The sequence below is a fragment of the Amycolatopsis sp. MtRt-6 genome, assembly GCF_017308975.1.
Classification (GTDB): Bacteria; Actinomycetota; Actinomycetes; order Mycobacteriales; family Pseudonocardiaceae; genus Amycolatopsis.
In genome coordinates this window covers 26,188-115,843 of sequence record NZ_JADWPD010000036.1, presented here as the reverse complement: position 1 = coordinate 115,843, position 89,656 = coordinate 26,188, and the positions used below count along the sequence as shown (strand labels likewise).

The following is an 89,656-nucleotide window of genomic DNA, read 5'->3' as shown; positions in this document are numbered from 1 at the left end:
GGGGAAGCCGAGCCGCTTCCCCGCACGACGCCGGCGGTCAGTCCGTTTCCGCCATGGCTTCGGCGAACTGAGCCGCGTACAGCCGCGCGTACGCGCCCCCGCTGTGCAGCAGCGTTTCGTGGTCGCCCTGCTCGACGATGCGGCCGTGCTCCATCACCAGGATCACGTCCGCGTCGCGGATCGTCGAGAGGCGGTGCGCGATGACGAAGCTCGTGCGGCCACTGCGCAGCGAGTTCATCGCCCGCTGGATGAGCACCTCGGTGCGGGTGTCGACCGAGCTGGTCGCCTCGTCGAGGATGAGGATGACCGGCTTGGCCAGGAACGCCCGCGCCACGGTGATCAGCTGCTTCTCACCCGCGCTGACCGTGCCGCCCTCGTCGTCGAGCACGGTCTCGTACCCGTCCGGCAGGGTGCGCACGAAGCGGTCCACGTGCGTCGCCTTCGCCGCTTCGACGATCTCCTCGCGGCTCGGGTTGTCGGCGCCGTAGGCGATGTTCTCCGCGATCGTGCCGCCGAACAGCCACGCGTCCTGCAGCACCATGCCGGTCTGGTCGCGCAGTTCTTCGCGGTTCATCTTCGCGATGTCGACGCCGTCGAGCGTGATCCGCCCGCCGTCGAGCTCGTAGAACCGCATGAGCAGGTTGACCAGAGTCGTCTTCCCCGCGCCGGTCGGACCGACGATCGCCACCGTCTGACCGGGCTCGACGGTCAGCGAGAGGTCGTCGATCAGCGGCTTGTCCGGCTGGTAGCGGAACGAGACGTCCTGGAACTCCACGCGCCCCCGGACCACCGCCGGCCGTTCCGGCGAAGCGGGCTCCGGCGCCTGCTCCTCGGCGTCGAGCAGCGCGAACACCCGCTCGGCCGAGGCGACGCCGGACTGCAGCAGGTTCGCCATGCTGGCGATCTGCGTGACCGGCTGGCTGAACTGGCGCGAGTACTGGATGAACGCCTGCACCTCGCCGAGCGTCAGGCTGCCCGACGCGACGCGCAGCGCGCCGATCACCGCCACCAGCACGTAGCTCAGGTTGCCGATGAACATCATCGCCGGCTGGATCATCCCGGAGATGAACTGCGCCTTGAAGCTCGCCTGGTACAGCGTCTCGTTCTGCTTGTCGAAGATCGCCGCGGACTCCGCGCGGCGGCCGAACACCTTGACCAGCGAGTGCCCGGTGTACATCTCCTCGACGTGGGCGTTGAGCTTCCCGGTCGTCGACCACTGCTTGATGAAGTTCGGCTGCGCCCGCTTGCCGATCTTCGCGGCCAGGATCGCCGACGCCGGCACGGTCACCAACACGATCAGCGCCAGCAGCGGCGAGATCAGGAACATCATGATCAGCACGCCGATCACCGTCAGCAGCGACGAGACGATCTGCGAGAGCGTCTGCTGCAGCGACTGCGCCAGGTTGTCGATGTCGTTGGTGACGCGGGAAAGCACCTCGCCGCGCGGCTGGCGGTCGAAGTACTTCAGCGGCAGCCGCGCGAACTTGTTCTCGACATCCTGGCGCAGCCGGTACACCGCCTGCTGCACCAGGGTGGTCGTCAGCCGGGCCTGGATGAGCCCGAAGAACGCCGAGAAGACGAACAGCGCCAGCACGATCAGCAGGATCCGGCCGACCGCGTCGAAGTCGATGCCGGCGCCGGGCACCAGGTCGACCCGGCTGTAGATGTCGGCGAGCGTGCTGTCGCCGCGGGCCCGCAGGCCGGCGACGATCTGCTCCTTGGTCACCCCCGGCGGCACCTGCTTGCCGAGCACGCCGGCGAGGATGAGGTCGGTGGCGTGGCCGAGGATCTTCGGCCCGATGACGGTCAGCGCGACGCTGGCCGCGCCCAGCACCAGCACGCCGATCAGAGCGGCCCGCTGCGGTCTCAGCAGCCGCAGCAGCCGCTTGAGGGATCCCTTGAAGTCGAGGGCCTTCTCCGGCGGCGCGCCGCCCGACATCCACCGGGCGGCCCCGCCGGCGGCGTTCCCGGTGTTCTGCTGCCGCTCGGCGGCCGGCCGTTCCCCGGCGTCGGTGACGGCGGCTTTGGCGGATTCCGTGGTACTCACGCCGCCTCCTGTTCGGTCAGCTGGGACAGCACGATCTCGCGGTAGGTTTCGTTGCCGTCGAAGAGTTCGTGGTGGGTGCCGGTGCCGACGACGCGGCCTTCGTCGAGGACGATGATCCGGTCGGCGTTCCGGATGGTGCTCACCCGCTGCGCGACGATGACCACCGTGGCGTCCTTCGTCTCCGCCACCAGCGCGCGGCGCAGGGCCGCGTCGGTCGCGTAGTCGAGCGCCGAGAACGAGTCGTCGAACAGGTAGATCTCCGGTTTGTGCACCAGCATCCGGGCGATCGCGAGCCGTTGCCGCTGGCCGCCCGAGACGTTCGTGCCGCCCTGGGCGATCGGCGCTTCGAGCCCCTCGGGCATCGCCTCGACGAAGTCCTTGCCCTGCGCCACTTCCAGCGCGTGCCACAGCTCTTCGTCGGTCGCGTCCGGGTTGCCGTAGCGCAGGTTGCTCGCCACCGTGCCGGCGAACAGGTACGGCTTCTGCGGCACCAGCCCGACCGCGCGGGCGAGCACGTCCGGATCGAGGTCGCGCACGTCGACGCCGTCGACCTTCACCGTGCCGGCGGTGGCGTCCATCAGCCGGGGGATCAGGTTGAGCAGCGTGGTCTTGCCGGTCCCGGTCGACCCGATCACGGCGGTGGTCTCACCCGGCCGCCCGATCAGCGAAATGTCGCACAGCACCGGCTTCTCCGCGCCGGGGTACCGGAACTCCACACCGGAGAGCTCCAGGTGCCCGTGCACCGCGCCGGGCCGGATCGGCGACACCGGCGGGCGGACGCTCGAGGCGGTGTCCAGCACCTCGCTGACCCGCTCGGCGCTGACCTCCGCGCGCGGCACCATCATGAACATGAACGTGGCCATCATGACGGCCATCAGGATCTGCAGCAGGTAGGACAGGAACGCCGTCATGGCACCGATCTGCATGCTGCCGGAGTCGATCCGCTGCCCGCCGAACCACAGCACCGCGACGCTGGACACGTTCACCACCAGCGTCACGATCGGGAACATCAGCGCCATCAGCCGCCCGACCCGCAGCGACACGGTGAGCAGCTCGTCGTTGGCGACGTCGAAGCGCGCGCGTTCGTGCTTATCGCGCACGAACGCCCGGATGACCCGGATGCCCATGATCTGCTCGCGCAGGATCTGGTTGATCCGGTCGATGCGCTCCTGCATCGACCGGAACGCGGGGCGCATCTTCGCGATGATCGTGCCGAGGGCGACGGCCAGCACCGGCACGATGACCAGCAGCAGCGACGACAGCGGCACGTCGAGGTTGAGGGCGAGGATGATCCCGCCGACGCACATGATCGGCGCGGACACCATCAGCGTCAGCGTCATCAGCACCAGCATCTGGATCTGCTGGACGTCGTTGGTGGTGCGGGTGATCAGCGACGGCGTGCCGAACTGGCCGACCTCGCGGGCCGAGAAGTCCTGCACCCGGTGGAAGACGCCGGCGCGGATGTCGCGGCCGATCGCCATCGCCGTACGGGCGCCGAAGTACACCGCGCCGATCGAGCCGGCGATCTGGGCCAGCGTGACGGCGAGCATCATCGCGCCGACCCGCAGGATGTACGCCATGTCGCCCTTGATCAGGCCGTCGTCGATGATGTCGGCGTTCAGCGTCGGCAGGTAGAGCATGGCGACCGTCTGCACCAGCTGGAGCGCGACGATCACCCACAGGGTGCCCCGGTACGGGCGCAGGTGACTGCGCAGGAGCTTGACTAGCACAACGATTCCCCCAGAGGAGTGGTGGTGGTGTTCGGTTCGGGGTCCGCGGTCGCGCCGGCCAGGGTCGGCATCCCGGCGGACAGCTCGTCCAGCAGCCGCTCCAGGGTCGGCAGGAGCGGTTCGCCCTCGGTGAACCAGTTGACGAAGGCGACGCGGACGGCGCTTTCCACCGAGGAGGCCATCAACCGGCACAACAGGTGGTCCACACCGCCCACCCGCTTCGCGATCGTTTCGGCGAGGACCCGCTCGACCGCCGCGTGGGCGTTCAGGAATTCCCCGCGCAGCATGAGCTGGCCCATCAGCTCCCGGATACGCGCAACATACGCGCGATCCGGCTCGCCCTCACGTGAATATTGCTCCAGCACCGCCTGCTTGACGGACTCCCAGAGCGGCTCGCCCGCCGGCCGGGCGAGCAGGGCTTCGCGCATCCCCTCGTGCCGGTCGACGACGACCGAGCAGACCGCCTGCTCCTTGCTGGAGAAGTAGTTGTTGAACGTCCGCGGGGAGACTCCCACTTCGGTGGCGATGTCCTCCACCCGGACGTTCTCCAGTCCCCGCTCCAGCGTCAGCCGCAGCGCGGCCTGCGCGAGCGCGCGGCGGGCCTCGCGCTTCTTCCGCTCGCGCAGGGTCAGCTGCTTCGGTGGTTCTTCCGGCGGCATGTGCAGAGTGTAGCGAAAAAATTGCGTGCCCCGCAAAAATTTGCGTGGCACGCAAAGTTGGGACGAATCGGACGCGACCTGGGACTTCCCGGGAACAGCCTTCCTCAGCTGCGGGTTCGGCGGCCATGTGCGCTCTGTTGCGGGGTGCAAAGTGCAAAATTGAACCGAATGGCCTAATCCACTGCGCTCACCAGCAGCGACGCTCCGAATTCCCGATCACACACCGCGTTCGCACGGAGACCGCGTGTGGACATCCCACGAACCTTTCTGCTTGCATGTCCCGCATCGCCGCCGGGGGCCGGCGAAGCAGTCGTTCGACAGCACAGTCGTTTCGGTACCTGATCAAGGAAGAAGTGGGACCACATGGCGAGCCGGGCCCGGGAACTCCTGGATCGATCACGCGTCCTGCTGGACCGTTCGCGCGTCGCCGCCGCGCAGTTCCTCACCGCGCCGCCCAAGCACCCGGGCCACGCGCCCGCGGCCGGACCGGCGTTCGTGGAGCTGACCCGGCCGGAGCCGGTGGCGGCCCCGTCCGGCGAAGGCGTGCTGGCCGAGATCTGCGCCAGCGTCGCCCTGCGTGACCTCAACCTCCTCGACCAGCTCCTCGCCCGGCTGGAGGAGCTGGAGGCGGAGGAGGAGGACCACCACCGCCTCGCCGAGCTCTACCAGCTCGACCACCTCGCGACGCGGCTGCGGCGCAACGCCGAGAACCTGCGCGTGCTCGCCGGGCAGGACACCGCCGACGACGCCGCCCGCGCGACGTCGGTGCTCGACCTGATGCGCGCGGCGATGTCCTCGATCAACCACTACGCGCGGATCACCATCGGCCGCGTGGTCAACCTCGGCGTGGTCGGCTTCGCCGCCGAGGACCTGGGCCGGGTGCTCGCGGAGCTGTTCGACAACGCCGCCAACCAGTCGTCGCCGAGCTCGCCGGTGCACGTCAGCGCGCACCTGACCGAGCAGGGCAGCGTGCTCGTCCGGATCGAGGACGAGGGCATCGGCATCCCGGCCGACCGCATCGGCGACCTCAACGCGCGCCTGGCCGCGGGTGGCGACCTCGACGACGCCTCGGCGCGGCACATGGGGCTCGCGGTCGTCGCCCGCCTGGCCGCCCGGCACGGCGTCACCGTGCGGCTCGACCGGCGCAGCCCGCACGGCACGGTGGCCACCGTGCTGCTGCCCACCGGCATCGTCACCGAGCACGCCGAGCACGCGTGGTCGGGCACGCGCACAGTCTTCGGTGCGGGGGTCCGGGTGGCGGAGCCCCCGGCGCGGGGCGGAGCCCCGGATGACACGGTCTTCGGTGCGGGGGGCCGGGTGGCGGAGCCCCCGGCGCGGGGCGGAGCCCCGGACGGCGCTGTCACCGCCGAACCGGCCACGGCCGGGAACGGCCGCGAACCGGCCACCGTCGGCGGGCTGCCGCGCCGCCGCGCGGGCACCTTCTCCCCGGGGACGCCGGAGCCGCTGGCGCCGCGCAAGCCCAGCCCGCGGCCCCGCCCGGTCGCCGAGGGGACCGTCGGCGGGACCACGGCGAACGGCCTGCCGCGCCGCGTGCCCGGCAGCATCCGCGCCGCCGCGCCGGAACCACCTCCGCCACCGCCACCGGCGGCGGACACCGCCGGGCACGAGCAGCTGCTGGCCGACCTCGGCGCGTTCGCCGACGGCGAGCAGGCCGCGCTCGCCGAGCACCGCACCCGGCAGGACGAGACGCCCGGAGGAACCGCCTCGTGAGCGACCCCCACGTGGCCACGGCGAACTTCGCGTGGCTGCTCGACGACTTCGTGCGCAAGGTCCACGGCGTCAGCCACGCGCTGATCATGAGCGTGGACGGCTTCCCGCTGACCGCCTCGGATTCGGTCGGCGAGGCCGAGGCCGAACAGCTCGCCGCGATCGCCAGCGGCCTGCTGTCGCTGGCCGGCAACAGCGCGGCGCTGTTCGGGAAGGGCACCTGCGAGCAGATCATCATCCGGCTCACCCACGGTTACTTCCTGTTCATGGGCATCGGGTCCGGGGCCGGGCTCGCGGTGCTGACCTCGGGCGAAGCGGACATGAAGGTGGTCGCCTACGAGATGACCCAGTTCATCACCAACGCCGGCCACGCGCTCACCCCCGAGGTGCGCGCCGAACTGCGCCAGGTGCTCACCGCGCGCCGCCCCGGGGTGTGATGGCCGTGCCTGAGGATGTGATGCCGATGTCCGGAAAGGACACCGCCTTGCCGCGGCGCAGCCGCCGGATCCGGGCGTACGCGCTCACCGGCGGCCGCACCGGCACCCGCCACCAGCTGCTGGTGGAGACGTTGATCTCGGTGCCGCAGTACGACCCCGCGCTGAGCGACACGCTGATGCCCGAGTCGCGTTCGCTCTACGAACGCGCCCGGGTGCGGTGCTCGGTCGCCGAGCTCTCGGTCGGGCTGGACCTGCCGCTGGGCGTGGTGCGGGTGCTGCTCGGCGACCTCGCCACCCAGGGCGCGGTGTTCGTCCACCCCACCGCGCACGCCTACCACCACGACACCAACGTGCTCGAGAGGATCCTTGATGGGCTCAAGCGGCTCCCCGCCTGAGGGCGATCTGCTGACGATCTCCGCGAAGATCGTCGTCGCCGGGGGCTTCGGTGTCGGCAAGACCACGTTCGTCGGCGCGGTGTCGGAAGTACCGCCGATGAGTAACGAGGCGTGGATGACCGAGGCGGGCGAGGGGATCGACGAGATCCCGCCCGGCGGCAAGTCGACCACGACCGTCGCGATGGACTTCGGCCGGATCACCCTGCGCCCGGACCTGCTGCTGTACCTGTTCGGCACGCCGGGGCAGGCGCGGTTCTGGTTCCTCTGGGACGACCTGAGCCGCGGCGCGCTCGGCGCGGTCGTGCTGGTCGACACCAGCCGGATCGACGAGTCGTTCGCGGCGATCAACTACTTCGAGAACGACTCGGAGCTGCCGTTCGTCGTGGCGGTCAACCAGTTCGAGGGCAAGCCGGTGCACGACCTCGACGAGGTCCGCGACGCGCTGGCCCTCGACCCGGCCGTCCCGCTGGTGACCTGCGACGCCCGGGACCGCGCGTCGACGATCGCCACCCTGACCGAGCTGGTCGGCCACACGCTGTCGCTGGCGGTGCTCTCCGGCCCGGCGGGCCGCCAGCTCGCCGCCACCGCCCCGCACGCCTGAGAAGGAGAACGAGCTCCATGCGCAAGGTCCTGGTCGTGGGCGCCGGGCAGTCCGGCCTGCAGCTGGCCCTCGGGCTGCAGGCGAAGGGCTACGACGTCACCGTGATGTCCGCGCGGACGCCGGAGGAGATCCGGAGCGGGCGGGTGATGTCGACGCAGTGCATGTTCCACGACGCGCTGCAGCACGAGCGTGACCTCGGGATCAACCTGTGGGAGGCGGAGACGGTCGACGTCGAGGGCCTCGGCATCTCGGTGGCCGCGCCGGACGGCGGCCGCGCGCTCGACTGGTTCGCCGAGCTCGACCACCCCGCCCAGTCGGTCGACCAGCGGGTGAAGATGGCCGGCTGGCTGGAGCTGTTCGAGGACCGCGGCGGCAAGCTCGTCATCCACGGCGTGATGACGTCCGAACTGGACGCGCTGGCCAAGCTCTACGACCTGGTGGTCATCTCGGCGGGCAAGGGCGAGCTGGTCCAGCTGTTCGACCGCGTGCCCGAGCGGTCGCCGTTCACGCAGCCGATGCGCGCGCTGTCGCTGGTCTACGCGCACGGGGTGGGCCGGCGGCCGGAGCACCCGGAGAAGGTGGGGGTGCGGTTCAACATCGTCCCCGGCGTCGGCGAGCTGTTCATGATCCCGGCGTACACGCTGAGCGGGAACTGCGACATCCTCTTCTTCGAGGGCGTGCCCGGCGGCCCGCTGGACTGCTTCGACGACCGCCCCGGCCCCGACGAGCACTTCCGGCGCGTGCTGGACCTGATGCGGCAGTTCGTGCCGTGGGAGTACGAGCGTTGCCGCGAAGCCGAGCTGACCGACGGGAAGGCCACCCTGGCGGGCGGGTACACGCCGGTGGTCCGCCGCCCGGTCGGCACCGTGGGCGGCGGGGCGATCGTGCTCGGCATGGCCGATGTCGTGGTGGCCAACGACCCGATCACCGGGCAGGGGTCGAACAACGCGAGCCACTGCGCGGCCACCTACCTCGACGCGATCGTGGCCCGGGGTGACCGGCCGTTCGACGCCGCGTGGATGGAAGCGACGTTCGAGCGCTACTGGGAGTACGCCCGGCACGTCACCGAATGGACGAACGCGCTGCTCCTGCCGCCGCCCCCGCACGTGCTCCAGATCCTCGGGGTGGCCGGGCAGAACCCGGCGGTGGCCCGGCGGTTCGTGAACGGGTTCATGGACCCGTCCGACTTCCAGCACTGGTTCATGGACCCCGCACTCTGGGAGAAGTACCTGGCAGAGGTCTAGATCGCCCTGTCGCGGAGGGACGATTCGGGCTACGGTGGTCACGTAGCGTGAAGGCGGACCCCGGAGGTGCTTGGCATGCGGGCGATGTGGAAGGGCTCGGTGTCCTTCGGGCTGGTCAGCATCCCGATCCAGCTGTACGCGGCCACCGAGAACAAGAACGTCTCGCTCCGGCAGGTGCACGAGGCCGACGGCGGCCGCATCCAGTACAAGCGGTTCTGCACGATCGACGGCCAGGAAGTGCCGTACGCCGAGATCGCCAAGGGCTACGAGCTGCCCGACGGCGAGATGGTCGTGATCACCGACGCGGAGATGGCCGAGCTGCCGCTGTCCACCCAGCGGACGATCGACGTGCTGGAGTTCGTGCCGCTGGAGTCGATCGACCCGATCCAGTACGACCGGACCTACTACCTGGAGCCGCAGAAGAACGCGGTGAAGCCGTACGTCGTCCTGCGGGACGCGCTGCACAAGTCGAGCCAGGTCGCGATCGCCAAGGTCGCGGTGCGGCAGCGGGAGAGCATGGCGGTGCTGCGGGTGCACGCCGACGTGCTGGTGATGACGACGATGCTGTGGCCGGACGAGGTCCGCGAGCCCGACTTCCCGTTCCTGCGCGACGACCCGCCGCAGATCCGGCCGCAGGAGCTGACCATGGCCGGGTCGCTGATCGACTCGCTGGCCGAGCCGGTGTTCGAGCCGGAGAAGTACCACGACCACTACCGCGAAGCCCTCGAGCAGATGATCGAGGCCAAGGTGGCGGGCGACGAGACGACCAAGCCGGCGGCGGTCACCGCCAAGGCCGACGTCGTCGACCTGATGGCCGCGCTGCAGGCCAGTGTGGACGCCGCGAAGAAGTCGCGGCAGGCCGCCGCGGAGTCCGCAGAGTCCGAGGAGCCCGCTGTGTCCGATGAGGACGCCAAGCCGGCGAAGAAGAAGCCGGCCGCCCGCAAGCGGGCGCCGAAGTCCGCCTGAGGCCTGCGGCCGCCCGGACGGGTGGTTGCGACGACACGCCGTGCCCCTGCCGGGCCCGGCGGCACCCCGGTTCTACTTTGGGTGTACGTCGTCCACGAGCGCGGAAAGGCGGCCGGTCATGGAGTGTGCCTCTTGTGACGCGGGGATCGACCACTGCCACGGCACGCTGGTGGTGCACCCGGAAGGCGGATTCGCCGAGTGCACCGATCCGGCCTGCGGGGACGGTGACCGCGTGCGCCACGGGCTGATCGTCGACTGCCGGGGTGTCGGCGGCGGGTGCGGCTGTGCCGCTGCGCCGCGGGAACCCTTGCTGCGCCAGGCTTCCTGAGCCTCCCGCCAGGATGGTGCCGGCCTCCCCGGCGGGTTTCCGCGCCCGCCGGGGAGGTCTGCACGGCGGCCGGACGGCGTCAAGGGCGTAACACGATCGTGTATGCAGCTGTGTACAGGGGCTGGGCGATGTGCTAACACTAACGGGGTCCTTCGGCTCTCCCTCCCCCTCGGAGCCGGAGGACACCTTCGTTTCCGGATGTGGCGCGTTTCCGGGTGTGTCCAGTGTGGAGGCCCGCGCCTCGCGGATGCGCGGCCCGGACAGGCCGAACGGCCTGGCGCGGCCGGCACTGCTGCCGACGCGCCAGGCCGTGGCGGTGTCCCGGGATCAGTACCAGTGCGCCCGGCCACCGATCCGGCGGCCGGTGCCGCCCAGGATGGCCAGTGCCACGCCGGCCACCGCGAGGATGATACCGATGGTGTACAGCACCGGGATGCCCACGATGAACCCGATGACAAGCAGAATCACACCGAGAATGATCACTTGACACACTCCTTCGCATGAGACCCGGCCCGGCTCCGTGCCGTCCGGGCGGATGCGCTCTCGACCGGAGGATGGCCAGTTTCCCGATAAACCAAACTACGGCGAATGGAGCAACCTTGAATCAGTACCGGTAGTGATCGAGCTTGTACGGCCCCTCGACGTCGACGCCGATGTACTCGGCCTGCGCTTTCGTGAGCTTGGTGAGTTTCACACCGAGTGCGTCGAGGTGCAGGCGGGCCACCTTTTCGTCGAGGTGCTTCGGCAGGCGGTGGACGTCGGTGGCGTACTCGCCCGGCTTGGTGAACAGCTCGATCTGCGCGATCGCCTGGTTGGTGAAGGAATTCGACATCACGAACGACGGGTGCCCGGTCGCGTTACCGAGGTTCATCAGCCGCCCTTCGGACAGCACGATGATCGCGTGGCCGTCCGGGAACGTCCACTCGTGCACCTGCGGCTTGATTTCCTTCTTCGCGATACCGGGCAGTTTCGCCAGCCCGGCCATGTCGATTTCGTTGTCGAAGTGCCCGACGTTGGCGACGATCGCGTTGTGCTTCATGCGGCCCATCTGGTCCGCCGAGATGATGCCGAAGTTGCCGGTGGTGGTGATGAAGATGTCGGCGTCGGCGACCACGTCGTCGAGTTCGACGACGTCGAGGCCGTCCATCGCCGCCTGCAGCGCGCAGATCGGGTCGATCTCGGTGACCGCGACGCGGGCGCCCTGGCCGCGCAGTGCCTCCACCGCGCCCTTGCCGACGTCGCCGTAGCCGCAGACGACCACGCGCTTGCCGCCGATCATGACGTCGGTGGCCCGGTTCAGTCCGTCCACAAGGGAGTGCCGGATGCCGTACTTGTTGTCGAACTTGGACTTCGTCACCGAGTCGTTGACGTTCATCGCGGGGAAGAGCAGCTCGCCGTCCTTCGCGAGCTTGTAGAGCCGCTTGACGCCGTTGGTCGTCTCCTCGGTGACGCCGCGGATCTCCTTGGCCATCCGGGTGAAGCGGTCGCCGTCGGCGGCCAGGCTCGCCCGCAGCGTCTCGAGGACGATCCGGTACTCCTCCGGGTCCTCTTCGGACGGTTGCGGCACCGCGCCCGCCGCCTCGAACTCGACTCCCTTGTGGACGAGCAGGGTGGCGTCGCCGCCGTCGTCGAGGATCATGTTCGGGGCCTGCCCGCCGGGGAAGGCGAAGAGCTGGTCGGTGCACCACCAGTACTCTTCGAGCGTCTCGCCCTTCCACGCGAACACCGAGGTGCCCGCCGGGGCGTCGACGGTGCCGTCCGGGCCGACGACGACCGCGGCGGCGGCCTCGTCCTGGGTGGAGAAGATGTTGCAGGACACCCAGCGCACCTGCGCGCCGAGCGCCACCAGCGTCTCGATGAGCACGGCGGTCTGCACGGTCATGTGCAGCGACCCGGCGATGCGGGCGCCCTTCAGTGGCCGGGCAGCGGCGTACTCGCGGCGGATCGCCATCAGGCCGGGCATCTCGTGCTCGGCGAGCCGCAGCTGGGTGCGGCCGGCCTCGGCGAGGGAAAGGTCGGCCACGGCGAAGTCGAGGCCATGGCGGGTCTGCAGTTTGTCACTCATGCTTCGATGCGCTCCGGAGTTCGTCGGCGAAACGCTCGGGAGGCGGAAGTCCCCGTGGGACAACGAAAAAGGCACCTCCCTCGCGGGAGGCGCCCTTGGAGTCGTGGTCTCGGGCCGAGCGTGGCGGAAGAGAATTCCGTCGCTGCGCCTCTCGGCCCGGGACCAGGATGGCAAAGCCGCCGTGAGGCTGTCAAGCGAGCGACCGGGCCATGAGAACGTCGTCGACGTCGGTGCCGTCGAGGCGGAATTCGCCGCGCAGCACGCCTTCGGTGACGAACCCGCAGCGCTCGTAGATCCGGCGGGCGCCGGTGTTGTGACCCAGCACGCGCAGCGTCAGCTTGCGGGCGCCCTTCCGCCGCGCCACCGCCACGGCGGCGTCCACGAGCTGCCGTCCGATGCCGAGCCGCTGCCGGTCCGGGTCGACCGCGAGCCCGCCGATGACCAGCACGTGCCGGTGGGCGGGGATGTCGAACCCGGCGGAGAGCCGGACGTACCCGGCGACCTCGCCCTCGTGCTCCGCGACGAGGAAGGTCCCGGGCTGCGCGCCCTCGCCGAAGAAGGGCGTACCAGGCTCGGGCGGGGGAGCGGGCGACACGGCCGAGGTCCAGGTGCGCGCGTCGATCCGGGCGAGCACGGTTTCGTCTTCGGCGCGGGCGAGGCGGATGGTGATCACCGGCTGAGTATCGTCCAGGCCTCTTCGAGGATTCCAGCCATTTCCCGCGGGTCGCGGTTGCCTTCGGAGCTCAGGCTCCGCAGCGTCACGGTCAGGCCCGGGCCGGTGCGCTGGCAGGTCTGGACGGAGGTCTGGTCCGGGTCCGGCGTCGATCCCGCGCGCACCGGGTCGTGGTGCACCAGGCACTGCACGTCCCCGAAGCGCACGAGTTCGGTGCTCGGCGCGGCCAGGCCCAGCGCCGCGGCGTCCTGGTACGGCGCGACGAGCCCGGGCGAAGGCGCGCGAACCGCGAGCAACTGGACCGAACGCAGGAGCTGGTCGTCCTGGTACTGCTGCACGACCGCGCCGGCGCCGCCGTAGGCCGCCGACACGCGGGCCGCGGTCTCCCGGTCGGACTTCCCGATCCGGTCGATGAGGGCCTGCCCTTTGGCCTTGTCGAGCTTCGCGACCGCGTCCTGGGCGCGGCTGAGCCCGCCCAGGTCCGCCGGCGCGGTCAGCGGCCCGCCGCTCGGGCCGTCGAGCAGGCTCAGCACCAGCCAGGGCACGCCGACCAGGACCGCGCCCGCCACGAAGCCGATCAGGCCGGTCACGGCCGGCCGGGCGAGCAGCGAGCGGGGCGGCACCGGGGTCTGCTGCCCGGGTGCCAGCGGGGAGTCCTCGGTCACCCGGCCATCGTGGCGCGGCCCGGAACCCGGCGAAAGGGGAATTCCGCCGTTGCCCTCAAAGCAGGTGCGCGCGCCGCCAGATGCCCTCCGAGCGGCCGCCGATCAGGCCCGCGTCGCGCAGGAACGGCACGATCTTCCCGGCCATCCAGCGGCGCGTCTCGTGGAAGTGCGGGTTCGCCAGCGCCGCGGCGCGGCCTTCGCGCGGGTCGATCCCGACGCTGCGGTAGATCCGGGCGTCGACCATGCTGTCGATGACGCCGAACGCGACCAGCGCGGTCCGCAGCCGGTGCCGCCGCAGTGCCGCCTTCGACAGCTTCGGCGTCTCGCGCAGCACCTCCTCCTTGGCGAACCGGACGTGCCGGGCCTCCTCGACCACGTGGATGCGGTTGACCGAGCGGATCAGCGGCTGGATGCCGTCGTCGTCCATCATCGACCGCTGCAGCCGGTCGGTGGTCTCCTCCGCGACCAGCACGCTGGCGAACATGGACGGGCCGGCGGCGGTCGCGCCGAACACCTTCGCGGCGCGGTGCACCACCTTCGGGACGCCGTAGCGCGGGACACCGAGCCGCTCGGCGGTGCGGGCGAACATCACCGAGTGCCGCGTCTCGTCGCCGATCTCGGTCATCGCGTACTGCGCGTGCTCGGTGCGCGCGTCCAGGTCGAAGACGTACCGGGCGAGCAGCTGCATCAGGACGATTTCGAACCACAGCCCGACGCTCATGATGCTGGCGATCTCGTGCTTGGACAGCTCGATCCGCTGCTCCGGCGTCAGTTTCGCCCACAGCTCGGTGCCGTAGAGGGAGAGGCGCTCGAGCGGCATGTACGCCTTGCCTTCGGCGAGCGGGGCGTCCCAGTCGACATCGACGTACGGGTCGTAGGAGTTCTTCGCGGAGCTCTTGAGCAGGCGAGCCGCGGTGACGTCCCGGTCCTGGGCCTCGACGCCCATGGCGGCCTCCGTAAAGTAGGGGGTACGCGCTGTACTAGCTACTTCGGCGAGCGTACACCGCCCGGCGGGTGGTGAGTAGGCTTTCGCCGTGACCAAGGTCGACGGACGGGCGACGCGCTGGGCGGGCCAGCAGGAACGCCGGCGCGCGGAGTTCGTCGACGCGGCACTGGCGGCGATCGCCGAGCACGGCCCGGACGTCTCGACCGAGCAGATCGCCGAGCGCGCCGGCGTCGCCCGCACCCGCCTGTACCGGCACTTCTCCGACGCGGCGGACCTCCGCCGGGCGATCGCCCAGCGGGCGGCCGAGCTGGTGACGGCGGACCTGGCGCCGCTCTGGCACCCCGAGGGCTCGCCGAACGAGATGATCTCCACGGTGATCGCGACGCACCTGCGCTGGCTGACCGAGCACGCCCACCTGCACCGCTACCTGGCCCGCGGCGTCCCGGACGGCCCCGACGTCCGCGGGGCCATCGCCCGCCACCTCAGCGGCCTGTTCACCGGCTACCTGATGGCGTTCGGGCTCGATCCGGCCCCGGCGGACACGATCGCGTTCGGCCTGGTCGGCTACGTCGAATCGGCGACGACCCGCTGGCTCGATCACCCGGGCGAGCTCAGCCTGGCCCAGCTGACGGCCCAGCTGACGGGCACGATCTGGGCGATGCTGGACCACACGCTGCGCGCGGGCGGGGTCGAACTGGACCCGGACCGGCCGTTGCCGCTTCCGGAGGGGCTTTAGTCTTCGCGCGGGAACTCGGCCCGCACACCGAGCAGCCGCACCGCGCGGGTCAGCTCGAACATCCCCAGCACCTCCTGCGCCGCCCGGTCGAGCTCGCCGGCGTCCGACGTCGGTTCCGGCAGCGTGATGCTGTGCGTGTGGGTCAGGAACGGCACGAACCGCACCTTGACCGCCACCCGCGCCGCCGGGCGGCCTTCCTCCAGGACGTCCTGGGCGACGCGTTTGGCCAGTGCCGAGACCTCGGCCGCCATCTCCGCCGGGTCGGCCAGGTCGCGCTGGAACGTCGTCTCGCGGCTGCGGGACCGGGCCACCCACGGTGTCGCGCTGACCTCGGCGTCGCTGATGCCGCCGCCCAGCAGGCGCAGCCAGGGACCGGTCTTCGGGCCGAACCGCGCCGCCAGCTCAGCCGGGTCCGAGCCGGCCAGGTCGAGGACGGTGTGGATGCCCAGTCCGGCGAGCTTCTTCGCGGTCTTGCCGCCGATGCCCCACAACGCGTCGGTCGGGCGGTCCGCCATCACCGCCCACCAGTTCTCCCGCGTCAGCCGGAAGATCCCGCCCGGCTTGCCGAACCCGGTGGCGAGCTTGGCCCGCAGCTTGTTGTCGCCGATCCCGACCGCGCACGACAGCCCCGTCTCGCGCGCCACCGCCTCCTTGATCGCGACGGCCAGCGCTTCGGGGTCGTCCGCCTCCGCGCCGGCGAAGGCCTCGTCCCAGCCCAGCACCTCGACCACCACCGGCAGCTCGCGCACCGCGGCCATCACGCGCGCCGACACCTCGAGGTAGGCGTCCGGGTCGCTGGGCAGGAAGACGGCGTCCGGGCAGCGCTTGGCGGCGACGCGCAGCGGCATGCCGGACTGGACACCGAACTCGCGGGCCTCGTAGGACGCCGTCGCCACGACGGCGCGCTCGGTGGGGTCGCCGTTGCCGCCGACCACGACGGGCTTTCCGCGCAGCTCCGGGTGGCGGGCGATCTCGACCGCGGCGATGAACTGGTCGAGGTCGACGTGCAGGACCCACTTCACCAGCTCAGTCTGCCTCAGATCTTGTGCCGCGCCACGTGTGTCCAGACGGTGCCGGTGAGCGCGAGGATCCCGCAGAGCGTCACGCCGGGATCGGGCAGGACAAGCCCGAGGACCAGCAGTGTCACGGCGGTGATGTCGAAGAAGATCAGGAGGGTGCTGCGGAGCGCGCGCGACTTCGGGCGACGGCCGTCGCGCAGCGCGGCAGCCAGTTCCGGGTCGCTGAGCTCGAGACTGCGCTCGATCTTCTCCAGCTCCGTGCGGTCGTGGTGACTGAGCATCGGGCCTCCTTCGGCGCCGAACCCGCCGTATCGCCGTAGCGAATACCCAATCGTCCTCCGAACGAACCGCCGAACGCCTTCCGATTTCGTGCTTTTCTCTGGTCCGTCCGGGTGATCCGCGCTCCGTGACCGGGTTCGGCCACGTTAAGTTGCCCTCGAACGTGGCCGGTCACGGCCGGACGGTGGGTGGGGGCGGCCGGAGGGCCACGTCCTGTCGTCGCGCCGGTGCCCGGTCAGGCCCTTCAAGCAGCCGGAGGACTTGATGACCCTGCCCACCGAACCGATCGGCAGCATCCCGCGCCCCGCCTACCTCGTCGAGGGGCTCGGTGACTTCGCGGCCGGCCGGATCGACGCCGCCGCGCTCGCCGAGCTCGAGAGCCGGGCACTGGCCGACACGATCCGCCGGTTCGAGGAGACCGGCTCCCCGGTGCTGACCGACGGGGAACAGGGCAAGCCGAGCTTCGCGACGTACCCGCTGGCCGGGCTGGACGCGCTCGCGCCCGACGGCGTCGTCATCCCGTTCGCCGACGGCCACACCCGGCAGCTGCCGCGGCTCACCGCGGGACCGTTCCGCTACGCGACGCACGCCGGCTCCTACCTCACGCGGGCGAAGGCGCTGACCGACCGCCCGGTCAAGCAGGCGGTGATCGCCGCGTCCGCGCTCTCGCTGATCTACCCGGGCGACGGCATCGAGGGCTACTCGCAGGAGCAGTTCGTCGCCGACCTGGTGAACGAGGCCGAGGCCGACATCCGGGGCAGCCTCGACGCGGGCGCGGACAGCGTGCAGATCGACTTCACCGAGGGACGGCTGTCGCTGAAGCTCGACCCGTCCGGCGGCCTGCTGCGGCAGTTCGTCGAGCTCAACAACGCCGTGCTCGACCGGTTCACCGCCGAGGAACGCGCGAAGATCGGCGTCCACACCTGTCCGGGCGGCGACCAGGACTCGGTGCACAGCCTCGACGTCGACTACGCGGGGCTGCTGCCGGCGTTGTTCGACCTCAAGGCCGGCCGGTTCTTCGTCCAGCTGGCGAGTGAAGCCGAGCCGGAGCGCGCGCTGCGGGTGATCGCCGACAACCTGAAGGCGGACCAGCGGGTGTTCGTCGGCGTCACCGACCCGATCGACCCGCGCGTGGAGACCGCGGAGGAGGTCAGGGACCGGGTCCTGACCGCGGCGAAGTACGTACCGGCCGAGCGGCTGGGCACCTGCGACGACTGCGGGTTCTCGCCGTTCGCCGACGACACGTCGACCTCGCGCGACATCGCGTTCGCGAAGATCGCGGCCCGCGTCGAGGGCACGCGGCTGGCGTCGGAGCAGCTCGGCTGAGGGTCGCTCCCGGGCTCACGCCGTTTCGGCGGCGACCTTCAGCCCGAGGGCGACGAGCACGGTACCCAGGACGGCGTCGAGACCCCGGCGCACGCGGCCGGCGCTGAAGAACTTCTTCAGCGCCCCGACCACGACGGCGAGGGTGACGAACCACAGGACCGTGCCGGCGGTGGCGATCGCGGCCAGTTCGAGCGTCTGCAGGGTGGAGCCGTCGGCGGGCAGGAACTGGGGCAGCAGGGCCAGGAAGTACACGGCGACCTTGGGGTTGAGCAGGTTCGTCACCAGCCCCTGCCGGAAGGCGGCCCCGGCGGTGAGCTGCCGCGCCTCGGTGGCCGCCGCGAGATCCCGGTACTCGCCGCGCCGCACGGCCAGCCACGCCTTGACACCGAGGAAGACGAGGTAGGCGGCCCCGGCCAGCTTGACGACGGTGAAGGCGACCGCGGAAGCGGTGAGCACGGCGGCCACCCCGAGGGCGATCGCGACCACCCAGGCGAAGACACCGAGCGCGATCCCGGCCCCGGCGGCGATCCCGGCCCGCCGGCCACCGGTGAGAGAGGAGCGCGTCACGACGACGAAGTCGGGCCCGGGCGACATCGCCCCGAGCACGACGACCAGGAGGAAGGAAGCGGCGGTGGCACCGGGGATCATGGCCCGAGAATACGACCTGTCCGCCACCGGTTTTCGGAGAAACTGCCGTGAAAGTTCGAATTTGAACCTCGTGTAGGGTCGATCTTGTGGGTGACTCCAGGGGCGACGGCATGACGGCTGAGGTGCGGACACGGGTGCGGATCCCGCTGCGGCTCGACGGCGGCGTCGCGGTCGACGCCGAAGCCGTCACCTTCCGGGGCCTGGCCGACGGCGGGGAGCACCTGGCGTTCGTCCTGGGCACGCCCGGTGACGTGCCGCTGGTGCGGCCGCACTCGGAATGCCTCACCGGCGACGTCTTCGGGTCGGCGCGCTGCGACTGCGGCCCGCAGCTGGCCGAGGCTGTCTCGCGGATCTCCGAGACCGGCGGGTACCTGCTGTACCTGCGCCAGGAGGGCCGGGGGATCGGGCTGTACAACAAGCTCGACGCCTACGCCCTGCAGGACGGCGGCCTCGACACCTACGCCGCGAACGCCGCGCTCGGCCTGCCCGAGGACGCCCGCGACTACACGGTCGCCGCGCAGATGCTGGGTGCGCTCGGGGTGGCTCGGGTGGACCTGCTGTCGAACAACCCCGACAAGGCGACGCAGCTGCGCGCGGCCGGGATCGCGGTGCGCGACCGGGTGCCGACCGGCGTGTTCGCGACGGAGAGCAACGTCCGGTACCTGCGGGCCAAGGTCGAGCAGACCGGGCACACGCTGAGCCTGCCCGGGCTGGCCAGCTGAGCGGCGCCGGCCCGGGTCAGGTCGCGTGCCGGAGGGTCGGTAGGCGTACCTCGAGAGTCGGCCGGTGTACCTGGAAGGTCGGGTTGCCCTGGACGGTCAGGTGAGGCGCTGGGCCGCCGCGGCCGCCGGGCTCGTGGTCAGTTTCTCCAGGAGCCCGATCAGCGTCGTCTGCTCCGCCGGGGTCAGTGCCGCCACCCAGGCCCGCTCGCGCGTGTTGTGCTCCTGGTAGGCGTCGGTCACCGCGGTGTGGCCCGCTTCGGTCAGCGCCAGCCGCACCGCGCGGCGGTCGTGGGGGACTGCGGTGCGCGTCACCAGGCCGTCCCGCTCCAGGGTCTTGACCAGTGCCGACACCGCCGCCCGGCTCATCCCCGCCAGGCGGGCCACGTGGCGGGACTCGAGCGGGCCGGCCAGCCACAGCACGAACAGCACCCGGAAGCCGCCCCAGCTCCAGCCGCGGGGGCGGTGGACCGTCGACTCCCAGTCGTAGACCAGCGCGCCGGCCAGGCGGTGCAGCGTCAGGCCGAGGCGCATCGCCACCGGGTCGGTCGCGGGCAGCTCGGCCTGCGTCTTCCCGATCGCGTAGTCGACGAACGAGAGGTAGTCGAGGTCGGCCGGTCGGTCGGTCATGCGGCCCAGGTTAGGGGCAACGGGGTTCCCCGCGGCGGTCCGGCGGATTAGCCTGGCTCGATAGTCAATCCTTTGACGATCAAGGAGCGCTCGCCGTGACGAAGAAAGCCTTCGCCTCTTCGGCCGACCTGGCGGAGAAAGCGCAGACCCTGGAAGTGCTCGCGGACGGCGTCTACGCGCTGACCGCCGAGGGCGACCCGAACATCGGCGCGATCGAAGGCGAGGACTTCCTCGTCTGCTTCGAAGCGCTGGCCACGCCCGTCGCGGCCGGGGAGTGGCTCGCGAAACTGCGCGAGCACACCGACAAGCCCGTGCGGTACCTGGTGCTCAGCCACTACCACGCCGTGCGGGTGCTGGGCGCGTCCGCGTTCGACGCCGACGTCATCGTCGCGCACGAGAACACCCGCGCCCTGGTCGCCGAGCGCGGCAAGGAGGACTGGGAAAGCGAGTTCGGCCGGATGCCGCGGCTGGCGAAGGGCGCCGAATCGGTGCCCGGGCTGACCTGGCCGACGCTGACCTTCTCCGACCGGCTCACGATCGACCTCGGCGGCGACCGCGGCGACCTCGTCCTGCAGTACTGCGGGCGCGGCCACACCGAGGGCGACATCGTCGCCTGGCTGCCCCGCGAAAAGATCCTCTACGCCGGCGACCTCGTGGAAGCCGAAGCCGCGCTGTACACCGGCGACGCCTTCCACCGCGACTGGGCTTCGTCCACTTTGGACCGGGTCGCCGCGTTCGGGGCCGAGACCCTGGTCGGCGGCCGCGGCGGGGTGAGCCGCGGGGCGGCGGCGGTCGACGCCGCCATCGCGCAGACCCGGCACTTCCTCGACACGATGATCCGCGAGGTCGGCGCGGTCCGCGACGCCGGCGGCACGCTCAAGGAGGCCTTCGAGCGGACGCACGTCGCGCTGAACGACCGGTACGGGCACTGGCCGATCTTCGAGCACTGCCTGCCCTTCGACGTCTCGCGGCTGTGGGACGAGCTGGGCGGCATCGAACGGCCGGTGGTGTGGACGGCCGAACGGGACCGCGAAGTCTGGGACCGGCTCCAAGGATGACGGTCGTCGTTCTCGGCAGCGGCCCGGTCGGCCAGACGGCCGCGCTGCTGCTCGCGCGCCGCGGCGTGCCGGTGGTGCTCGTCGACGAGCACGAGCGGCGCGATCCCGTGGGCTCCAGGGCCATCTGCCAGCAGCGGGACACCCTGGACGTCTGGGCGTGGCTCGGCGCCGGCTGCCTCGCCGAAGAGGGCCTGACCTGGACGACCGCGCGGACGTTCCACCGCGACCGCGAGCTGTTCGCCCTCCGGCTGCCGGACGCGGGATCCGCGCTCCCGCCGTTCGTCAACCTCTCCCAGGCCCGCGTCGAGGAGGTCCTCGACGAGCTGATCGCGCGGCAGCCGCTGATCGACGTCCGCCGCGGCCACCGCGTCACCGGGCTGACCCAGCCGGGCCGAGTGGTGGTCGAGTGCGACACCGCGGCCGGGCCGCGCCGGATCGAAGCGGACTACGCGATCGCGTGCACCGGCGCCCACGGCGACGTGGTGCGGCGCGCGGTGGGGGAGCAGCTGGCCGGCGTCTCGTTCGCCGATCTCTTCCTGATCTGCGACATCCGCGCCGACCTCCCCGGCTGGGCCGCCGAGCGGCGGTTCTTCTTCGACCCGCCGTGGAACCCCGGCCGCCAGGTGCTGATCCACCCGTGCCCGGGCGCGCAGTTCCGGATCGACTGGCAGGTGCCCGACGACTACGACCTCGCCGCCGAGGAAACCGGCGGGGCCCTCGACCGCCGGATCCGGGCGATCATCGGCGACCGGCCGTACGAGGTGGTGTGGCGGTCGGTCTACCGCTTCCACACCCGGCTCGTCCGCCGGATGCGCGCCGGCCGCGTGCTGCTGGCCGGCGACTGCGCGCACCTGGTCGCGCCGTTCGGGGCCCGCGGGCTGAACTCGGGGATCGCGGACGCGGAGAACGCCGCCTGGAAGCTGGCGTCCGTGCTGCGCGGAGAAGCCGGCGAGGGGCTGCTGGACAGCTACCACGCCGAGCGGTACGCGGCCGCCGTCGAGAACGCCGAGGTGACGACAGCGACGATGGACTTCCTGGTCCCGCGGGACGACAAGCAGCGACGGCACCGGGCCGAGGTGCTGGCCAGGGCCGCGCGGGACCCCGCCGCGCACGCGGAAGTCGACTCGGGGCGGCTGGCCGAGCCGTTCTGGTACGCCGGATCGCCGCTGACCACCCCGGACCCCGCCCGCCCGTTCGCCGGCCGCCCGCCGCGCGGGGCGCTGCCGCCGCCCGGCCCCGGCATCCTGCTGCCGGACGTCACGGTCGCGGGCGGCCGGCTGCGTGACCTGGCGCGGGCGGGGTTCCTGCTGCTGACGACGCCGGGCGTGCCCGCGGCGGGCCTGCGGTCGGTGGAGATCCCGGTGGGCGGGGCGCTCGGCGCGCGTCCGGGCGAAGCGTGGCTGGTCCGCCCGGACGCGTACGTCGCGGCGGTACTCCGCGATACCGCGGCGATCGGCCCGGCGCTGCGGCGCGCCACCGGCGGCTGACCGGCCACAGTGGACGGAGCAGGCTACCGCACCCCGGTCGAGCCGCGGATCACCAGCGTCGTCGGGACGATCAGCGGTTCGTCCGGGGCCGGCGCGCCGGCCAGGCGGTCCAGCAGCAGCGTGGCCGCCGTCTCGCCCATCTGCCGCAGCGGCTGGTGGATCGTGGTGAGCGGGGGCTGGGTGTGCGCGGCGAGGGGGATGTCGTCGAAGCCGACCACGGCGACGTCGTCCGGCACCCTGCGGCCGGACCTGCGCAGGCCGGTCAGCACCCCCGCCGCGGTGAGGTCGTTGTGCGCGAAGACCGCGTCGAACTCCGGGCCCGTTTCGAGGAGCTGGAGGATCGCCGCCTCGCCGCTTTCGCTCGTGAAGTCGCCTTCGATGATGAGCCGCGGGTCGAGGGTCAGGCCCGCGTCGAGGACGACCTCGTTGAAGCCGTTGAGGCGGTCGGCGGTGCAGCCGAAGTCGTGCGGCCCGGTGACGGTGGCGAGCCGGGTGCGGCCGGTGTGCAGGAGGTGCCGGGCCGCGGCCGCGCCGCCGTGGCGGTTGTCCGTGCCCACCGACGGGAACGCCGGGCGGCGGCCGCGGTCGTCGATCACCACGACCGGCAGCCCCGAGTCGTGCAGCACGCGCAGGTGTCGCACGGCCTCCGGCGGTTCCACCAGCAGGAGGCCGTCGAACGCCTTGGCCGACACCTGCCGCGAGAACTCGCCGAGGGAGTCGGCGCCGCGGTTGGTGGTGGACAGCAGCAGGCCGTAGCCCTTCGACTCCACGACGTCGGCGACGCCCTGCAGCACCTCGCCCATCCACGGCCAGGTCAGGCCGGGCACGAGCATCCCGACCGTGCGCGTCACCCCGCGGGCCAGCCCGACCGCGCCGGCACTGGGGATGTAGCCGGTCGCGGCGATCACCTCGCGCACCCGGATCGCGGTCGCCGCGTCGACGTCGGCCTTGTTGTTGAGCACCCGCGACACGGTCGTCTTGCTCACCCGCGCGCGGCGGGCGACCTCGGCGATCGTGACGCGCATCCGTCCTCCCGAGCGGGGGTGCCAGGCCCTGTGGTGTCAAGGTACTCGCCCGCGGGGCCGCCGCGACCGGTCCGAGATCGATCAAGTGCGGACGACAACGGGGTCGCCGGGCCGCCGGTGCGCTCTTCGGTCCGATGTGGACAATGGCCGGGTATAACGCCCTATACCCGTCGGCGGGGCAGCGCGGGCGGCGTGGTGAGATGACAACGTGATCACCGACCCGTGGGTGCTGCTCCTGCTCGTGCTGGCCGGGGTCGGGGCGGGCCTGACCGGGGCGACCGCCGGGCTCGCGTCGCTGGTGTCGTACCCGGCCCTGCTCGCGGCCGGCCTGCCGCCGGTGACCGCCAACGTCACCAATACCGTCGCCATGCTGGGCACCACCGTGGGCGCCGCGGCCGGGGCGCGCCCCGAACTGGCCGGGCAGCGGCGCCGGCTCGTCCCGCTGTGCGCCATCACCACCGTCGGCGGCGCGTGCGGCGGCTTCGTGCTGCTGCTGACGCCGTCCGACGCGTTCACCGTCATCGTGCCGTGGCTGATCGGCGGGGCGTCGCTGGTCCTGATGGCCGGGCCCCGGCTGCGCCGGCTGGCCGAAGGCGCCGAGCACCACGGCCTGAGCCCGGCGACCGGTGTGGTCGCGTTCCTGATCGGCGTCTACGGCGGCTACTTCGGCGCCGCCGCGGGCGTGCTCATGCTCGCGCTGCTGGTCACGGTGTGGAGCCAGCCGCTGGCCCGCACGAACGCGGCGAAGAACCTGGTCACCGGCTCGGCGAACCTGCTCGCCGCGATCGTCTTCTCGGTCACCGGGAAGGTCGTGTGGCCGGCCGCGCTCGCCGTCTGCCTCGGCTCGCTCGGCGGGTCGTGGCTGGGGTCCGCGCTCGTGCGGCGGCTGCCGGCGACGCCGTTGCGCGTCGGGATCGGTTTGGGCGGACTGGGCCTGGCGGTCGTCCTCGGCCTGCGGGCATGATCGGCGGATATCGGCGAGCAGGAGACCAGATGAGCATTGTCGGGACCAGGGTGATCCGCCGGGAAGACCGGAGCCTGATCACCGCGGGCGGCACCTACGTGGACGATCTGCGGACGGAAGCGCTTTCCGGTGCCGCGCACGCGGTTTTCGTGCGCAGTCCGATCGCGCACGCGCGGATCGGCGGCATCGACGTGAGCGCGGCGAAGGAGGCGCCGGGCGTGCTCGGCGTGTTCACCGCCGCGGACCTCGGGTTCGGCCCGCACCCGGCGGGGCCGGTGCCCGAACCGTGGCTGGCCGGCGAGGTGGTGCGCTACGTCGGCGAACCCGTCGCGCTCGTCGTCACCGAAGAGCGCTACCAGCTGGCCGACGCCGCCGAGCTGGTCGACGTCGACTACGAGCCGCTGGAAGCCGTCGCGACGATCGACGCCGCACTGGCGGGTGAGACGCTGCTGTTCCCGGAGCACGGCAGCAACGTCGTGCAGGCCCACGGCGCGGAAGAGTTCGACGACGCGATCTTCGACGGCTGCGAGGTCGTCGTCACGCAGACCATCCTCAACCAGCGCGTCGCGCCCGCGCCGCTCGAGGTGCGCGGCGCCGCCTGCGTGTGGGGCGAGGACGGCAGGCTGACCGCCTGGCTGTCCACGCAGAACGCCCAGATGGCCCGGAGCCAGCTGGCCGCGGCCCTCGGCGTCGGCGAAGAGTCGGTGCGGGTGATCGCGCCGGACGTCGGCGGCGGCTTCGGCGCGAAGATCGGCGCGGACCCCGAGGCGACCGTGCTCGGCTGGGCCGCCAAGCAGCTCGGGCGGGGCGTGCGCTGGGTCGAGTCGCGCAGCGAGAACCTCACGGCGATGACGCACGGCCGGGCGCAGCGCAACACCGTGACCATCGGCGGGAAGCGCGACGGCACGGTGCTGGCGTACCGCCTCGACGTCGTCCAGGACGCCGGGGCGTACCCGCGGCTGCTGATGCTGCCGACGCTGACCGAGCTGATGGCCGTCGGCGTCTACCGGTTCCCGAAGGTCGAGACGCGCAGCCGCGCGGTCGTCACCACCACGACGCCGATCGGGGCCTACCGCGGTGCCGGCCGTCCCGAGGCGACGGCCGCCGTCGAGCGGGCGATGGACCGCTTCGCCGCCGAGATCGGGCTGGACCCGGCCGAGGTCCGCCGGGTCAACTTCGTCCGGCCGGAGGAGTTCCCGTACCAGACGCCGACCGGCGCGGTCTACGACACGGGCGAGTACGCGGCGGCACTGGACAAGGTGCTGGCAGCCGCCGGGTACGCGGAACTGCGCGCCGAGCAGCGGCGGCGGCGGGAGGCGGGCGACCCGGTCGAGCTGGGCCTGGGTATCGCCTCCTACGTCGAGATCACCGGCGGCGACGGCGCCGGCGAGAGCGGCCGCGTCGACATCCACCCCGACGGCTCGGTCGTCGCCTGGACCGGCAGCTCGCCGCACGGGCAGGGGCTCGGCACGTCGCTGGCGATGCTGCTGTCCGACCGGCTGGGCGTCCCGCTGGAGAAGATCACGGTCCGCCACGGCGACACCGACGAGGTGCCGAACGCGGTCGGCACCTTCGGCTCCCGGTCGCTGCAGCTGGGCGGCTCGGCGATCCGGCAGGCGGCCGACGAGGTCGTCGCGCAGGCTCGTGAGCTGGCCGCGGAACTGCTGGAAGCCGCGCCGGACGACCTCGAGCTCGACACCGAACGCGGCGTCTGGCAGGTCCGCGGCGCGCCGTCGAGCACGGTGCTGAGCTGGGCGCAGGTCGCCGGCCGGGCCGGCGAGGGCAAGCTGTCGGCCGACGTCTGGTTCGGCGACGGCAAGCCGACCTTCCCGTTCGGCGCGCACCTGGCGGTGGTCGAGGTCGACACCGAGACCGGCAAGGTCGAGCTGCGCCGGATCGTCGCCGTCGACGACGCCGGCCCGATCGTCAACCCGCTGACGTTCCGCGGGCAGCGCCACGGCGGGCTCGGCCAGGGCGCGGCGCAGGCTCTGATGGAGGTCGTGACCTACGACGACGACGGCAACCCGACGACCGCGACACTGGCGGACTACTCGTTCGTCACCGCCGCCGAGCTGCCGGACTTCGAGCTCGTCGACATGGCCACCCCGACCGACCGGAACCTCCTGGGGGTCAAGGGGATCGGCGAAGCGGCGACGATCGGTTCGACACCGGCGGTGCACAACGCCGTGGTCGACGCGTTGGCCGCTCGCGGCGTCAAGCACCTGGACATGCCCACGACCCCGATCCGGGTCTGGGCCGCACTCGAAGAAACTGGGAAGGGAAGCGCGCAGTGAAGGTCTCGATCGAGGTCAACGGGCGGCCGGTGACCGAGGAGGTGCCGGACCGGACGCTGCTGGTGCACTTCCTGCGCGACACGGCCGGCCTCACCGGCACGAACATCGGCTGCGACACGACGTCCTGCGGGGCCTGCACGGTGCTGCTCGACGGCGAGTCGGTCAAGTCGTGCACGGTGCTGGCCGCGCAGGCGGACGGCCACACCGTCACGACGGTCGAAGGACTGTCCTCTTCGGACGGAGCGTTGCACCCTGTGCAACGGGCGTTCGAGGAGCAGCACGGCCTGCAGTGCGGGTTCTGCACGCCGGGGATGATCATGGCGTCGGTGTCGCTGCTGGCCGACAACCCGAAGCCGACGCGCGACGAGGTCCGCGCCGGGCTCGAGGGGAACCTGTGTCGCTGCACGGGGTACCACAACATCGTCAGCGCCGTGATCGACGCGTCCGGGCAGGAGGTGGACCGGTGATCCCGGCTTCGTTCCAGTACCTGCGTGCGTCCACAGTAGACGAAGCGCTTTCGCTGCTGGCCACACACGGCGACGACGCGAAGGTGCTCGCGGGCGGGCATTCCCTGCTGCCGCTGATGAAGCTGCGCCTGGCCGCCCCGGAGTACCTGGTGGACATCGGCCCGCTCGACGAGCTGCGGTACGTCCGCCTGGAGGGCGACGAGGTCGTCATCGGCGCGTTGTCGCGCTACAGCGCGCTGGTGCAGGACCCGGTGCTGCTGGAGCACGCGCCCCTGCTGGCGCACGTGTCCGGCGAGGTGGGCGACCGCCAGGTCCGCCACCGCGGCACGATCGGCGGCTCCCTGGTCCACGCGGACGCGGCGGCGGACCTCCCGGCGGCGATCCTGGCGTCGGACGCGGTCCTGGTGGCCCGCGGGCCGGAGGGGGAGCGCCGCATCCCCGCGGCGGAGTTCTTCCTCGGCCCGTTCACGACGCCGCTGGAGCCTGCGGAGCTGCTGACGGAGATCCGCCTCCCGGCCCAGCGCGGCCAGGGCTGGGGGTTCCAGAAGTTCACTCGCCGCGCGATCGACTGGGCAATGGTCGGCGTGACGGTGGCCGGCGGCCGCGTCGGCCTGGTCAACATGGGCGGGGTGCCGCTGCGCGCAACGGCCACGGAGGAGGCCTTGGCGGCGGGGGCGTCGATCGAGGAAGCGGCAGCGCTGGCGGCATCGGGAACGAACCCACCGGACGAGCCCCACGCAACGGCGGAGTACCGCCGCCACCTGGCCAGGGTACTGACGAAGCGGGCGTTGACGCAGGCTCGCCGGTGATTTCCCGGGGGCGGCACTCACCGGTGCCGCCCCCGTTGATCGCGACGGCCGATTCCCGCCAGCCCGAGTCCCCTGTGGACGGCAGGATCGGAGGCGTGAAAAACGTCGCGCACACGGCCATCGAGCCGGGAATCCTCTATTTCGGCACCCCGGTGGTCCTGATTTCCAGCACCAACGAAGAAGGTACGACGAACCTGGCCCCGATGTCGTCGGCGTTCTGGCTCGGGTGGCGGGCCATGCTCGGCCTGGGTGTTCGTTCCCGGACGGCGCAGAACTTGATGCGAACCCGCGAAGGCGTGCTGAACCTGCCATCGGAGTCGTTGGCCCCCGCGGTCGACCGCCTGGCGCTGACGACGGGCGCGGACCCGGTACCGCCGGGCAAGCGGGAGCGCGGGTATTTCCATGTGGCGGACAAGTTCGCCAGGGCGGGGCTGACACCGGTGGAGTCGTCGACGGTGAAGCCACCGCGGGTGGCGGAGTGCCCGGTGGCGATGGAGGTGGTCGTCGAGCAGGTGCACCCGGTGGGGGACGACGGGGGAGTGGTGGCGTTCGAGGTCCGGGTCCAACGGGTGTACGTGCACCCATCGATCCGGATGGCGGGGAGCGAGGACCGGATAGACCCCGACGCCTGGCGGCCGTTGATCATGAGCTTCCAGAAGTTCTACGGGTTGTCTTCGCAGGTGCATCCGTCGGCGTTGGCGGGGATTCCCGAGCGGCTTTATCGGGGGCCGGATATCGAACGGGCGCGGCGGGTTGCCGGGGTTTAGGTTGCGGTGTCTCGTTTTTGCCCGATCGTGTGATGCCGCTGTGTTCGATCGTCGGTAGCTTGGAGGTATGACCAGCGACGCGGCTCTTTCGTCCGAGGCGGTGGCTTTTGCCGACCGGATTGGCGAGTTGGTCGCGTCTATGCGGTCTGCTGAGGCCGAACTCGGGGCCCTGCTGGTGGAAATCGAGCAGCGCGGGGTGATGGAGCTGTTCGGCTACCGGTCCGCTGCCCGGCTGTTGGAGCATCTGGCCGATATGCCGAAGCCGGCTACGGAACGGCTGATCAAACGCGCCCGCCTGGTGAATCCGGGCCGCAACCTCGACGGCTCCCCGATCCCTGCCTTGGCCCCCGCCACCGGGGTCGCGGCCCGCGCGGGGCGGTTGAGCAACCCGATGATCGACGTGATCACCTCTGTGCTGGCCCAGGTTCCGCCCGAGCACTGCGAGAGTGCCGAGACCAACCTGCTGGCTTTCGCCGAGGAGGCCGGGCACAAGCAGGTCGCCGCCCTCGGCGCCCGCATCCTCGCCCACCTCGTCCCCGACGGTCCCGAACCCGACGACACCGAACCCACCGCCCCCACCCGGGAGCTGTTCCTCCGCCGCAAAAGAACCGGGATCTGGGAGCTGAGTGGCCGGTTCGACGACGAAACCGGCACCCGCGCCCACGCCCTGTTGGATGCTCTGGCCGAGCGTCGCACCGGCGACGAGGGTCCCGACTTCCGCACCACCCCGCAGCGTTACGGGGATGCTTTCTCCGATGCCGTCGACCTGGCTCTGAATTCTCCGGAGTTGCCGATGCAGGCCGGGGAACGCGCCCACGTCATGGTCGCCGTGTCATTGGAGGACCTGAAATCCGGTGTTGGCAAGGCCACCCTCGGTGACACCGGGACGATGTCCGCGGCCGAAGCGCGGGTGCATGCCTGCGACGCCATGATCATCCCCGCCGTGCTCGGTGACAAGAGTGAACCGCTGAACCTGGGCCGCCTCCGCCGGTTGATCTCCGCCGGACTGCGCCGCGCTCTCTTCCTCCGGGACCGGGGTTGCGCCTTCCCGGGCTGTCATCGGCCTCCCCGGCACTGTCAAGGTCATCACATCCGGCACTGGGCAGATGGCGGCCCCACCGATCTCACCAACCTGGTGCTGATGTGCGCCCACCACCACCGGCTATTGCACCGATCGGGCTGGGAAGTCCGCATCGCCACCGACGGCCTACCCGAATTCCTCCCACCAGTGTTCATCGACCGGCGCCGCAAACCCAGGCGCAACAACCTCCACGAACCACTGCCATTCGCAGCATGAACACGGGACAGGCCCGCAGCCCCACGGCTACGGGCCTACACCCACGCCCACCTCAGGCGCCGGCGCCCCGACGCTGGGCCGGCGAAGCATTGCCAGAGGCTCTGGTACAGACCAAGTTGCCGACCGCCCGACACCGGTCTGAGCCTGCCGTCACCGCGCCTGCGTCCACCGCGCTTGCCGCCGCCGCGCTTGCCGTCACCGCACCTGCCACCCTCGCAGCCGCTGCCCAACCCTGCCTGCCGCCACCGTGCCTGCCAGCCTCGCGGGTGCCATCGCCGCGGTTGCCAGCGTCGCGGTGCCGCCTCGACCTGCCAGCACCGCAGGTGCCACCACCATCACCACAGCGGACCACCACCATCGCCAGCCGCCAAGGCCATCTCCGCCTGCCGCGGCCGCGGCGGTAGCCAGCGTCCCCGCCCCCACGTGGCCGCGACATTGCCGCCGCCAACCCCGCCGCCAACCCCGCCGCCAACCCCGCCGCTCCAAGCCGCACCACCCCGCAATTGCCCCGCTGCGCCCCTCTCCGCCGCCCCGTCCATCACCGAGATCGCCGCCTCCGTTGCGAAATCCGCCGCGACGTCCGCTATCTCCGCCTTTCCCGACCTGCGCCTCCATCCGCACCCCAGAACAGCCCCCTTTGCCCGCCTGAGCCAGGGGATCGTGGTCTTTCGGGCATCCGGGTGGCGGTGCCGACGCCCATCCATGCCGCACTGCTAATCTTCATCCGGGAACTTGCTTGAAGGTTTGATGAAACCGAGGGGAAATGGCGGAGCGGTTCGAGTTCGTCCTCGAGGTCTTCGAAGCGCTCGTCGTCGGGCGGGCCACCGGGGGCGATGTCCGGCGTTACCCGCTGCGGGCCGGGAACCTGCCCGCCGATCCCGTGCGGTTCGTCACCGTTGCGCGGCAGGTCTACGACGCTCTCGAAGAACGGCGGCTTTCCGTCTCCGGTGAGCTGCACCCCGGCGTGCGGACCGCCTTCGAACTGCTGGCCGAGCCGCGGATCTCCGTCGCCGTCAGTGGGATCGATGGGCTGGGGGCCGATGTTGCCGTCCTCGTCGTCAGCGATGGGGCGCAGGCGCTCGGCATCACCCAGGCTCCCGACACCGATGACCTGCTGTTCTCGCTCTTCGCCGACGAAGACCTCGTCGAGGTCGTCACCGGGGTGCTTCCGCCCGCTCCCGCCGCCACCACCGGGACGCACGTCGTGCACCGGGCTGCCGGGCGGGAGGTTTCGGCCATGACCGCGAAGCGGATCGCCGATGCCGAATTCGACGAAGAAGAGACCGATGCCTTCGGGATGATCGAGGTCAAGGCCGTCGTGCGGCCCGGGCGGCGGCCGCCCGCTCCGAAACCCTCCGATGTCGCCGTCCTCGAACGGGTGCTTGCCGAACCCCGGTTGGGGGGTGGGCACATTGCCGTCAGTGCTCAGGGACGGCGGGGGGAACGGCTGGCCGGTGAGCCGCTGAGCTGGCTCGACACCGCCGATGGCCGGTATCTCGTGCACACGCGGACGGGTGATGCCGGGGAACTCACCGCTGAATACGTACCGGCCGGGCGGGCGGATCTCGCGCGCGCCATCCGCGACGCGATCGCGGCTGTCTACTGATCGGGGGACTGATGACGACGGAAGAGACCGCCGCGGCGGCCCAGGCCATCCAGGCCACCATGCAGATGCAGACCGCCGCCACTCCCGAGGCCAAGGCGATGGCCGCGGTGCGCGTCGGCCTCGCCGGGGCGCAGCTGAAGCGGCTCGCCCAGACCGGTGGCTTCGCGGTCGACGACACCACCGGCAACCAGCTGATCGAGGCGCTCGAAGGCGTGCTCGAATCCCTCGAGGCGCGGTGGGCCACGCTGCAACGGCTGCACGACGCGCCCGCGATGAGCCGGACCGCCACCGGGCAGTGGGTCTCCGCGCACATGGTCAGCACCGCCGCCGACGACGCCGGGCTGCTCACGCAGCTGCAGGCCGCGCGGCAGGAGTTCCCGACCTACATCGAGGCCATCAAGCTGGCGAAGCAGAACTACAAGTCCCGGGAAGAGGAGACGCGCAAGACGCTGACCTCGCTCCCGACCGCCGACCAGAGCTGAGGGAGACCGTGGCACCCACCGCCGAGTCCGTGTCGGACCCGTCGTCCCCGGACTACGACCCGCGCAGCCCGCTCTACGACGTCACCGCCGATTCGTCGTCGAAGTACTACGTCGGGCCGCTGACCTCGGACAAGTCGCCGTCGGGCGACCAGATCCGCGAGATGGCCACCCGGCAGGTCGACGACGAGATCCGGCGCGGCTGGCTCGGCCCGGTCGTCGACCCGGTGCTGCGCGACCAGAAGATCCAGGACCGCTACGAACAGCACCTCGCCGACGCCAAGCACGGCCTCGACGAGGGCCTCGTCATGCGCCAAACCGGCGGGGCGCCGCGGACGCTGTGGAACAACGCCAGCCACGAGCAGATGAACGAAGCCATCACGCAGGACGCCAACTCGGCGACCGTCGCGGAGACTTCGGAAGAGTGGGTGCGCGTCGGCAACGACCTGGGCACGCACCAGAAGACCCTGGCGAGCGCGATCAACGCCAGCACCGCCAACTGGGAGGGCGACGCCGGTGACGCCGTCCGCGAGCACCTCGCCGGCGTCGGCAAGTGGCTCGGCGCGACCGCGCAGGGCGCCACGCTCGCCGGGCGGCAGCAGGAAATCCACTCCCAGGCGCTCAACGAGACCCAGCGGCAGATGGCCGCGAACCCGCCGGTGCAGTTCGACCTGCAGGCGACCAACCAGCGCCTGATGTCGATGACCGACCCGGTGCAGTACGCGGCGGCCGCGGGCGAGGCCATGCAGACCTACCGGGCGCAGCAGGCCGCGCGCGAGCACGCCGCGCAGATCATGACGCAGTACGACGAAACCATCGGCGGCGCCGTCGCCACCCCGCGGTTCCCGGCCCCGCCGAAGCTGCCGACGGCCACCGCGCGCACCGCGAACGCGCCGGCCGGAGGCGGCGCCGGCGCGGGCGGGGTGCAGCCGCTGCTCGCCCGGAACCCCGTCGAGCCCGCGGCCGCGGATATCCCGATCGACGCCAACGCGGCCGCCTTCGGTGGCGCGGGTGCGGCCGGCGGTGCCGCCGCGGGTGGCGCCGGGATCCCGGGCGCCGGCGGCGCCGGAATCCCCGGTGACGGTTCGGGCTTTTCGGGCAGTGGCATCCCGGGTGCCGGTGGCTCCGGCTTCTCCGGTGCCGGCATTCCCGGCAGCGGCGGCGCCGGTGGTGGCGTGGGCGGTGGTGCGGGTGGCGCGGGCTTCACGCCGCCGAACTTCGACGCGCCCGGCACGCCCGCCGGCGGCAACTTCAGCGGTGCCGGCATCCCCGGCTCGTCGCTGCCGCGCTTCGACGACTCGACGACGTCGTCCGGCTTCTCGCCTTCGGGAATCGGCGGCGGCGGGACCGGCGGCAGCGGGTTCACCCCGCCGTCGATCCCGAACATCCCGGACGTCTCCGGCGGGGGCGGGACCGTTCGCGGTGGCAACCCGATCCCCGGGTTCACCCCGCCCGGCATCGACCCGGTCACCGGGCTGCCCACCGGCACCGGCGGGCTCAACAACCCCGGCGGCGCCAAGCTGCCGACCATCGGCCGCGGCGGCGGGATCAACGGCGAAAGCATCGCCAGCCGGCTGGGCGGCCTGACCGGCGGCGGTGGCGGTGGCGGCGGTTCCCTCGGCGGGATCGGCGGCTCCGGTGCCGGTGGCGCCGGTGCCGGTGGGGCCGGCGCCGGCGGTGCGGGCCTGCGCGGTGCCGGCAACCTCAGCGGCGGTGCCGCCTCCGGCCTCGCCGCGGAAGCCGAAGCGGCGGCGGCGCGCAACGCGGCTTCGGGCCGCGGCGCGGCCGGCGCGGCGGGCACCCCGGGCATGGGCGGCATGGGAGCCGGAGCGCGCGGTGGCAAGGGCGAGGACGACAAGGAACACAAGGCCGCCGACTACCTCGAAAGCGACGACCCGAACTTCTTCGCGGGCGAGCAGGCGGTCGCGCCCCCGGTGATCGGCGACTGGAAGAACCAGGATTGGAAGTGACGCCCGTGACGGCACCCGGCTTCGAGGTCGAACCGGACGACCTGGTCGCGCACGCGAGTCACGTCGAGAGCCTGGTGGACCGGCTCAACACGGCGAGCTCCGCGGCCGACACGGCGATGTCGGACCACGCCTACGGGCTCCTGTGCTCGTTCCTCCCGCCGATCATCCGGCCGACGAACGAGCAGGCGAAGGACGCGCTGACGGCGTCCGCGGAAGGCGTGCGCGGGCTGGCGGACAACGTCACGGCGGCCGCGAAGTCCTACCGGGAAGGTGAAGAGGGCAACGCGCAGCCGTTCGAGCGTCAGCTCGCGGCGTCGTCGCCCTCGGCGGAAGCGAGGACGAAGGCATGACGGGCCCGAACGGACTGGGGGACCTCATGCGGGACCCCGACGAGACGATCCGCCGGATGGACGACTGGGCGGCCGGGTTCGCGGCCAAGGCGCAGCGCTACCAGGCGGCGCAGGAACAGACCGAACGGCTGCGGCTGACCGCGACCAGCTCGGACGGCGCGGTGAGTGTGACCGTCGGCGCGGACGGCACCGTCACCGACCTGACGTTCTCGAACAAGGTCAAGTCGTTCCCCCTCGACGAGCTCTCGCGGCAGATCCTGACGACCATGCGGCGGGCGCAGTCCGGCATCGCCGAGCGCGTCGCCGGGGTGATGGCCGAGCAGCTCGGCGACGAGGACCGCGAAACCCGCAGCGTGCTGCTCGACAACCTGCGCGGCCGGTTCCCCGACCCCGACGAGCCGGACGAGCAGCCGCCCGCCGCGCCCGGGCCGGTCCCGCCGGCCCCGGCCGGTGGCGCCGCGGCCCCGCCCGCACCCGGAGCCCCGCAGCCGCCGTCGCGACGGCCCGCCCCCACCGACGATGAGGACAACAATCCGTGGTGAATCCGCTGGTCGCGGAGACGAAGGATTCCACGAAGGCGTATTCCGGCATCTCGCTGCTGGAGTCGGCGAACGACCTGAAGTCCGCGATCGAGAGCGGCGACTGGGCGTCGGTCGCGCTGGGCTCAGTCGGGACCGCGCTGGACGCGCTGTCGATGGCGATGGACCCCTTCGGCGCGATCCTCGCCGCCGGCGTCGGCTGGCTGATGGAGCACGTCGGCCCGCTGAAGGAAGCCCTCAACGGCCTCACCGGCAACGCCGACGAGATCGCCGCCCAGTCCGAGACGTGGAAGAACATCGCGACCGAGCTGGGCAGCATCGGCGCGGACCTGACCGGCATGGTCAAGGCCGACACCGTATCCTGGACCGGGAACGCGGCGGACACCTACCGCCAGCGGGCCCAGGACACCGTGACGCTGCTGGAGACCGCGCAGAAGGGCTGTGAAGGCGCCTCCAGCGGGGTGAAGACCGCCGGAGAAGTCGTGGCCGCGGTCCGCGCCCTGGTCCGGGACATCATCGCGGAGCTGATCGGGCACCTGATCAGCTGGGCGCTGCAGGTGCTGTTCACGCTCGGCATCGGGATGACCTGGGTCGTGCCGCAGGTGATCAACGCGGTGGCGAAGACCGCGTCGAAGATCGCCGATCTGGTGAAGCGGCTGGTCACCGCGCTGAAGGCGCTGGTTCCGCTGCTCAAGCGGGCCGGTGACCTGTTCTCGGACGCCGCCAAGGCGTTGCGGAACATCAAGCCGGGCAAGGCCGCGCCGCCGCCGAAGCACGGCGACATCAAGGGCAACCCGAAGCCCGACGGCGACACGAGCCCCTCGGGCGCGAAGGGTGACGGCACTTCGACCTCCGGCGCGAAGGGTGACCCGCCGCCGGCGTCGAAGGGCCCCGACGACACCCCGAAGAGCCCGGACCCCACCCCCGGCGGGGGCTCGACCACGCCGTCGGGCGCGGGCAAGGGCGACGGCGGCAAGGGCGGCTCGTCGAACAAGCCGGACAACCCGCGCGACCGCGGTGTCGGCCCGGACGACCGCGTCTGCAAGTCCGACCCGGTGGACGTCGCGAACGGCGATGTCATCCTGGAGCAGCGCGACCTCGAACTGCCGGACCCGCTCCCGCTCGTGCTCGACCGGACGCACATCTCGTCCTACCGGGCCGGCCAGTGGTTCGGTCCCACGTGGACGTCCACTGTGGACCAGCGGCTGGAGCTCGACGACGAGCACGTCTGCTTCTTCTCCGCCGACGGCCTGGTCCTGGTCTACCCGCACGCCGAACCCGGCGTCCCGGTGCTGCCGCTGGAAGGACCGCGGCGGCCGCTGACCCGCACGGCCGGCGGCTACACACTGCACGACCCCCTCGCCCGGCGCACCCTCACCTTCGCGCCGCTGCCCGGCCGCGGTGCCGCGCTGCAGCCGCTGCGGCAGGTCGAAGACGCCACCGGCGCCGTGATCGAGTGTGCCTACACGCCTTCCGGTGAACCTTCGCGCCTGAAGCATTCGGTCGGCTACGAGGTCGCGCTCACCACCGACCGCGGCCGCGTGGTGGCGGTGGACGTCGTCGACGGCGACACCGGCTACCGCGTCCGCGCCGTCCGGTACGACTACGACCCGCGCGGGCGGCTGGTCGCGGTGACCGACTCGTCGGAGACCCCGGTCCGGTTCGAGTACGACGACGCCGGCCGGATCACCGGCTGGCACGACCGCAACGGCATCTGGTACCGCTACGTCTACGACGCCGACGGACGCTGCGTGGTCACCGTCGGGGACGGCGGTTTCCTCGACGGCCGGTTCGCCTACGACACCGCCCGGCGCGTCACGAGGTTCACCGATTCGCTCGGCCACACCAGCGAACACCACTTCAACGAGCTGGGCCAGCTCGTGCGCGACGTCGACCCGCTCGGCGCGGTCACGACGTACACCTGGGACCGCTATGACCGGCTGCGGAGCCGGACCGACCCGCTCGGCCACACGACGCTGTTCGAGCACGGCGAAGCCGGTGAACTGCGGGCGGTCGTGCGTCCCGACGGCAGCCGCGTCGCCGTCACCCGGCACCTCGGCGGCGCCCTCGACATCGCGGTCGAGGCCGCCGGCCGCGTCTGGCGGCGCCACTACCCGGCGGGCAGCGCGCCCGACCCGTACACCACGCTGCCCGGCATCGCCGACGGTGCCGCCGACGAAGCACCGGGCACAGCCGAGCCCGGTACTGCCGCGGAGGCGCGCGAGCGCCCCGACGGCACCGACCTGTTCGGCCGTCCGAAGGCCGTCGTCGACGCCGCGGGCGGGCGGTCCGCGTTGCGCTGGAGCGTCGAAGGAAAGCTCCTGGCCCGGACGACGCCGTCCGGCGCCCAGGAGGTCTGGCGCTACGACCGGCAGGGCAACGAGCTCGGCCACACCGGCCTGCTCGGCCAGGCCGAAGCCCGCGAGTACGGCCCGTTCGACCTGCTGACGGCGGTCACCGACCCGACCGGCGCGCGCACGGCGTACGCCTATGACACCGAGCTGCGCCTGGTCGCGGTGACCAACCCGGCCGGGCTGACCTGGCACTACACCTACGACCCGGCCGGGCGGCTCGCCGCCGAGTCCGACTTCGACGGCCGGGTGACCCGCTACACCCACGACGCGGCGGGCCGGCTCGTGCGTTCGGAGTCCGGCGGCCTGGTCGTCGAGTACGGCTACGACGCGCTCGGCAACGTCGTCTCCCGCCGCACGGCCGACGAACTCACCACCTTCGTCCACGACCCGGTCGGCCGGCTCGCCGGCGCGGCGAACGCCGAGTCCCGGGTGGACATCGAACGCGACGACTCCGGCCGCGTCCTCGCCCACACCGTCGACGGCCGGACGATTTCATTCGGCTACGACGACGAAAACCACCTCGTGCGCCGCCGCACACCGTCCGGAGTGGACAGTGTGTGGCGGTTCGACCCGGACGGCGCCCCGGTCGCGCTGGAGACCGCCGGCCAGTCGATCCGCTTCGGGCACGACGGCGGCGCGGAAACCCGGCGTGTCTTCGGTGACGTCGTGCTCGAACAGGCCTACGCGGGGGAGCGGCTCACCGGGCAGACCGTCACGGTCGCCGGACAGCGGGTGCACACCCGCGGGTACGAGTACCGGCCGGACGGCGAGCTGGCCGGCGTCGACGACGACGCGAGCGGCCCGGTGCGCTACCAGCTGGACGCCGCCGGCCGGGTCACCGCGGTCACCGGCCCGAATCGCGCCGAGCAGTACCGCTACGACGGTGCGGGCAACATCACCGGCACGGCCCGGGAACGCCGGTTCTACACCGGCACCCGGCTCACGCAATCGGACAGCGCGGCCTACGAGTACGACGCCCACGGGCGGCTCGTGTCCCGCCGGGACGCCGCGGGCGCCGTCTGGCTGTACGCGTGGAACGCCCTCGGCCGGCTCACCGGCGTCGTCACCCCGGACGGTACCCACTGGCGCTACCGCTACGACCCGCTCGGCCGGCGCACCGCCAAGCAGCGGATCGTCGCCGGCCCGGGTGGCGCCCCCGTGGTGGCCGAGCAGGTGCTGTTCACCTGGGACGGCACCACCCTCGTCGAGGAACAGGCCGGCACCCGGGTCACCACCTGGGAGTACCACCCGGACGACGGAAAGCCCCTGGCCCAGCTGGCCGCCGGGCGCTTGGCCACCGTCGTCACCGACCAGGTGGGCACGCCGATCGAACTGGTCGACGCGACCGGATCGCTGCTGTGGCGCGGGCAGGCGGATCTGTGGGGCAACGACGTCGCCGACCCGAGCGGCACGCCGCTGCGGTTCCCCGGCCAGTACCGCGACGCCGAGACCGGCCTGCACTACAACGTCTACCGCTACTACGACCCGGCGACCGGGCGGTACCTCAGCCCGGACCCGCTGGGCCTCGACCCGGCGCCGAACCCGGTCGCGTACGTGGCGAACCCGCTCGTCGCGGCCGACCCGCTCGGCCTGGCACCGACGGTGTCGCCGTGCGGAAAGGTCAAGGACGACCGGGTCCCCAAGCGCAAGCGCTCCGAGGACGACTCGACGCAGGCGTCCGGGTCCGGCTCGAACAAGAAACCCAACACCGGCAAGGACTACAAGCCGGGCGACATCGTCAACGACGACCTCAAGCACCCGGCGGTCGACAAGTACCACAACTTCCCGAAGGGTGAGGAACGCCGGTTCAAGGACGACGGCGGCGCCGGCAAGACGAAGACCAAGCGGTCGGAGGATGTCGGTGAAGCCGGGGCCCACGACTACCTGAAGAAGGTCACCGGCAAGGACGACCTCGACATGATCACGCCGACGAAGGCCAACCCGCTGCCGGCGGGTAAGTACGGCACCAAGCAGGGCGAGCCGTGGCCGAACGCGGTCGCCTTCAACGGCAACAACGTCGCCGACGTCGCCTACTGGGACGGCAAGACGTTGCACGTGGTCGAGGCGAAGGGCAACGGCTCGACGCTCACCGGCGGCCCGATGCACGGCCGGGTCCAGAAGTTCGACCCGAACACCGGTGACCCGGTGCCGCCCGCGAACCGGCCCAACGAACACCGGATGGACCAGGGCAGCACGGAGTACCTCAAGGACGTCGCCGCGAACATGAAGAACAGCAAGCCGGAGAACGCGACCTACGACGGCCGCGGCGAGGTCGGGACGTCGATCTGGAACGCGCTCCACAAGGGCGACCCGCCGGTCAAGTACGTTCCGGTCAACACGACGGTCGGCCCGGACGGCAAGGCGGTCGTCAAGGTGACGCCAGGGTACGGGGAGTAGGCATGAGCTACGCGTTGGTCTTCCGCGCGATGTCGGCGGACGAGTTCCGGGCGCGGGTGGCCGCCGACCCGGTGGTGGCAGCCTTCCGCGACGCGGGCGGGGGCGAACCGACACCGGAGGTGGCGGACGCCGTCGCCCGCACCGCGCTCGCGATGGGCGAAGAGGTGGGCCGGACCGGCCACTCCTCTTCCGGCGGCGACTGGTTCCGCGAGGAGCTGTTCGACGGCGTGCTCGCCGGGCTGCTGGGCGCGGACGTGGCCGACCACCTGCTCGCACGCACCCTCGAGGGGATCGTCTGGAACGACTACCCGATGGTCGGGTTCGTGCTCGCCGGCGAACTGGCCGAAGCCCTCGCGAAAGCGGGCGACGACCGGCCCGGCGACCTGGACGAGGACGACGCCGAAGTGATCGACGACGTGCTCGCCGCCCTGCGCAAGGTCGCCGAGTCCGGGCAGGACGTGGTCACCGTCTACTCCTGAGCAGTCCTTTCGGGGTCTCGACAGCGGGCGTCCGGGCGGGCGACACTGGGCCGATGACCGGCCTGATCACCGGAAGCCGTGTCCGGCTGCGGCCTGCCGCCGCCCCGGACGCCGCCCGGTTCGAGGAGATCCTGTCGCACCCCGAAGTCGCCCGCTGGTGGGCCGACGCCGAGGAGCCGGTGGCCGCCCAGGTGTCCTATCTGCTGGACCCCGACGAAGGCACCACGACCTACGCCATCGAGCACGACGACACCGTCGTCGGCATCGAACTCGCCTTCGAGGAGGCCGACCCGCAGTACCGCCACGCCGGGATCGACATCGCCGTGCACCCGGACTTCCAGGGGCGGGGCCTCGGCTCGGACGCCATTCGCACACTGGCCGAGCACCTGTTCACGGTGCGCGGGCACCACCGGCTGGTGATCGACCCCGCGGCCGGCAACGAGGCGGCGATCCGGCTCTACCGGTCGCTGGGCTTCCGCCCGGTCGGCACGATGCGGTCCTACGAGCGCGGTCCGGACGGCAGCTGGCACGACGGGCTGCTGATGGACCTGCTCGTGGACGACCTGGTCCCGGCAGCCGCACTAGCCGGCTCGTGAGCGGCCGCGCGGTCGCGGCCCGGCCCTTGCGGCGGGTTGCTGTGGCGAGCGCGGTGGGGACCACCATCGAGTGGTACGACTACTTCATCTACAGCACGGCGACGGCGCTGGTGTTCAACAAGGTGTTCTTCACGACGCTGTCGCCCGCCTCCGGGACCCTCGCCGCCTTCGCGACGCTCGGGGTCGGGTTCCTGGCGCGCCCGGTCGGCGGCATCCTCTGGGGCCACTTCGGCGACCGCGTCGGCCGCAAGGCGATGCTGGTGCTGTCGCTGCTGCTGATGGGCTTCGCGACCGTCGGCGTCGGGCTGCTGCCGACGTACTCCGCGATCGGGGTCTGGGCGCCCATCCTGCTGCTGGTCCTGCGGTTGCTGCAGGGGCTGAGCGCGGGCGGCGAGTGGGGCGGCGCGGCGCTGATGGCGGTCGAGCACGCGCCCGAGGACCGCCGCGGCCGGTACGGCGCGTTCTCGCAGATCGGCGTCCCGGCCGGATTGATCCTGGCGCAGCTGGTGTTCTTCGTCCTCGGCCGCGCGCTGACCGAGGCGCAGTTCGCCTCCTGGGGCTGGCGGGTGCCGTTCCTGGCGAGCATCGTGCTCGTCGGCGTCGGGCTGGTGATCCGGCTGCGGATCGAGGAGAGCCCGGTGTTCACGCGGTTGCGGGAAGCGGAGGAGCGCAGCAGCCGTCCGATGGTCGAAGTGCTGCGCGAGCGGCCGCGGGCGCTGCTGGTGGCGTCCGGCAGCTTCATCGCCAACACCGCGATCGGCTACATCTTCCTGGCGTACCTGCTGTCCTACGGCACGTCGGTGCTGAAGATCCCGCGCACCACGCTGCTGGTCGTCGTGATCGTGGGCAGCGTGACGTGGCTGGTGAGCATCCTCGGCGCGGCGGCCTGGTCCGACCACGTGGGGCGAAAACCCGTGTACCTGGCCGGATCGGTGCTCCTGGTCCTCTGGCCGATCCCGTTCTTCCTGCTCGTCGACACCAAGGCGACGGCGTGGCTGCTCGTGGCGGTGATCGTGCTCAACATCGGCCTCGGCGCCACCTACGGGCCGCAGTCGGCGTTGTTCGCGGAACTGTTCGAGCCGCGCTACCGCTACAGCGGCGCTTCGTTCTCCTACGCCGTGGGCGCGGTGCTGGGCGGGGGCTTCGCGCCGTTGATCGCGACGGCGTTGCAGACCGCCACCGGCACTTCGCTTTCGGTGTCGCTCTACCTGGTGGCGGTCGCGGTGCTGAGCCTGGTCGCGGTCCTGTTCATCCCCCGCGGTCACAGCCGGTCGAGCCGGACGGCGGCGGCCATCCGCTCGTAGCCGGCGTCGCCGGGGTGGAGGTGGTCGCCGGAGTCGTAGGCCGGGAGCATCCGGAGCGGGTCGGCCGGATCGCGGATCGCCGCGTCGAAGTCGACGACGCCGTCGAAGACCCCGCCGGTGCGGATGAAGCTGTTCACCGCCTGGCGGGTCGCTTCGAGGGTGTCGTCGTAGACCCGCCAGCCCTTGAACGGTGTCAGCGTGCCGCCGAGGACCCGGATGCCGCGCGCGTGCGCCTGCGCCACCAGCTGGCGGTACGCCGACGTGATCGCGGCCGGGTCGGTCTGGTGCGGCGTCTGCTGGATGTCGTTGATGCCTTCCAGCACGATGATCGTCCGCACGCCGCCGACGCTCAGCACGTCGCGGTCGAAGCGGGAAAGCGCGTTCTGGCCGGCGCCGGAACCGGGCACGTCGAGCAGCAGCCGGTTGGCGCTGATGCCGGCGTTGAGCACGCCGAAGCGGCCGTGCAGCCGGTCGGCGAGGTAGTCGGGCCAGCGGCGGTTGGCGCCGGAGGTCGAGCCGACGCCGTCGGTGATCGAGTCGCCGAGTGTCACGATCGAGGCTTCCGCGCCGCCTTGGACGTCGACGCCGGAGACGTAGTGCCACACCGACGTCTGCTCGGTGTAGGGGGCGCCGGACTCGCTGGCGGCGAAGTCGCCGGTGCGGGTGAAGTACGACGTCTGCGCCGCGGCCGGGTGGTGGGTCACCGGCCCGGACTTCGAAGGCACGTACGTCGTCACGAGCAGGTTCGTGCCGGCGGGGATCCGCAGGTTCACGGGATCGCTCAGGGCCTCGGCGCCGGCGGGCACGACGACGCTCGGGGCGCCGCCGAAGGTCAGGGACCGCAGGGTGCCCGGCACGGCGTCCGGTCCGGTGCCCTGGACCGCGATGGTGACGTGCCCGAAGTTCAGGGGAGAAGCCCCGAAGGCGTTCGACAGGTGGACGCGGGCGCGGCCGCCGCCGGCGCTGGTGTGGACGACGTTGCGGATCGAGTAGCCCGGGTAACCGTCCGGCGTGTTCGGGACGGCGGACGCGGGCGCGGCGGCCCACGTGCCGACCCAGCCGCCGACCGCGTGCTGCGCGGGTGCCGGGAGAGCGCTTTCCGGGTTCGCGCTCCCGGGCGTGGTGAGAAGACCGATGCCCGCCAGGACGGCCGCGCTCACGGCCACGAAACGTCGCATGATCCCACCGTCGCGCGTGGGTCCACGGGGTGGCGACCGCTGATCAGGTGAGGCACCGGACAAGATCCGCGACAGCTGGGGGCGGGCCCGTCCGGGATTCTGGGGATGCCGGACGGGCCCGCGCGAGGTGGCCGTTGCCGCGACGGCCGCTCGCCGGGGTACCCGGTCCCGATCGGGCGGAGGCTGGCCCGGATCGTTGCGTCGTGGTGAACCCCGGAGGGCGTGTGCGAGACGCCCTCACCCAAAGCACGGCCGCCGGTGCGGAGTGGTTCAGCGCAGTTTCGGGGGTTTCTCGCCCGACGCGGGCCGAACGCCGTGAAGGCCACCTCCCGGGGGGCGGGAAGTGGCCTTCACGGCTGTCGAGCGGGAGGCTCAGGCTGCGGCGATGGGAAATCCGGTCAGGGCGCGGTGGCCGGCGTCGGTCAGTTCGGCGGGCGCCCACTGGCCGGGCGCGACGAGCCGGGTGGCTCTGATCAGCCCGGCGTGGGCGAGGTCGTGGGCGGTGTTCTGGTCGCAGCACGACAACCCGTCGACGCGGAGATCGGGTTCGCAGCTGCAGCGGAGCTCGGCACGGCCTTCGGCGACCGCCTTGAGCATGGCGATCGCGCGGCGGCTCAGCGCGTTCGGGTGGGTGGACATCGGTCTGGCCTTTCGGTGCGGCTGGGTTCGGTGCGAGTTGCTGCAGCTCGTTACCCAGTGATACGCGGCGAACACGAGCGCGGTTCACTTCGATCGGTCCGGTTGGCCCCTTGACACGGCGAGGGCCACCGAGCAAGGTCATTCATCGGATGAATCAGCTTCACTGGCGACAGTTGTGCCCTCTTGGGGATGAACTCTGCCGCCAATCCGCCGCAGTCATCCGATCCCTGGAGGTTTCGTGCCCACCTTCCCCCGCCGTCAAGCCCTCGGTATCGCGCTCGGTGGCGCCGTCGCGCTGAGCGCGGCCGGCCGGACGCCCGCCGGCGCCGCCGTGCCGGTCGGCGCCGCGGCCGACAGCCCCGGTACCCCGATCGTGCCGCCCCCGCCACCCGTCCCGGTCGCCCTCGACCCCTGGTTCTCATGCGACGGCATCGACAGCGCGTCGGCCACCGGCGGCGACTTCGACGGGTCCGGCTACACCTTCCCGGCCGAGCACCTGCCCGCCGGGCAGACCGTCACCGCCGGCGGCGTCCCGTTCGAGCTCGGGTCCGCGGCCGCCGGGGCGAAGAACAACATCGCCGCCACCGGGCAGCGGATCGACCTGCCGAAGGGCCGCTACTTCGCCGCCTACTTCCTGGTCGCCGCCAGCTACGGCGCGGCGGGCGGCCCGGCGACCGTGCACTACGCCGACGGCAGCACGAGCACCGGGTCCCTGTCCGGCCCCGACTGGTACACCGGCAGCGGCGCGCTCGTCTCGCCGTTTCGCTACGCCCCCGGCGGCGTCGTCGACGACAACCCGGTTTCCGTGGCCACCGGCCAGGTCTGGGTCGACCCGGCCCGCGAGGCCGTCGCGCTGACCCTGCCCACGACCGCGAACCCGGCGCCGAACGTCGCCAGCCTGCACGTCTTCGCGCTCACTCTCCAGCCGGTGGCCGTGGGCCGCTCGGCGCTGGTCCTGGACGGCCGGTCGACGGCCAACCTGCTGGCCGACGGCGGGCCGCAGGCCGCCGAAGCGACCATCGTCAACGCCGGGACCGTGTGGCTCGGCGCGGGCGACCGGGTGAGCGTCACCGTCGACGTCCCCGGCGGCCGGACGACCGTGCCCGCGGCCGTCCGCGCGCTGGCGCCGGGGGAGCAGGCGACCGTCCGGCTCGGCCTGGCCCCGAACGCGTCCGTGCCGCCCGGCACCACCACGAACGGCCAGATCCGCGTCACCGCCGGCCGTGGCACCTTGGCGACCCGGCAGGTGCCGATCACCCTCGGCATCCCGGACTTCCGGCCGACCGGCGCCTCGTTGTCGACGCACCGGGCGCCGTACTGGTTCACCGACGCCAAGTTCGGCATCTTCATCCACTGGGGCGTGTACGCCGTGCCCGCCTGGGCGCCGGTGGGGCAGCAGTACGCCGAGTGGTACTGGCAGAACCAGCAGGACCCGAACGGCGCCACCTACGCCTACCACCGGCAGAAGTACGGCGAGAACTTCGCCTACGACGACTTCATCCCGCTCTTCACCGCGGCGAAGTTCGACCCGCGCGGCTGGCTGAACCTGATCGCGGACGCCGGCGCGGAGTACTACGTCCTGACGTCCAAGCACCACGACGGCTTCGCGTTGTGGGACACGAAGGTCAGCGACCGCAACTCGGTCAAGCTCGGGCCGCGCCGGAACATCGTCGCCGAGCTGTTCGCGGCGTCCCGGAAGTACACCCCGCGGCTGCGCAACGGCCTGTACTTCTCGCTGCCGGAGTGGTTCAACCCGGACAACCCGTGGATGGGCCACGCGCCGCGCAACCCCTACACCGGCGCGCCGCTGCCCTACACCGGCTACACCGCGGGGAAGGACTTCGTCCGCGACTACCAGGCGCCGCAGGTCCTGGAACTGATTTCGGAGTTCGACCCGGACGTCCTGTGGTTCGACATCGGCGGGGTCAACGACAGCCGGACCGTGCTCACCGAGTACTTCAACCGCGCGAAGAACCGCAAGCGCCCCAAGGACGTCACCTACAACGACCGCGGCGGCATCCCGGACCACGACTTCACGACGCCGGAGTACACGACCTACCCGAACACCGTGGTGGCGAAGTGGGAGGCGAGCCGCGGCCTCGACCCGTTCTCCTACGGCTACAACCGCGCGACCCCCGACGACCGCTACATGACGGCGGAGGAGGTCGTCCGCACGCTCGTCGACATCGTCTCGAAGAACGGCAACTTCCTGCTCGACATCGGCCCGGACCTCGACGGCACGATCCCGGACGTCATGCAGCGGCACCTGCGGGACGCGGGCGCGTGGCTGAAGGTCAACGGCGAGGCGATCTACGACACGACGTACTGGTCGCGGCTGGCCCAGCTCGGCGACCTGCGGTTCACGGTCAAGCAGAACGAGGCGTTCTACGTGCATTCGCTGACCGCGCCGGGCAGCCGCCTGGTGGTCGACGCGCCGGTGCCGATCCGCAGCGGTGACCGGGTGACGCTGCTCGGGTACCGCGGGACCCTGCACTGGACGGTGGAGAACGGCTCGCTGGTGATCGACGTCCCGGCGGCGGCCCGGCAGGCCGGCCGCTACACCTGGGTGTTCAAGATCGCCTGGAGCTGAAGATCGGCGGAGGTTCGCCACCATGGGCCGAGGGAATCGCCAACCGCTCAGTAGTACTGCCGGAGCTGCGGCCACGCCACGGACCACGGCCGCGTCAGCGTGCACAGCGACAGCGTGACGCCTTCCTCTTCGTTGTCGACGCCCGCGGCGTTGTGGTGCTTCGCGACCGCGCGGCACCCGGTGATCAGGTCTGCCGCGGGCGAGCCGTGCTCGATCCGCCCGATGAGCAGCACCGGGCCGACCAGCCGGTCCGGGGGCGGCCCCCAGTCCGCGTACGACATGTGCGGCGAGTACGGCTGCGGCAGCCCGTGCTCGGGCCCGTAGCGTTCGAGCGCCCCGGCCTCGCCGTAGTTGCCGGCGAGGATCACCGCGGTGTCGCGCTCGGCGTCCGGGATCCGCCGCCAGGCACCCGCGACGCTGCCGGCGAAGTCCGGCCAGCCGACCTGCTCGCCGGGCTCCTTGTTCATCGCCAGCAGCGGGCCGTTCAGCGCCGTCGCCGGCACCACCGGGAGTCCGATGAGGACGGACACCACCACGCACACCGCGGCGGCCGCGCCGGTGAGGGCCCGCCGGAGCGTCCGGCCCCGGCCGAGCCACCGCAGCACCGGTTCCGCGCCCAGTGCCACCAGTGGCAGCAGCAGGGGCACGGCGTAGTACGGCTTCCCGCCGACGATCAGGAGCTCGACGCAGACGACCGGGTAGGCGATCGTCAGCGGGCGGGCCCACCGCAGGCCGGGTTCGCGCCACGGCCGCACGAGCCCGGCAATCCACACCGGCACCAGCACCGGCGAGAGGAGGACCAGCTGCATCGGCACGAACAGCAGCCGGTTCCCGGCGCCGTCGTCCTCGCTGATCCCGCCGGCCACGGTGAGCATCGGCCAGCCGTGCGACGCCTGCCAGAGCAGCACGGGCGCGGCCAGGACGGCGGCGATCCCGACGCCGGCCGCGAGCCACCAGGTCCGCAGGACCCGGCGCGGTCCGGCGACGACGACCCCGATGCCGAGCCCGGACAGCAGGAGCAGGACGAGCCACTTGTTCGCGAGGCCGAGCCCGGCGACGGCGCCGACGGCCAGCCACCACCGGCCGTCGCCGGTGCGCAGCAGCCGCAGGCCGCACAGCGTGAGCGCCGACCACACCAGCACGTCCGCGGAGTTGGTCGCCAGCATGTGCGACACGACCAGGACGTAGGACGACAGCGCCGTCGCGAGCGCGGTGCACAGCTGGACACCGCGGCCGCCGCCGAACTCGCGGGCGATCAGCGTGACGACCACGACGGTCGCCATGCCCAGCAGGGTCGCGACCACCCGCAGGCCGCTCGGTGTTTCGCCGAACAACGCGGTGGCCGCGCGGGCGAGCCACGGCGTGATCGGCAGATTGTCGACGTATCCCCAATCCGGACGGCGGCCCGCGGCGACGAAGTACAACTCGTCGCGGTGGAAGCCGTAGCGGCCGGACAACGCCGTCAGCACGACGGCCTGCACCGCGACGACGATCCCCACCGGCAGCGCGGCGAACCGCGGCAGCTCCCGATCCGCCCCCATGGCAGTCTCCCCTCGGCGTGCCCGGATCGTACGCCGGTGGTCACGCCTCCGGGAGCGCTCCGAGGAATTCGCCGCCCGCGTCGGCGACCAGCTCGGCGAGGGTCTGCGCGCGGCGGAGCGGCGTGAACTCGACGTCACCGTTCGGCGACACGGTGAACCCGTGCACCGCCGGACGCGGCAGCGTGTTGTAGGCGTAGTGCGCGCCGAAGTAGTACGCGCCGGTGTCGTGGGCGACGACGAGGTCACCCGGTTCGAGCAGCGGCAGCGGCCGTTCCCGGGCGAGCAGATCGCCCGCGAAGCACAGCGGACCGGCGATGTCCTGCGGTACTTCGGGTCCGGTCTTCGGCGTGCCGGCCGCGTCGAACGCGCCGACCCGCAGCGGCCAGTGCGCCGGCTGGAGCACCGTGCGCGCCGCCACCTGGCCGCCCGCGTGCGTCACGGCGATGTGCCGCCCACCCGCGATCTTCGTGTATTCCACCGTGCTGACGAGGAAGCCGCTCTTCGCGAGCAAGGACCGGCCGAACTCGGTGACGAACGTGTACTGCCCGCCGGCCAGCGCCGGGACCCGGTTCAGCAGTGTCGTGACGTAGCCGGCGTAGGTCGGGCCCGGCTCGTCGGAGGTGAAGTCCACCGGCAGCCCGCCACCGAGGTCGAGGCTGGTCACCTGCCGGTACCCGGCTTCGGCGTTGATCTCCTCGGCGAGTTCGTGCACCGCGGCGACGCCGTCGGCCATCAGCTCCGGCGGGCAGCCCTGCGAGCCGACGTGGACGTGCAGCCGCGTCAGCCACGGCCGGCGTCGGAACGCCTCGCGCAACAGTGCGCGGTTTCCGTTGTCCGTCAAGGGAATGCCGAACTTGGACGCCGCGGTGGCCGTGCTCGTGTCGCCGATCCGCCCCGCGCCGACCTGCGGGTTGATCCGCAGGCCCAGCACCGACCGCGGCGGCGTCGCGCCGGTCAGCGCGTCGAGCCGGGCGAGTTCCTGGAAGTTGTCGGCGTTGATCGCCGTGCCCTCGGCCAGCGCGTGGGCGAGCTCGGCGGTCGTCTTGGCGGGGGAGTCGAGCACGAGCCGCGGGCCGCGCAGGCCGGCGGCTTCGGCGACCGCCGTCTCGCCCGGGCTCGCGACTTCGGCGTCGATCCCGAGTTCGCCGAGGAACCGCAGCAGCGGCGCGAGACCGCACGCCTTGGCGGCGACCGTGTGCTGGACGCGCCCGAGCGGCGCGAACGCCGTGGTCAGGTCTTCGACGGCTTCCCGGACGGCGGCCAGGTCGACGAACCCGGCCAGCGGGCCGGCGAGCCCCCGGTCCGCCGCGGCGGCGAGGGCGAGCAGCTTGCGGTCGGTGCGGGTCAGGGGTGCGCTGGTCGTGGTCACGGGACACAGGACAGCAGCGGGCAGGCCGGGGCGTCCAAGACTTCGTCCCGATGAAACCATAGGATAGCCCTATAATCGCTGGGTGGACCTGCGCCGATGGCACTACTTCGCCGTGCTCGCCGAGGAGATGCACTTCACGAAGGCGGCCGCTCGGCTGTTCGTGTCCCAGCCGTCGCTGAGCCAGCAGATCCGCGCCTTCGAAGCGGACCTCGGGGTGGCGCTGCTCGACCGCACGGGCCCGCGGTTCGCGCTGACCGACGCCGGCCGGGTGGCCGCGGTGGAGGCCCGCGACCTGCTCGACCGGCTGGAGCGAGCCCGCGGCGCGGTGGCGGCGGCGGGCCGGGGCGACGCGGGGCGGCTGCGGATCGCGTACACGCGGTCGGCGCCAGGCCCGTTGGCAGGCGACCTGGTCGCGGCGTACCGCGACCGGCACCCGGACGTCGAGCTGGCCTTGGAGACGGGCTGGACGAGCCTGAACCTGGCCCGCCTGACGGCGGGCGAAATCGACATCGGCTTCGTCCGGCCCCCGGTGACGGCCGCGGGCATCGAGGTCGCGGTGATCGGCTCGGAGGAGGTCCTGCTGGCCCTGCCGTCGAGCCACCCGCTGGCCCGCCACCGCGGCCGCCTGCGGAGGGCGGCGATCGCCGCGGAGCCGGTGGTGTTCTGGCCCCGCGAGAACGGCCCCGGCCAGTACGACGCGATCAGCGCCCAGGTCTGGCCAGGCGGGCTGCCGCCGATCGTCCGCGAGGAACCGGAGGACGAGCAGTTGATGCGCGCGGTGGCGGAGGGAGCGGGCGTGGCGGCGGTCCCGGAGCACCGGGCCCGAGCCCTGCGGCGACGGGGCGTGGTGTTGCGGAGGTTGGAGGATCCGGCGCCGAGGATCGATCTGGGGTTGGCCTGGCGGGCGGGTGCGGTGTCCGCGGTGGTGCGGGGGTTCGTGGAGCTGGCTGGGGGCCGGGGCGGTTAGTTTGCCGGGCGGTGGCCGGGTGGGCTGTGTGGGGCTGGCGGGGCGCAGGTGGGTAGGCGGGGTTGGGTGGGTTGAGCCGGGTCGAGCTGGGCGGGGCCCAGCAAGACCCGGCCAGGCCGGGCCGCTAATCCGCCCCGAGCGCCGCGCGCACCGCCGTCACCACCTCCGGGTGGCCCAGCGGCAGCGGCGGCGGCACCCGGTCCTCCAGGCTCTCGCTGCTCGACGCCACCACTCGTACCTCCGTGCCCGCCCCGCGCAGCTTGGCCACCACGTCGTCGTGTTCGGCCAGCCAGGCGTCGTTGGCCGCTGCCGCGTCGGCTGCCGACAGGAAGGCGTCCGAGGCCGGGTCGACGAGCAGCAGGTGCGTTGCCGCGCCCGGGTGGCGCTCGACGAGCTGCAGGGCCTCCGCCGCGAACGGGCCGCTCGCCACCACCGCTATCTCGGGGTCGCCCGGGCCCGCGTCGCCGAGGAGGTCGTCGGCTTCGGTCAGGGCTCCGCCCGCCGGGACCCGGCACCAGAACACCGCCCGCTTGCGGGCCAGCGGCCGCCAGGTCGCGGGCAGCTCGTCGTGCTTCCCGGCGCCGGCCGGGTCGAGCACGATCACCTTGGGGCCCGACGGGTCTCCGGCAGTCACCACCGAAGGGCCTTCGGAGCGGACGGGTTCGGGTTCGGCGGGCATGCGCGTTCCTTTCACCAAAAGACTTCAGCGACGGGGGAGTTCCGGGCTGTCCGTGTCGAGCGGCACGGCCCCGGACCGGACGAGTCCCAATTGGACGGTCTGGCGGCCGGTCAGCGCCTCCAGGGCCCAGTCGGCGGCCGTGCGCACGCGGTTGCCCGGCATCGCCATGAGGTGGTAGCCGCGCGTCACGGCCTTCGCCGGCCGCCCGGACAGCGGGATGTGCAACGGGTTCGCCGCCGCCGCACCGGCGCCGAGGTCGACGACGAAGCCGAGGTCGTGGTGCCGGTAGGTCCCCGGGCGGCCGTAGCCCAGCGACGCCGCCACGTTGCGCCCGGCGAGCCTGCCCTGCCGCTCGGCGTGCTGCGCGGTCATCGCGGTGTACTGGCCGGGGCGGGTGAGGTCGGGCACCGCGGCCGCGTCGCCGCAGGCGAACACGTCGTCGCGGCCCGGCACGTTCAGCTGCTCGGTCACCACGAGCCTGCCCTTCGCCGTCTCGAGCCCGAGGTCGGCCACCAGCGGGTCCGGCCGCACGCCCACGCACCACACCAGGGTGCGGGTGGGGACGCTGTCCCCGTTCGTCAGCGTGACGCCCTTGGCGTCGGCGTGGTCCACCGACGTCTTCATGAGCACTTCGACCCCGCGGGCGCGCAGCACCTCGTCGGCGGTGCGGCCCAGCCGCTTGTCCAGCTCGGGCAGCACCCGCTCGGCGACGTCCAGCAGCAGCCAGCGGATCCGCTGCCCTGCCAGCTCGGGGTGGCGCGCGGCGAGCGCCGCGGTGAACGCGGGGCCCTGGGCGGCGACCTCGGTGCCGGTGTAGCCCGCGCCGACCACCACGAACGTGCAGCGGGCGTCGCGCTCGGCGGGATCTTCGGCCGCGGCGGCCAGCTCGATCTGCCGCGTGATGTGGTCGCGCAGGTACAGCGCTTCCGGCACGCCGCGGAACCCGTGCGCGTACTCCGGCACGCCCGGGATCGGCAACAGCTTGTTGACGCTGCCCGCGGCCAGTACCAGCCGGTCGTACCCGATCCGGTGTTCGTTGTCCTCGGGGTCGGTGTAGGTGACGTGGCGGGCGTCGAAGTCCACGCCGGTGGCCACGCCGAGCACGAGCCGGACCCCGCGCAGCGTCTCGGGGATCGAAACCGCGACCCGCCGCGGGTCCAGGATCCCGGCCGCCACTTCGGGCAGCAACGGCAGGTAGAGGAAGTAATCGGTTGGGTTCAGCACCACGACTTCAACGTCTTCGCCGGCTTCCTTTCGGAGGCTTTTCGCCGCGTGGTAACCGGCGAAACCGCCGCCGACGATCACGACACGCATGGATCTCCTTCCGGGGCGCCGATTTCCGTCCCGAACGGATTACCCGAGGTCGGGGCCGGGAAACCCGCGGGGTTGACCTCGCGGCTCAGGGGCGTACGGTCAGGGGTGTTGGCTGTTGTTCAGACACGTGCTCCGGTCAGCGCCCCTGCAACGCTGGAACAAAGGGAGCGCCATGTACGACTGTTTCCGCACGATCTACGAACCGTCCGGCCTGACCGTCACCACGACCGAACGTCCGGGCGGGATCACCGTCCTCACCCTGGTGGGCGACATCGACGCCGCCACGATCGGCACGCTCGACGAAGCCCTCGCCACCGGGCCGCGGCTGGTCGCCGACCTCACCCGGGTGGCGTTCCTGAGCTGCGCCGGCGTCCGGTCGCTGCTGCAGGCGCACGACCGCGCCGAGCTCGCCGTCGTGCTCGGCGGCCACGCTGTCACCCGATCGCTGGAAGCCACCGGTGCCGACCTGGTGCTGAAGATCCACCCCGGCGTCGGCGCCGCGCTCGCCGGCCTCGCCCCCGAGCCCGGCCGGGGGGGGGGGCCCCCGGCCCCGGGCCCCCCCCCCGCCCGCCCCCGTGGTCACCCGGGAGGCGTGACCGCTTCCGCGGGCACGCCTCCCGGCCGTCCACTGTGGACACCAGGAAGCCGGGCACTCAGTCGTCGCCCGGCCAGTCGCCGGTGGCCTTGCGGTAGCCGACCGCGCCGGCCCGCTCGGTGGCGGCCTTGACGGCACCGAAGATCGCCCCCTGCACCGCCGCCGCGACGACCACCTGCCGCCAGGTGTAGTCGCGGTCGGTGGCGTCGGGAGCGTCGTCTTCACCGGCCACGCGCTTCCAGACCTGCTTGAAGACCTGGCCGGCGAGGATGCCGCCCAGGGCACCGACCACCCAGCTCAGCGGCTTGTAGAGCGTCTTGTTCACGAGTTCCTCCGGCGCAGGATCAGGCGGATCAGGATCAGCAGGCCCAGTACGCCGGCGAAGACCGGCACCGGGTTGGCGCGGACGGCGTCGGCGCCCTGGCGGAACCTGGCCGCGGTCGGTTCGTTCGTCACGTCGGCGACCTTCGCGGTCGCCTGGTCGAGCTTGTCGTCGACGTTCTCCTTGACCCTGGCCTTGACGTCGAGCTTCTGCCCGAGCGCTGCCAGGGTCTCGGTGAGTTCTTCCCGGGTGGTGTCCCGGTCGAGCCGCGCCTCCTCGGCGTTCTTCGGGAAGTCCCCGCTCATGTCCGCACTCCCTGCTTCACGGTGTCCACGTCTTCGCGGACGCCGCTGATGGCCTCTTCGGGTACCGGTGGCACCCCTTGCGACACTTCCTTCTTGCCGACCAGCGCCGCGATCCCGGCGACGGCGAACAGCGCGACCGCGACGATCACCGCCGCCAGCCAGCCGGGCACGACGAGCGCGAGCGCCAGCACGGCGGCCGCGACCAGCGTGCCGGCGCCGAGGAACGCGAACAGGCCCGCCGCGCCGAACAACCCGGCGCCGAGGCCCATCTTCTTGCCCTTGCGCTGCAGTTCGAAGACCGCGAGCCGCATCTCGTCCCGGACGAGCCGCTTGACCTCGTCGGTCAGGTCCGTCACCAGCTCGCCGACCGAACGGTCGGCCGCCGGTTTCCTGTTTGCTTCTTCGATCACCGCACACCTCCTTCGCCTGGGCGGCGGGTACCCGGGCCCGGCACGGGTCAACCGCGCCGGGTTTGACCGCCGGTGCGCCGGGTAGCCGCTTTGTGCCCTTCGATGCCGAAGACCGACCACCGACGAGGAGGAGTGCATGAGCACGATCACCGAAATCGTGGATGTGGAAGTCCCCGTCTCCACCGCGTACAACCAGTGGACGCAGTTCGAGGAGTTCCCGAAGTTCATGGAGGGCGTCGAAGAGATCCGCCAGCTGGACGCCACCCACACCCACTGGGTGACGCGGTTCGGCGGCGTGACGCGGGAATTCGACGCCACGATCACCGAGCAGCACCCCGACGAGCGGGTCGCCTGGACGTCGGACTCCGGCCCGGACCACGCCGGCGTCATCACCTTCCACCGGCTGGACGACTCACACACCCGGGTGACCGCGCAGATGGACATCGACCCGGAGGGCTTCGCCGAGAACGTCGCCGACAAGCTCGGCGTCCTCGACCGCCGGGTGAAGGGCGATCTCAAGCGGTTCAAGGAGTTCGTCGAGCAGCGCGGCCGGGAGACCGGCGGCTGGCGCGGCGACGTGGATCGCCCGGGACAGTAAGCTCGCGAGTCACCCGTTCGGGGTGAGTTGTCGCGGCGGGGCGGGTGATCTCGTCCCGCCGCGTTTCGCGTCCGGGAAACGTCGGGTAGGACGTACGCATGACGACCACCACTGCCGACGTCCCCACGCTGGAACTGAACAACGGCGTGCGCATCCCCCAGTTCGGGTTCGGCGTGTTCGACATCCCGCCCGGGGAAACCGCCCAGGCCGTGCGCACGGCCCTGGAAACGGGATACCGCCACATCGACACCGCGCAGATGTACCGCAACGAGGCCGGCGTCGCCGCCGGGATCGCGGAATCCGGCGTGGCCCGCGAAGACGTGTTCGTCACGACCAAGCTGGCGAACGACGCCCACGGGCACGACAACGCGATCACCGCGCTCGAAGGCAGCCTGCGCCGGTTCGGCTTCGACTACGTCGACCTCTACCTGATCCACTGGCCGTTGCCGGCCAAGGACAACTACGTCCGGACGTGGCAGGGGTTCGAGGAGATCCTCCGGGCCGGGAAGGCCCGCGCCATCGGCGTGTCGAACTTCCAGCCCGCCCACCTCGACCGGCTCGCCGAAGAGACTTCGACCGTGCCGGCGGTCAACCAGATCGAGCTGCACCCGGCGTTGCAGCAGGCGCGGCTGCGCGAGTACCACCGGGCGCACGGCATCGCCACCCAGGCGTGGAGCCCGCTGGCCCGCGCCGACGTCCTCGGCGACCCGGTGCTCACCGGCCTGGCGGAAAAGCACGGGCGGACGGCCGCGCAGGTGGTGCTGCGCTGGCACATCCAGCTCGGGAACATCGTCTTCCCGAAGTCCGCTTCGCCCGACCGGATCCGGCAGAACATCGACGTGTTCGGCTTCGCGCTCGACGACGAGGACATGGCGGCGATCGGCAGGCTCGACGAAGGCCGCCGCACCGGAGGGGATCCGGACACCTTCGCGGGGTGACGGTGTTCACCGCGTGACCGCGGCGTTTCCCTGCGCGACCTGCCGGGTATTCCTCCGGCAAGGTCCCCCAGGAAGGAGCGTCCGGCATGACCACGAACGCGTACCTGTCGTTCCTCGCGATCGGCGTTGCGCTGGTCCTGATAGACGGGCAGATCATCTACCGCAGCGGCCGCCGGTACCTGGAGAACTCCTACGGCGACCCGGCGGCGGGCGCGTCGATGACCCGCCTGGTCACGGTGCTGTTCCACCTCGCGACGCTGGGTGTGCTCGCCCTGATCTCGACCATCGAAATGGGCAGCAGCGACCTGCCCGGCGTCGTCGGCCGGATCGGCGTGCTGCTGCTGATCCTCGCCCTGGCCCACGCGATCACCCTCGGCGTCCTGGCCCGCATCCGCGGTGAGCAGGAAGTGGAGGCGGTCGTCCAGCGCGGCCCCCGCCCGCGAGCGGAGGCGGAGCAGGGTCCGACGGTCGCCCCGGTGCCGGGCCAGGACGGCCGGTACCCGACCGCCAGCCCGTCGCTGGAGAACCGGTCTCCCTATTCGGCCCAGTAAAAAGCGATCGAAGGCGCCACTTTCCCGGGAAGGTGGCGCCTTCGGCGTGTCAGCCTTCGGAAGCCGGCAGATCCACCTCGGTGTGCCGCGAGGCCAGCGTCCTGGCCAGGTCGGCGAGCTTGACGTTCAGGTCCTGCGACGCGCGGCGCAGCACGTCGAAGGCCTCGTCGGCGCTGATGCCGCGGCGCTGCATCAGGATGCCCTTCGCCTGACCGATGACGTCGCGGCTGTCGACCGCGCGGCGCAGGTGCGCCGACTCCAGCTCCGCGGAGGCCACGGCCTGGGTGTGGGCGAGGGCCAGCGACGCGTGCGTCGCCAGCAGCAGCGCGAGGTCGATCGCCCGCGCGTCGAACGCGCCGGGCGTGCGCGAATAGATGTTGAGCGCGCCGGAAAGCCGGGGCGGGCGGGCGTCCGGCAGCAGGGCCGTGGCCAGCACCGAGTGGTAGCCGTGGCGGGCGGCGGCCGGGCCGAACACCGGCCAGCGCGGGTCCCGGCCCAGGTCCTGCGACCAGGCGACGGCCGGGCCGTCCGGGCGGGCCGATTCGACGCACGGGCCTTCGCGGTGGTCGTACTGCACCTGGTCCAGCCGCTCGGCGACCGCGTCCGTTTCGACCGGGGTGTGGAACGCGCCGTCGGCGTCCCGCAGGGTGACGCTGACCAGGTCGGCGCCCGGCACGAGCGCGGTCGCGGCGCCGACGACGAGCTTGAGCACGCCGCCGACGGTCGGCGTCGCGTCGAGCAGGGTTCGCGTGAGATCGGCGAACTGCCCCGCCAGCAGCCCCGGCGCCGGTTCACCGTCCTGCCCGAACCCGGCCCGTTCCCGGGCCCACTCCTCTTCGCCGACGCTCATGGATCCTCGCTGTCCTTCGGTATGGGTGGCCAGCCTCCCATTCAACCCGATGCCGGGGTCCGCAGCGCGGCACGGGCCCGGTCGACGAATCCCGGTCCCGGCCACAGCTGATCGGCCTGCGGCATGCGGTCGGCGAGATCCGGGTGGGGAAGCGTCGGCGCGGCATCGCGGCTCTCGACGACGGCTCTGCCCAGTTCGGCCTGCCGCTCGGCGGAACAGGTACGCCGGATCTCGCGCACGACCGCGGGCCCTTCCTCGCGGACGTGCCGCCGGATGGCGCGGATCAGCCCGCCCAGCAGGCGCTCGAACCGCGGCTCCTGCGGTCCCGCGCCTTCGAGCTGCCGCATCAGGCCGTCGGCTTCGGCGAGATCGCCGTCGCCGTCGAGGAAGGGCTCTTCGGCGACGGCGTGCCGGACCAGCTCCGCGATCAGGTGGTCGGCGAGGTCCTTGCGGTTCTCCGGACTGCCTTGGCCGAGCTCGAGCTCGGTGCAGAGCCGGTCGAGCTCGCGGTGGTCGCCGGCGAGGATGGTCGTCAGATCGGTTGCGGGCTGGTTGCCGTTCATGCACTCTCCTGGTCCGGGCTCGGGTTGGCAGAACCGGATACCCGCTGCTCCGGCACCGAATCCCGTGTCGGCCGGACGCCGTGCGGGTATCCCTGCGGTGAACCCGGCCCCAGAGAGGACGAACCATGGCAGCGCCGTCCGCGGTGACCGAGCGCGAACGCAAGTACGAGATCGTCGCGGGCAGCGGCGTGCCCCGCCTGATCGGCGTCGGCGGCGTCGAAACCCAGGACGACCCGGTCGAGCACGTCCTCGACGCGTCCTACTACGACACGGAGACGTTCCGGCTGGCCCGCGGCGGCATCACGCTGCGGCGGCGCGTCGGTGGGCCCGACGCGGGCTGGCACCTGAAGCTGCCGGTGTCGGCCGACGAGCGCCAGGAGCTGCAGCTCCCGCTGGGCGGCGACCCGAACAAGGTGCCGGGCCGGCTGCGGCGGCTCGTGCAGGCGTACACGCTGGGGGAGAAGCTGGTGCCGATCGCGCGCTTGCGGACCGTTCGGTTCGCCCATCGGCTGGCCGGTGCCGATGGCGGGACCATCGCGATCTTGACCGACGATCACGTGACGGGCGAGGTCGGCGGTGAGACCGTGCGGCTCGACTCGTGGCGCGAGCTGGAACTCGAGCTGGATCCGTCGGCCGATCCCGGGTTGCTCGGGGAGTTCGACCGGGCGCTGGTCGCGGCCGGCGCTTCGGCGTCGCCTTGGCCGTCCAAGCTGCGGCGGCTTGTCGGTGACCGGGTGCCGGCGGCGGCGCGGCTGGGGAAGAAGCCGTCCGCGGGGGATGTCGTGGTGGCCGCTTTGCGGGAGCAGTACGGCCGGTTGCGCCGGGCGGACGTCGGGGTTCGGCTGGACGTCGACGATTCGGTGCACCAGATGCGTGTTGCCATCCGGAAGCTGCGGAGCACGCTGCGGACGTTCGGGGCTCTGGTCGAGGCGGGGCCGGTCGCGGGCGAGCTGCGGTGGCTGGGGCGTCAGCTGTCGCCGGCTCGGGATACCGAGGTCGTCGAGGCGCGGCTGCGGGCGCAGCTTGACGATGTGCCTTCGGAGCTGGTTTTCGGCCCGTTGCGGCAGTTTCTTACCCGGTACTTCGCGCGGGAGGCGGAGGAAGGGCGGGCTCGGGCTTTGACTGCGTTGACTTCCAAGCGGTATCTCGGGGTCCTGCGTGCGCTGGATGCTTTGGTGGAGGAGCCGGTGTTGACCGCTGCCGCGCGTAAGCCGGCGAAGACCGGGCTGCGTAAGCCGGTGCGGAAAGCCGCTTCGAAGCTGAGCCGTGCCGAAGCTGCGGCGCGGGGGTTGGTTGGTGAAGAGCTTGAGAGGGCGCTGCACGATGTGCGGAAGAAGGCGAAGCGGGCTCGGTATGCCGCCGATGTCGTGAAGCCTGTTTATGGGAAGAAGCTGCGGGCGTGGCGGAAGAACGTGAAGGCTGTTCAGGGGACGCTGGGGGAGCATCAGGACACTGTTGTGGGGCGGGGTGTGCTGCGGCAGCTTGCTGTTGCCGGGCATGGTGAGGGGCAGAACACCTTCACGTTCGGAATGCTCCATGCGCGGGATGCCGGGCGGGCTGGGGAGTTGCGGGAGCGGTTTCTGGGGGAGTGGCGGCGCGTGCGGAAGGGAGAACGGCCTGGTTGGCTGGGGTGAGCTGGGCTTCTGCCGGTCTGCTTCTGCCGGGGTTTTCCCGCCGGCCCGAACGCCGGATTGTTCAGCGGCCGGCAGACCGCGTCAAGGCGGGAAAGCGTGCCTTGACCCGGCCTGCCGGCCGCTGATGCGGCTGCGTATCGGGTCGGCAGGGGGGTGTGGCCGGAGGTGCGCCCCAATGTGGCCTTCGGTGCGTTGGACGCACCCAATGTGGCCTTCGGTGCGTTGGACGCACCAAATGCCGCCTTCGGGCGGTCGGGTCGTGCGTTCCTAGCCCTCGCCCGTCAGCTTTCCGCGTAGCTGCTCCAGCGTCTGGGACAGCAGGCGGGAGACGTGCATCTGGGAAATGCCGATCCGATCCGCGATCTGAGTCTGCGTCAAGCCCCCGAAGAACCGCATCACCAAAATCGCCCGCTCGCGCTTCGGGAGCTCCTGCAGCAATGGCTGGAGGGCCTCGTGGTTCTCCACCATCGCCATCTCGTGGTCCGGTTCCCCCATGGTGTCCGCCAGTGACAGCGCTTCCGCGTCGTCGTGCACCGGCTTGTCCACCGATAGTGCCTGGTACGCGTTGCCCGCCAAGAGACCTTCGCGGACTTCGTCCACGTCGAGGTTCAGGTGCTCGGCCAGCTCTGTCGGCGTGGGGGCGCGGCCCAGGCGCTGGGACAGCACCGCTGAGCCCTGGCTCAGCGACAAGTGCAGCTCCTTGAGCCGGCGGGGGACGCGCACCGACCAGCCGGTGTCGCGGAAGTGCCTGCGGACCTCGCCCATGATCGTCGGGACCGCGAAAGACAGGAAGTCGTGGCCGCGGGTGGGGTCGAAGCGGTCCACGGCGTTGATCAAGCCGATCCGGGCCACCTGGACCAGATCCTCGCGAGGCTCGCCGCGGCCGGAAAACCGGGTGGCGATGTGCTCGGCCAGCGGGAGGAGCTCGGTGACCAGCTTGCTCCGGACGACTTCGCGCCGCGGGTCGCCGTCGTCGAGTGTGCCCAGCTCCTCGAACAGCGGCTCGCAGTGGGCATATTCGTCCGGGCGGTGGAGGAGGGTTTTTCGCTCGCCGCTCACGCGCTCGTTCCCGGGTTGAGCACCAGCTCGATCGTGACGATGCCCGCACCTCCACCGGGCAGCACGTCGCAGTGGGCCGTCACGGACCGGCTCAGGGTCGTCAGGACATGCCAGCCGAACGTGCGGTCGCTCGGGGGCCTCGGGTCGGTCGAGCGGGTCGAAACGATCACGTGCAGGCCGTCGGGGGCCAGGCGGAAGCGGCACTGCAGCTGGGAGCCGAGCTCGGCCAGCTGGACGAGCTGGGCGCACGCCTCGTCGACCGCCATCTTGGCGTCGGCGATCGCGTCCAGCCCGAAGTCCGCGCGCGAGACCACGCCGTGCGTGAGCATCCGGACCAGCGGGATCTGCTCCGCCATGGCGGGGAGCCGCAGCTCGACGAGTTCGTCGAGCAGCTCGTCGACGGTCGGCTTGCCGCCGAACGAGCTGTCGCTTCGAGTTTCTTCCATGCGGGAGGTACTACCCATCCGGTGTAATGCTGACACTTCGTGATCAGGGGTTTCGGGTATGGTCACCGGCCCAGCGCCCGTTCGAGTTCCTTCTTGGTCATCTTCGAGCGGCCGTCGATGTTCTTCTTCTTCGCTTCGTTGTAGAGCTGGTCCTTCGTCGGGCCGCCCGGGCCCTTCCGGTTGCCGGACCGCTCGCCGCCGCGCCGCTGGGGGGACTTGTCCTTGAGCGACGTCTTGCTCGCCTGGCGGGACTCACCCGACTGGGCGCGGTTCTTGTTCACCGTCCGGGCCGCGATCTCCTTGGCCCGTTTGGTGCTCGCCCCGCGGTCCTCGGCCGAGTCCTTGATGTGCTCGTACTGGCGTTCGCGCTTGCCGCTCCACGACTGAGGCATGTCCGCTCCCTTCGTCTCGTCTCGCGGGATGAGTACCCGCGTGATCGCGCCGCAAACGTCCCGGCCGGGGTGGTTACCCGCTGCTTCCCAGGGGTAAGCGGAAAGCTGACCGAGAGGAGGCGCCGATGCGGATCGGCTACACCCTGATGACCGAGCAGGCAGGCCCGGACGACCTGGTCCGGTTCGCCGCCGGCGCGGAACGGGCCGGCTTCGACTTCGAGGTCATGAGCGACCACTACTCGCCCTGGCTGGACGAACAGGGCCACGCGCCCTACGCCTGGAGCGTGCTGGGCGCGGTCACGCAGGTGACCGAGCGAGCCGAGCTGATGACCTACGTGACCTGCCCGACCATGCGCTACCACCCGGCGGTCGTGGCGCAGAAGGCGGCGACCGTGCAGGCGCTTTCGGGCGGCCGGTTCACCCTCGGCCTCGGGGCGGGCGAGAACCTCAACGAGCACGTCATCGGCCAGGGCTGGCCGCCCGCCAACGTCCGGCACGAAATGCTCGCCGAGGCCGTGCAGATCATCGGCGGCCTGTTCGACGGCGGCTACTTCGACTACGACGGCAAGCACTTCCGCGTCGACTCGGCGAAGCTGTGGGACCTGCCGGACAAGCGGACGCCGATCGGCGTCGCGGTGTCCGGTTCGCAGTCGGTCCGGCGGTTCGCCCCGGTCGCCGACGTGATGATCGCCGTCGAGCCGAAGGTGGAGCTGTCCCAGGAGTGGGACGCGACGAAGCTCGGCGGCGCGCCGAGCCGCAAGGTCGGGCAGCTGCCCGTGTCGTGGGGCACCGACCGCGACGCCGCCGTCAAGCGCGCGCACGAGCAGTTCCGCTGGTTCGCCGGCGGCTGGAAGGTCAACGCCGAGCTGCCGGGCCCGGCCGGATTCGCCGGAGCGACGCAGTTCGTCCGCGAGGAGGACGTCGCCGGCTCGATCCCGTGCGGCCCCGACATCGAGCCGATCGCCGAGGCGGTGCAGGAGTTCGAGAAGGCGGGCTTCACCGACGTGGCGCTGGTCCAGATCGGCGGTGACCAGCAGGAGGGCTTCCTCGACTTCGCCGAGAAGGAACTGCTGCCGGCGTTGCGCGGTTAGGCGGGCGCGGGGGCGGGCCGGTGTTCGGCCAGTGTGAGCCGCCGGTCCGCCCCGGTCACCTGCAGGGCCCGCCGGACCATCGGGTTCGTCCCGGTGACCACGAGCAGGTCGGTGCCGCCCGACCCGGCCTGCAGTGCCGTGTGCAGGAGCACCCGGATCCCGGCCACCCCGAGGAAGTCCACTTCGGACAGATCGACGACCAGCCGTTCGGGCGTCGCCCACAGGCGGTCGGAGAGCAGCGAGGCCAGGTCGCCGGCCGTCGCGCTGTCGAGGTCGCCGCGCGCGGTCACCAGGACCGCGTGCGGGGCGGGCCACGTCGTGCGCAGCCGCAGGCCGGGGTGCCTGGCTCGGGGAGAGGTCATACCGGTTCGCCACCGTCCTGGTGCGGCGCGGCCGCAGCGCCGCGCTCGGGGGAGTTCGAGCGGCTGCTGGTTGAACCGTGCCACCGAGACTAACCCCGCGCCTCCGGCTCGCAACCGACGTTGCTCCGAACGGGCGTGCGGCGCGCCGCGGTGGTGACCGCTCGTGCCCGGGCTGATCGGGATGCAGTAATCTCGCGCTGGACCCGTTAAAGCGCTAGCGGCCCACTAGTGGCGCGCGCCCGGGTCCTCCCTGGTTGAGAGCGCCCTGTCGGAAGAAGAAGGGGCGTCACCAGGATGACGGGCGGCGATGAGCAGCTCACCGCGCGGCTGGACGAAGTCACGCTCGCGATGGAGTCGCTGACCGCGATGCTGGACAGCGAGCTCGACCTCGGCCAGATGCTGCAGGCGGTGTGCGACCACGTCGTGCAGGTGGTGCCGGGGGCCGACATGGCCAGCATCACCCTGGTGCGCGAAGGGGTGCCGGAGACGGTGGCCAGCACCGACCAGCGGGCGGTGAACTTCGACCGCGAGCAGTACCGGATCGGGGACGGGCCGTGCCTGCGCGCCGCCGAGACGGGCCAGCCGGTCCGCGTCGGCGTCGGCGCGGTCGGGGACCTGTGGCCGCAGTTCGTCTCCTCGGCGGAGCAGCTGGGCGTGGCCAGCTTCCTCGCCGCGCCGCTGACGGTGGACGAGGACATGTCCGGCGCGGTGAACCTGTTCGGGTTCGGCGAGCACGGCTTCAGCGAGCTGGGCACCAAGATCCTCGAGCTGTACACGGCGACGGTGGTGATCGGCCTGCGTAGCGCGCGACGCTACTTCGCGGCGCGCGAGCTGGTCGACCAGCTCAACCGCGCGCTGGAGACCCGCGCGGTGATCGACCAGGCCAAGGGGATCCTGATGGCCGCGCACCGGATCACGGCGGAGGAAGCCTTCCAGCGGCTGGTGAAGCGCTCCCAGGACGGCAACCGGAAGCTCCACGAGGTGGCGGCGGAGTTCGTGGCGGCGGTGGCGACGACGGCGTGACCTGCTCGGCGTACCCGGAGGGGCGCCGGTGTACCCGGAGGGTGGCTGTCCAGGTACGCGGGACGGGTGTCGGATGCCGAGCGGCCGGCGTCGTCAGCCGGCCGGGACCTCGTCCGGGGGTGCCTCCGACTCGACCGGTGCCGGGTCCGGGCGCGGCTTGCCGCGCTGGCACGTCGTGCACACCAGGGTGCGGCCGAGCACCGTGCCGTCGTCCGCGACCACCTGGGCCACGTGCATCGTCCGGAAGCCGCAGACCTCGCACGGCAGTGAGCCGTCTTCGCGGCTGATGCGGAGCTGGGTGCCCATCCGGCCTCCTGCTGTGACGTGGGTCTCACCACCTTGCCCGTCTTCGGCGCCGGACCTGGGGGAATTCACTCGTTCGGCCTAGTCGAGCCGGATCTTCGGAGTCCGCCGTGTTGCCCGCGGTGATCCGGGGTAACCCGCCGGCGAACGGACTGCCGGAGGGGAGCGAAAGATGCGGGACAAGCGCAACGATCTGCGGCCGGTGGCGGACCTGCTGGCCGACGGCGGGGACTCGCCGGAACTGGAGCGCACGCGCCACAAGGCGGCGCTGGCCGTGGCCGCCCGGGCGAAGGACCCCGAGGACTGCGCGCGGCTGCTCGAGATGCTGGGGCTGCACCGGAGCAGCCGCCGCAGCAGCGACGTCGCCTGAGCCGGGACGCGGGGCGAGGAGGACGACATGGCCCGACCGGTGTGGAGCGGCGCGCTGAGCCTGGGGCTGGTCACCGTGCCGGTGGAGCTGTACCCGGCGGTGGCGGACCACACGATCCACTTCCACCAGTTCGAACGCGGGACGTCGGACCGCATCCGCAACCGCCGGGTCAACGAGCGGACCGGCGAAGAGGTCACCCAGGACGAGATCGTCAAGGGCTACGACCTCGGCGGCGGGGACCACGTGCTCGTCGAACCGGACGAGCTGGACGAGATCGCGCCCGAGCGGTCGCGCCGGATCGACATCGAGCAGTTCGTCGAGCTCGACGAGATCGACCCGTGGTTCTTCGACAAGACGTACTGGCTCAAGCCGGCGAAGGAGGACTTCGCCAAGGCGTACGGCCTGCTGCTGCAGGCGATGGACCGCAGCGAAAAGGCCGGCATCGCGAAGTTCGTGTTGCGCGGCAAGGAGTACCTCGCGGCCGTCCGCGCCGGCGAGGACGTGATGGTGCTGAACACCCTGCACTTCGTCGCGGACCTGCGGAAGCCGAAGGACGTCATGGGCACGCTGCCGCAGCTGCCGAAACCGCGGCCCAAGGAACTCGACATGGCGCTCGCGCTCGTCGACGAGATGACCGCGCCCTGGAAACCCGAGGACTACCGCGACGAGTACTCGAAGCGCGTCGAAGAGCTGATCAAGGCGAAGGAAGCCGGCAAGGAGATCACCCACGAGGAGGAGCCGGAGCCCTCGGCCGACGTCGTCGACCTGTTCGAGGCGCTGTCGCGCAGCGTCAAGAACCGCAAGAGCGGCGGCAAGGAACCGAAGAAGAAGGCCGGGAAGAAGCTGGCCGAGCTGTCCAAGTCCGAGTTGGACAAGCTGGCCCGTGAGCAGGGCGTGAAGGGCCGGTCGAAGATGACGCGGGCCGAGCTCGAGAAGGCCCTGAAGGCGTCGTGACCGCCGACGTCGTACGGGTGCGCACGTGAAGACTTCCCACCCGGACAAGGTGTTCTACCCCGGCGACGGGCTGACCAAGGGCGATGTCGTCGAGTACTACCGCGCCGTCGCGAACGTCATGCTGCCGCACCTGCGCGGCCGCCCGCTGACGCTGCGGCGCTTCCCCGACGGCATCGGCGAGCAGGGCTGGTTCCAGAAGCACCCGGGGGAGCACTTCCCGGACTCGATCCGCGTCGAACGGGTGCCCCGGCGCGGCGGTGGCACCGACGAATACGTCGTGTGCGAGGACGCCGAGACACTGGCGTACCTGGCGAACCAGGGAACCGTGGAGTTCCACGTCTGGCTGTCCACTGTGGATGCTCCAGAGCGCCCGGACCGGTTGGTGCTGGACCTCGACCCGCCGGAAGGCACGCCGGTCGCGGAGCTGCGCGCCGTCGCCCGGCGCATCCGCGACCACTACGAGCGGGCCGGCCTGACCGCGTTCGTCCAGGCCACCGGCGGCCGCGGGTTCCATGTGCTCGCGCCGCTGGACGCGAAGTCGGACACGGAGGTGGTGCTGGAGCTGTCCCGCGCCCTCGCCGACCGGGTCGCGGCGGCTGATCCGGACCGGCTGACCACGGCTCAGCGCAAGGAAAAACGCGGCGACCGGATCTTCCTGGACGCCAACCGCAACGGGTACGCGCAGACGGTCGTCGCGCCGTACTCGCTGCGGGCCCGCCCGGGGGCCGCGGCCGCCACCCCGCTGGACTGGCGCGAGCTGGGCAAGGCGGCGCCGGACGGCTGGGCGCTGGGCAAGGAGAGGCAGCGGCTGGCCCGCAAGGAGGACCCCTGGCGGAACCTCGACGAGCACGCGGGCTCGGCCGAGCAGGCGCTGAAGGGCCTCACCTGAGCAGCTTCGCCGCGGCCTGCAGATCGGCGACGAAGCCCGCGTAGGCGTCGTCCCGGTCCGGGGCCCGCAGCACCGCCGACGGGTGGACCGTGGCCATCGCCGAGGGCACCAGATCGGCGACGTCCGCCGGTGCTTCCAGGGGCTCGCCGCGGTGGGCGGTGAGCCGGAACTTCGGGCCCAGCAACGACTGCGCGGCCGTCGCGCCCAGCAGCAGCACCAGCTCCGGGCGCACCGCGCGCAGCTCGGCCAGCAGCCACGGGCGGCACGCGACCACCTCGGTGCGGCCCGGCTTCTGGTGGATGCGGCGCTTCCCGCGTTCGTCGCGCTTGAACTTGAAGTGCTTGACCGCGTTGGTGACGTACAACGACCGCCGGTCGAAGCCGGCTTCGGCGAAGGCGCGGTCCAGCAGCTTGCCGGCCGGCCCCACGAACGGCTCGCCCGCGAGGTCCTCCTTGTCGCCCGGCTGCTCGCCGACGACGAGGACCGTCGCCCCGGCGTCGCCCTCGCCGAAGACGGTTTGCGTGGCGTCCTGGTAGAGCGGGCAGCCCTGGCACCCGGACGCCGCCGACCGCAACCGGTCGAGGTCGGTGGTGTCCGGTGGCTCGGCACCGCGGGAATCCGGCATGCCTCCGGAAATTCCCCGTCCGCGGCACGGGTAAACCCCGCCGGTCCGGGTAGCCGGAGGACAACGCCCCAGAGAAAGGAGTTCACGATGACCACCGCACGCGACATCATGACGTCCGACGCGACCTGCGCCCGGGAGTCCGACACCGTGCACGACGCCGCGGTCACCATGGCGCAGAAAGGCGTCGGCGCCCTGCCGATCTGCGGTGAGGACAACCGGCTCAAGGGCATGATCACCGACCGCGACATCGTCGTGAAGGTGCTGGCCGAGGGCAAGGACCCGCGCGCGGTCCACACCGGCGAGCTCGCCCAGGGCGAGGTCGTCACGATCGGCGCGGACGACGACGCCCAGGAGATCCTGCGCACGATGTCCGAGCACCGCGTCCGCCGGCTGCCGGTGATCGACGGGCACGACCTCGTCGGCATCGTCGCCCAGGCCGACGTGGCCAGGGCGCTGTCGAACCCGACCGCCGGCGAGCTGGTCGAGGCCCTGTCCTACGACTGAGTGACCCCTCCTACGCCACACGGCCGCCCCCGGCGCGAGTTCCGGGGGCGGCCGTGCCGCGCTTCAGCGGGAACCGGCCGCGGCGGTACCGTCCTCAGTGGACTCGCGGACCGACTCGGCGCGGGCGATGTGCCAGGCCACCAGGGCGCCCGCGCTCACCGTGCCCCAGAGCACGAGCGCGGCGTCGCGGGCGAACAGGCCGACGAGCAGCATCACCACCGCCGTGACGTCGCAGAGCACCAGCAACAGGTTCCAGCGCCTGGGCGAACGCGGCTTGCGACCGCTGAGGGCGGCGGCGAACGCGGGATCACTCGCGCGCAGTTCCGCCTCGATCTCGCGCAGGGCGTGCCGTTCTCGATCCGGGAGCATGGGGGCCTCCTCGCCTCGGCTATCGCTGGGGATACCCGTTTTCCGGGCGGGCGAAGCGCCGGGATCAGTGGTTGTCGCGGGGAATTCCCTTCGTCGTGGCGATGCGCTGGTAGGCGACGGCCGGACGCAGCACCATGCCGTCGCAGAGCTGGTCGACCATGGACCGCTGGATCTCCTGCCACGGCGTCTGCGCCGGGGGCACCGGGTAGCCGCCCGCCGCGGCCAGTTCCCGGTGGCGGCGCGCGAGTTCCTCGTCGGAGACGAGCACGTCCGCGGTGCCGGCGCCGAGGTCGATCCGGACCCGGTCCCCGGTCCGCAGCACGGCGAGGCCGCCGCCGGCCGCGGCTTCGGGGGAGGCGTTGAGGATCGACGGCGAGCCGGAGGTGCCCGACTGGCGGCCGTCGCCGAGGCAGGGCAGCTCGTGCACGCCCCGCTTGATCAGCTCCGCCGGCGGCCGCATGTTCACCACCTCCGCGGAGCCCGGATAGCCGAGCGGGCCGGTGCCGCGCATGACCAGCAGCGAGTGCTCGTCGACGCCGAGGCCGGGGTCGTCGATGCGGGCGTGGTAGTCCTCCGGGCCGTCGAACACGACCGCGGTGCCCTCGTAGACGCCCCCGGCCAGGTACCGCCGCCGGAACTCCGGCGAGATCACGCTGGACTTCATGATCGCCGCGTCGAAGAGGTTGCCCTTGAGGACCAGGAACCCGGCGTCGGGGGTGAGGGCGGTGTCGAAGGTCCGGATGACGTCCCGGTCGCCGGCCTCGGCGTCGCGGCAGTTGTCGCCGATGGGGTGGCCGTTGACGGTCGGCGCGTCCTCGTGGATCAGCCCGTGCCGCATCAGCTCGTGCACCACGGCCGGGACCCCGCCGGCGCGGTGGAACTCCTCGCCGAGGTACTTGCCCGCCGGCTGCAGGTCGACCAGCAGCGGGACGCCGTGCCCGAGCCGCTGCCAGTCGTCCAGTGGCAGGTCGACGCCGATGTGCCGGGCGATGGCGCCGATGTGGATGGGGGCGTTGGTCGAGCCGCCGATCGCGGAGCTCACCACGATGGCGTTCTCGAACGCCTCGCGCGTCAGGATGTCCGACGGCTTGACGTCTTCGCGGACCAGCTCGACGATCCGCAGCCCGGTCCGGTAGGCCATCCGCGCCCGGTCGCGGTGCGGGGCCGGGATGGCGGCGCAGCCGGGCAGGCTCATCCCGAGGGCCTCGGCGAGCGCGTTCATCGTGGACGCGGTGCCCATCGTGTTGCAGTGCCCGGGCGACGGCGCGGACGACGCGACGAGCTCCATGAACCCGGCGTCGTCGATCTCGCCGGCGGCGAGCAGCTCCCGCGCCTTCCAGATGATCGTGCCCGAGCCGGTGCGCTCGCCGCCGTACCAGCCGTTGAGCATCGGGCCGCCGGACAGCACGATGGCGGGGATGTCGACGGTCGCGGCGGCCATCAGGCACGCCGGGGTGGTCTTGTCGCAGCCGGTGGTGAGCACGACGCCGTCGATCGGGTAGCCGTAGAGGGTCTCCACGAGGCCGAGGTAGGCGAGGTTGCGGTCGAGCGCGGCGGTCGGGCGCTTGCCGGTCTCCTGGATCGGGTGGACGGGGAACTCGATCGCGATGCCACCGGCCTCGCGGATGCCCTCGCGGGTACGGTCGGCCAGCTGGAGGTGGTGCCGGTTGCAGGGCGTGAGGTCGGAGCCGGTCTGCGCGATCCCGATGATCGGCCTGCCGGACTGCAGCTCCTCCCGGGTGAGGCCCCAGTTCTGGTAACGCTCGAGGTAGAGCGCGGTCATCCCGGGGTCGGCGGGGTTGTTGAACCAAGCTTCGCTGCGCAGTCCCATACCGGCCAGTCTGGCAACGCGCCCCGCGGAATGCACGCCCCGGCTCAAGCGCCCCAATGTGGCCTTGGGTGCGTTGAACGCACCCAAGGCGGCCTTCGGTGCGTTCAACGCAACCAAGGCCGCCTTGGGGCGCTCGGGGATCAGCCGAGGCCGTTGAGGCCGATCACCCGGGAGTACCAGTGGGCACTCTGCTTCGGCGTCCGCCGCTGCGTGTCGTAGTCGACGTGGACCAGGCCGAACCGCTTCGCGTAGCCCTCCGCCCACTCGAAGTTGTCCAGCAGCGACCAGTAGAAGTACCCGCGCAGGTCGACGCCGGCCGCGATGGCGTCGTGGCAGGCCCGCAGGTGGGAGTCCAGGAACGCCACGCGGTCGGTGTCGACGATGTCACCGCCGTCGGAGATGACGTCGGGGTAGGCCGCGCCGTTCTCCGTGATGTACAGCGGGATCGGCCGGTAGCCGCGGTGCACCTGCAGCAGGGACTCGGTCAGCCCGCCCGGCTGGACCTCCCAGCCGGAGTCGGTGCGGGGCGCCGCCGGGTCCGGGACGAAGTGCACGTCGCCCGCGCCGACCCACTCGCCGCCCGCCGGCTCGCTGCCCGGCACCGGGCGGCCCGCGACGCGGTAGTCGCGGTAGTAGTTCACGCCCAGCCAGTCGACGTGCGCGGCGATGACCGCGGCGTCGTCGTCCCGCACGACCGAGCCCAGCCCGAACGGCTCGAGGTCGGCGACCAGGTCGTCCGGGTAGCCGCCGCGCAGCACCGGGTCGAGGAACAGCCGGTTCTGGAGGCCGTCGATGCGCCGGGCCGCGGAGACGTCGGCGACGTTCGCCGGGTCGTGCGGGGCGACCGGGTACAGGTTCAGCGTGATGCCGGCCGGGATGTCCGGGGCGTGCTGCCGGATGATGTCCATCGCCAGGCCGTGACCCAGCAGCAGGTGGTGGGTGGCGGCGACGGCCGCCGGGTGGTCGGTGCGGCCGGGGGCGTGGATACCGCCCGCGTAGCCGAGCATCGCCGCACACCACGGCTCGTTGAGCGTCGACCAGCTGGCGACGCGGTCGCCCAGCCGCGCCAGCACGGTCTCGGCGTACTCGGCGAACCGGTAGGCGGTGTCCCGGTTCGTCCAGCCGCCCTGCTCCTCCAGCGCCTGCGGGAGGTCCCAGTGGTACAGCGTCGCCCACGGCTGGATCCCGGACTCGAGCAGGCAGTCGACCAGCCGGTCGTAGAACGCGAGCCCGGCGGCGTTCGCCGCACCACCGTCCGGCCGCACCCGCGGCCAGGCCAGCGAGAAGCGGTAGGCACCGAGGTTGAGCCGGCGCATCAGCCCGACGTCTTCGGAGTACCGCCGGTAGTGGTCGGCCGCCGGTTCGCCGTTGTCGCCGCCCCGGACCGCTCCCGGGCGGCGTGCGAAGACGTCCCAGACCGAATCGGTGCGCCCGTCGGCCGTCGTGGCTCCTTCCACCTGGAACGCCGCGGTCGCGGCCCCCCAGACGAAGCCAGGCGGGAACATCAACGCGGTCTCCGCCCGAACGCTGTCGGGATGTACGGACATGTTCACCCTTTCACGGCACCTTGCATGATCCCGGCCACGATCTGGCGGCCGAGGAGGACGAAGACGATGAGGATGGGGATGGTGGCCAGGGTCGTGCCGGCCAGGACGAGCGAATAGTCGACGTAGTAGCCGCTCTGCAGCTTCTCCAGGGCCACCTGGACGGTGGGGTTGCCGGCGTCCAGCACGACGAGTGGCCACAGGAAGTCGTTCCACGACATCATGAACGTGAACATCGCGAGGATCGCCGCGGCCGGGCGCACCGCGGGCATGCAGACGTTCCAGAAGATCCGGATCATGCTGCAGCCGTCGACGCGCGCGGCCTCGATGAGCTCGTACGGCAGAGCGTCCACTGTGTACTGCCGCATCCAGAACACGCCGAACGCGGTGACCAGGTTGGGCACGATCACCGCGGCCAGGCTCCCCGCCCAGCCCAGTTCGGACATCGCGATGAACAGCGGGATGATGCCCAGCTGGGTGGGTACCGCGAGGGTGACGACGATGAACACGAACAGCTTGTTGCGCCCGCGGAACCGGAGTTTCGCGAAGGCGAACCCGGCCAGCGAGGAGAACAGCACCGTCGTCAGCGTCACCGTGCCGGACACGATGACGCTGTTGGCAAGCGCTTTCCAGAACGGCACGGTGTCGAACACCCGCGCCGCGTTGGCGAAGAAGTTGCCGCCGGGCACGAACGGCGGGATGCGCTCGGTGAGCATCCCGTTGTCGCGGCTGGCCACCAGGAACGACCAGTAGAACGGGAACAGCGAGCCGAGCACGAAGATCGCCAGCACGACGTAGGTCGCCTTGCGTGGCTTGCCGAGCGTGGCGACCTTCTGCCGGAGGCCCGGTTTCCGGGTACCGGCCGTGGGAATGTCACTCTGGAGTGTTGTCATTTCTTCTTCACCGCCGGGGTGCGGGCGATCCGGCCGGTGAGGAAGAAGTTCACCAGCGCGATGAGCACGATGATCACGAACAGCACCCAGGCGATCGCCGAGGCGTAGCCGAGATCGGCGTTCTGGAAAGCCGTCTGGTACAGGTACAGCGTCACGGTCTGGAACTGGCCGGTCGAGCCGCCGTTGCTGGACCCCGGCTGCGCGTCGAACAGCTTCGGCTCGGTGAAGATCTGCAGGCCGCCGATCGTCGAGGTGATGGTGACGAAGATCAGCGTGGGCTTGAGCAGCGGCAGCGTGACGTGGAAGAACCGCCGCCAGGTGCCGGCGCCGTCGATCAGCGCCGCCTCGTGCAGTTCCTTGGGGATGGCCTGCATGGCCGCCAGCACGATCAGGGCGTTGTACCCGGTCCAGCGCCAGTTGACCATGGTCGCGATGGCGAGGTGGCTGCCGATCCGGCTGGCCTGCCAGTCGACCGGGTCCAGCCCGATGGTCTGCAGCACGCCGTTGATCAGCCCGTACTGGGGGCCGAACAGGTTGGCGAAGATGATGCCGATGGCGACGAGGCTCGCCGCGTACGGCAGCAGGATGCCGACGCGCCACCCGGTCGCGCCCCGTAGCCGGGCCCCGAGCAACGCGGCCAGCAGCACCGCGATGATGATCTGCGGGACACTGGAGAGCAGGAAGATGCTGATCGTGTTGACCAGCGCGTTCCAGAACTGCGTGTCGGCGAAGAGCTCCGTGTAGTTGTCGACGCCGAGGAAGTCGGGATGGTCGGCCCCGGCCTCCCACTTGAACATCGAGACGTACGCGGTGTAGAGCAGCGGGAACAGCCCGACGATCCCGAACACGATGAAGAACGGCGCGATGTAGAGGTACGGCGAGACCTTGACGTCCCACCGGCTCAACCGATGACGGAAGGTGGGCCGGGGAGACACGCGCTCCCCGGCCTTACTCCCTTCTGGCGCGACCTTGTCGAGGACGGTCATCGGCTCAGCGAGTGATCTTCTTCGCGGCCTCGACGAGCTGGTTCCAGCCGTCCGCGGCCGACTTGCCCTGCTCGACCGCCTGCAGGGCGGGCCTGGTCGCGTTCTCCTGGATCTGGCCGTCGCCCGGGCCCTTGTACTGCGGCTTCTGGACCTTCTTGGCCTGCTCGGCGAACAGCTCGCCGACCTTCGTGCCGCCGAAGTAGTCGTCGGTCTTGCTCAGCAGCGCGGGGTCGGAGAGGGCCTTGACCTGGCTCGGGAAGGTGCCCTTGGCCTGGAACGCCTTGATCTGCTGCTCCGGGGCGGTCAGCCAGGCCGCGAGCTCGGCGGCCTCCTTCGGGTGCTTGGACTGCGTCGGGACGGTCAGGTACGAACCACCCCAGTTGCCGCCGCCGCCGGGGAACGCCGCGGTGACCGCCCACTTGCCCGCGAACTCCGGGCCGGCGTGTTCCTTGATGACGCCGAGCATCCACGCCGGGCACACCTTCGTCGCGAAGGCGCTCTGCTTGAAGCTGGAGTTCCACTCGTTGCTGAACGGGGTGAGCTTCGCGGACTGGCCCTTGGCGACCGCGTCGGTGACCTTGGCCCAGGCGTCCTTGATGCCCTGGTTGTTCTCGAGCGCGAGCTTGTCGTCGCTGCCGATGTAGCCCTCGGGCAGCTGGTTGACCATGGCGTTGAAGTTCTGCGACGCCGAGTCGAACCAGGCCTTGCCGCCGGACTTCTTCACGTAGTCGGTGCCGGCGGCGAAGTAGCTGTCCCAGGTGGCGAACAGCGGCTTCACGGCCTCGGGGTCCTCCGGCAGGCCGGCTTCCTTGAACATGTCCTTGCGGTAGCACATGGCGAGCGGGCCGATGTCGGTCCCGTAGCCGATGAGCTTGCCGTCCTTGGTCTTGGCGGCTTCGTACTTCCAGGGCAGCCAGCGGTCGGGAGAGGCGTCGGCCGGGCCGATCTTGCTCAGGTCGTTGAACTTCGAGCCCTTGTCCAGGAAGTCGGACAGGTGGCCCTCTTCGAGCGCCGCCACGTCGGCGAGACCCGAGCCCGCGGCCATCTTCGTGACGAGTTCCTCGTGGTAGGGGCCGCCCTGACCGATCTTGTTGTGGGTGATCTTGATGTTGGGGTGCAGTCGCTCGTACTCCGGGATGAGAGCCTCGTAACCGAACTCGGTGAACGTCGACAGCGTCAGCGTGATCTTTTCGTTCGGGTTCGCGGCCGCCGGCGTGTTGCTTTCACCGCCTCCGCTGCAGGCCGAGGCGCCGAGCGCCGTCATCGTGATGCCCAGTGCCAGGACCAGGCCGTTCCGGATCGTTCTCACGTGTCCAACCACCTTGTTGACGGGAATGAGCGCTCTCACTGCTGGGAGCCGATCTGGGAGCGCTCCCAGGTGTGGCAGAGTCTGGTGGGGGCGTTCACCGGTGTCAAGGGGTTGTAACCGGAGCGTTTCCTGCGAGGAGCGCTCCCGGACGTGGCGGAGCGTGAACGTTAAGCTGAGGCGGTCAGAGTTGCAGAGGGTGAGCGAGGGCGGTGCCGTGGGGCCTCGAGCAGGCGATGAAGAACGGCCGACACTGGAGGACGTCGCGGCGTTCGCCGGCGTGTCGCGGTCGACGGCGTCGCGGGCGTTGAACGACGACGCGTACGTCAGTGCGGCGGCGCGCGAGAAGGTGCTCTCCGCCGCCCGTGACCTGGGCTATTCGCCGAACCAGGCCGCGCGGTCGCTGGTCACGCGCCGTACCGGGGCGATCGCGGTGGTGCTGTCGGAGCCGGAGTCCCGGCTGCTCGACGACCCGTACCGCGCCGCCGTCATGCGGGCCGGCTACCGGGAGCTCGCCGACGTCGGCCGGCAGATGGTGCTGATCTTCAGCGACATCCGCGAGGACCTGAGCCGGACGGTCCGCTTCCTCGAGGGCGGCCACGTCGACGGCGCGCTGGTGTTCGCGCCGCACCGGGCCGACCCGCTGCCCAAGGCGCTGCGGCTGCTGCGCATCCCGGTGGTCTTCGGCGGCCAGGCGGCCGGCATCCGCCGCGGCGTGCACGTCGTCGACTTCGACAACGAAGGCGGCGCCCGGCTGGCGGTCCAGCACCTGGTCGCGGCCGGGCGGCGGCGGATCGCCACGATCGCCGGCCCCCAGGACCAGAGCGCCCCGATCGACCGTCTCGCCGGCTGGCGCAAGACCCTCCTCGACGCCGGCCTCGACCCCGCCGACCTGGCCGAGGAGGGCGATTTCACCCTTTCGGGCGGCGCGAACGCGATGTCGGCCCTCCTGGCGAGGCACCCGGACATCGACGCGGTGTTCGTCGCCAGCGACATGATGGCGGTGGGCGCGCTGCGCACCCTCGGCCGCGCCGGCCGCCGAGTCCCGGACGACGTCGCGATGGTCAGCTTCGACGACAACGTGACACTGGCCCCGGCCATGGACCCGCCCCTGACGTCGGTCCACCAGGACCCCCGCGAGCAGGTCCACGCCATGGTCGAGACCCTGATGCGCCTGCTCGACGACCACAACCTCAAGCCGCGCCAGCACATCCTCCCGGTCTCCCTGGCGGTCCGCGCCTCAAGCTGACCGACCCTCCAATCACGCGTGATGCCTCTCCAGTCACGCGTGATGCCCGGCCAGTCACGCGTGGAGCCTCCTCGATCACGTGCGCCGGATCCGGCTGCACGAGCCGGTGGGGCCGATCGGCCGCACCGGGGGTCGACACTCGTGATTCGGGGGTCGACACGCGTGATCGTGGAGCCGGCACGGCGTCCATGACTCGATGGGTGGGAACGTTCCGGTCCGAGATGCACGCCTTTGGCGCTAAACGGCGTTTTCCGGACACCCCGCGTGACTGATCGACTGGGCCGAACGGGTGGCGGGACGACGTTCGGGTGCGGCTGTTCAGGAGTGTTCAGTGGGCCGGCGTTCGCCGGGCGCGCAGATGTGACGTTCGGGGTCGTCGTGTCCTTCTGACTCGATTCTTTACATCCAGGTTTCCGGCTGGCTACCGTCTGCGCCTGGAAGCGCTCCCAGATCGCTGGCTCCCTACGGACAAAGGAGTTCCGCAGCCATGCGTTCCTCTCCCCGAAAGCGCGTCCGTGCGCTGGCACTGGCCTCGGCCGTGCTGGCGGCCACGGGCGCGGTGGTCGCCCCACCACCGGCGCTCGGCGCCGACATCGCCTGTTCCGTCACCTACACCACCAACGACTGGGACACCGGGTTCACCGCCAACGTCTCGCTGCGCAACGACGGAGCTCCGTTCGACGGCTGGAAGGTCGGCTGGACGTTCCTCGACGGCCAGAAGGTCCAGCAGGGCTGGAGCGCCACGTTCGCCCAGTCCGGCGCCGCGGTCACCGCGACGAACATGTCCTACAACGGCCGCCTCGAGACCGGGGCGAGCACGTCGTTCGGGTTCAACGGCACGAAGGGCTCGGCCAACCGGCCGCCCACCGACTTCTCCGTCAACGGCACCGCGTGCACCGGCGCGAACAAGGCGCCCACGGTCACCCTCACCGCGCCGTCCTCGACCGGCACCTTCTACGCCCCGGCGACGATCCCTCTAGCCGCGACGGCCGCCGACAGCGACGGCACAGTGAGCAAGGTCGAGTTCTACGCCGGTGACACGCTGCTGGCCACCGACACGGCCGCGCCGTTCGAGGGCAGCTGGGGCAACGTGCCGGCCGGGACCTACTCGGTGACGGCGAAGGCCTACGACAACAAGAACGCGTCGACCACGTCCAGCCCGGTCAGCGTGAAGGTCCTCTCCGGGCCGACGATCGTCGCCGCCCCGGCGACCGCGCAGGTCAAGCAGGGTGGCACGGCGACCTTCGCGGTGTCCCTCGCCGGCGCCCCGACGGGCCCGGTCACGGTCGCGGTGGCGCGGACGGCCGGCAGCACGGACCTCTCGGCCGCCCCGGCGAGCCTGACGTTCACCGCGGCGAACTGGAACGTGCCGCAGAACGTCACGGTCACCAGCGCCGACAACGGGGGCGCGCTCGGCAGCGCGACCTTCACCGCGAGCAGCAGCGGCTACACCGCGGCCACGGTGGCGGTCAACGAGATCTCGTCGTCCACTTCGGACTACCAGCTGGCATTCCTGACGCAGTACAACAAGATCAAGGATCCGAACAGCGGTTATTTCCGCAAGTTCGGGAACATCCTGGTGCCGTATCACTCGATCGAGACGCTGATCGTCGAGGCGCCGGATCACGGGCACGAGACGACGTCGGAGGCGTTCAGCTACTACCTGTGGCTGGAGGCGTCCTACGGCCGGATCACCGGTGACTGGGCCCCGTTCAACCAGGCGTGGACGTCGATCGAGACGTACGCGATCCCGTCGGCGGCGGATCAGCCGGGCAACTCCGGGTACAACGCGAGCAAGCCGGCGACGTATGCGGCGGAGTACCCGAGCCCGAAGCAGTACCCGTCGCAGCTGCAGTCGAACGTCCCGGTCGGGGCGGACCCGATCGCGGCGGAGCTGAAGGCGGCCTACGGCAACCCGGACGTCTACGGCATGCACTGGCTGCTGGACGTGGACAACATCTACGGCTTCGGCCGCTGCGAGGACGGCACCAACACCGCGCCGGCGTTCATCAACACCTTCCAGCGCGGCTCGCAGGAGTCGGTCTGGGAGACGGTCACGCAGCCCAGCTGCGACGTCCTGAAGTTCGGTGGCAAGAACGGCTACCTCGACCTGTTCACCGGTGACTCCTCCTACGCCAAGCAGTGGAAGTACACCAACGCACCGGACGCGGATGCCCGTGTGGTGCAGGTGGCTTTCCAGGCGCAGAAGTGGGCGCAGGCGCAGGGCAAGAGCGCGGACATCGCGGCTGTGGTCAAGAAGGCCTCGAAGATGGGCGACTACCTGCGGTACTCGCTGTTCGACAAGTACTTCAAGAAGATCGGCAACTGCGTCGGTGCGTCGGCCTGCCCGGCCGGGACCGGCAAGAACAGCGAGCACTACCTGATCTCGTGGTACTACGCCTGGGGCGGTTCGATGGACCCGGCCAGTGCCTGGGCGTGGCGCATCGGTGACGGCGCGGCCCACCAGGGTTACCAGAACCCGCTGGCGGCCTACGCGCTGTCGGCGGACCCGGGCCTGAAGGTCACCTCGGCGACCGGCGCGAGCGACTGGGCGACCAGCCTCAACCGGCAGCTCGAGTTCCTGCAGTGGCTGCAGTCGTCCGAAGGCGGTCTCGCCGGCGGTGCGACCAACAGCTGGGACGGCCAGTACGGCACGCCGCCCGCGGGCACGCCGACCTTCTACGGGATGTTCTACGACTGGCAGCCGGTCTGGCACGACCCGCCGAGCAACCAGTGGTTCGGCTTCCAGACCTGGGGCATGGAACGCATCGCCGAGTACTACCAGGCGACCGGCGACGCCCGGGCGAAGAAGATCCTCGACAAGTGGGTCCCGTGGGCCATCGCCAACACCACCGTCGGGGCGGGCGGCAGCTTCCAGATCCCGGCCGACCTCACCTGGACCGGCGCACCGGACACCTGGAACGCCACCAGCCCGGGCGCGAACAACGGCCTGCACGTCACGGTGAAGAACTTCAACAACGACGTCGGGGTCGCGGCTTCCCTGGCCAAGACGCTGCTGTACTACGCGGCGCGCTCGGCCAACGCCCCGGCGAAGACGGCCGGGGAGCAGCTGCTCACCGCGCTGACGGCGAACACCGACAGCAAGGGCATCGCGGTGCCGGAGACCCGGAAGGACTACGACCGGTTCGACGACACCTACAACGCCTCCACCGACCAGGGCCTGTACATCCCGCCGGGCTGGACGGGCACGATGCCGAACGGCGACGCGATCAACTCGAACTCCACGTTCCTGTCGATCCGCTCGTTCTACAAGAGCGACCCGCAGTGGCCGAAGGTCCAGGCCTACCTGGACGGCGGCGCCGCGCCGACGTTCACCTACCACCGGTTCTGGGCGCAAACGGAGATCGCCACGGCGTTCGCCGCGCACGTGGACCTGTTCGGCTGAGAGGCACGCGATGAAGCGACTGCTCGCTCTGGTGGTCGCCGCACTGGTCGGGGGCGCCGTTCTCACGGCGTCCCCGGCCACCGCGGCCCCGCCGGCCACGCAAGCGGCGGCCGGCACGGGCACCGGGTTCTGGCACGCCGCCGGAGCCCAGCTGGTCGACGAGACCGGGGCGCCGGTCCGGATGACCGGGATCAACTGGTTCGGCGCCGAGACGGCCAACTACTCGCCGCACGGGCTGTGGAGCCGCAACTACCGGGACATGCTCGACCAGATGGCCGGGCTCGGGTACAACACGCTGCGGCTGCCGTACTCGAACCAGCTGTTCGACGCCGGGTCCAAGCCGGTCAGCATCGACCAGGTGCAGAACCCGGACCTGCAGGGCCTGACCGGCCTGCAGGTGCTCGACAAGATCGTCGCCTACGCCGGCGGCAAGGGCATGCGCGTGCTGCTGGACCGGCACCGGCCGGACTCCGGCGCGCAGTCCCCGCTCTGGTACACCAGCGCGTACCCGGAGAGCCGCTGGATCGCCGACTGGACGATGCTGGCCCGGCACTACAAGGGAAACCCCACCGTGATCGGGGCGGACCTGCACAACGAACCGCACGCGATCCAGGGCGGCGGGGGAGCGTGCTGGGGCTGCGGCGACCCCGCGACCGACTGGCGGCTCGCCGCCGAACGGGCCGGCAACGCCGTGCTCGCGGAGAACCCGGACTGGCTGATCGTCGTCGAAGGCGTCGACTGCGTCAGCGGCACCGGCGACCCGCAGTGCGGCTGGTGGGGCGGCAACCTCTCCGGAGCGAAGCAGTTCCCCGTTCGACTGTCCAAACCGGACAAACTGGTGTACTCGGCGCACGAGTACGCGACGTCGGTGTTCGCCCAGAAGTGGTTCTCCGATCCGGCTTTCCCGGCGAACCTGCCCGCGCTGTGGGACCACTTCTTCGGCTACCTGCACAAGCAGAACATCGCGCCGGTGCTGCTCGGCGAGTTCGGCTCCACGCTCGCCGACCCGCGCGACAAGGTCTGGCTGCAGGAGCTGATGAAGTACACGGGCACCGGCACGTCCGGGATGAGCTTCACGTACTGGTCGTGGAACCCGAACTCGGGTGACACCGGCGGCATCCTCAACGACGACTGGACGTCGGTCAACCAGACCAAGCAGGCGATCCTGCAGCCGTACCTGATCCCGCCGGCCGGCTCGGGTGGCGGCCCGGCCGACCCGCCGGCGAGCTGCGCGGTGACCTACCGCGTCGACAACACCTGGCAGGGCGGCTTCCTCGCCACGGTGACGGTGAAGAACACCGGCGGCTCGGCGCTGAAGAACTGGGCGCTCGGCTGGACCGTGCCGTCCGGGACGCAGATCACCGGCGGCTGGAACGCGACCGTCACGCAGACCGGGCAACAGGCGAGCGCCAAGGCTCCCGCCTGGGCTCCCGACCTGGCCGGCGGTGCCTCGGTGTCGATCGGCATCCAGGCGACCGGCCCCTCGACCGGCACGCCGTCCGGCTTCGCCGTCGGCGCGACCGCCTGCACCACCTGACCCACCCCACCGAACAACCTAAGGAGCGCACTCGATGAGGAGTGAATTCTGGTCCGCGAAGAGGAAGTCACGGTTCGCCGTGGCGTCCTCGGTGACGGCGGCGGCGATGACCGCCGGATTGCTGGTGGCCGGGGGCAGTCCGGCGGGCGCCGCCACCGGCTGCAAGGTCACCTACACGGTCAACCAGTGGGACACCGGCTTCACCGCGAACATCGCCGTGACCAACCTGGGCGACGCCGTGTCGTCCTGGAACGTCGAATGGGACTTCGGCGGCAACCAGCAGGTGCAGCAGGGCTGGAGCGCCACGTACAGCCAGAGCGGCAAGCACGTGAGCGCGAAGAACCCGTCGTGGGGCGGGAACCTGGGCACGAACGCGACGGCCAACTTCGGCTTCAACGGCTCGTACTCGGGCACGAACGACATCCCGACGTCGTTCTCCCTCAACGGCACCCACTGCGACGGCACGCCGACGACCACGACGCCGACCACGCCGACCACGGTCACCACGACGCCGACCACCCCGACGACGCCGACCACGCCCACCACCCCGACCACGGTCACCACGACGCCCCAGCCCGGAACGCACGTGGAGAACCCGTACGCCGGGTCGAAGGGGTACGTGAACCCGGACTGGTCGGCTCAGGTGACCGCGGCGGCCGCGGCCAAGGGCGGCACGCTCGGCGCCCAGATGGCCAAGGTGGCCAACACCTCGACCGCGGTCTGGCTGGACCGGATCGCGGCGATCGCGGGCACGTCGAGCTCACGCGGCCTGCGCGGGCACCTCGACGCGGCGCTGGCCCAGCAGACCGGCAGCACGCCGGTGACCATCCAGATCGTCGTCTACGACCTGCCGAACCGCGACTGCGCGGCGCTGGCCTCCAACGGTGAGCTGAAGGTCTCCGAGAACGGCCTGGCCCGGTACAAGGCGGAGTACATCGACCCGATCGCCTCGATCCTGGCCGACCCGAAGTACGCGCCGCTGCGGATCGTGGCGGTCGTCGAGCCGGACTCGCTGCCCAACCTGATCACCAACCTCTCGACGGCCAAGTGCGCCGAGGCGCAGTCGAGCGGGGCGTACGTCCAGGGCATCCAGTACGCGCTGAACAAGCTCCACGCGATCTCCAACGTCTACAACTACCTGGACATCGCGCACTCGGCGTGGCTGGGCTGGGACAGCAACTTCGGCCCGTTCGTCAACGCGGTCAAGCAGATGCTGCAGGGCACCACGGCCGGCGTGAACAGCATCGACGGGTTCATCAGCTCCACGGCCAACTACACGCCGCTGACCGAGCCGAACCTGCCGGACCCGAACCTGAACGTCGGCGGCCAGCAGCTGCGGTCGGCGAAGTTCTACCAGTGGAACCCGTACTTCGCCGAGGTGCCGTTCGCCACGGCGATGTACAACGCGTTCGTGGCCGCGGGCCTGCCGAGCGGCATCGGCATGCTGGTCGACACCTCGCGCAACGGCTGGGGCGGCGCGGCCCGGCCCACCGGCGCCTCGGGGTCCACGGTGGACGCCTACGTCGACTCCGGCCGGATCGACCGGCGGCTGCACCGCGGCAACTGGTGCAACCAGAGCGGTGCGGGGCTGGGCGTGCGGCCCACCGTCGCGCCCCAGGCGCACTTCGACGCCTACGTCTGGATCAAGCCGCCGGGTGAGTCCGACGGCGCGAGCAAGCTGATCCCGAACGACGAGGGCAAGGGCGCGGACCCGATGTGCGACCCGGCCTTCCGCGGCAGCGAGCAGGCCAACGGCGGCAACCTGACCGGCGCCCTGCCGGACGCGCCGCTGTCCGGCAAGTGGTTCCAGGCCCAGTTCGAGCAGCTGGTCCAGAACGCCTACCCGCCGGTGCAGTAAAAGACCCCGGGCCGGGCGGTGCCGCGCAGCCGCCGCCCGGCCCGGCCTCCACCACCACGGCAACCCGGCGAGCGGGCGGTCCCGCCCGGCCGCTCGCCGCGGTCCCGCCCGGCCGCCTGACCGGCCGGACGGGACGGCGGGGTCCGGCTCGACGTCCGACGGGACTTCGGGCCGGACCCCGTGGCGCGGGCCGATCCGGGCCCGATACCCCCTCGAACTGGTTCGATGACGAACCCCACCCGGGTGTGAAACGCGTGCGAACCCTTGTTCTGCGGCGAAGTGATCGCCCGCACCACCGAGCGCCCGTGCGCGGCGCTGCCGGCGAAGAAGCGCTCGTGCGGCGCCCGTCAGGGCACGAGCCGGTGCACGCCGACCAGCACCTGCTGCCAGACGGCCGCCGGGTCGGCGCCCTGCTCGACCGCCTTGAGCGACGGCGCGATCACCGTCTCCTGGATCTTGCCGTCGCCCGGCCCCTTGTACTGCGGTTTCCCGACCTTGCGGGCCTGTGCGACGAAGACCTGGCCGATCAGCGCCCCACCGAAGTAGCCGTTCATCTCGCTGAGCAGGTCCGGGGAGGTGAAGGCGTCGACCTGGCTGGGGAAGTTCCCGCTCACCCGGAACGCGCGCAGCTGCTGCTCCGGCGCGGTCAGCCAGGCGGCGAGCGCGGCGGCCTCCTTCTGGTGCGGGCTCGAGGACGGCACGGTGAGGAAGGACCCGCCCCAGTTGCCGCCGCCGTCCGGGAAGGCGTCGGTGAGCGCCCACTTGCCCGCGTTGGCGATGCCGGCCTGCTGTTCGATGACGCCGAGCATCCACGACGGACACATCTTCGTCGCGAAGGCACCGGTGCGCAGGCCGTTGTTGCCGTCGTCGGCGAAGGCGGTGAGCCCGGCCGACTGGCCCTGGTTCACCGCCGAGGTGACCCGGTTCCAGGCGTCCCGCAGCGCGGCGTTCGTCTCCAGCGTCGAGCGGTCCTCGCGATCGAGGTAGCCGACCGGGAGCTGGTTGACCATGGCGTTGAAGATCTGCGCCGAGGAGTCGAACCACGGCTTGCCCTTCGAGCGCTTGACGTACTTCTCGCCGGCCTTGAAGAAGCTGTCCCAGGTCGCGAACATCGTCTTCACCGAGCCGGGGTCGGTCGGCAGCCCGGCCGCTTCGAGCAGGTCCTTGCGGTAGCACATGGCCAGCGGCCCGATGTCGGTGCCGTAGCCGACGAGCTTGCCGTCCTTGCTGCGGCCCGCCTCGTACTTCCACTCCAGCCACCGGCCGGGTTTCACCTCGGGCGGCCCGATCTTGGCCAGGTCGGCGAACTTGCCGGCGTGGGCGAGCACGTCGGCGAGGTGGCCTTCCTCGACGGCCTGGATGTCGGCGAGGCCCTGGTTCTTCTGCAGCTTGTCCAGCAGGTCCTCGTGGTACGGGCCGCCCTGTTCGGTGCGGACCTGGCGGATGGTGAGCCCGGGGTGGGTGAACTCGTAGCCGGGGATGAGGTCGTCGTAGCCGAACTCGCCGAACGTCGCCACCGTGAGCGTGATCTGCTCCGGCGTGCCCGGCCCGCAGCCCGCGGTCAGGACGACCGGCACGAGCAGGACGACGGCGGCCAGCGTTCTTCGGATCTTCCTCATCTACGCGCACTCCCCATTCGCGGCACACTCCCGGCCTCCGTTGGCTGGGAGCGCTCCCGGGGCGAGTCTCGTTTCCCGGTGCGGCGGGTGTCAAGGTGCGCGACGGCGGGTGTCCGGACGGACACGGACCGCGGGCCGGAGTCCTTGTGGTGCCAGGAAGGGGTGCGATGAAGCGTCCGACGATCACCGACATCGCGAAGGAGGCCGGCGTCTCCAAGGGCGCGGTTTCCTACGCCCTCAACGGCCGCCCCGGCGTCTCGGAGGCCACCCGGCGGCGGATCACCGAGATCGCCCGGGAGCTCGGGTGGGCGCCCAGCAGCACGGCGCGCGCGCTGTCCGGCGGCCGGACCGGGGCCCTCGGCCTGGTGCTCGACCGGCACCTGGAGGCGTTCGTCCCGGCCCTGCTCGACGGGTTCGCGGGCGAGCTGCTGCTGCAGGCCGCCCCCGGCCGCGAGGCGGCGCTGGCGATCTACCGCCGCTGGCGGGCCGAGCGGAAGGTCGACGGCGTGCTGCTCACCGAGCCGGGCTGCGCGGCCGAGCTGGTCCGGATCGGCCTGCCGGCGGTGGTGCTCGGCGGTCCGGGCGGGGTGCCGGGCACGCCATCGGTGCTGGTGGACGACTTCGCGGGCGCCGCCGAGGCCCTGGCGTACCTGGCGGCCTTGGGACACCGGCACGTGGTCCGCATCGCGGGCGCGGCGGTGTTCGCGGACCCGATGGCGCGCAGGCGGGCCTTCGCGACGGCGGCGACGGGCCTGGCGCACCCGGACACGGTCCACCCCGAGCCCTCGGCCGACGCGGTCCGGCGGGTGCTGGCCACACGTCCCCGGCCGACGGCGCTGCTGTGCGACACGGACGACCTGGCGGTGGCGGCGCTCGCGGCCGCGCGGGAGCTCGGGCTCGCGGTGCCGAAGGACCTGTCGGTGGTGTCGTGGGACGACACGCCGCTCTGCAGGCTGGTCCGCCCGGCGCTCACGGCGATCCGCCGCCCCCTGGCCGAGCTCGGCACGCTGGCGGCGTCGGTGCTGCACGACGTGCTGGCGGGGGAGCGGACCGGGGACGTGTACACGTCCCGGCCGCGGTTGATCACCCGGGGGAGCACCGCGCCGGCGAATGTGTGACGGTCGCCGGTGTCGCGAATGACTCATTCGGGACGTGGGAGGTCCCGAACGAGTCATTCGCGACGTTCGAACCCGGGACGGTCAGGTGCCCTGGCAGGTCGGCGACGGGGCCGCGTTGCCTCCCGTCGTGTTGACCGTCAGCCCGAACGTCGTCGTGCCGTCCGCGGCGATCCGGCCGTTCCAGTTGGCGTTGCGGACCGTCACCGCCGAGCCGGACAGGCTCAGCGTGCCGTTCCACACGCTGCCTATCGTCTGGCCCGCCGGCAGTGTCCAGCCGACCTGCCAGCTGTTGTACGCAGTCGTGCCGTGGTTCATCACCGTCACCGAGGCCTGGTAGCCGCCGCTCCAGCTGTTGGTGATCTCGTACATCGCCATGCAGGAGCCCGGCGGCGGGGTGCCGGTGGTGGTCGTCGGCGTGGTCGACGTCGGCGGGGTGCCCGGGTCCTTCACGCCGGTGACCTCGCCGTTGCCGCCGTCGAACGTGACGTCCGAACAGCCGTAGAACGTCTCGGCGCTGTCCGAGCGCTTCCACACCGAATAGATGATGTGGCGGCCAGACTTGTTCGACGGCAGCGCGCCGCTCCACTTGTACTGGCCCTCGACCGTGCCCACCGAGCCGGTCACCGGTGGGTGGTCCACCGTCAGGAACGGCTGGTCCTCCAGGGAGTCCCAGGTGAGCGGCTGGTTCGGGTTCCAGCCGTCCTTGGTCACGTACGTGTAGAACCAGCCCGGGTGGGCCGCCCACGCGTTGTACGAGAAGTCGAACCGGGCGCCGGCCGTGAGGTGGGTCAGCGGCCACTGGCCGACCCCGTCGAAGCCCGCGTAGCCCGGGTTGCCGCCCGAGCACAGCTTCCCGTCGGGGATGAACCCGCGCGTGCGCCCGGCGCCATCCGAGCGCAGCACGCCGAACCAGTTGTACAGCGAGTTGGCCCCGCTGACGCCCACCGCCGCCGCGCAGGCCGGGTTCTGGGGCTTGATCTCACCGGTCGAACTGAGCCCGTCCTGCCAGCACAGGAAGGTCCGGCTGCCCGGTTTCATCATGGCGCCGTGCGCCTCCGCCGTGCCGGTGCTCAGCAGGACGGTGGTCAGGCTCGCCAGCAGCACGGTGACGGCGGCGAGAACGGTACTTCGTCTCCTGGTCACGTCAGTCCCTTCATTGGGTTGCGTGCGTCGAAGACTGGGAGCGCTTCCAAGGTCAGGATACGCGGCGGCGGTCACTTCCGGAACAGCCCGCGATGACCGGGACGGGCGCCTTGGCCTACCTTGGCGGGGGCCGTCGAACCGGGCGCGCCCGTGGAGAAAGGCAGAGAGTGGACAGTCCGTCTTCGGTTCCCGCCTGGGTGCGCGCCGAACCCGCCCGGCTGCTCGGGTTCGCCGGCGGCGCGGTACACCCGGGCGGCGGGTTCGCCTGGCTCGACGACGCCGGGCGGCCGGTGCTCGACCGGCCCGTCGAGACCTGGATCACCTGCCGGATGACGCACGTCTTCGCGCTCGCGTCGCTGCAGGGCGCCGACACCGGCGCGCAGGTCGCCCACGGCGTCGCGGCGCTCACCGGCCCGCTGCGGGACGCCGGGCACGGCGGCTGGTACGCCTCGACCGCCCTGGACGAGAAACGCGCCTACGAGCACGCGTTCGTCGTGCTGGCCGCCGCGAGCGCGGCCGCGGCCGGCGCCGAAGGAGCGCGGGCGCTGCTGGCGGAAGCCCTGGAAATCGTCGAACGCCGGTTCTGGGAACCGGCCGCCGGCCGGGTCGCCGACGTCTGGGACCGCGGCTGGACGCGCCTGGAGGACTACCGCGGCGCCAACGCCAACATGCACACCGTGGAGGCCTTCCTGGCCGCCGCCGACGTCACCGGCGACCCCGTGTGGGCCGGCCGCGCGCTGTCCATTGTGGAGCGCCTGGTCCACGGCGAGGCCCGCGCGCACGGCTGGCTGCTCCCGGAGCACTTCGACCCGGGCTGGCGCGTGCGGCTGGAGTTCAACCGCGCCGAGCCCGCCCACCCGTTCCGCCCGTTCGGGGCGACCATCGGGCACCTCTTCGAATGGGCCCGGCTGGCCGTCCACCTCGGCCGCGCGCTCGGGGACGCCGCGCCGCCGTGGCTGGTGCCCGACGCGGCCGCGCTGTTCGAGGCCGCCGTCCGCCACGGCTGGGCCGTCGACGGGCGGCCGGGCTTCGTCTACACGACCGACTTCGCCGGGACGCCGGTGGTGCGCACCCGGCTGCACTGGGTGGTGACCGAGGCGATGGCCGCGGCGTGGACCCTGCACCAGGAAACCGGCGACCCGGCGTACCTCGCCCGGTTCACCGAATGGTGCGAACACGCCGAAGCCTGCTTCGTCGACCGTGAACTCGGTTCGTGGCACCACGAACTGGACCCGGAGAACCGTCCCGCCGCGACGGTGTGGGCCGGCAAACCGGACGTCTACCACGCCTACCAGGCAACGCTGCTGCCCGGCCTGCCACCCGCGGCGTCGTTCGCCGGCGCGCTCCTCAAGCGCGGTTAGACTGCGTTCGCCGTCCACTTTCGACAAGGAGAACCATGTCGCCTTTCGTCGCGGCCGGAAACCGGTACGCGGACATGCCGTACCGGCGGGCCGGGCGCAGCGGGCTGAAGCTGCCCGCCGTGTCGCTCGGCCTGTGGCACAACTTCGGGGACGACAAGCCCCTCGACGTCCAGCGGGCCGTGCTGCGGCGGGCGTTCGACCTCGGGGTGACGCACTTCGACCTGGCCAACAACTACGGCCCGCCACCCGGCTCGGCCGAGACCAGCTTCGGCCGCCACTTCGCCGCCGACTTCCGCCCGTACCGCGACGAGATCCTGGTGTCGTCCAAGGCGGGCTACCTGATGTGGGACGGCCCGTACGGCGAATGGGGCTCCCGCAAGAACCTCCTCGCGAGCCTCGACCAGAGCCTGGCCCGCACCGGACTGGATTATTTCGACGTTTTCTACTCGCACCGCCCGGACCCGGAAACGCCGATCGAGGAGACGATGGGCGCGCTCGACACCGCCGTCCGCTCGGGCAAGGCGCTGTACGCGGGCATTTCGAACTATTCGCCCGAGCAGACCGAGGCCGCGCTCGCCGCGCTGAAGGACCTCGGCACCCCGCTGCTGCTCCACCAGCCGCGGTATTCGATGCTCGACCGCTGGGTCGAGGACGGCCTGCTCGACACCCTCGACTCCCACGGAGTCGGCTCGATCGCGTACTCGCCGCTGAGCCAGGGCCTGCTGACCGACCGGTACCTCGACGGCGTCCCGGCCGACTCCCGCGCGGCCGGCGCCAGCCCGTTCCTCACCAGCGACCGGCTGACCGAGGAGACCCTGGCGACCGTCCGCGCGCTGAACGACATCGCCAAGGGACGCGGGCAGACGCTGGCCCAGCTGGCCATCGCCTGGGTGCTGCGCCGCGGCCGCGTCACCTCCGCGCTGATCGGCGCCAGCAGCGTCGCCCAGCTGGAGAACACCGTCGCGGCCACCGCGAACCTGGAGTTCACCGACGACGAGCTGGCCGCGATCGAGCGCGTGCTCGGCCGGTAGCTCAGCAGCCGATCCGCGAGGAGCCCACGGCCACGTCGTCGAACCACAGCGTGTCCGCGTCGCCGGCGTAGCTCTCCCAGCCCAGGCGCAGGTCGGTCACCGCGGGGTGCCACGCCCGGGCGAGCCACTGCTGGTCGACGTCGGCGGTCGGGACGCCGTCCACGACCAGGCCGGGCACCTCGGCCGAGCCCAGCCACGTCCGGAGCTGCCCGGCCGCGCCGTCGAGCCGGAACTCGAAGCAGGACCAGGTGCCGGTCGGCAGCGGGACGCTCTGGGCGACGCCGGCCGGGCTCTGGGCGGGCAGGGTGGCGTCGTCGGACTCACGGTTCCACTGCAGGGCCCGGTTCTGCCCGCCGGCCCGCAGGTCGCGGCCGTCGGTGCTGTCGCGCATCGCCAGGAACGTGACGTGCCCGGCGGGCAGCGCGGTGGTGTGCCGGACCCAGAACCGCCCGTACAGGACGCCGGAACCGGACACGCTGGTGCCGAGGAACGCGTGGTTGCAGTAGCCGCCCTGGCCGGTGACCTTGACCGAGCGGCTGCCCGAGTGGGCGACCGTGGTGTCGACGGCGACCGTGCCGGTGCCCTGGCAGTTGGCGGCGCCGACGGTCCACCGGCCGCCGGGCGTACCGCCGGTCTGCTGCTCGAAGTCGTCGCAGAGCGCGGCGCCCGCGCAGCCGGCGGGCGGCGGCCCGGACGTCGTGGTGGTGGGCCCGGAAGTCGGTGTGGTGGGAGTGGTGGTCGGTGTGGTGGACGTCGGGGGAGCGGGGTCACCGCACGAGACGCCGTTGAGCGCGAAGTCGGTGGGCTCGGCGTTCGTCCCGCTCGCCGTCCCCTGCAGCCCGAACGAAACCGAGCCGCCGGCGGGCAGCGCGCCGTTGTAGGACAGGCTCTGCGCGGTGACGGCGTTCCCGGTCTGGCGGACGGTGGCGTTCCAGGCGGAGGTCACGGTCTGGTTCCCGGCGTAGTGCCAGGTGAGTGTCCAGGAGGAGGCCGCGGTGGGGCCGTTGGTCACCGTGATGTCGGCGGTGAAGCCGGTTTGCCACTGGTTGAGGCGGTAGGCGACCGCGCAGGCGGGCGCGGCGGCCGCCGGTCCGGCCAGGACGACCGCGGTGGTCGCCGCGGCGGCGAGGCAGAGCGCGGCCAGCGCGCCGGCGAACCTGTGCATGGGGTGGCTTCTCCTCCGGACGCGGACAGGGGCGGCGGGGGGGGGGGGCCGCCGCCCCCCGGGGGGGGGGGGGGGCGGGGGCGGGGGGCGGGGCAG

86 protein-coding genes are annotated in these 89,656 nt (G+C 71.6%); 47 read left to right on the top strand and 39 right to left on the bottom strand.

All coding sequences use genetic code 11. The annotated features are described in order from the left end of the window. Nucleotides 1-37: 37 nt before the first annotated feature. The 3 genes from I4Q55_RS41325 to I4Q55_RS41315 are packed head-to-tail and all read right to left on the bottom strand — an operon-like array spanning nucleotide 38 to nucleotide 4,436. The gene (locus I4Q55_RS41325; RefSeq protein ID WP_307793271.1) at nucleotides 38-2,047 is read right to left on the bottom strand and encodes an ABC transporter ATP-binding protein; all 2,010 of its coding nucleotides are present in this window, start codon (nucleotides 2,045-2,047) and stop codon (nucleotides 38-40) included. Beyond that, entirely contained in the window at nucleotides 2,044-3,777 is a 1,734-nt protein-coding gene (locus tag I4Q55_RS41320; protein WP_206789805.1) for an ABC transporter ATP-binding protein, read from the bottom strand. The genes I4Q55_RS41325 and I4Q55_RS41320 overlap by 4 nt, the downstream gene beginning before the upstream one ends. After that, nucleotides 3,771-4,436, bottom strand: a complete 666-nt coding sequence (locus I4Q55_RS41315; protein ID WP_206789806.1) for a TetR/AcrR family transcriptional regulator — start codon at nucleotides 4,434-4,436, stop codon at nucleotides 3,771-3,773. The genes I4Q55_RS41320 and I4Q55_RS41315 overlap by 7 nt, the downstream gene beginning before the upstream one ends. 363 nt (nucleotides 4,437-4,799) lie before the next feature. On the opposite strand from I4Q55_RS41315, the gene I4Q55_RS41310 reads away from it, so the two are divergent. From I4Q55_RS41310 to I4Q55_RS49840, 7 genes are all read left to right on the top strand, one after another. After that, nucleotides 4,800-6,167: a sensor histidine kinase KdpD gene (locus I4Q55_RS41310; protein ID WP_206789808.1), complete on the top strand. Its 1,368-nt coding sequence runs from the start codon at nucleotides 4,800-4,802 to the stop codon at nucleotides 6,165-6,167. Further along, nucleotides 6,164-6,601 (top strand): roadblock/LC7 domain-containing protein, encoded by a 438-nt coding sequence (locus tag I4Q55_RS41305; protein ID WP_206789810.1) that lies wholly within the window; start codon nucleotides 6,164-6,166, stop codon nucleotides 6,599-6,601. Before I4Q55_RS41310 ends, I4Q55_RS41305 begins: the two co-directional genes overlap by 4 nt. A 26-nt stretch (nucleotides 6,602-6,627) precedes the next feature. Continuing rightward, nucleotides 6,628-6,996 (top strand): DUF742 domain-containing protein, encoded by a 369-nt coding sequence (locus tag I4Q55_RS41300; protein WP_206789812.1) that lies wholly within the window; start codon nucleotides 6,628-6,630, stop codon nucleotides 6,994-6,996. After that, nucleotides 6,971-7,597 (top strand): ATP/GTP-binding protein, encoded by a 627-nt coding sequence (locus I4Q55_RS41295; RefSeq protein WP_206789814.1) that lies wholly within the window; start codon nucleotides 6,971-6,973, stop codon nucleotides 7,595-7,597. Before I4Q55_RS41300 ends, I4Q55_RS41295 begins: the two co-directional genes overlap by 26 nt. 17 nt (nucleotides 7,598-7,614) lie before the next feature. Then, entirely contained in the window at nucleotides 7,615-8,841 is a 1,227-nt protein-coding gene (locus tag I4Q55_RS41290) for a styrene monooxygenase/indole monooxygenase family protein (RefSeq protein ID WP_206789817.1), read from the top strand. A 75-nt stretch (nucleotides 8,842-8,916) separates the two neighbouring features. Beyond that, a complete protein-coding gene (locus tag I4Q55_RS41285) occupies nucleotides 8,917-9,807 on the top strand; it encodes a Ku protein (RefSeq protein ID WP_206789818.1) in 891 nt (296 codons plus the stop codon). A gap of 118 nt (nucleotides 9,808-9,925) precedes the next feature. After that, a complete protein-coding gene (locus I4Q55_RS49840) occupies nucleotides 9,926-10,135 on the top strand; it encodes a hypothetical protein (protein WP_242546369.1) in 210 nt (69 codons plus the stop codon). Nucleotides 10,136-10,462: 327 nt separating this feature from the next. Here the strand turns inward: I4Q55_RS49840 and I4Q55_RS41280 are convergent, their stop codons facing one another. The 5 genes from I4Q55_RS41280 to I4Q55_RS41260 all read right to left on the bottom strand — a co-directional run bounded on the left by I4Q55_RS41280 (nucleotide 10,463) and on the right by I4Q55_RS41260 (nucleotide 14,484). Beyond that, the gene (locus I4Q55_RS41280; protein WP_162472556.1) at nucleotides 10,463-10,603 is read right to left on the bottom strand and encodes a hypothetical protein; all 141 of its coding nucleotides are present in this window, start codon (nucleotides 10,601-10,603) and stop codon (nucleotides 10,463-10,465) included. 136 nt (nucleotides 10,604-10,739) lie between these two features. Continuing rightward, nucleotides 10,740-12,200 carry an adenosylhomocysteinase gene (gene ahcY, locus I4Q55_RS41275; RefSeq protein ID WP_206789819.1) on the bottom strand — a complete coding sequence of 487 codons (1,461 nt, stop codon included), beginning with the start codon at nucleotides 12,198-12,200 and terminating at the stop codon, nucleotides 10,740-10,742. Nucleotides 12,201-12,390: 190 nt separating this feature from the next. After that, nucleotides 12,391-12,873, bottom strand: coding sequence for a GNAT family N-acetyltransferase (locus I4Q55_RS41270; RefSeq protein ID WP_206789820.1), 483 nt, complete (start codon nucleotides 12,871-12,873; stop codon nucleotides 12,391-12,393). Next, the gene (locus I4Q55_RS41265) at nucleotides 12,870-13,538 is read right to left on the bottom strand and encodes a hypothetical protein (protein ID WP_206789821.1); all 669 of its coding nucleotides are present in this window, start codon (nucleotides 13,536-13,538) and stop codon (nucleotides 12,870-12,872) included. Before I4Q55_RS41265 ends, I4Q55_RS41270 begins: the two co-directional genes overlap by 4 nt. Before the next feature lie 55 nt (nucleotides 13,539-13,593). Continuing rightward, nucleotides 13,594-14,484, bottom strand: a complete 891-nt coding sequence (locus tag I4Q55_RS41260) for a diiron oxygenase (protein ID WP_206789822.1) — start codon at nucleotides 14,482-14,484, stop codon at nucleotides 13,594-13,596. A gap of 88 nt (nucleotides 14,485-14,572) precedes the next feature. Between I4Q55_RS41260 and I4Q55_RS41255 the strand changes: the two genes are divergently transcribed. Further along, nucleotides 14,573-15,220: a TetR/AcrR family transcriptional regulator gene (locus I4Q55_RS41255; protein WP_206789823.1), complete on the top strand. Its 648-nt coding sequence runs from the start codon at nucleotides 14,573-14,575 to the stop codon at nucleotides 15,218-15,220. On the opposite strand, the gene I4Q55_RS41250 is transcribed toward I4Q55_RS41255, so the two are convergent. Then, complete coding sequence (locus I4Q55_RS41250; protein WP_206789824.1) at nucleotides 15,217-16,242, bottom strand: DNA polymerase IV; 1,026 nt, start codon at nucleotides 16,240-16,242, stop codon at nucleotides 15,217-15,219. The two genes, I4Q55_RS41255 and I4Q55_RS41250, sit on opposite strands and share 4 nt — an antisense overlap. A gap of 14 nt (nucleotides 16,243-16,256) precedes the next feature. Next, complete coding sequence (locus tag I4Q55_RS41245) at nucleotides 16,257-16,520, bottom strand: DUF3040 domain-containing protein (RefSeq protein WP_206789825.1); 264 nt, start codon at nucleotides 16,518-16,520, stop codon at nucleotides 16,257-16,259. Nucleotides 16,521-16,782: 262 nt separating this feature from the next. Between I4Q55_RS41245 and I4Q55_RS41240 the strand changes: the two genes are divergently transcribed. Beyond that, nucleotides 16,783-17,844, top strand: a complete 1,062-nt coding sequence (locus tag I4Q55_RS41240) for a cobalamin-independent methionine synthase II family protein (protein ID WP_206789827.1) — start codon at nucleotides 16,783-16,785, stop codon at nucleotides 17,842-17,844. 15 nt (nucleotides 17,845-17,859) lie between these two features. On the opposite strand, the gene I4Q55_RS41235 is transcribed toward I4Q55_RS41240, so the two are convergent. After that, nucleotides 17,860-18,492 (bottom strand): LysE family translocator, encoded by a 633-nt coding sequence (locus I4Q55_RS41235; protein WP_206789829.1) that lies wholly within the window; start codon nucleotides 18,490-18,492, stop codon nucleotides 17,860-17,862. 110 nt (nucleotides 18,493-18,602) lie between these two features. Between I4Q55_RS41235 and ribA the strand changes: the two genes are divergently transcribed. Continuing rightward, complete coding sequence (ribA, locus tag I4Q55_RS41230) at nucleotides 18,603-19,214, top strand: GTP cyclohydrolase II (RefSeq protein WP_206789939.1); 612 nt, start codon at nucleotides 18,603-18,605, stop codon at nucleotides 19,212-19,214. Nucleotides 19,215-19,310: 96 nt separating this feature from the next. On the opposite strand, the gene I4Q55_RS41225 is transcribed toward ribA, so the two are convergent. Then, nucleotides 19,311-19,841, bottom strand: coding sequence for a MarR family winged helix-turn-helix transcriptional regulator (locus I4Q55_RS41225; protein ID WP_206789830.1), 531 nt, complete (start codon nucleotides 19,839-19,841; stop codon nucleotides 19,311-19,313). Between the two features lie 95 nt (nucleotides 19,842-19,936). On the opposite strand from I4Q55_RS41225, the gene I4Q55_RS41220 reads away from it, so the two are divergent. Both I4Q55_RS41220 and I4Q55_RS41215 read left to right on the top strand, forming a co-directional pair. Then, nucleotides 19,937-20,899 (top strand): MBL fold metallo-hydrolase, encoded by a 963-nt coding sequence (locus tag I4Q55_RS41220; RefSeq protein WP_206789831.1) that lies wholly within the window; start codon nucleotides 19,937-19,939, stop codon nucleotides 20,897-20,899. Beyond that, complete coding sequence (locus I4Q55_RS41215; protein ID WP_206789832.1) at nucleotides 20,896-22,386, top strand: FAD-dependent monooxygenase; 1,491 nt, start codon at nucleotides 20,896-20,898, stop codon at nucleotides 22,384-22,386. The genes I4Q55_RS41220 and I4Q55_RS41215 overlap by 4 nt, the downstream gene beginning before the upstream one ends. Nucleotides 22,387-22,409: 23 nt before the next feature. On the opposite strand, the gene I4Q55_RS41210 is transcribed toward I4Q55_RS41215, so the two are convergent. Then, complete coding sequence (locus tag I4Q55_RS41210; RefSeq protein ID WP_206789833.1) at nucleotides 22,410-23,411, bottom strand: LacI family DNA-binding transcriptional regulator; 1,002 nt, start codon at nucleotides 23,409-23,411, stop codon at nucleotides 22,410-22,412. 208 nt (nucleotides 23,412-23,619) lie between these two features. Here I4Q55_RS41210 and I4Q55_RS41205 point away from each other — a divergent pair, with 208 nt between their 5' ends. From I4Q55_RS41205 to I4Q55_RS41135, 15 genes are all read left to right on the top strand, one after another. After that, nucleotides 23,620-24,375: a sulfite exporter TauE/SafE family protein gene (locus I4Q55_RS41205; protein WP_206789834.1), complete on the top strand. Its 756-nt coding sequence runs from the start codon at nucleotides 23,620-23,622 to the stop codon at nucleotides 24,373-24,375. A 29-nt stretch (nucleotides 24,376-24,404) separates the two neighbouring features. Next, nucleotides 24,405-26,669, top strand: coding sequence for a xanthine dehydrogenase family protein molybdopterin-binding subunit (locus tag I4Q55_RS41200; RefSeq protein ID WP_206789835.1), 2,265 nt, complete (start codon nucleotides 24,405-24,407; stop codon nucleotides 26,667-26,669). Then, nucleotides 26,666-27,136, top strand: a complete 471-nt coding sequence (locus I4Q55_RS41195; protein WP_206789836.1) for a (2Fe-2S)-binding protein — start codon at nucleotides 26,666-26,668, stop codon at nucleotides 27,134-27,136. Before I4Q55_RS41200 ends, I4Q55_RS41195 begins: the two co-directional genes overlap by 4 nt. Beyond that, nucleotides 27,133-27,945 (top strand): xanthine dehydrogenase family protein subunit M, encoded by an 813-nt coding sequence (locus I4Q55_RS41190; protein WP_206789838.1) that lies wholly within the window; start codon nucleotides 27,133-27,135, stop codon nucleotides 27,943-27,945. Before I4Q55_RS41195 ends, I4Q55_RS41190 begins: the two co-directional genes overlap by 4 nt. Before the next feature lie 95 nt (nucleotides 27,946-28,040). Beyond that, a complete protein-coding gene (locus tag I4Q55_RS41185; RefSeq protein ID WP_206789940.1) occupies nucleotides 28,041-28,712 on the top strand; it encodes a flavin reductase family protein in 672 nt (223 codons plus the stop codon). Nucleotides 28,713-28,779: 67 nt separating this feature from the next. Further along, nucleotides 28,780-30,009 carry an HNH endonuclease signature motif containing protein gene (locus I4Q55_RS41180; RefSeq protein WP_206789840.1) on the top strand — a complete coding sequence of 410 codons (1,230 nt, stop codon included), beginning with the start codon at nucleotides 28,780-28,782 and terminating at the stop codon, nucleotides 30,007-30,009. 763 nt (nucleotides 30,010-30,772) lie between these two features. Then, nucleotides 30,773-31,615, top strand: a complete 843-nt coding sequence (locus I4Q55_RS41175) for an ESX secretion-associated protein EspG (RefSeq protein ID WP_206789841.1) — start codon at nucleotides 30,773-30,775, stop codon at nucleotides 31,613-31,615. An 11-nt stretch (nucleotides 31,616-31,626) separates the two neighbouring features. After that, nucleotides 31,627-32,097, top strand: coding sequence for a hypothetical protein (locus I4Q55_RS41170; protein ID WP_206789844.1), 471 nt, complete (start codon nucleotides 31,627-31,629; stop codon nucleotides 32,095-32,097). An 8-nt stretch (nucleotides 32,098-32,105) separates the two neighbouring features. Then, nucleotides 32,106-34,064 carry a hypothetical protein gene (locus tag I4Q55_RS41165; protein WP_206789846.1) on the top strand — a complete coding sequence of 653 codons (1,959 nt, stop codon included), beginning with the start codon at nucleotides 32,106-32,108 and terminating at the stop codon, nucleotides 34,062-34,064. 5 nt (nucleotides 34,065-34,069) lie between these two features. Beyond that, the gene (locus tag I4Q55_RS41160; protein WP_206789941.1) at nucleotides 34,070-34,414 is read left to right on the top strand and encodes a type VII secretion target; all 345 of its coding nucleotides are present in this window, start codon (nucleotides 34,070-34,072) and stop codon (nucleotides 34,412-34,414) included. Continuing rightward, a complete protein-coding gene (locus tag I4Q55_RS41155) occupies nucleotides 34,411-34,956 on the top strand; it encodes a YbaB/EbfC family nucleoid-associated protein (RefSeq protein ID WP_206789848.1) in 546 nt (181 codons plus the stop codon). The genes I4Q55_RS41160 and I4Q55_RS41155 overlap by 4 nt, the downstream gene beginning before the upstream one ends. Beyond that, nucleotides 34,950-39,704, top strand: coding sequence for a DUF6531 domain-containing protein (locus I4Q55_RS41150; RefSeq protein ID WP_206789850.1), 4,755 nt, complete (start codon nucleotides 34,950-34,952; stop codon nucleotides 39,702-39,704). The genes I4Q55_RS41155 and I4Q55_RS41150 overlap by 7 nt, the downstream gene beginning before the upstream one ends. 2 nt (nucleotides 39,705-39,706) lie before the next feature. Continuing rightward, nucleotides 39,707-40,183 carry a radical SAM protein gene (locus tag I4Q55_RS41145; RefSeq protein ID WP_206789852.1) on the top strand — a complete coding sequence of 159 codons (477 nt, stop codon included), beginning with the start codon at nucleotides 39,707-39,709 and terminating at the stop codon, nucleotides 40,181-40,183. Nucleotides 40,184-40,236: 53 nt separating this feature from the next. Continuing rightward, on the top strand, nucleotides 40,237-40,779 hold the full coding sequence (locus I4Q55_RS41140) for a GNAT family N-acetyltransferase (RefSeq protein WP_206789853.1): 543 nt from the start codon (nucleotides 40,237-40,239) through the stop codon (nucleotides 40,777-40,779). Continuing rightward, nucleotides 40,776-42,083, top strand: a complete 1,308-nt coding sequence (locus I4Q55_RS41135) for an MFS transporter (protein ID WP_206789856.1) — start codon at nucleotides 40,776-40,778, stop codon at nucleotides 42,081-42,083. The genes I4Q55_RS41140 and I4Q55_RS41135 overlap by 4 nt, the downstream gene beginning before the upstream one ends. Here I4Q55_RS41135 and I4Q55_RS41130 read toward each other — a convergent pair. After that, nucleotides 42,041-43,261 carry an SGNH/GDSL hydrolase family protein gene (locus I4Q55_RS41130; RefSeq protein WP_206789858.1) on the bottom strand — a complete coding sequence of 407 codons (1,221 nt, stop codon included), beginning with the start codon at nucleotides 43,259-43,261 and terminating at the stop codon, nucleotides 42,041-42,043. The genes I4Q55_RS41135 and I4Q55_RS41130 overlap by 43 nt on opposite strands. Before the next feature lie 372 nt (nucleotides 43,262-43,633). After that, the gene (locus I4Q55_RS41125) at nucleotides 43,634-43,900 is read right to left on the bottom strand and encodes a hypothetical protein (RefSeq protein WP_206789859.1); all 267 of its coding nucleotides are present in this window, start codon (nucleotides 43,898-43,900) and stop codon (nucleotides 43,634-43,636) included. Nucleotides 43,901-44,138: 238 nt separating this feature from the next. On the opposite strand from I4Q55_RS41125, the gene I4Q55_RS41120 reads away from it, so the two are divergent. After that, nucleotides 44,139-46,490: an alpha-L-fucosidase gene (locus I4Q55_RS41120; RefSeq protein WP_206789861.1), complete on the top strand. Its 2,352-nt coding sequence runs from the start codon at nucleotides 44,139-44,141 to the stop codon at nucleotides 46,488-46,490. Nucleotides 46,491-46,537: 47 nt separating this feature from the next. On the opposite strand, the gene I4Q55_RS41115 is transcribed toward I4Q55_RS41120, so the two are convergent. Both I4Q55_RS41115 and I4Q55_RS41110 read right to left on the bottom strand, forming a co-directional pair. After that, the gene (locus I4Q55_RS41115; protein ID WP_206789864.1) at nucleotides 46,538-48,031 is read right to left on the bottom strand and encodes a glycosyltransferase family 39 protein; all 1,494 of its coding nucleotides are present in this window, start codon (nucleotides 48,029-48,031) and stop codon (nucleotides 46,538-46,540) included. 40 nt (nucleotides 48,032-48,071) lie between these two features. After that, on the bottom strand, nucleotides 48,072-49,400 hold the full coding sequence (locus I4Q55_RS41110) for a diaminopimelate decarboxylase (protein WP_206789866.1): 1,329 nt from the start codon (nucleotides 49,398-49,400) through the stop codon (nucleotides 48,072-48,074). A gap of 82 nt (nucleotides 49,401-49,482) precedes the next feature. Here I4Q55_RS41110 and I4Q55_RS41105 point away from each other — a divergent pair, with 82 nt between their 5' ends. Continuing rightward, nucleotides 49,483-50,367, top strand: coding sequence for a LysR family transcriptional regulator (locus tag I4Q55_RS41105; RefSeq protein ID WP_206789867.1), 885 nt, complete (start codon nucleotides 49,483-49,485; stop codon nucleotides 50,365-50,367). A 124-nt stretch (nucleotides 50,368-50,491) separates the two neighbouring features. On the opposite strand, the gene I4Q55_RS41100 is transcribed toward I4Q55_RS41105, so the two are convergent. Next, nucleotides 50,492-51,046 carry a hypothetical protein gene (locus I4Q55_RS41100; protein WP_206789868.1) on the bottom strand — a complete coding sequence of 185 codons (555 nt, stop codon included), beginning with the start codon at nucleotides 51,044-51,046 and terminating at the stop codon, nucleotides 50,492-50,494. Nucleotides 51,047-51,070: 24 nt separating this feature from the next. After that, nucleotides 51,071-52,360 carry an NAD(P)/FAD-dependent oxidoreductase gene (locus tag I4Q55_RS41095; RefSeq protein ID WP_206789869.1) on the bottom strand — a complete coding sequence of 430 codons (1,290 nt, stop codon included), beginning with the start codon at nucleotides 52,358-52,360 and terminating at the stop codon, nucleotides 51,071-51,073. A 172-nt stretch (nucleotides 52,361-52,532) separates the two neighbouring features. Here I4Q55_RS41095 and I4Q55_RS51135 point away from each other — a divergent pair, with 172 nt between their 5' ends. Then, nucleotides 52,533-53,087 (top strand): STAS domain-containing protein, encoded by a 555-nt coding sequence (locus I4Q55_RS51135; RefSeq protein ID WP_374194535.1) that lies wholly within the window; start codon nucleotides 52,533-52,535, stop codon nucleotides 53,085-53,087. On the opposite strand, the gene I4Q55_RS41085 is transcribed toward I4Q55_RS51135, so the two are convergent. From I4Q55_RS41085 to I4Q55_RS41075, 3 genes are read right to left on the bottom strand one after another with little or no spacing between them, the layout of a single operon-like run. Then, nucleotides 53,014-53,280, bottom strand: a complete 267-nt coding sequence (locus I4Q55_RS41085; RefSeq protein WP_206789871.1) for a DUF4235 domain-containing protein — start codon at nucleotides 53,278-53,280, stop codon at nucleotides 53,014-53,016. The two genes, I4Q55_RS51135 and I4Q55_RS41085, sit on opposite strands and share 74 nt — an antisense overlap. Then, on the bottom strand, nucleotides 53,277-53,582 hold the full coding sequence (locus I4Q55_RS41080) for a DUF3618 domain-containing protein (protein ID WP_206789872.1): 306 nt from the start codon (nucleotides 53,580-53,582) through the stop codon (nucleotides 53,277-53,279). Before I4Q55_RS41080 ends, I4Q55_RS41085 begins: the two co-directional genes overlap by 4 nt. After that, entirely contained in the window at nucleotides 53,579-53,992 is a 414-nt protein-coding gene (locus tag I4Q55_RS41075; protein ID WP_206789874.1) for a phage holin family protein, read from the bottom strand. Before I4Q55_RS41075 ends, I4Q55_RS41080 begins: the two co-directional genes overlap by 4 nt. Nucleotides 53,993-54,128: 136 nt before the next feature. Here I4Q55_RS41075 and I4Q55_RS41070 point away from each other — a divergent pair, with 136 nt between their 5' ends. The 3 genes from I4Q55_RS41070 to I4Q55_RS41060 all read left to right on the top strand — a co-directional run bounded on the left by I4Q55_RS41070 (nucleotide 54,129) and on the right by I4Q55_RS41060 (nucleotide 56,079). Further along, on the top strand, nucleotides 54,129-54,590 hold the full coding sequence (locus I4Q55_RS41070; RefSeq protein ID WP_206789875.1) for an SRPBCC family protein: 462 nt from the start codon (nucleotides 54,129-54,131) through the stop codon (nucleotides 54,588-54,590). A 98-nt stretch (nucleotides 54,591-54,688) separates the two neighbouring features. Beyond that, nucleotides 54,689-55,528, top strand: a complete 840-nt coding sequence (locus tag I4Q55_RS41065) for an aldo/keto reductase (protein ID WP_206789876.1) — start codon at nucleotides 54,689-54,691, stop codon at nucleotides 55,526-55,528. 86 nt (nucleotides 55,529-55,614) lie between these two features. Beyond that, nucleotides 55,615-56,079 carry a hypothetical protein gene (locus I4Q55_RS41060; protein ID WP_206789877.1) on the top strand — a complete coding sequence of 155 codons (465 nt, stop codon included), beginning with the start codon at nucleotides 55,615-55,617 and terminating at the stop codon, nucleotides 56,077-56,079. A 49-nt stretch (nucleotides 56,080-56,128) separates the two neighbouring features. Here the strand turns inward: I4Q55_RS41060 and I4Q55_RS41055 are convergent, their stop codons facing one another. After that, nucleotides 56,129-56,929: a GAF and ANTAR domain-containing protein gene (locus I4Q55_RS41055; protein WP_206789878.1), complete on the bottom strand. Its 801-nt coding sequence runs from the start codon at nucleotides 56,927-56,929 to the stop codon at nucleotides 56,129-56,131. A gap of 41 nt (nucleotides 56,930-56,970) precedes the next feature. Next, nucleotides 56,971-57,492: a hemerythrin domain-containing protein gene (locus I4Q55_RS41050; protein WP_206789879.1), complete on the bottom strand. Its 522-nt coding sequence runs from the start codon at nucleotides 57,490-57,492 to the stop codon at nucleotides 56,971-56,973. 125 nt (nucleotides 57,493-57,617) lie between these two features. Between I4Q55_RS41050 and I4Q55_RS41045 the strand changes: the two genes are divergently transcribed. Beyond that, on the top strand, nucleotides 57,618-59,126 hold the full coding sequence (locus I4Q55_RS41045; RefSeq protein ID WP_206789880.1) for a CYTH and CHAD domain-containing protein: 1,509 nt from the start codon (nucleotides 57,618-57,620) through the stop codon (nucleotides 59,124-59,126). Between the two features lie 267 nt (nucleotides 59,127-59,393). On the opposite strand, the gene I4Q55_RS41040 is transcribed toward I4Q55_RS41045, so the two are convergent. From I4Q55_RS41040 to I4Q55_RS41030, 3 genes are all read right to left on the bottom strand, one after another. Next, the gene (locus tag I4Q55_RS41040; protein ID WP_206789881.1) at nucleotides 59,394-60,185 is read right to left on the bottom strand and encodes a SigB/SigF/SigG family RNA polymerase sigma factor; all 792 of its coding nucleotides are present in this window, start codon (nucleotides 60,183-60,185) and stop codon (nucleotides 59,394-59,396) included. Then, nucleotides 60,182-60,631: an ATP-binding protein gene (locus tag I4Q55_RS41035; protein WP_091310939.1), complete on the bottom strand. Its 450-nt coding sequence runs from the start codon at nucleotides 60,629-60,631 to the stop codon at nucleotides 60,182-60,184. Before I4Q55_RS41035 ends, I4Q55_RS41040 begins: the two co-directional genes overlap by 4 nt. Nucleotides 60,632-60,693: 62 nt before the next feature. After that, on the bottom strand, nucleotides 60,694-61,023 hold the full coding sequence (locus I4Q55_RS41030) for a plasmid stabilization protein (protein WP_206789883.1): 330 nt from the start codon (nucleotides 61,021-61,023) through the stop codon (nucleotides 60,694-60,696). Nucleotides 61,024-61,148: 125 nt separating this feature from the next. On the opposite strand from I4Q55_RS41030, the gene I4Q55_RS41025 reads away from it, so the two are divergent. Continuing rightward, nucleotides 61,149-62,114, top strand: coding sequence for a TIGR03557 family F420-dependent LLM class oxidoreductase (locus I4Q55_RS41025; protein WP_206789884.1), 966 nt, complete (start codon nucleotides 61,149-61,151; stop codon nucleotides 62,112-62,114). Here the strand turns inward: I4Q55_RS41025 and I4Q55_RS41020 are convergent. Beyond that, entirely contained in the window at nucleotides 62,111-62,476 is a 366-nt protein-coding gene (locus I4Q55_RS41020; RefSeq protein WP_206789886.1) for an STAS domain-containing protein, read from the bottom strand. The genes I4Q55_RS41025 and I4Q55_RS41020 overlap by 4 nt on opposite strands. A 294-nt stretch (nucleotides 62,477-62,770) precedes the next feature. On the opposite strand from I4Q55_RS41020, the gene I4Q55_RS41015 reads away from it, so the two are divergent. Beyond that, complete coding sequence (locus tag I4Q55_RS41015; RefSeq protein ID WP_206789888.1) at nucleotides 62,771-63,499, top strand: ANTAR domain-containing response regulator; 729 nt, start codon at nucleotides 62,771-62,773, stop codon at nucleotides 63,497-63,499. Between the two features lie 93 nt (nucleotides 63,500-63,592). Here I4Q55_RS41015 and I4Q55_RS41010 read toward each other — a convergent pair whose 3' ends face one another. Continuing rightward, the gene (locus tag I4Q55_RS41010; protein ID WP_206789889.1) at nucleotides 63,593-63,805 is read right to left on the bottom strand and encodes a hypothetical protein; all 213 of its coding nucleotides are present in this window, start codon (nucleotides 63,803-63,805) and stop codon (nucleotides 63,593-63,595) included. A 169-nt stretch (nucleotides 63,806-63,974) separates the two neighbouring features. Here I4Q55_RS41010 and I4Q55_RS41005 point away from each other — a divergent pair, with 169 nt between their 5' ends. The 3 genes from I4Q55_RS41005 to ligD are packed head-to-tail and all read left to right on the top strand — an operon-like array spanning nucleotide 63,975 to nucleotide 66,015. Then, a complete protein-coding gene (locus tag I4Q55_RS41005) occupies nucleotides 63,975-64,172 on the top strand; it encodes a hypothetical protein (RefSeq protein WP_206789890.1) in 198 nt (65 codons plus the stop codon). 27 nt (nucleotides 64,173-64,199) lie between these two features. After that, nucleotides 64,200-65,126, top strand: a complete 927-nt coding sequence (locus I4Q55_RS41000; RefSeq protein WP_206789891.1) for a Ku protein — start codon at nucleotides 64,200-64,202, stop codon at nucleotides 65,124-65,126. A 25-nt stretch (nucleotides 65,127-65,151) separates the two neighbouring features. Continuing rightward, nucleotides 65,152-66,015, top strand: a complete 864-nt coding sequence (gene ligD, locus I4Q55_RS40995) for a non-homologous end-joining DNA ligase (protein WP_206789892.1) — start codon at nucleotides 65,152-65,154, stop codon at nucleotides 66,013-66,015. On the opposite strand, the gene I4Q55_RS40990 is transcribed toward ligD, so the two are convergent. Beyond that, complete coding sequence (locus I4Q55_RS40990) at nucleotides 66,008-66,640, bottom strand: UdgX family uracil-DNA binding protein (RefSeq protein ID WP_206789893.1); 633 nt, start codon at nucleotides 66,638-66,640, stop codon at nucleotides 66,008-66,010. The genes ligD and I4Q55_RS40990 overlap by 8 nt on opposite strands. 87 nt (nucleotides 66,641-66,727) lie before the next feature. Here I4Q55_RS40990 and I4Q55_RS40985 point away from each other — a divergent pair, with 87 nt between their 5' ends. Beyond that, nucleotides 66,728-67,144: a CBS domain-containing protein gene (locus I4Q55_RS40985; protein WP_206789894.1), complete on the top strand. Its 417-nt coding sequence runs from the start codon at nucleotides 66,728-66,730 to the stop codon at nucleotides 67,142-67,144. Nucleotides 67,145-67,207: 63 nt separating this feature from the next. Here I4Q55_RS40985 and I4Q55_RS40980 read toward each other — a convergent pair whose 3' ends face one another. The 6 genes from I4Q55_RS40980 to I4Q55_RS40955 all read right to left on the bottom strand — a co-directional run bounded on the left by I4Q55_RS40980 (nucleotide 67,208) and on the right by I4Q55_RS40955 (nucleotide 74,076). Continuing rightward, nucleotides 67,208-67,513 (bottom strand): DUF3040 domain-containing protein, encoded by a 306-nt coding sequence (locus I4Q55_RS40980; RefSeq protein WP_206789895.1) that lies wholly within the window; start codon nucleotides 67,511-67,513, stop codon nucleotides 67,208-67,210. A gap of 64 nt (nucleotides 67,514-67,577) precedes the next feature. Then, nucleotides 67,578-69,344, bottom strand: coding sequence for an IlvD/Edd family dehydratase (locus tag I4Q55_RS40975; RefSeq protein WP_206789897.1), 1,767 nt, complete (start codon nucleotides 69,342-69,344; stop codon nucleotides 67,578-67,580). A gap of 140 nt (nucleotides 69,345-69,484) precedes the next feature. Further along, nucleotides 69,485-70,891 carry a GH1 family beta-glucosidase gene (locus tag I4Q55_RS40970; RefSeq protein ID WP_242546372.1) on the bottom strand — a complete coding sequence of 469 codons (1,407 nt, stop codon included), beginning with the start codon at nucleotides 70,889-70,891 and terminating at the stop codon, nucleotides 69,485-69,487. 2 nt (nucleotides 70,892-70,893) lie between these two features. After that, the gene (locus tag I4Q55_RS40965; RefSeq protein WP_206789899.1) at nucleotides 70,894-71,781 is read right to left on the bottom strand and encodes a carbohydrate ABC transporter permease; all 888 of its coding nucleotides are present in this window, start codon (nucleotides 71,779-71,781) and stop codon (nucleotides 70,894-70,896) included. After that, entirely contained in the window at nucleotides 71,778-72,767 is a 990-nt protein-coding gene (locus tag I4Q55_RS40960; RefSeq protein ID WP_206789900.1) for a carbohydrate ABC transporter permease, read from the bottom strand. Before I4Q55_RS40960 ends, I4Q55_RS40965 begins: the two co-directional genes overlap by 4 nt. 4 nt (nucleotides 72,768-72,771) lie before the next feature. Next, on the bottom strand, nucleotides 72,772-74,076 hold the full coding sequence (locus I4Q55_RS40955; RefSeq protein ID WP_206789901.1) for an ABC transporter substrate-binding protein: 1,305 nt from the start codon (nucleotides 74,074-74,076) through the stop codon (nucleotides 72,772-72,774). A 250-nt stretch (nucleotides 74,077-74,326) separates the two neighbouring features. On the opposite strand from I4Q55_RS40955, the gene I4Q55_RS40950 reads away from it, so the two are divergent. From I4Q55_RS40950 to I4Q55_RS40935, 4 genes are all read left to right on the top strand, one after another. Continuing rightward, complete coding sequence (locus tag I4Q55_RS40950; RefSeq protein WP_206789942.1) at nucleotides 74,327-75,322, top strand: LacI family DNA-binding transcriptional regulator; 996 nt, start codon at nucleotides 74,327-74,329, stop codon at nucleotides 75,320-75,322. A 487-nt stretch (nucleotides 75,323-75,809) separates the two neighbouring features. Beyond that, nucleotides 75,810-78,728: a glycoside hydrolase family 48 protein gene (locus I4Q55_RS40945; RefSeq protein ID WP_206789902.1), complete on the top strand. Its 2,919-nt coding sequence runs from the start codon at nucleotides 75,810-75,812 to the stop codon at nucleotides 78,726-78,728. Nucleotides 78,729-78,738: 10 nt separating this feature from the next. Continuing rightward, a complete protein-coding gene (locus tag I4Q55_RS40940) occupies nucleotides 78,739-80,265 on the top strand; it encodes a cellulase family glycosylhydrolase (RefSeq protein WP_206789903.1) in 1,527 nt (508 codons plus the stop codon). Between the two features lie 34 nt (nucleotides 80,266-80,299). Continuing rightward, nucleotides 80,300-82,123, top strand: a complete 1,824-nt coding sequence (locus I4Q55_RS40935; RefSeq protein ID WP_206789904.1) for a glycoside hydrolase family 6 protein — start codon at nucleotides 80,300-80,302, stop codon at nucleotides 82,121-82,123. Between the two features lie 347 nt (nucleotides 82,124-82,470). On the opposite strand, the gene I4Q55_RS40930 is transcribed toward I4Q55_RS40935, so the two are convergent. Further along, nucleotides 82,471-83,742, bottom strand: a complete 1,272-nt coding sequence (locus I4Q55_RS40930; RefSeq protein ID WP_206789906.1) for an ABC transporter substrate-binding protein — start codon at nucleotides 83,740-83,742, stop codon at nucleotides 82,471-82,473. A gap of 167 nt (nucleotides 83,743-83,909) precedes the next feature. On the opposite strand from I4Q55_RS40930, the gene I4Q55_RS40925 reads away from it, so the two are divergent. Continuing rightward, complete coding sequence (locus tag I4Q55_RS40925) at nucleotides 83,910-84,860, top strand: LacI family DNA-binding transcriptional regulator (protein ID WP_206789908.1); 951 nt, start codon at nucleotides 83,910-83,912, stop codon at nucleotides 84,858-84,860. 81 nt (nucleotides 84,861-84,941) lie between these two features. On the opposite strand, the gene I4Q55_RS40920 is transcribed toward I4Q55_RS40925, so the two are convergent. Next, a complete protein-coding gene (locus tag I4Q55_RS40920) occupies nucleotides 84,942-86,003 on the bottom strand; it encodes a lytic polysaccharide monooxygenase (protein WP_206789910.1) in 1,062 nt (353 codons plus the stop codon). 167 nt (nucleotides 86,004-86,170) lie between these two features. Between I4Q55_RS40920 and I4Q55_RS40915 the strand changes: the two genes are divergently transcribed. Then, a complete protein-coding gene (locus I4Q55_RS40915; protein ID WP_206789911.1) occupies nucleotides 86,171-87,364 on the top strand; it encodes an AGE family epimerase/isomerase in 1,194 nt (397 codons plus the stop codon). A 35-nt stretch (nucleotides 87,365-87,399) separates the two neighbouring features. Further along, nucleotides 87,400-88,395, top strand: coding sequence for an aldo/keto reductase (locus I4Q55_RS40910; RefSeq protein ID WP_206789913.1), 996 nt, complete (start codon nucleotides 87,400-87,402; stop codon nucleotides 88,393-88,395). A 1-nt stretch (nucleotide 88,396) separates the two neighbouring features. Here the strand turns inward: I4Q55_RS40910 and I4Q55_RS40905 are convergent, their stop codons facing one another. After that, entirely contained in the window at nucleotides 88,397-89,560 is a 1,164-nt protein-coding gene (locus I4Q55_RS40905; RefSeq protein ID WP_206789915.1) for a cellulose-binding domain-containing protein, read from the bottom strand. Nucleotides 89,561-89,656 lie beyond the last annotated feature (96 nt).

What these genes read in the sequence shown, in the direction of transcription:
- I4Q55_RS41315 (WP_206789806.1), bottom strand. Translation starts at nt 4,436, where the DNA reads ATGCCGCCGGAAGAACCACCGAAGCAGCTGACCCTGCGCGAGCGGAAG.
- I4Q55_RS41310 (WP_206789808.1), top strand. Translation starts at nt 4,800, where the DNA reads ATGGCGAGCCGGGCCCGGGAACTCCTGGATCGATCACGCGTCCTGCTG.
- I4Q55_RS41300 (WP_206789812.1), top strand. Translation starts at nt 6,628, where the DNA reads ATGTCCGGAAAGGACACCGCCTTGCCGCGGCGCAGCCGCCGGATCCGG.
- I4Q55_RS41295 (WP_206789814.1), top strand. Translation starts at nt 6,971, where the DNA reads ATGGGCTCAAGCGGCTCCCCGCCTGAGGGCGATCTGCTGACGATCTCC.
- I4Q55_RS41290 (WP_206789817.1), top strand. Translation starts at nt 7,615, where the DNA reads ATGCGCAAGGTCCTGGTCGTGGGCGCCGGGCAGTCCGGCCTGCAGCTG.
- I4Q55_RS41285 (WP_206789818.1), top strand. Translation starts at nt 8,917, where the DNA reads ATGCGGGCGATGTGGAAGGGCTCGGTGTCCTTCGGGCTGGTCAGCATC.
- I4Q55_RS49840 (WP_242546369.1), top strand. Translation starts at nt 9,926, where the DNA reads ATGGAGTGTGCCTCTTGTGACGCGGGGATCGACCACTGCCACGGCACG.
- ahcY (WP_206789819.1), bottom strand. Translation starts at nt 12,200, where the DNA reads ATGAGTGACAAACTGCAGACCCGCCATGGCCTCGACTTCGCCGTGGCC.
- I4Q55_RS41260 (WP_206789822.1), bottom strand. Translation starts at nt 14,484, where the DNA reads ATGGGCGTCGAGGCCCAGGACCGGGACGTCACCGCGGCTCGCCTGCTC.
- I4Q55_RS41245 (WP_206789825.1), bottom strand. Translation starts at nt 16,520, where the DNA reads ATGCTCAGTCACCACGACCGCACGGAGCTGGAGAAGATCGAGCGCAGT.
- I4Q55_RS41240 (WP_206789827.1), top strand. Translation starts at nt 16,783, where the DNA reads ATGACCCTGCCCACCGAACCGATCGGCAGCATCCCGCGCCCCGCCTAC.
- I4Q55_RS41235 (WP_206789829.1), bottom strand. Translation starts at nt 18,492, where the DNA reads ATGATCCCCGGTGCCACCGCCGCTTCCTTCCTCCTGGTCGTCGTGCTC.
- ribA (WP_206789939.1), top strand. Translation starts at nt 18,603, where the DNA reads ATGACGGCTGAGGTGCGGACACGGGTGCGGATCCCGCTGCGGCTCGAC.
- I4Q55_RS41225 (WP_206789830.1), bottom strand. Translation starts at nt 19,841, where the DNA reads ATGACCGACCGACCGGCCGACCTCGACTACCTCTCGTTCGTCGACTAC.
- I4Q55_RS41215 (WP_206789832.1), top strand. Translation starts at nt 20,896, where the DNA reads ATGACGGTCGTCGTTCTCGGCAGCGGCCCGGTCGGCCAGACGGCCGCG.
- I4Q55_RS41210 (WP_206789833.1), bottom strand. Translation starts at nt 23,411, where the DNA reads ATGCGCGTCACGATCGCCGAGGTCGCCCGCCGCGCGCGGGTGAGCAAG.
- I4Q55_RS41200 (WP_206789835.1), top strand. Translation starts at nt 24,405, where the DNA reads ATGAGCATTGTCGGGACCAGGGTGATCCGCCGGGAAGACCGGAGCCTG.
- I4Q55_RS41180 (WP_206789840.1), top strand. Translation starts at nt 28,780, where the DNA reads ATGACCAGCGACGCGGCTCTTTCGTCCGAGGCGGTGGCTTTTGCCGAC.
- I4Q55_RS41175 (WP_206789841.1), top strand. Translation starts at nt 30,773, where the DNA reads ATGGCGGAGCGGTTCGAGTTCGTCCTCGAGGTCTTCGAAGCGCTCGTC.
- I4Q55_RS41170 (WP_206789844.1), top strand. Translation starts at nt 31,627, where the DNA reads ATGACGACGGAAGAGACCGCCGCGGCGGCCCAGGCCATCCAGGCCACC.
- I4Q55_RS41155 (WP_206789848.1), top strand. Translation starts at nt 34,411, where the DNA reads ATGACGGGCCCGAACGGACTGGGGGACCTCATGCGGGACCCCGACGAG.
- I4Q55_RS41145 (WP_206789852.1), top strand. Translation starts at nt 39,707, where the DNA reads ATGAGCTACGCGTTGGTCTTCCGCGCGATGTCGGCGGACGAGTTCCGG.
- I4Q55_RS41140 (WP_206789853.1), top strand. Translation starts at nt 40,237, where the DNA reads ATGACCGGCCTGATCACCGGAAGCCGTGTCCGGCTGCGGCCTGCCGCC.
- I4Q55_RS41130 (WP_206789858.1), bottom strand. Translation starts at nt 43,261, where the DNA reads ATGCGACGTTTCGTGGCCGTGAGCGCGGCCGTCCTGGCGGGCATCGGT.
- I4Q55_RS41125 (WP_206789859.1), bottom strand. Translation starts at nt 43,900, where the DNA reads ATGTCCACCCACCCGAACGCGCTGAGCCGCCGCGCGATCGCCATGCTC.
- I4Q55_RS41115 (WP_206789864.1), bottom strand. Translation starts at nt 48,031, where the DNA reads ATGGGGGCGGATCGGGAGCTGCCGCGGTTCGCCGCGCTGCCGGTGGGG.
- I4Q55_RS41100 (WP_206789868.1), bottom strand. Translation starts at nt 51,046, where the DNA reads ATGCCCGCCGAACCCGAACCCGTCCGCTCCGAAGGCCCTTCGGTGGTG.
- I4Q55_RS41095 (WP_206789869.1), bottom strand. Translation starts at nt 52,360, where the DNA reads ATGCGTGTCGTGATCGTCGGCGGCGGTTTCGCCGGTTACCACGCGGCG.
- I4Q55_RS51135 (WP_374194535.1), top strand. Translation starts at nt 52,533, where the DNA reads ATGTACGACTGTTTCCGCACGATCTACGAACCGTCCGGCCTGACCGTC.
- I4Q55_RS41080 (WP_206789872.1), bottom strand. Translation starts at nt 53,582, where the DNA reads ATGAGCGGGGACTTCCCGAAGAACGCCGAGGAGGCGCGGCTCGACCGG.
- I4Q55_RS41070 (WP_206789875.1), top strand. Translation starts at nt 54,129, where the DNA reads ATGAGCACGATCACCGAAATCGTGGATGTGGAAGTCCCCGTCTCCACC.
- I4Q55_RS41065 (WP_206789876.1), top strand. Translation starts at nt 54,689, where the DNA reads ATGACGACCACCACTGCCGACGTCCCCACGCTGGAACTGAACAACGGC.
- I4Q55_RS41060 (WP_206789877.1), top strand. Translation starts at nt 55,615, where the DNA reads ATGACCACGAACGCGTACCTGTCGTTCCTCGCGATCGGCGTTGCGCTG.
- I4Q55_RS41055 (WP_206789878.1), bottom strand. Translation starts at nt 56,929, where the DNA reads ATGAGCGTCGGCGAAGAGGAGTGGGCCCGGGAACGGGCCGGGTTCGGG.
- I4Q55_RS41050 (WP_206789879.1), bottom strand. Translation starts at nt 57,492, where the DNA reads ATGAACGGCAACCAGCCCGCAACCGATCTGACGACCATCCTCGCCGGC.
- I4Q55_RS41045 (WP_206789880.1), top strand. Translation starts at nt 57,618, where the DNA reads ATGGCAGCGCCGTCCGCGGTGACCGAGCGCGAACGCAAGTACGAGATC.
- I4Q55_RS41035 (WP_091310939.1), bottom strand. Translation starts at nt 60,631, where the DNA reads ATGGAAGAAACTCGAAGCGACAGCTCGTTCGGCGGCAAGCCGACCGTC.
- I4Q55_RS41030 (WP_206789883.1), bottom strand. Translation starts at nt 61,023, where the DNA reads ATGCCTCAGTCGTGGAGCGGCAAGCGCGAACGCCAGTACGAGCACATC.
- I4Q55_RS41025 (WP_206789884.1), top strand. Translation starts at nt 61,149, where the DNA reads ATGCGGATCGGCTACACCCTGATGACCGAGCAGGCAGGCCCGGACGAC.
- I4Q55_RS41020 (WP_206789886.1), bottom strand. Translation starts at nt 62,476, where the DNA reads ATGACCTCTCCCCGAGCCAGGCACCCCGGCCTGCGGCTGCGCACGACG.
- I4Q55_RS41015 (WP_206789888.1), top strand. Translation starts at nt 62,771, where the DNA reads ATGACGGGCGGCGATGAGCAGCTCACCGCGCGGCTGGACGAAGTCACG.
- I4Q55_RS41010 (WP_206789889.1), bottom strand. Translation starts at nt 63,805, where the DNA reads ATGGGCACCCAGCTCCGCATCAGCCGCGAAGACGGCTCACTGCCGTGC.
- I4Q55_RS41005 (WP_206789890.1), top strand. Translation starts at nt 63,975, where the DNA reads ATGCGGGACAAGCGCAACGATCTGCGGCCGGTGGCGGACCTGCTGGCC.
- I4Q55_RS41000 (WP_206789891.1), top strand. Translation starts at nt 64,200, where the DNA reads ATGGCCCGACCGGTGTGGAGCGGCGCGCTGAGCCTGGGGCTGGTCACC.
- I4Q55_RS40990 (WP_206789893.1), bottom strand. Translation starts at nt 66,640, where the DNA reads ATGCCGGATTCCCGCGGTGCCGAGCCACCGGACACCACCGACCTCGAC.
- I4Q55_RS40985 (WP_206789894.1), top strand. Translation starts at nt 66,728, where the DNA reads ATGACCACCGCACGCGACATCATGACGTCCGACGCGACCTGCGCCCGG.
- I4Q55_RS40980 (WP_206789895.1), bottom strand. Translation starts at nt 67,513, where the DNA reads ATGCTCCCGGATCGAGAACGGCACGCCCTGCGCGAGATCGAGGCGGAA.
- I4Q55_RS40975 (WP_206789897.1), bottom strand. Translation starts at nt 69,344, where the DNA reads ATGGGACTGCGCAGCGAAGCTTGGTTCAACAACCCCGCCGACCCCGGG.
- I4Q55_RS40970 (WP_242546372.1), bottom strand. Translation starts at nt 70,891, where the DNA reads ATGTCCGTACATCCCGACAGCGTTCGGGCGGAGACCGCGTTGATGTTC.
- I4Q55_RS40965 (WP_206789899.1), bottom strand. Translation starts at nt 71,781, where the DNA reads ATGACAACACTCCAGAGTGACATTCCCACGGCCGGTACCCGGAAACCG.
- I4Q55_RS40960 (WP_206789900.1), bottom strand. Translation starts at nt 72,767, where the DNA reads ATGACCGTCCTCGACAAGGTCGCGCCAGAAGGGAGTAAGGCCGGGGAG.
- I4Q55_RS40945 (WP_206789902.1), top strand. Translation starts at nt 75,810, where the DNA reads ATGCGTTCCTCTCCCCGAAAGCGCGTCCGTGCGCTGGCACTGGCCTCG.
- I4Q55_RS40940 (WP_206789903.1), top strand. Translation starts at nt 78,739, where the DNA reads ATGAAGCGACTGCTCGCTCTGGTGGTCGCCGCACTGGTCGGGGGCGCC.
- I4Q55_RS40935 (WP_206789904.1), top strand. Translation starts at nt 80,300, where the DNA reads ATGAGGAGTGAATTCTGGTCCGCGAAGAGGAAGTCACGGTTCGCCGTG.
- I4Q55_RS40930 (WP_206789906.1), bottom strand. Translation starts at nt 83,742, where the DNA reads ATGAGGAAGATCCGAAGAACGCTGGCCGCCGTCGTCCTGCTCGTGCCG.
- I4Q55_RS40925 (WP_206789908.1), top strand. Translation starts at nt 83,910, where the DNA reads ATGAAGCGTCCGACGATCACCGACATCGCGAAGGAGGCCGGCGTCTCC.
- I4Q55_RS40910 (WP_206789913.1), top strand. Translation starts at nt 87,400, where the DNA reads ATGTCGCCTTTCGTCGCGGCCGGAAACCGGTACGCGGACATGCCGTAC.
- I4Q55_RS40905 (WP_206789915.1), bottom strand. Translation starts at nt 89,560, where the DNA reads ATGCACAGGTTCGCCGGCGCGCTGGCCGCGCTCTGCCTCGCCGCCGCG.